The sequence below is a fragment of the Pseudomonas sp. VEM90 genome, from assembly GCF_054611535.1.
Genome location: NZ_JBTRAR010000022.1, coordinates 1 through 115343, shown reverse-complemented (window position 1 = coordinate 115343; position 115343 = coordinate 1). Strand labels below are relative to the sequence as shown.

Annotated in this window: 97 protein-coding genes, 2 tRNA genes, 1 pseudogene and 1 riboswitch (1 of these 101 running past the window's edge); of the genes and pseudogenes, 71 read left to right on the top strand and 29 right to left on the bottom strand. The window is 61.7% G+C overall.

Annotation, left to right across the window (positions count from 1 at the left end; genetic code table 11):
• Positions 1-1874, bottom strand: partial view of a trifunctional transcriptional regulator/proline dehydrogenase/L-glutamate gamma-semialdehyde dehydrogenase gene (putA, locus tag ACYCCG_RS20225; RefSeq protein WP_459671559.1) — the start only. The gene continues 2080 nt to the left of window position 1, outside the view; the window shows 1874 of its 3954 coding nt (coding positions 1-1874); the start codon lies at positions 1872-1874; its stop codon lies beyond the left edge, outside the window.
• Between the two features lie 31 nt (positions 1875-1905).
• A complete protein-coding gene (locus ACYCCG_RS20220) occupies positions 1906-2202 on the bottom strand; it encodes a hypothetical protein (RefSeq protein WP_252461270.1) in 297 nt (98 codons plus the stop codon).
• Positions 2203-2229: 27 nt separating this feature from the next.
• Here ACYCCG_RS20220 and putP point away from each other — a divergent pair, with 27 nt between their 5' ends.
• The 9 genes from putP to ACYCCG_RS20175 all read left to right on the top strand — a co-directional run bounded on the left by putP (position 2230) and on the right by ACYCCG_RS20175 (position 12984).
• Positions 2230-3708: a sodium/proline symporter PutP gene (gene putP / locus ACYCCG_RS20215; protein WP_339444464.1), complete on the top strand. Its 1479-nt coding sequence runs from the start codon at positions 2230-2232 to the stop codon at positions 3706-3708.
• Between the two features lie 106 nt (positions 3709-3814).
• Positions 3815-4651 carry a 23S rRNA (adenine(2030)-N(6))-methyltransferase RlmJ gene (locus ACYCCG_RS20210; protein ID WP_459671558.1) on the top strand — a complete coding sequence of 279 codons (837 nt, stop codon included), beginning with the start codon at positions 3815-3817 and terminating at the stop codon, positions 4649-4651.
• Positions 4652-4843: 192 nt separating this feature from the next.
• Complete coding sequence (locus tag ACYCCG_RS20205; protein WP_252461269.1) at positions 4844-6601, top strand: carbamoyltransferase family protein; 1758 nt, start codon at positions 4844-4846, stop codon at positions 6599-6601.
• Positions 6585-7715, top strand: a complete 1131-nt coding sequence (locus ACYCCG_RS20200; RefSeq protein WP_252461268.1) for a glycosyltransferase — start codon at positions 6585-6587, stop codon at positions 7713-7715. The genes ACYCCG_RS20205 and ACYCCG_RS20200 overlap by 17 nt, the downstream gene beginning before the upstream one ends.
• Positions 7715-8611, top strand: coding sequence for an antimicrobial resistance protein Mig-14 (locus ACYCCG_RS20195; RefSeq protein WP_252461267.1), 897 nt, complete (start codon positions 7715-7717; stop codon positions 8609-8611). The genes ACYCCG_RS20200 and ACYCCG_RS20195 overlap by 1 nt, the downstream gene beginning before the upstream one ends.
• Positions 8608-10011 carry a PIG-L deacetylase family protein gene (locus ACYCCG_RS20190; RefSeq protein ID WP_459671557.1) on the top strand — a complete coding sequence of 468 codons (1404 nt, stop codon included), beginning with the start codon at positions 8608-8610 and terminating at the stop codon, positions 10009-10011. The genes ACYCCG_RS20195 and ACYCCG_RS20190 overlap by 4 nt, the downstream gene beginning before the upstream one ends.
• Positions 10012-10059: 48 nt before the next feature.
• A complete protein-coding gene (locus ACYCCG_RS20185) occupies positions 10060-11016 on the top strand; it encodes a glycosyltransferase family protein (protein WP_003249439.1) in 957 nt (318 codons plus the stop codon).
• Positions 11017-11081: 65 nt separating this feature from the next.
• Positions 11082-11855: a glycosyltransferase family 2 protein gene (locus tag ACYCCG_RS20180; RefSeq protein ID WP_252461264.1), complete on the top strand. Its 774-nt coding sequence runs from the start codon at positions 11082-11084 to the stop codon at positions 11853-11855.
• Positions 11856-11892: 37 nt separating this feature from the next.
• Positions 11893-12984: a glycosyltransferase gene (locus ACYCCG_RS20175; RefSeq protein WP_459671556.1), complete on the top strand. Its 1092-nt coding sequence runs from the start codon at positions 11893-11895 to the stop codon at positions 12982-12984.
• A 3-nt stretch (positions 12985-12987) separates the two neighbouring features.
• On the opposite strand, the gene ACYCCG_RS20170 is transcribed toward ACYCCG_RS20175, so the two are convergent.
• Positions 12988-13593 (bottom strand): toluene tolerance protein, encoded by a 606-nt coding sequence (locus ACYCCG_RS20170; RefSeq protein ID WP_176683111.1) that lies wholly within the window; start codon positions 13591-13593, stop codon positions 12988-12990.
• A gap of 100 nt (positions 13594-13693) precedes the next feature.
• Here ACYCCG_RS20170 and ACYCCG_RS20165 point away from each other — a divergent pair, with 100 nt between their 5' ends.
• The 3 genes from ACYCCG_RS20165 to hldE all read left to right on the top strand — a co-directional run bounded on the left by ACYCCG_RS20165 (position 13694) and on the right by hldE (position 18245).
• A complete protein-coding gene (locus tag ACYCCG_RS20165) occupies positions 13694-14869 on the top strand; it encodes an O-antigen ligase family protein (protein WP_459671555.1) in 1176 nt (391 codons plus the stop codon).
• 15 nt (positions 14870-14884) lie between these two features.
• Entirely contained in the window at positions 14885-16693 is a 1809-nt protein-coding gene (gene msbA / locus ACYCCG_RS20160) for a lipid A export permease/ATP-binding protein MsbA (protein WP_252461260.1), read from the top strand.
• A gap of 130 nt (positions 16694-16823) precedes the next feature.
• A complete protein-coding gene (hldE, locus tag ACYCCG_RS20155) occupies positions 16824-18245 on the top strand; it encodes a bifunctional D-glycero-beta-D-manno-heptose-7-phosphate kinase/D-glycero-beta-D-manno-heptose 1-phosphate adenylyltransferase HldE (RefSeq protein ID WP_021783834.1) in 1422 nt (473 codons plus the stop codon).
• Positions 18246-18326: 81 nt separating this feature from the next.
• Here the strand turns inward: hldE and ACYCCG_RS20150 are convergent, their stop codons facing one another.
• The 4 genes from ACYCCG_RS20150 to ACYCCG_RS20135 all read right to left on the bottom strand — a co-directional run bounded on the left by ACYCCG_RS20150 (position 18327) and on the right by ACYCCG_RS20135 (position 21759).
• The gene (locus ACYCCG_RS20150; RefSeq protein WP_252461259.1) at positions 18327-19295 is read right to left on the bottom strand and encodes a metal ABC transporter ATPase; all 969 of its coding nucleotides are present in this window, start codon (positions 19293-19295) and stop codon (positions 18327-18329) included.
• Positions 19296-19353: 58 nt separating this feature from the next.
• The gene (locus tag ACYCCG_RS20145) at positions 19354-20166 is read right to left on the bottom strand and encodes an aldo/keto reductase (protein WP_084850260.1); all 813 of its coding nucleotides are present in this window, start codon (positions 20164-20166) and stop codon (positions 19354-19356) included.
• The gene (locus ACYCCG_RS20140; protein WP_459671554.1) at positions 20163-21338 is read right to left on the bottom strand and encodes an NAD(P)/FAD-dependent oxidoreductase; all 1176 of its coding nucleotides are present in this window, start codon (positions 21336-21338) and stop codon (positions 20163-20165) included. Before ACYCCG_RS20140 ends, ACYCCG_RS20145 begins: the two co-directional genes overlap by 4 nt.
• Before the next feature lie 88 nt (positions 21339-21426).
• On the bottom strand, positions 21427-21759 hold the full coding sequence (locus tag ACYCCG_RS20135; RefSeq protein WP_176683116.1) for a DMT family transporter: 333 nt from the start codon (positions 21757-21759) through the stop codon (positions 21427-21429).
• 86 nt (positions 21760-21845) lie between these two features.
• Between ACYCCG_RS20135 and ACYCCG_RS20130 the strand changes: the two genes are divergently transcribed.
• The 8 genes from ACYCCG_RS20130 to ACYCCG_RS20095 all read left to right on the top strand — a co-directional run bounded on the left by ACYCCG_RS20130 (position 21846) and on the right by ACYCCG_RS20095 (position 35280).
• A complete protein-coding gene (locus ACYCCG_RS20130) occupies positions 21846-22736 on the top strand; it encodes a LysR family transcriptional regulator (RefSeq protein ID WP_003249460.1) in 891 nt (296 codons plus the stop codon).
• A gap of 11 nt (positions 22737-22747) precedes the next feature.
• The gene (gene waaA, locus ACYCCG_RS20125; protein ID WP_339444473.1) at positions 22748-24019 is read left to right on the top strand and encodes a lipid IV(A) 3-deoxy-D-manno-octulosonic acid transferase; all 1272 of its coding nucleotides are present in this window, start codon (positions 22748-22750) and stop codon (positions 24017-24019) included.
• Positions 24020-24257: 238 nt separating this feature from the next.
• Positions 24258-26402, top strand: coding sequence for a type I secretion system permease/ATPase (locus tag ACYCCG_RS20120; protein ID WP_339534801.1), 2145 nt, complete (start codon positions 24258-24260; stop codon positions 26400-26402).
• Positions 26399-27817, top strand: a complete 1419-nt coding sequence (locus ACYCCG_RS20115; protein ID WP_459671553.1) for an HlyD family type I secretion periplasmic adaptor subunit — start codon at positions 26399-26401, stop codon at positions 27815-27817. Before ACYCCG_RS20120 ends, ACYCCG_RS20115 begins: the two co-directional genes overlap by 4 nt.
• Before the next feature lie 243 nt (positions 27818-28060).
• Entirely contained in the window at positions 28061-28867 is an 807-nt protein-coding gene (locus tag ACYCCG_RS20110) for a hypothetical protein (protein ID WP_339444479.1), read from the top strand.
• A gap of 309 nt (positions 28868-29176) precedes the next feature.
• Positions 29177-29848, top strand: a complete 672-nt coding sequence (locus ACYCCG_RS20105) for a hypothetical protein (RefSeq protein ID WP_339444481.1) — start codon at positions 29177-29179, stop codon at positions 29846-29848.
• 8 nt (positions 29849-29856) lie between these two features.
• Positions 29857-30081 (top strand): hypothetical protein, encoded by a 225-nt coding sequence (locus tag ACYCCG_RS20100; RefSeq protein ID WP_459671552.1) that lies wholly within the window; start codon positions 29857-29859, stop codon positions 30079-30081.
• A gap of 303 nt (positions 30082-30384) precedes the next feature.
• Positions 30385-35280: a S8 family serine peptidase gene (locus ACYCCG_RS20095; protein WP_459671560.1), complete on the top strand. Its 4896-nt coding sequence runs from the start codon at positions 30385-30387 to the stop codon at positions 35278-35280.
• A 130-nt stretch (positions 35281-35410) separates the two neighbouring features.
• On the opposite strand, the gene ACYCCG_RS20090 is transcribed toward ACYCCG_RS20095, so the two are convergent.
• Positions 35411-36844: a TolC family outer membrane protein gene (locus tag ACYCCG_RS20090; RefSeq protein WP_459671551.1), complete on the bottom strand. Its 1434-nt coding sequence runs from the start codon at positions 36842-36844 to the stop codon at positions 35411-35413.
• Positions 36845-37004: 160 nt separating this feature from the next.
• Positions 37005-37111: riboswitch (TPP riboswitch) on the top strand.
• A gap of 154 nt (positions 37112-37265) precedes the next feature.
• On the opposite strand from ACYCCG_RS20090, the gene thiC reads away from it, so the two are divergent.
• On the top strand, positions 37266-39146 hold the full coding sequence (gene thiC / locus ACYCCG_RS20085) for a phosphomethylpyrimidine synthase ThiC (protein WP_021783856.1): 1881 nt from the start codon (positions 37266-37268) through the stop codon (positions 39144-39146).
• 144 nt (positions 39147-39290) lie between these two features.
• Complete coding sequence (cytX, locus tag ACYCCG_RS20080; protein ID WP_332730669.1) at positions 39291-40574, top strand: putative hydroxymethylpyrimidine transporter CytX; 1284 nt, start codon at positions 39291-39293, stop codon at positions 40572-40574.
• On the opposite strand, the gene ACYCCG_RS20075 is transcribed toward cytX, so the two are convergent.
• Complete coding sequence (locus ACYCCG_RS20075; RefSeq protein WP_176683123.1) at positions 40543-41289, bottom strand: RsiV family protein; 747 nt, start codon at positions 41287-41289, stop codon at positions 40543-40545. The two genes, cytX and ACYCCG_RS20075, sit on opposite strands and share 32 nt — an antisense overlap.
• A gap of 185 nt (positions 41290-41474) precedes the next feature.
• Between ACYCCG_RS20075 and ACYCCG_RS20070 the strand changes: the two genes are divergently transcribed.
• The 9 genes from ACYCCG_RS20070 (at position 41475) to ACYCCG_RS20030 (ending at position 50865) form a co-directional block, all read left to right on the top strand.
• Complete coding sequence (locus ACYCCG_RS20070) at positions 41475-42092, top strand: NUDIX domain-containing protein (protein WP_021783858.1); 618 nt, start codon at positions 41475-41477, stop codon at positions 42090-42092.
• Positions 42083-42535 (top strand): DUF1249 domain-containing protein, encoded by a 453-nt coding sequence (locus tag ACYCCG_RS20065; RefSeq protein ID WP_176683124.1) that lies wholly within the window; start codon positions 42083-42085, stop codon positions 42533-42535. The genes ACYCCG_RS20070 and ACYCCG_RS20065 overlap by 10 nt, the downstream gene beginning before the upstream one ends.
• Positions 42536-42620: 85 nt before the next feature.
• Positions 42621-43421 (top strand): 3',5'-cyclic-AMP phosphodiesterase, encoded by an 801-nt coding sequence (gene cpdA / locus ACYCCG_RS20060; protein ID WP_209969699.1) that lies wholly within the window; start codon positions 42621-42623, stop codon positions 43419-43421.
• 242 nt (positions 43422-43663) lie between these two features.
• Positions 43664-44272, top strand: a complete 609-nt coding sequence (locus ACYCCG_RS20055; protein WP_209969701.1) for a YqiA/YcfP family alpha/beta fold hydrolase — start codon at positions 43664-43666, stop codon at positions 44270-44272.
• 35 nt (positions 44273-44307) lie between these two features.
• The gene (gene parE, locus ACYCCG_RS20050) at positions 44308-46212 is read left to right on the top strand and encodes a DNA topoisomerase IV subunit B (protein WP_176683127.1); all 1905 of its coding nucleotides are present in this window, start codon (positions 44308-44310) and stop codon (positions 46210-46212) included.
• Complete coding sequence (locus tag ACYCCG_RS20045; RefSeq protein WP_209969703.1) at positions 46209-47195, top strand: esterase-like activity of phytase family protein; 987 nt, start codon at positions 46209-46211, stop codon at positions 47193-47195. The genes parE and ACYCCG_RS20045 overlap by 4 nt, the downstream gene beginning before the upstream one ends.
• Positions 47192-47710 (top strand): retropepsin-like aspartic protease family protein, encoded by a 519-nt coding sequence (locus ACYCCG_RS20040; protein WP_176683129.1) that lies wholly within the window; start codon positions 47192-47194, stop codon positions 47708-47710. Before ACYCCG_RS20045 ends, ACYCCG_RS20040 begins: the two co-directional genes overlap by 4 nt.
• A gap of 13 nt (positions 47711-47723) precedes the next feature.
• Positions 47724-49982, top strand: coding sequence for a DNA topoisomerase IV subunit A (parC, locus tag ACYCCG_RS20035; RefSeq protein ID WP_014859646.1), 2259 nt, complete (start codon positions 47724-47726; stop codon positions 49980-49982).
• A 172-nt stretch (positions 49983-50154) separates the two neighbouring features.
• Positions 50155-50865 (top strand): PqiC family protein, encoded by a 711-nt coding sequence (locus ACYCCG_RS20030; protein ID WP_176683131.1) that lies wholly within the window; start codon positions 50155-50157, stop codon positions 50863-50865.
• 264 nt (positions 50866-51129) lie between these two features.
• On the opposite strand, the gene ACYCCG_RS20025 is transcribed toward ACYCCG_RS20030, so the two are convergent.
• Positions 51130-52587, bottom strand: coding sequence for an AhpA/YtjB family protein (locus tag ACYCCG_RS20025; protein ID WP_176683132.1), 1458 nt, complete (start codon positions 52585-52587; stop codon positions 51130-51132).
• A 133-nt stretch (positions 52588-52720) separates the two neighbouring features.
• On the opposite strand from ACYCCG_RS20025, the gene serB reads away from it, so the two are divergent.
• Complete coding sequence (gene serB / locus ACYCCG_RS20020; RefSeq protein ID WP_209969706.1) at positions 52721-53935, top strand: phosphoserine phosphatase SerB; 1215 nt, start codon at positions 52721-52723, stop codon at positions 53933-53935.
• 76 nt (positions 53936-54011) lie between these two features.
• On the opposite strand, the gene asd is transcribed toward serB, so the two are convergent.
• From asd to ACYCCG_RS20005, 3 genes are read right to left on the bottom strand one after another with little or no spacing between them, the layout of a single operon-like run.
• Positions 54012-54875, bottom strand: a complete 864-nt coding sequence (gene asd / locus ACYCCG_RS20015; RefSeq protein WP_459671550.1) for an archaetidylserine decarboxylase — start codon at positions 54873-54875, stop codon at positions 54012-54014.
• A 9-nt stretch (positions 54876-54884) separates the two neighbouring features.
• Complete coding sequence (locus tag ACYCCG_RS20010) at positions 54885-55694, bottom strand: rhodanese-like domain-containing protein (RefSeq protein WP_176683135.1); 810 nt, start codon at positions 55692-55694, stop codon at positions 54885-54887.
• A gap of 44 nt (positions 55695-55738) precedes the next feature.
• Entirely contained in the window at positions 55739-57274 is a 1536-nt protein-coding gene (locus ACYCCG_RS20005; protein ID WP_176683136.1) for an HDOD domain-containing protein, read from the bottom strand.
• A 130-nt stretch (positions 57275-57404) separates the two neighbouring features.
• Between ACYCCG_RS20005 and motA the strand changes: the two genes are divergently transcribed.
• Together motA and motB are read left to right on the top strand one after the other, a co-directional pair.
• A complete protein-coding gene (gene motA / locus ACYCCG_RS20000) occupies positions 57405-58256 on the top strand; it encodes a flagellar motor stator protein MotA (RefSeq protein WP_176683137.1) in 852 nt (283 codons plus the stop codon).
• A gap of 3 nt (positions 58257-58259) precedes the next feature.
• Positions 58260-59291 carry a flagellar motor protein MotB gene (motB, locus tag ACYCCG_RS19995; protein WP_176683138.1) on the top strand — a complete coding sequence of 344 codons (1032 nt, stop codon included), beginning with the start codon at positions 58260-58262 and terminating at the stop codon, positions 59289-59291.
• A gap of 307 nt (positions 59292-59598) precedes the next feature.
• Here motB and rsgA read toward each other — a convergent pair whose 3' ends face one another.
• Positions 59599-60630: a small ribosomal subunit biogenesis GTPase RsgA gene (gene rsgA, locus ACYCCG_RS19990; protein WP_209963117.1), complete on the bottom strand. Its 1032-nt coding sequence runs from the start codon at positions 60628-60630 to the stop codon at positions 59599-59601.
• A gap of 151 nt (positions 60631-60781) precedes the next feature.
• Here rsgA and orn point away from each other — a divergent pair, with 151 nt between their 5' ends.
• Together orn and ACYCCG_RS19980 are read left to right on the top strand one after the other, a co-directional pair.
• On the top strand, positions 60782-61324 hold the full coding sequence (gene orn / locus ACYCCG_RS19985) for an oligoribonuclease (RefSeq protein WP_176683140.1): 543 nt from the start codon (positions 60782-60784) through the stop codon (positions 61322-61324).
• A gap of 91 nt (positions 61325-61415) precedes the next feature.
• A complete protein-coding gene (locus ACYCCG_RS19980) occupies positions 61416-62027 on the top strand; it encodes a trimeric intracellular cation channel family protein (RefSeq protein WP_003249516.1) in 612 nt (203 codons plus the stop codon).
• Between the two features lie 131 nt (positions 62028-62158).
• On the opposite strand, the gene queG is transcribed toward ACYCCG_RS19980, so the two are convergent.
• Entirely contained in the window at positions 62159-63223 is a 1065-nt protein-coding gene (queG, locus tag ACYCCG_RS19975; RefSeq protein ID WP_209963120.1) for a tRNA epoxyqueuosine(34) reductase QueG, read from the bottom strand.
• A gap of 65 nt (positions 63224-63288) precedes the next feature.
• Here queG and ACYCCG_RS19970 point away from each other — a divergent pair, with 65 nt between their 5' ends.
• The 14 genes and pseudogenes from ACYCCG_RS19970 (at position 63289) to ACYCCG_RS19905 (ending at position 78394) form a co-directional block, all read left to right on the top strand.
• Complete coding sequence (locus ACYCCG_RS19970; RefSeq protein WP_209963124.1) at positions 63289-64149, top strand: NAD(P)H-hydrate dehydratase; 861 nt, start codon at positions 63289-63291, stop codon at positions 64147-64149.
• Entirely contained in the window at positions 64137-64610 is a 474-nt protein-coding gene (gene tsaE / locus ACYCCG_RS19965) for a tRNA (adenosine(37)-N6)-threonylcarbamoyltransferase complex ATPase subunit type 1 TsaE (RefSeq protein ID WP_003249523.1), read from the top strand. Before ACYCCG_RS19970 ends, tsaE begins: the two co-directional genes overlap by 13 nt.
• 11 nt (positions 64611-64621) lie before the next feature.
• Positions 64622-66052: an N-acetylmuramoyl-L-alanine amidase gene (locus ACYCCG_RS19960; RefSeq protein WP_176683143.1), complete on the top strand. Its 1431-nt coding sequence runs from the start codon at positions 64622-64624 to the stop codon at positions 66050-66052.
• A complete protein-coding gene (gene mutL / locus ACYCCG_RS19955; RefSeq protein WP_084851629.1) occupies positions 66052-67950 on the top strand; it encodes a DNA mismatch repair endonuclease MutL in 1899 nt (632 codons plus the stop codon). Before ACYCCG_RS19960 ends, mutL begins: the two co-directional genes overlap by 1 nt.
• Position 67951: 1 nt before the next feature.
• Complete coding sequence (gene miaA, locus ACYCCG_RS19950; protein ID WP_176683144.1) at positions 67952-68923, top strand: tRNA (adenosine(37)-N6)-dimethylallyltransferase MiaA; 972 nt, start codon at positions 67952-67954, stop codon at positions 68921-68923.
• Positions 68924-69017: 94 nt separating this feature from the next.
• Entirely contained in the window at positions 69018-69278 is a 261-nt protein-coding gene (gene hfq, locus ACYCCG_RS19945; RefSeq protein WP_003249532.1) for an RNA chaperone Hfq, read from the top strand.
• 12 nt (positions 69279-69290) lie between these two features.
• Positions 69291-70592 carry a ribosome rescue GTPase HflX gene (gene hflX, locus ACYCCG_RS19940; RefSeq protein ID WP_339444398.1) on the top strand — a complete coding sequence of 434 codons (1302 nt, stop codon included), beginning with the start codon at positions 69291-69293 and terminating at the stop codon, positions 70590-70592.
• A 96-nt stretch (positions 70593-70688) separates the two neighbouring features.
• Positions 70689-71870 (top strand): FtsH protease activity modulator HflK, encoded by a 1182-nt coding sequence (gene hflK, locus ACYCCG_RS19935; RefSeq protein WP_176683145.1) that lies wholly within the window; start codon positions 70689-70691, stop codon positions 71868-71870.
• Positions 71870-72739 carry a protease modulator HflC gene (hflC, locus tag ACYCCG_RS19930; protein WP_014592592.1) on the top strand — a complete coding sequence of 290 codons (870 nt, stop codon included), beginning with the start codon at positions 71870-71872 and terminating at the stop codon, positions 72737-72739. The genes hflK and hflC overlap by 1 nt, the downstream gene beginning before the upstream one ends.
• A 301-nt stretch (positions 72740-73040) precedes the next feature.
• The gene (locus ACYCCG_RS19925) at positions 73041-74228 is read left to right on the top strand and encodes an ATP phosphoribosyltransferase regulatory subunit (protein ID WP_176683146.1); all 1188 of its coding nucleotides are present in this window, start codon (positions 73041-73043) and stop codon (positions 74226-74228) included.
• A 56-nt stretch (positions 74229-74284) separates the two neighbouring features.
• A complete protein-coding gene (locus ACYCCG_RS19920) occupies positions 74285-75577 on the top strand; it encodes an adenylosuccinate synthase (RefSeq protein ID WP_003249542.1) in 1293 nt (430 codons plus the stop codon).
• Positions 75578-76253: 676 nt separating this feature from the next.
• A pseudogene (locus tag ACYCCG_RS19915) lies at positions 76254-76994 on the top strand (HAMP domain-containing protein); the annotation flags it as partial.
• Positions 76968-77852: a methyl-accepting chemotaxis protein gene (locus ACYCCG_RS19910; RefSeq protein WP_404701725.1), complete on the top strand. Its 885-nt coding sequence runs from the start codon at positions 76968-76970 to the stop codon at positions 77850-77852. The pseudogene ACYCCG_RS19915 and the gene ACYCCG_RS19910, both read left to right, overlap by 27 nt.
• Positions 77853-77926: 74 nt before the next feature.
• Positions 77927-78394, top strand: coding sequence for a DUF2867 domain-containing protein (locus ACYCCG_RS19905; RefSeq protein WP_459671549.1), 468 nt, complete (start codon positions 77927-77929; stop codon positions 78392-78394).
• A 103-nt stretch (positions 78395-78497) separates the two neighbouring features.
• Here ACYCCG_RS19905 and ACYCCG_RS19900 read toward each other — a convergent pair whose 3' ends face one another.
• From ACYCCG_RS19900 to ACYCCG_RS19885, 4 genes are all read right to left on the bottom strand, one after another.
• Positions 78498-80063: an ABC transporter permease gene (locus ACYCCG_RS19900; RefSeq protein ID WP_003249548.1), complete on the bottom strand. Its 1566-nt coding sequence runs from the start codon at positions 80061-80063 to the stop codon at positions 78498-78500.
• Positions 80063-81076, bottom strand: a complete 1014-nt coding sequence (locus ACYCCG_RS19895; RefSeq protein ID WP_176683151.1) for an extracellular solute-binding protein — start codon at positions 81074-81076, stop codon at positions 80063-80065. The genes ACYCCG_RS19900 and ACYCCG_RS19895 overlap by 1 nt, the downstream gene beginning before the upstream one ends.
• Positions 81077-81315: 239 nt before the next feature.
• Positions 81316-81402, bottom strand: a tRNA-Leu gene (locus ACYCCG_RS19890).
• A gap of 88 nt (positions 81403-81490) precedes the next feature.
• Positions 81491-81577, bottom strand: a tRNA-Leu gene (locus ACYCCG_RS19885).
• A gap of 272 nt (positions 81578-81849) precedes the next feature.
• Here ACYCCG_RS19885 and rnr point away from each other — a divergent pair.
• The 7 genes from rnr to dnaB all read left to right on the top strand — a co-directional run bounded on the left by rnr (position 81850) and on the right by dnaB (position 89015).
• Complete coding sequence (gene rnr / locus ACYCCG_RS19880; protein ID WP_176683152.1) at positions 81850-84423, top strand: ribonuclease R; 2574 nt, start codon at positions 81850-81852, stop codon at positions 84421-84423.
• On the top strand, positions 84420-85166 hold the full coding sequence (gene rlmB / locus ACYCCG_RS19875; RefSeq protein ID WP_003249554.1) for a 23S rRNA (guanosine(2251)-2'-O)-methyltransferase RlmB: 747 nt from the start codon (positions 84420-84422) through the stop codon (positions 85164-85166). Before rnr ends, rlmB begins: the two co-directional genes overlap by 4 nt.
• Positions 85167-85455: 289 nt before the next feature.
• The gene (gene rpsF, locus ACYCCG_RS19870; RefSeq protein WP_021783885.1) at positions 85456-85881 is read left to right on the top strand and encodes a 30S ribosomal protein S6; all 426 of its coding nucleotides are present in this window, start codon (positions 85456-85458) and stop codon (positions 85879-85881) included.
• Positions 85882-85909: 28 nt separating this feature from the next.
• Positions 85910-86140 carry a 30S ribosomal protein S18 gene (gene rpsR, locus ACYCCG_RS19865; protein WP_003249563.1) on the top strand — a complete coding sequence of 77 codons (231 nt, stop codon included), beginning with the start codon at positions 85910-85912 and terminating at the stop codon, positions 86138-86140.
• A 33-nt stretch (positions 86141-86173) separates the two neighbouring features.
• On the top strand, positions 86174-87037 hold the full coding sequence (locus tag ACYCCG_RS19860; protein ID WP_176683153.1) for a hypothetical protein: 864 nt from the start codon (positions 86174-86176) through the stop codon (positions 87035-87037).
• A gap of 20 nt (positions 87038-87057) precedes the next feature.
• Positions 87058-87504 carry a 50S ribosomal protein L9 gene (rplI, locus tag ACYCCG_RS19855; protein WP_003249568.1) on the top strand — a complete coding sequence of 149 codons (447 nt, stop codon included), beginning with the start codon at positions 87058-87060 and terminating at the stop codon, positions 87502-87504.
• A gap of 113 nt (positions 87505-87617) precedes the next feature.
• The gene (gene dnaB / locus ACYCCG_RS19850) at positions 87618-89015 is read left to right on the top strand and encodes a replicative DNA helicase (protein WP_021783887.1); all 1398 of its coding nucleotides are present in this window, start codon (positions 87618-87620) and stop codon (positions 89013-89015) included.
• Positions 89016-89039: 24 nt separating this feature from the next.
• Here dnaB and ACYCCG_RS19845 read toward each other — a convergent pair whose 3' ends face one another.
• Entirely contained in the window at positions 89040-90695 is a 1656-nt protein-coding gene (locus ACYCCG_RS19845; protein WP_459671548.1) for an ATP-binding cassette domain-containing protein, read from the bottom strand.
• An 862-nt stretch (positions 90696-91557) separates the two neighbouring features.
• Here ACYCCG_RS19845 and ACYCCG_RS19840 point away from each other — a divergent pair.
• On the top strand, positions 91558-91773 hold the full coding sequence (locus tag ACYCCG_RS19840) for a DUF3077 domain-containing protein (protein WP_209963138.1): 216 nt from the start codon (positions 91558-91560) through the stop codon (positions 91771-91773).
• Positions 91774-91959: 186 nt separating this feature from the next.
• On the top strand, positions 91960-94260 hold the full coding sequence (locus ACYCCG_RS19835) for a YgiQ family radical SAM protein (protein WP_209963141.1): 2301 nt from the start codon (positions 91960-91962) through the stop codon (positions 94258-94260).
• Between the two features lie 121 nt (positions 94261-94381).
• Here the strand turns inward: ACYCCG_RS19835 and ACYCCG_RS19830 are convergent, their stop codons facing one another.
• The gene (locus ACYCCG_RS19830) at positions 94382-94969 is read right to left on the bottom strand and encodes an LOG family protein (protein ID WP_176683156.1); all 588 of its coding nucleotides are present in this window, start codon (positions 94967-94969) and stop codon (positions 94382-94384) included.
• 349 nt (positions 94970-95318) lie between these two features.
• On the opposite strand from ACYCCG_RS19830, the gene azu reads away from it, so the two are divergent.
• Positions 95319-95768 carry an azurin gene (gene azu / locus ACYCCG_RS19825; RefSeq protein WP_129933869.1) on the top strand — a complete coding sequence of 150 codons (450 nt, stop codon included), beginning with the start codon at positions 95319-95321 and terminating at the stop codon, positions 95766-95768.
• 110 nt (positions 95769-95878) lie between these two features.
• Here the strand turns inward: azu and nadE are convergent, their stop codons facing one another.
• Both nadE and pncB read right to left on the bottom strand, forming a co-directional pair.
• Positions 95879-96706 (bottom strand): ammonia-dependent NAD(+) synthetase, encoded by an 828-nt coding sequence (nadE, locus tag ACYCCG_RS19820; RefSeq protein WP_176683157.1) that lies wholly within the window; start codon positions 96704-96706, stop codon positions 95879-95881.
• Between the two features lie 3 nt (positions 96707-96709).
• Positions 96710-97915 carry a nicotinate phosphoribosyltransferase gene (gene pncB / locus ACYCCG_RS19815; RefSeq protein ID WP_176683158.1) on the bottom strand — a complete coding sequence of 402 codons (1206 nt, stop codon included), beginning with the start codon at positions 97913-97915 and terminating at the stop codon, positions 96710-96712.
• A 501-nt stretch (positions 97916-98416) separates the two neighbouring features.
• Here pncB and ACYCCG_RS19810 point away from each other — a divergent pair.
• The 6 genes from ACYCCG_RS19810 (at position 98417) to ACYCCG_RS19785 (ending at position 104872) form a co-directional block, all read left to right on the top strand.
• Positions 98417-99553, top strand: a complete 1137-nt coding sequence (locus ACYCCG_RS19810; protein WP_176683159.1) for a branched-chain amino acid ABC transporter substrate-binding protein — start codon at positions 98417-98419, stop codon at positions 99551-99553.
• Positions 99554-99708: 155 nt separating this feature from the next.
• Complete coding sequence (locus ACYCCG_RS19805) at positions 99709-100623, top strand: ABC transporter permease subunit (protein ID WP_176683160.1); 915 nt, start codon at positions 99709-99711, stop codon at positions 100621-100623.
• Positions 100624-100625: 2 nt separating this feature from the next.
• Positions 100626-101927, top strand: a complete 1302-nt coding sequence (gene livM, locus ACYCCG_RS19800) for a high-affinity branched-chain amino acid ABC transporter permease LivM (RefSeq protein ID WP_176683161.1) — start codon at positions 100626-100628, stop codon at positions 101925-101927.
• Positions 101924-102799 (top strand): ABC transporter ATP-binding protein, encoded by an 876-nt coding sequence (locus ACYCCG_RS19795; protein WP_176683162.1) that lies wholly within the window; start codon positions 101924-101926, stop codon positions 102797-102799. Before livM ends, ACYCCG_RS19795 begins: the two co-directional genes overlap by 4 nt.
• Positions 102796-103512: an ABC transporter ATP-binding protein gene (locus ACYCCG_RS19790; RefSeq protein WP_176683163.1), complete on the top strand. Its 717-nt coding sequence runs from the start codon at positions 102796-102798 to the stop codon at positions 103510-103512. Before ACYCCG_RS19795 ends, ACYCCG_RS19790 begins: the two co-directional genes overlap by 4 nt.
• A gap of 592 nt (positions 103513-104104) precedes the next feature.
• A complete protein-coding gene (locus ACYCCG_RS19785; protein ID WP_459671547.1) occupies positions 104105-104872 on the top strand; it encodes an SDR family oxidoreductase in 768 nt (255 codons plus the stop codon).
• 108 nt (positions 104873-104980) lie between these two features.
• Here ACYCCG_RS19785 and ACYCCG_RS19780 read toward each other — a convergent pair whose 3' ends face one another.
• The 3 genes from ACYCCG_RS19780 to ACYCCG_RS19770 form a co-directional block, all read right to left on the bottom strand.
• The gene (locus ACYCCG_RS19780) at positions 104981-106078 is read right to left on the bottom strand and encodes an AGE family epimerase/isomerase (protein WP_176683165.1); all 1098 of its coding nucleotides are present in this window, start codon (positions 106076-106078) and stop codon (positions 104981-104983) included.
• A 52-nt stretch (positions 106079-106130) separates the two neighbouring features.
• On the bottom strand, positions 106131-106766 hold the full coding sequence (locus ACYCCG_RS19775) for a TetR family transcriptional regulator (RefSeq protein WP_209963150.1): 636 nt from the start codon (positions 106764-106766) through the stop codon (positions 106131-106133).
• Positions 106767-106888: 122 nt separating this feature from the next.
• Positions 106889-107431: a hypothetical protein gene (locus tag ACYCCG_RS19770; RefSeq protein WP_014592576.1), complete on the bottom strand. Its 543-nt coding sequence runs from the start codon at positions 107429-107431 to the stop codon at positions 106889-106891.
• Positions 107432-107771: 340 nt separating this feature from the next.
• On the opposite strand from ACYCCG_RS19770, the gene ACYCCG_RS19765 reads away from it, so the two are divergent.
• Positions 107772-109838 carry an AsmA family protein gene (locus tag ACYCCG_RS19765; RefSeq protein ID WP_459671546.1) on the top strand — a complete coding sequence of 689 codons (2067 nt, stop codon included), beginning with the start codon at positions 107772-107774 and terminating at the stop codon, positions 109836-109838.
• 37 nt (positions 109839-109875) lie between these two features.
• Here ACYCCG_RS19765 and ACYCCG_RS19760 read toward each other — a convergent pair whose 3' ends face one another.
• Together ACYCCG_RS19760 and osmE are read right to left on the bottom strand one after the other, a co-directional pair.
• Complete coding sequence (locus tag ACYCCG_RS19760) at positions 109876-110406, bottom strand: ferritin-like domain-containing protein (protein WP_020192925.1); 531 nt, start codon at positions 110404-110406, stop codon at positions 109876-109878.
• Between the two features lie 42 nt (positions 110407-110448).
• Positions 110449-110790, bottom strand: coding sequence for an osmotically-inducible lipoprotein OsmE (gene osmE / locus ACYCCG_RS19755; RefSeq protein ID WP_176683168.1), 342 nt, complete (start codon positions 110788-110790; stop codon positions 110449-110451).
• A gap of 123 nt (positions 110791-110913) precedes the next feature.
• On the opposite strand from osmE, the gene ACYCCG_RS19750 reads away from it, so the two are divergent.
• The gene (locus ACYCCG_RS19750) at positions 110914-111804 is read left to right on the top strand and encodes an esterase/lipase family protein (RefSeq protein ID WP_209963162.1); all 891 of its coding nucleotides are present in this window, start codon (positions 110914-110916) and stop codon (positions 111802-111804) included.
• Position 111805: 1 nt separating this feature from the next.
• Here the strand turns inward: ACYCCG_RS19750 and ACYCCG_RS19745 are convergent, their stop codons facing one another.
• Positions 111806-112687: a DMT family transporter gene (locus ACYCCG_RS19745; protein ID WP_339536178.1), complete on the bottom strand. Its 882-nt coding sequence runs from the start codon at positions 112685-112687 to the stop codon at positions 111806-111808.
• Between the two features lie 224 nt (positions 112688-112911).
• Between ACYCCG_RS19745 and ACYCCG_RS19740 the strand changes: the two genes are divergently transcribed.
• From ACYCCG_RS19740 to ACYCCG_RS19730, 3 genes are all read left to right on the top strand, one after another.
• Complete coding sequence (locus ACYCCG_RS19740; RefSeq protein ID WP_459671545.1) at positions 112912-113700, top strand: AraC family transcriptional regulator; 789 nt, start codon at positions 112912-112914, stop codon at positions 113698-113700.
• A gap of 63 nt (positions 113701-113763) precedes the next feature.
• Entirely contained in the window at positions 113764-114051 is a 288-nt protein-coding gene (locus ACYCCG_RS19735; RefSeq protein ID WP_014592571.1) for a PsiF family protein, read from the top strand.
• A 69-nt stretch (positions 114052-114120) separates the two neighbouring features.
• The gene (locus ACYCCG_RS19730; protein ID WP_176683173.1) at positions 114121-115128 is read left to right on the top strand and encodes an AI-2E family transporter; all 1008 of its coding nucleotides are present in this window, start codon (positions 114121-114123) and stop codon (positions 115126-115128) included.
• Positions 115129-115343: the final 215 nt, after the last annotated feature.

Below are 115343 nucleotides of genomic sequence, written 5' to 3'. Positions count from 1 at the left end.
TCGTTGGCCATGTCGATGCCGGCCGAGTTGGCCCGTTCAGTGCCATACAGATCGCGCGGCAGCGGGATACGCGGGTGTGGCAGGCCGATACTGCCTTCCTGAGTACCCATGCGCTCGATGCTGACCACCGGGTCGGCGACCAGTTCCTGGATGGAGATCGAGTGGTCGGCGATGCGGTTGACGAACGAGGTGTTGGCGCCGTTTTCCAGCAAACGGCGCACCAGGTAGGCCAGCAGCGTTTCATGGGTGCCGACCGGTGCGTACACGCGGCACGGGCGGTTCAGCTTGCCATCGGCAATCTTGCCGACCACTTGCTCGTACAGCGGCTCGCCCATGCCGTGCAGGCACTGGAACTCGTATTGACCCGGGTAGTAGTTCTGCCCGGCAATGTGGTAAATGGCCGACAGGGTGTGAGCGTTGTGGGTGGCGAACTGCGGGTAGATGGCTTCTGGCACGGCCAGCAACTTGCGGGCGCAGGCCACGTAGGACACGTCGGTGTACACCTTGCGGGTATAGACCGGGTAGCCTTCCAGGCCTTCGACCTGGGCACGCTTGACCTCGCTGTCCCAGTAGGCGCCTTTTACCAGGCGGATCATCAGGCGGTGGCGGCTGCGCTTGGCCAGATCGATGACATAGTCGATCACGTACGGGCAGCGCTTCTGGTAGGCCTGGATAACGAAACCGACGCCGTTCCAGCCAGCCAGGGATGGCTCGAAGCACAGGCGCTCGAGCAGGTCCAGCGAAAGCTCCAGGCGGTCGGCTTCTTCGGCGTCGATGTTCAGGCCGATGTCGTACTGCTTGGCCAGCAGCGTCAGCGACAGCAGGCGCGGGTACAGCTCTTCCATCACGCGCTCGTACTGGGCGCGGCTGTAGCGCGGGTGCAGTGCCGACAGCTTGATCGAGATGCCTGGGCCTTCGTAGATGCCACGGCCATGCGAGGCCTTGCCAATCGAGTGAATGGCCTGCTCGTAGGACGCCAGGTACTTCTGCGCGTCCTGCTCGGTCAGCGCGGCTTCGCCGAGCATGTCGTAGGAGTAGCGGAAGCCTTTGGACTCGAAGCGGCTGGCGTTGGCCAGTGCTTCGGCAATGGTCTCGCCGGTGACGAACTGCTCACCCATCAGGCGCATGGCCATGTCGACGCCCTTGCGGATCATCGGCTCGCCGCTCTTGCCGATGATGCGAGTGAGCGAGGAGGTGAGGCCAGTTTCGTTGTGGGTGCTGACCAGCTTGCCGGTCAGCAGCAGCCCCCAGGTGGCGGCGTTGACGAACAGTGACGGGCTGTTGCCCAGGTGCGGCTGCCAGTTGCCGGTACTGATCTTGTCGCGGATCAGCGCATCGCGGGTGCCTTTGTCGGGGATGCGCAGCAAGGCTTCGGCCAGGCACATCAGCGCCACGCCTTCCTGAGACGACAGCGAGAATTCCTGCAGCAGGCCCTGGACGACACCGGCACGGCCGCCGGCGCTTTTCTGATTGCGCAGTTTCTCGGCAATGCTTGCGGCCAGTTTGTTGGTGGCTTCGGCCAGCGGTGCGCTCAGGCGCGCCTGCTCCAGCAGCATTGGCACCACTTCCTGCTCGGGGCGGCGGTAGGCAGCGGTGATCGCCGAGCGCAGTACCGACTGCGGCAAGATGCTCTCGGCAAATTCGAGGAAGCACTGGTGGCTGTGGTCGGCCAGGACTTCACCGGCATCGTCGGCCGGGTTGCTGGCCTGACCGTTGAGTTCGGTCAGGGTGGCACCACCCTCGAGCTTCTCCAGGTAATTGAAGATCGCTTGCTTGATCAACCAGTGAGGCGTGCGGTCGATGGACTGCGCAGCTGCTTTGAGTCGCTCACGGGTCGGGTCGTCGAGTTTGACCCCAAGGGTGGTAGTCGCCATTTCTTATCCTCGTTATTGCCACGGTTGTGGCCTAAGCTGGCATCAAGAGTAGCTGTAGGACAATTCGGGTGCAACTAGGTGCAACCTGAATTTTTTGTGTAGAAGGTGCAACTCGTCCGATAGCCATTCCCGTCCCCTGAAAAGGGGCTTTTTTGGTGTGATTTATTCTGAAAAACCGGTTTTTTACTCCCGAAAGGAGCAAAAAATGGGTTTTGTCGGAAAATGCACTGGCAGGTGCAACTTGCAAAAGAAAAATGGTTGCACCTTCTTTGCGTTGTTGCATAGCATTCGCCGCCTGGGTGCAACCGCCATCGCTGCGGTTGTGCATGATAAAAACAAACGCCAGGGCACACGCATGGGCAATCCACTAACGATCACCTTCGTGATCTACATCGCAGCAATGGTGCTGATCGGCTTCGCCGCCTATCGCGCCACCAAAAACCTTTCCGATTACATTCTGGGCGGTCGCAGCCTGGGTAGCGTGGTTACCGCGCTGTCTGCCGGTGCCTCCGACATGAGTGGCTGGCTGCTGATGGGCCTGCCTGGTGCCATCTACTTCGCGGGCCTGTCCGAGGTCTGGATCGCCATCGGCCTGACGGTTGGTGCCTACCTGAACTGGCTGTTCGTGGCCGGCCGGCTGCGCGTGCAGACCGAGCACAACGGTGACGCGCTGACCCTGCCGGACTATTTCTCCAGCCGTTTCGAAGACAATAGTGGCCTGCTGCGTATCATCTCCGCCATCGTGATCCTGGTGTTCTTCACCATCTATTGCGCCTCCGGCATCGTTGCCGGTGCCCGTCTGTTCGAGAGCACCTTCGGCATGTCGTACGAAACCGCGCTGTGGGCGGGTGCAGCGGCGACCATCGCCTACACATTCATCGGTGGTTTCCTGGCTGTGAGCTGGACCGATACCGTGCAGGCCACGCTGATGATCTTCGCGCTCATCCTCACCCCGGTGTTCGTGCTGATCGCCACCGGTGGCTTCGACCAGACCTTCGCCGCTATCGAGGCGGTGAACCCGGCACACTTCGACCTGCTCAAGGGCGCTACCTTCATCGGCATCATCTCGCTGATGGGCTGGGGCCTGGGCTACTTCGGCCAGCCGCATATCCTGGCGCGCTTCATGGCCGCTGATTCGGTAAAGTCGATCGCCAAGGCGCGCCGCATTTCCATGACCTGGATGATCCTGTGCCTGGCGGGTACCTGCGCTGTAGGCTTCTTCGGTATCGCCTACTTCTCGGCCCATCCTGAGCTGGCAGGCCCGGTAAGCGAGAACCACGAGCGTGTGTTCATCGAACTGGCCAAGATCCTGTTCAACCCATGGATCGCAGGTGTCCTGCTGTCGGCTATCCTGGCCGCGGTCATGAGTACCCTGAGCTGCCAGTTGCTGGTGTGCTCCAGTGCCTTGACCGAAGACTTCTACAAAGCCTTCCTGCGCAAGAATGCTTCGCAGGTCGAACTGGTGTGGGTCGGCCGTCTGATGGTGTTGGCCGTGGCCCTGATCGCCATCGCCATGGCTGCCAATCCGGAAAACCGCGTACTGGGTCTGGTGGCCTATGCCTGGGCTGGCTTCGGTGCTGCCTTCGGTCCGGTGGTACTGATCTCGGTGCTGTGGAAAGGCATGACCCGTAACGGTGCGCTGGCCGGTATCGTGGTGGGTGCGCTGACGGTGATCCTGTGGAAGAACTTCGACACCCTCGGGCTGTACGAGATCATCCCAGGCTTCCTGTTCGCCAGCATCGCCATTGTTCTGGTGAGCAAGCTGGGCAGCCCTTCGCAGGCGATGGTCAAGCGCTTCGAAGCTGCTGATGCGGCGTATCACGCCGACAAGTAACACCCGTTGAATTGGCGGCGCCTGCTTTGCGGGTGCCGCCAATCAGCAGCCAGGCCTGACTCCGCCTGCAAGGCAAGGTAAACTTGCCGCCTTCGCAGGAGTTGCCATGAACTATCGTCACGCCTTCCACGCCGGCAACCACGCCGACGTCCTCAAACACATCGTGCTGACCCGCCTCATCGCCCTGATGTCGCGCAAAGAGCAGCCTTTCGCCTATATCGATACCCACGCAGGGCTCGGCCTGTACGACCTGCAGGGCGACCAGGCAAGCCGTACCGGCGAGTACCTGGAAGGCGTAGCCCGCCTGTGGAATCGCGATGACCTGCCGGCCATGGCCGACGACTACCTGCGCATCATCAAGCGCCTGAACGCCGATGGCGAGCTGCGCTACTACCCGGGTTCGCCCGAAATGGCCCGTCGCCTGATGCGCCAGCAGGACCGCGCTCTGCTCAACGAGAAACACCCCGAAGACGGGCCGCTCCTCAAAGAAAACATGAAAAAAGACCCGCGCGTGACCGTGCACCTGGGTGAAGGCTGGCATGTGCCGCGGGCCTTGCTGCCGGTGCAGGAAAAGCGCGCGATCATGCTGATCGACCCGCCGTTCGAGCAGGCCGATGAGCTCAAGCGCTGCACCACTGCCATGAAAGAGGCGATCGGCCGCATGCGCCAGACGGTTGTGGCTATCTGGTACCCGATCAAGGACCAACGCTCGCTGACCCGCTATTACCAGGACCTGACCAGCACTGGTGCGCCGAAACTGTTGCGGGTTGAGCTGTATGTGCATCATCAGGACAGCCCTCAGGGGCTGAACGGCTCTGGCCTGGCCATCGCCAACCCGCCGTGGGGGCTGGAGGATGAGCTTAAGGAGCTGCTGCCATGGCTGGCCAAAGAGCTGGCACAGACTGCCGGTAGTTACCGCATGGACTGGCTGATCGCCGAGTAAACCTGTAGGCGCGGGTTTTCCCGCGAACACCGGCTACGCCGGTGCCATCCACCGCGTTGCCTGCTTCGCGGGTGAACCCGCTCCTACAAGGGGGCGGTGTGCCCCCAATGTTTGCGTTATAATCCCGCCCTTTAGCCGCCATCCGCCCAAGAGGCCGCTGGCGCATTTTTACCGAATGAAGAGGCTAATCCCTTGGCATTGACGATTCTTGGCCTGTCCGGCGCCCTTAGCCATGACCCTTCCGCGGCCCTGTACATTGACGGCAAGCTGATTGCCGCCGCCGAAGAAGAGCGCTTCGTGCGTGACAAGCATGCGAAGAACCGCATGCCCTACGAGTCGGCGAAGTTCTGCCTGGAACAGGCAGGCATCAAGCCGTCCGACGTCGACGTGGTAGCCATCCCGTTCGCCCCGATCAGCCTGTTCGGCAAGGCGCGGTGGCACTATGCCAAGCGCTATTGGTACGCCCCGGATCGTGCACTCGATGCCATCCTGATGGGCAACCGTCGCTACAAGCGCTATCGCAAGAAGATCGTCTGGTGCCTGGAGCAACTGGGCTTTGACCCGAAAAAGGTCAAGATCGAGCCCGTCGAGCACCACCTGGCCCACGCTTCCAGTGCTTATCACTGCTCGGGCTTCAAGGAAAAAACCGCAATCCTGGGCATCGACGGCAAGGGCGAGTACGCCACTACCTTCTTTGGCTACGGCGAAAACGGCAAGATCCACAAGATCAAGGAATTCTTCGACCCGGACTCGCTGGGTGGCCTGTACGGTGCTATCACCGAGTTCCTTGGCTTCGAAATGCTCGATGGCGAGTTCAAGGTCATGGGCATGGCGCCGTATGGCGACGCCAGCAAGTATGATTTCTCGCGTCTGGCCAGCTTCGAAAACGGCGAGTTGGTCATCAACACCGAGTACGCCAACGTTATCGGCCTGCGCCGCTATAAAGAGAAGGGCAAGGGCTTCTACTTCTCGCCAAAGCTGATCGAATGGCTGGGCCCCAAGCGCGAAGGCGACATCGCCGACGAGCCGTACATCCATTACGCCGCCAGCATGCAGGCGCTGTTCGAGAAACTGGCGCTGCAGATGATCGACCATTACCTGGGCGACACCCTGCGTGAAACCGGCAAGTTGGCCTTCGCCGGCGGCTGTGCGCTGAACGTCAAGCTCAACCAGAAGATCATCGCCCGTCCGGACGTGAAAGAGCTGTTCGTCCAACCGGCCTCCGGCGACGCCGGGACTGCCGTTGGCGCCGCTGCCTATGTTTCCCACGCCCGTGGCGTTCCGGTCGAGAAGATGGAGCACGTCTACCTCGGCCCGTCGTACTCCAACGAAGACGTGATCGCCGCCTGCGCCCGTCACCCGAACCAGCCAAAGTGGCGCAAACTCGAAAACATGCCGCAGCAGATCGCACAGATCATGGTCGATGGCAACCCGGTAGCCTGGTTCCAGGGCCGCATGGAGTTCGGGCCGCGTGCCCTGGGTGGCCGCTCGATCATCGGCTGCCCGAGCGTGGAAGGCGTGGCTGACCGCATCAACCACCAGATCAAGTTCCGCGAACGCTGGAGACCTTTCTGCCCGTCGATGCTCGACACTGTTGCCCCGCAGATGATCAAGGTCGACCATCCCGCGCCGTTCATGACCTTCACCTTCGAAGTCGCTGAAGAGTGGAAGGCCCGCGTGCCGGAAGTAGTGCATGAGGACGGCACTTCGCGCGCCCAGGTGCTCAAGCGCGAGTACAACCCGCGCTACTACGACATGATGAAGGCGCTGGAAGACCTGACTGGCAACGGCGTGTCGCTGAACACCTCGCTGAACCGTCGTGGTGAACCGATGATCTGCTCGCCGACCGATGCGTTGAACATGTTCTTCGGCTCGGACTTGCAGTACCTGATCATGGAAGACATTTTGGTTGTGAAGGACGGCGCGGCCCCGTATGACCAGCCGCTCTGAACCGCGCATCCTGCAGTTCTGCCATGGCTATGACGGGCCGTTCCTGGACTGTGCCCGTCAGTACGCCAGCCTGTTTCAGGGGCGTGGGTACCAGGTCACCACGGTGTTCCTCACCGGCGCCGCCGACGCGCAGGTGGCGGCTGGCTGTGCGTCGGACGAGGTGCTGTTCCTTGAGTTCAGTTCCAAGGACGTGCGTGGTCTGAAACTCGGCGCCATCCGCGCATTGCGGCGCATTGCGGCCGAACGCAATTTCGCTTTTTGCATCGCCCATCGCTTCAAGCCGATCTACGTTGCCCTGCTGGGAACCGGCCTGCCAGTGATTGGTGTGCACCATGCCTTTGGTGACTACCAGCGCAAAGGCCGCCGCCTGTTCGCGAACCTGTTCAGCAAGCGTCTGAGCCTGCTGGGTGTTTCGGACGCGGTACGTGACGATATGCGCCGTTGCTTGCCGCAGTGGCCGGCCGAGCGCATTCAGACCCTGTACAACCGCATCGACATCGACGCCCTTCAAGCAGCGCTGGTGTCGCGCGCTGACGCACGGCAGGCCTTGGGCCTGGACTCGCAGGCGTGGATCGTCGGCAATGTTGGGCGCCTGCACCCGGACAAGGATCAGGCCACCCTGTTGCGCGGTTTTGCCCAGGCACTGCCGGGGCTGCCTGCTGGTGCCCGCCTGGCGATTCTCGGCAAAGGTCGTCTGGAGGCCAGGCTCAAGGCATTGGCCGCCGAGCTTGGCATTGCCGGGCAAGTCGACTTTCTTGGCCAGGTACCGGATGCGCGCCGTTACTTTCAGGCGTTCGACGTGTTCGCTTTGAGTTCAGATCACGAGCCGTTCGGCATGGTTCTGCTTGAAGCGATGGTTGCCGGTGTGCCGGTGCTGGCCACGGCCTGTGGCGGTGCCCGCGAAGTGGTTGAGGGCGTTGGCGTTCTGTTCCCGCTGGGCGACGCCGCGCAGTTGGCCCAAGGCCTGAAGCACATGGCCGTACTGGATGCTGAACAGCGCCAGGCCTGTGCCAGGCACATGCTGCAGCGCCTGCGTGAGCGTTTCTCTGACCAGGCGGTGCGCGAGGCCTTCTGGCAACTCCCGCGGGTGCGCGCGTTGGTGGGGCAGGCCTGATGCTCAATCGTATCCAGGCCTTCCGCGAGCGCGGTTGGCAAGCTATCGATGCCAAGGCTTATGCCCAGGCATGGGCGCGCTTTGGCGGCAGTGTCGCCACCCATCCGCTGGTGGTCGAGCAACTGGCGGACTTGGCACAAATCCCGGTGCGTTACCTGGGCTGGCACCAGGCTGGCGAGCTGAAAGCCGCGATTCCGGTCTGGGGGCGTCACCTGGCGCTGTCCAAGGATGTGCTGAAGCGTGCTGGCAAGAAAGCCCTGTTCGACCTCGGCAATGCCGAGATCATCTTGCCGGCGGCGCCTGATGCCGCTGCGCCGTTGCGCCATACCGTGCGTTACCTGTCCGAACTGAACCAGGGCCGCTTCAACGGCCTCAAGGCGCAGAAGGAGCAGCTGGCCATGGCCCGGGCGCCTGAAGACCTGTCGAAGAAGTTCCGCTACAACCAGCGCCGTGAACTGCGCCTGCTGGAAGAGGCGGGTGGCGTGGTGCGCCCGATCAGCGACTTCAGTGCTCAGGAAATCGCCCGCATGTACTGCGACCTGTTCCAGCGCCGCTGGGGCTTCCCTGCCACCGGTGCCGAGCGTATGGCCGATGTGCTGGAGCGCCTGCGCGAGCTGCTGATCGGCTCGGTGCTGCTGTTGGACGGTAAGCCAATTGCCATCCAGCTGGTGTACCGTGTCGAGGCGCCCGAGTGGATTAGCGTCGAGTACATCAATGGCGGTGTCGACCCTGAAACCAAGGCCTTCAGCCCAGGCAGCGTGCTGAGCTTCCTCAATACCCAGGCAGCCTGGGAAGACGCCCGGGCGCGCAACAAGCCGCTGCGGTTCTCGTTCGGCCGCGCTGACCGCGAGTATAAGGACCGCTGGTGCAACCCTGTGCCGGTGTATCAAGCGTGAGCCGCAAGCAGCAGTTGCTCAAGCGCCACCGGCGCAACAAACGCCTGGGGCTGCTGGCGGGCCTGGTTGCGTTGGTCGCCCTCGGTGTATTCAGTTGGTGGTGGCTGCCACTGCTGCTGTTGCCGCTGCTCTGGGCTGCCCATGAGGCCTGGTTTGCCGACCACCTGTTCTATGCACCGGGTGAGGACTATGCCTACGACTTCGGCGATCAGGTGCAGCAGGTTCCTGCCAGCCTGCACGATGGCTGGCTCAAGGCTGAGTGCATGCTGCAAGGCGACGAAACCCTGGTGCTTGAACTGCGGCTAAAAAGCAGCTGGTTGGGGCGCTTTCTCGACCCTCGGGTTGAGTTACTGGCTGGCGAGCAGGCCGATCGGCAAGCGTTCGAGCGTGGCGTCGATGGCGTGCGTTTCCTCAACCTGACGGGGCTTGCTGCGCCATTGCAGGCCGGCACGTTGCGCCTGCGCGGCCGGCATTGCAAGTTGCAGGGTCAGTTGCGCCTGTGGATAACCCCTTCGATCGAGCTGCAGCGTCGCCGGGTGATGGTGATCGCGCCACATGCCGACGATGCCGAGTTGGCCGCGTATGGTTTGTACAGCCAGGCCGACGAAAGCTGGGTGGTGACCCTGACCGCCGGTGAGATAGAGGCCGAGCACTATCAGCAGATGGGTCTGGCAAAGGCCGAGGCCGCGCGCCTGAAGGGGCGCCTGCGTGCCTGGGACAGCATCGTCGTGCCGCGTTGGGCCGGTGTGCCGGAGTCGCGTTGCATACAGCTGGGTTACTTCTGCCTGCAACTACCTGCCATGCAGGCCGCACCCGACCAGCCGGCGGCCTCACGTGAGGCAGACCTGGCCGATATCCGTGTGTTCCGCCAGCTCAACCCGTTCCCGTTACCGGGCGACCGTGATGGCGCACCCACCTGGCACAACCTGCTGGCCGACCTGCGAGCCTTGCTGGAACTGGCCAAGCCAGAGGTGCTGGTGATGCCGCACCCGCAGCTAGACCCCCACCCGGATCATATCTGCGCTCAGGTGGCGGTGCTGGAAGCCTTGCAAGGTATGGCCTGGCAGCCGCAAACCTTACTGTGCTACGCCAACCACCTGCACGATAACGACCGCTGGCCTATGGGCAACAGTGGCGATGGCGTGGCTTTGCCGCCGCAATTGAGCGCTGCCCAGGCCTGGGCACCCTGCAGCCTGGTGCTGGACTGCGCAACCCAGCGCGACAAGGCCATGGCCCTGGGCATGATGCACGACCTGCAGCCGCCGGCACCGTTCAAGCGCCGCCTGCGCCGCCTGCTGCAACGCTGGCTTGCCGGGCGACAGCCATCGCCTTACGGGGAGAACGAATTCTTCCGCAAGGCCGTGCGCCGACACGAACTGTTCTGGCGGCGTGAGCTGTAAGCACGCCCCATGGTTGACCGCGAAGGCGCAGAGCGCCCAAGGAAAGCAATGAAAGTCCTATTTCTGGTGCAGAAGGAACAGCGGGCGATTCTTGACCGCCTGTACGATGGCGTCGCGGCCAACTGCGAGTGCGACCTGCGCTGGCTGACCAGCCAGGATCAGCGCAACCTGCGCCGTTACTTCAAGCGTGAGGTGCAAGTCGAGCGCTATGACCGCATCGTGTTCTTCCTGCGTTTCAAGCAGGAGATCCGCCAGGTGGCCTTCATCCGCACTGTGCCGAACCTGGTGATTCTCGAGCACGACGCCTACCAGAACTACATCCCGTGCAAGTACACCGGCAAGTTCAGCGCTCATTACCGTCAGTTGCCATGGGCGCGGGTGATCAGCTCCGGCTACATGGTCAGCGAGCGCTTGCGCCAGGAAGGTTTCGACGCGGTGTTCGTTCCCAAGGGCTATGACGAGCAGTTGCTGGCTGACCAAGGGCGTGAGCGTGATATCGAATTGGCCTTTGTCGGCAGCGTCAACAGCGTGGCCTACAGCGGCCGCAAGGCACTGCTGGACGAGTTGGGGCAGGTCGAGAACCTGTTGGTAACCCGTACCAAGTCGGGCGAGGACTACTGCAACACGCTCAACCGTATTCGTTTCTTCGTCAGTGCCGATGTCGGCATGGGCGAATACATGATCAAGAACTTCGAAGCCATGGCCTGTGGCTGCGTGTTGCTGGCATACGACCAGGGTGAGGAAGAGAACCGTGCGCTGGGCCTGCAAGACATGCACAACGTGGTGTTCTATGACAACATCCCGACCCTTCAGGAAAAGCTCCGTCGCTTGCGCGCGAACCCCGAACTAGCCCGGCAGATTGCAGAAAATGGCCGCCATCTGGCGGTTTCCCGTTTTAGTTTCGGCGCAGTTGGACGTAGCATCGTCGACCACATGCGCCCGGCGCTCAGGCCCCACCCGCCATTGTCTGCATGGCAGCGGCTGCGTCTGAAGCTGGGCATCTAAACAAGAGTTTTCACGCCCAGGAGCGGGTTGTTGAAAACCGATAGTCGTAATGCGGAGGGAGTCCGGTGCGCTTTTCAAATGAGAGTGACGTCACGCTCGTCGTGACCAGTTGTGGGCGGTTCGATCTGCTCAAAGATACCCTTGAGAGTTTCGATCGCTACAACACCGCGCCCATTCGCGAGGTATTCATCACCGAAGACTCTGGCGACGATGCTGTGCATGCCGCCGTGCCGGCGCACTGGAAGCCGCACTGCAAGGTGTTCGTCAACCGGCCCAAACTTGGCCAGTTGCCGTCTATCGACCTGGCCTACAGCCACGTCAAGACGCCGTACATTTTTCACTGCGAAGACGACTGGCAATTCTACCGCCAAGGCTTTGTCGAAGACTCGCAGGCCATCCTGGATGTCAGCCCCAACCTGTTGCAGGTGTGGTTGCGCAGCCATGCCCACGACTTGGCTATCCACAGCCCGTACATCCACTTGGGCGATCGCCAGGTGATCGCCGGGGTGCCGTGCTATCCGCTGCTGTCCGACAAGGCCGAGTGGCAAGCGTTCTCGCTCAACCCTGGGCTGCGCCGATTGAGCGATTACCAGCGCTGTGCGCCATTTGCCGCCTATGCTGGAGAAAAGGCGCTTTCCCGTCGCTATGCTGAGTTAAATCTGACAGCGGTCACCTTGGAGGGTGACGCAGTATTGCACACTGGATTCGGCAATCACGTGACCTTGCCCATTGAAGTGGAGCGTAAGGCCAAGCGTCGTCAGCGTGACCGGATGAAGCTGGTATTGACGCTGGTTGCGGGGGCCTTGATCGGCATGGGAATCACCATTTTTGTTCAATGAAGTCGCTGTCCCACCTGACTTGAGCGGGAGAGGGCCCATGAACATCGTCAATATGATGTGGGCGGGTGGAACGCCGTACATGTCCATCCACAAGGTGCATCGGCAGGTCTTGTCGAATGCGGGTGCCGATGCCCGGATCAGTAACTGGCTACTGCTGGGGAGCGGGCTCTGCTGTGGGCTCGGTTCGACCCGCGAATGGCATATGCCCTCACGAGCGCTCAAAGGGCGGCACTTGTGGCGCTTGCTGCGCCCATGGCTGCGCATGCGCTTGCGCAAGGCACTGGCCGATGCCGCAGCCGAAATCGTGCTGCTTGATGGTATTGGCGTGGCCCGGTTGGTGCTGCCGTTGTTGCAGCGCATTCCGCACGTGCGTGCCAAGGTACTGTTCCATGGCAAGACGCGTCTGCATGCCAGCGATATCCGCATGTTGCAGATGTTTCCGTCCGAGCGCCTGAGTATTGCAGCGGTATCACAGACCTTGGCCGAGTCGCTGGCGTGTGACCTGGGCAGGCCGGTGCAGACGCTGCGCATGGCGCTTGACCCGCTTGCATTCGTCGAGCCTTTGTTGAACCGGGACCAGGCCAGGCAGGCGCTGCGGTTGCCTCAGGGGGCTGGAGTGATGCTGGGTGCGGTAGGGCGATTGGTAGAGAGTAAAGGCTTCGAAATGCTGATTGGAGCATTCGCCAAGGCCAGTGCACGGCAGCCGGGCTTGCAGTTGGCGATCATTGGCGAGGGACCGCAGCATGCCATGCTGCAGCAGCGTATCAACGCGCTGGGCCTGGCTGAGCGTGTTCATCTGCGCGGTCACCGCGAAGACCTGCAGCAGCTGTATCGGGCATTCGACTGGCTATTGGTGCCTTCGCGTTCCGAGGGTCTGGGGCTGGTGGTGCAAGAGGCGGTGATGGCCGATGTACCGGTGGTGTGCAGCGACCTGGAGGTGTTCCGCGAACAGCTGCGCGACACCGGTGGCTACCTGCCGGTTGCCGACGAAAGCGCCTGGGCTGAGGCGATCGAGCGCTGTACGGCGCTCAGTGCATCGGTGATAGCCGCGAAGCAGCGCCAGGCACTGGCACCGGAGCAGGCCTGGCAGGCGTTCTGCAACGGCTCGCAGAGCCTGTTGCGCAGTTGACGCTCAGCGTGTCAGCAAGGCTGACTCGAAGGCGGCTAGGGGGAACCGATCGCCCAGGTTCTCCCGCTCGATATAGCGCACCATGTGCTGCACATTGCGTCGAATCATGCGGGCCGACAGTGGCGGGCGCAGAAAGCGCATGTCGGCCACGTCGATCAAGCCCAGATGCTGGTCGGGGGTGACCACCACATTGCCCAGGTGCAGCGAACGGAAGTAAACGCCGCTGCGGTGCAACTGACGGATCAGTTCGATCAGGCGTGGCAGGTAAATGTCCCAGCTGAAGCCGTCATCGCGCGACATCTGCAGCAGCGTCCGTCCTGGTAGTGGGCGATACAGCACCGCAGTGCGGCCTGGCAGGTCGAGCTTGTGCTGGCTGATCACTTCGAGGGTGGGGATGCCCAGTTGCGCCAGGCGCGCGGCGTTATCGACGAAGCGCTGCGAGTAGGGACGTAGCAGTGCAGACGAAATCAGCCGCTTCCTACGAAAAACCTTGAGGAAATTTCCATCTGTGAGCAGGTAGACTTTGGCGCCATGGCTGTCTGCCTCAAGCACCTGTGCGCCGAGTGTCAGCTGATCGAAGTCGACCTGGGTGAGCCGGGAGCATTGCATGAATAGAGCCTTGTCGTCTGGCGAGCAAAATGACCGGCAATAATGCCGAAAATAATGCTGTAGCACCATGGATGGTGTTTTTGATTCATCGGGGGAAAGGATGTTGTATCAAAAAAGCTGGGCACAGGCCTGGTTAGGTTTTGGCCTGGTCTGGTTCCTGGCGGCGATTGCCCTGGCACCCAGCAACAAGGTTTATCAGCAAGGTCTGGTGTTGTTCTTGTGGCTGCCAACGCTGGTATTGGCCTGGTCGGCCCGAGGTGTGCTGGTGCAAGCCTGGAGGCGCCAACCGGCGCTGTGGGGGAGTGTACTGCTCCTCCTGGTCTGGAGCGGCCTTAGCCTGGCATGGTCGCCCGCCGAGGAGCCCGGGCGCGAGCTCAAACGCTTGCTCTACATCCTGGTGTTCCTGCTGGCGTTTCCGCTGTTGGCCCAGCTTGGCCAGGCCCGCATTCGTCAGCTATTGCTGCTTGGCAGCGCGCTGCTGGCCCTCGCTGCGTTGCTCTCCATCATCAATTTCTATGGGTTGCAGCGTACGCCGCTGCTGGTCAGGCTGGCGGGTATCGGCGAGATATCCCACCCCATCCTGGGGGCCTATGTCATTGGTGCGGCCGTGCTCTTGATGCTCTACGAGCCACCTCGGCAACGTGGCTTGCAGTTGTTGTGGCTGGCGGCACTGGCTTGCCTCGGGGCCTTCGCCATGCTCAGTCAGAGCCGTGGCGCTATTCTGGCACTGGTGATTACCGTAGTGATGGCGCCGCTGTGGTTCCGTGACCGCCACAGCCGGGTGTTTTCTGTTCTGGCGTTGCTTGCCACTGGCCTGGCCTTTTTGGCCGTGTACGATCTTATCGCCCAGCGTGGCTCGTCCTACCGGCCGGAAATTTTCCATGCCGTGGTCGAGATGATTGCCGCGCACCCTTGGACTGGACTTGGCCTGGGGGCTGATTACAAAGTGAGCGCCGTCGGCATGCACTTCGATCACACCCACAACATGTTCACCCATGTTGCCGTTGAAATGGGCGTGCCCGGCATGTTGCTGTGGGTAATGGTATGGCTGTTCACGCTGGGCGAAATCGTGCGCGCACGCAGCACCCTGCTGGGCAAGGTCCTGTTGGGCTTCTGGGTGTACTCGACCCTGGCCATGCAGTTCGATGCCGCCAGCCTCACCGGTACGCCACGTGCCGAATGGTTCATCAGCTGGCTGCCGGTGGGCCTTGCCATGTTGCTGCCATGGGGGCGTGCCGAAAATGACGCCTGTGGTAAAATTGCCGGTTCAACCTGAACAGCGAGCTCGATAATGGCCGAAACACCGCGACCAGCGGAGCACACCTCCAGCCTGAAGATCTACTTCCGGCTGTTGAGCTATGTGAAACCCTATGTCGGCATTTTCCTGCTGAGCATTGTCGGTTTCGTGATCTTTGCCTCGACCCAGCCAATGCTGGCCGGCATTCTCAAGTACTTCGTCGATGGGCTGAGCAACCCCGAAGCGGTATTGTTCCCCAACGTCCCCTACCTGCGTGACCTGCAATTGCTGCAGGCGGTGCCGCTGCTGATCATCTTGATCGCTGCGTGGCAGGGCCTGGGCTCGTTCCTCGGCAACTACTTCCTGGCGAAGGTCTCTCTGAGCCTGGTGCATGACCTGCGGGTGGCATTGTTCAACAAGTTGCTGGTGTTGCCCAACCGCTACTTCGACAACCACAACTCCGGGCACCTGATTTCGCGCATTACCTTCAATGTGACCATGGTCACCGGCGCCGCTACCGACGCCATCAAGGTAGTGATCCGCGAAGGCCTGACCGTGGTGTTCCTGTTTGCCTATCTGCTTTGGATGAACTGGCATCTGACCCTGGTGATGGTCGCCATCTTGCCGGTGATCGCGGTAATGGTCAGCATCGCCAGCAAGAAATTCCGCAAGCAGAGCAAGAAGATCCAGGTAGCCATGGGCGACGTCACCCACGTTGCCTCGGAAACCATCCAGGGTTACCGCGTGGTCCGTAGCTTCGGTGGCGAGGCGTATGAGGAGCGGCGATTCGGCCAGGCCAGCCAGAGCAACACCGACAAGCAACTGCGCATGACCAAGACCGGCTCGCTGTACACACCGATGCTTCAGCTGGTGATCTACAGCGCCATGGCTGCGCTGATGTTCCTGGTGTTGTTCCTGCGCGGGGACTCCACTGCCGGTGACCTGGTGGCTTATATCACCGCTGCCGGCCTGCTGCCCAAGCCTATTCGCCAGTTGTCGGAAGTCAGCTCGACCATCCAGAAGGGCCTGGCAGGTGCCGAGAGCATCTTCGAGCAACTGGACGAAGCACCCGAAGTGGACACCGGTACTGTCGAGAAGGAACGCGTGGAAGGGCGCCTGGAAGTGCGTAACCTGAGCTTCACTTACCCGGGTACCGAGCGTGAAGTGCTGAGCGACATCAGTTTTGTAGCCGAGCCCGGGCAGATGATCGCCCTGGTCGGCCGCTCAGGCAGTGGCAAGTCTACTCTGGCGGCACTGATCCCGCGTTTCTATCACCACGACAAGGGGCAGATCCTGCTCGATGGCGTGGAGATCGAGAACTATCGCCTGCGCAACCTGCGTCGCCATGTTTCGCAAGTCACCCAGCATGTCACCCTGTTCAACGACACCGTGGCCAACAACATCGCCTATGGCGATCTGGCTGGCGCGCCGCGCGCAGACATCGAAGCCGCCGCAGCCGATGCCTATGCCAAGGAATTCGTCGACCGGCTGCCAAAGGGCTTCGATACCGAAGTGGGTGAGAACGGTGTACTGCTTTCTGGTGGGCAGCGCCAGCGCCTGGCTATTGCCCGTGCGCTGCTTAAAAACGCGCCGTTGCTGATCCTCGACGAAGCCACTTCGGCGTTGGATACCGAGTCCGAGCGGCATATCCAGGCCGCTTTGGACCACGTGATGCAAGGCCGTACCACGCTGGTGATCGCCCATCGCCTGTCGACCATCGAGAAGGCCGACCAGATCCTGGTCATGGACCAGGGTCGCCTGGTCGAGCGCGGTACTCACGCCGAGCTGCTTGCGGCTAATGGCCATTATGCCCGCCTGCATGCCATGGGGCTGGATGAGCCGGCCAAGGCCGATATCACCTGAACCCTCCTTGATCGGGGCCGTCATGGCCCCGATTGTCACGGGAATTTTCCAGGGATGATCTGGCCATAAAGCCATTGACTACCCTGTGCTAATATCCTGCCCCTGTTCATTATTTCCATATGGGTTGCCCATGAAGTTGTCCATGCCGCGTTTCGATCAAGCCCCGGTACTGGTGGTCGGCGATGTCATGCTCGACCGCTACTGGCATGGCGGTACTTCGCGTATTTCGCCTGAAGCGCCAGTCCCGGTGGTCAAGGTCGATCAGATCGAGGATCGCCCCGGCGGTGCGGCCAACGTTGCCTTGAACATTGCTGCGCTGGGCGCGCCGGCTTCGCTGATCGGCGTTACCGGCCAGGATGAGGCTGCCGACAGCCTGGCCAACAGTCTGCAGGCTGCCGGTGTCCGTTCGGTATTCCAGCGCATCGCGCACCAGCCGACTATCGTCAAGCTGCGGGTCATGAGCCGTCACCAGCAGTTGCTGCGTATCGATTTCGAAGAGCCGTTCGCCACCGACCCGCTGTCGCTGGGCGCGGAGGTCGATGGCCTGCTCGAAGGTGTCAAGGTGCTGGTGCTGTCTGACTACGGCAAAGGTGCATTGAAGAATCACCAAGACCTGATCCAGGCGGCGCGCGCCAAGCGTATTCCGGTGCTGGCCGACCCCAAGGGCAAGGACTTTTCCATCTACCGTGGCGCCAGTCTGATTACCCCGAACCTCAGCGAGTTCGAGACCATCGTTGGCCGTTGCGTCGATGAGGCCGAACTGGTCGCCAAGGGCTTGCAATTGCTGCAGGACCTGGACCTGGGTGCCTTGCTGGTCACCCGCGGTGAGCATGGCATGACCCTGCTGCGTGTTGGTCAGCCGGCGTTGCACCTGCCAGCACGGGCACGTGAAGTGTTCGATGTTACCGGTGCCGGCGATACCGTCATCTCCACCCTTGCCGCGGCCATTGCCGCGGGTGAGGACCTACCCCATGCGGTGGCCCTGGCCAATCTGGCGGCGGGCATCGTGGTCGGCAAGCTGGGTACGGCTGCCATCAGCGCCCCTGAACTGCGCCGGGCCATCCAGCGTGAGGAAGGCTCAGAACGCGGCGTGCTGGGCCTGGAGCAATTGCTACTGGCCATTGATGACGCGCGGGCGCACAACGAGAAGATCGTCTTTACCAATGGCTGCTTCGACATCCTGCATGCCGGGCATGTCACCTACCTGGAGCAGGCGCGGGCCCAGGGTGATCGCCTGATCGTTGCGGTAAATGACGATGCCTCGGTAAGCCGCCTGAAGGGACCGGGCCGGCCGATCAACAGCGTTGACCGGCGTATGGCCGTACTGGCCGGTCTGGGCGCGGTGGACTGGGTGATCAGTTTCCCGGAAGGCACCCCGGAAAACCTGCTGAGCCAGGTCAAGCCGGACGTGTTGGTGAAGGGTGGCGACTATGGCATCGACCAAGTGGTGGGCGCTGATATCGTCAAGGGCTATGGCGGCACCGTGAAGGTGCTGGGGCTGGTCGAGAACAGTTCGACCACGGCGATTGTCGAGAAAATTCGCAAGAACTGATCTGACCTTGGGGCTGCTGTGGCGGCCCTCTGCTGGGGCGGGTTTACCCGCCCCAGCAAGCAGGTGAAAGCCTCCGGGATGTCACTTGTTCAGCGAGGTACGTGCCCGCTCCAGCAGTGCTCGCGCCTTGTCGCCAAACCGTTGCAAGTGCGACGCCCGTGCGGGCTTGCTTTCCACCAAACCTTGCTGCTTCACCCAATCCTTCCAGCGTATCCGTTCATCTGCCACCACCCAGCCTTCCTGCCGGGCAAAACTTTCTGCCAGGTACAACCCACGCGTACTCGCCGGCACCAGCTCATCCTTTTTGAGCGTATACAGCTCTGCCAGTGGCAGGCCGTCCTTCAATGGCATCAGGTACAGGTCGGGCCGTTTGCGGTTGAGCCGCGCCACCAACTGGTCGCCCTCCAGCCGCTCGTCAACGTGGAACAAGCTGAGTTTCTTGGCGTCACGGGGCACTTGCAGGCGCATGTCATAGATCAGCTGTAGCGAAGCGGTCGGCAGGTGCACATAGGCCCGTGGGCGCTCCAGTAGCATCAGCTTGCCGCAATGCACCGGGCGCGCGGCACCGGACTGGGGCGCCAGCACGAAGTGGGGTGTTTCGCGGTAGTGCAGGGCGGCGGCGTAGGGTACGGGCAGCCAGGTGTCGTTGAAGCGCCCGCTCAGCCAACCTTCCGGGGTTTCCAGCAGGCACTCCTCGGCCACTTCCTGTACAGCCGTGTGCAGCGGCAGGTTCAGCTCCTGCGCCGGTACATAACCGGAAATCAGTTTCAGCACCACATCGCCACGGTCTTGTCGGCGCTGACGCACCAGTACCCAGTAATCGCGGTTCTGCCAATGCAGCGTGAGGCGCACTGACACGCCCAGGTTGGCCAGTTCGACCACGAAGTGTTGCGCGTCGGGTAACTGGATGGCCTTGCGCCGTTGCTGGGTCTGGGCAAAGTTCAGCGGCATGCCGATGCTTTGGTAGATCAAGCCTTCGGGCGTGGCCTCGACATGCAATGGCAGTGTCTTGAAGTTGCTCGGGTTCTTGCGGATCAGCGTTCGCGCCACGAGGCTCCTCCTTGCGTCGGGTCAGTCTCCAGGCCCTGAGTCGGAGGCCTGAGGTAACTCAATGCTGGCCCAGGATGCGGGCGACGGTGGCCACGTTGTGGGCCAGGTGCAACGGGTTGATGGTGCCGACAATAGCACTGCTGACGCCCGGGTGGGCGAACAGCAGCTCGAAGCTGGCCTGCACCGGGTCGACGCCCGGGGCCAGGCAGATGTGCCCGCTCGCCAAGGCCTTCTTTACCAGGATGGCCTTGCCGTGTTCGGCAGCGTAGTCCAGCACCGGGCGTTCTGCCTGTTCGTTGAGGTTGTAGGTGACCATGGCGCAGTCGCCCTGCTCCAGCGCCTTCAGGCCGCCGGCGACGGTCTTGCCGGACAGCCCGAAACCAAGGATCTTGCCCTCCTGCTTGAGTTCGGCCAAGGTCTGGTAGACCTCCTGCTGTTCGAGGATGGCCAGGTCGTTGCCATCGGAATGCACCAGCACCAGTTCAATGCGGTCGGTCTCGAGTCGGCGCAGGCTGCGCTCAACCGAGCGGCGGGTGTGGGCGGCGCTGAAGTCAAAATGCGACAGGCCCTCCTCGAACTCTTCACCGACCTTGCTGACGATGACCCATTCATCACGTTGGCCGCGCAGCAGCGGGCCCAGGCGTTCTTCGCTGTGGCCATAGGCCGGGGCGGTGTCGATCAGGTTGATGCCAAGCTCGCGGGCCTGGGCCAGTAACAGGCGGGCGTCTTCATCGCCGGGGATCGTGAAGCCAGTGGGGTACTTCACGCCCTGATCGCGGCCCAGCTTGACCGTGCCGAGGCCCAGTGGCGAGACCTTGAGGCCGGTGCTGCCCAGCGGGCGATGGAATTCGTGCAGGGTTGGCAGGCTCATGGCAGCAGTTGCTCCCAGGCCGGTACGCCCAGCGGAGGGCGTGGCAGGTCGGTCAGGTCGGCCTGTGCTTGTGGGCGAATGCCGTCGCGCTCCAGGTGGCTGATTACCCGGTCGCTGAAGTCCGGTGCCAGTGCCAGTTTGGTCGGCCAGCCCACCAGCAGGCGCTGCTGGTCGGCAAGGAAGGCGTTGTCCGGGCGTGCCAGGCCAGATTGTGCAGGCTCAGCGCGGTCGACGCGCAGTGTGGCCCAGCGCACCAGGCTCTGATCGACCCAGGGCAGCAGGTTGGCGATTTCCTTCTGCGCTGCAGCTATCTGCGCTGCAGGCTCGCGCGCCACGCCATCGGCTTCGGCCAGGTCCCCACCGAGGTACCAGACCCACTGGCCATCGGCTGCCGGATGGGTGGTCACCGTTACCCGCGGCTTGGGCCCGCCGCCGAGGCAGTGGGCGTACAAAGGTTTGAGGTTCGGGCCCTTGGCCATGACCATATGCAGCGGGCGGGTTTGCATGGCTGGCTGATCCAGGCCCAGCGCCTGCAGCAAGCCTTCCGTGCCGGCTCCGGCGCTCAACACGATGCGCTGGGCACGGATTTCCCGGTCGTCCACACGCAGGCCGACCAACGCATCAGCTTCACGCAAGGGTTCGATGCGTTCACCTGCCAGCAAGGACTCGCCGGCCAGCTCGGCCAGGTTGGCCAGCAGGCTGGGGACATCGACCACCAGTTCCGCCAGGCGATACACCTTGCCCTTGAACGCGCGGTCCTGCAGTGCGGGTGGCAGCTGGTCACCCTTGACCTGGTCGACCCGGCCGCGCACGGCCTTGCTGGCGAAGAAGCTTGTGAGGTTGCCGGCCAAGGTGCCCGGCGACCACAGGTAGTGGGCATCGGAGAGCAGGCGGGTACGCCCGAGGTCGAGTTCGCCGTTGCCGGCCAAGGCTTCGCGCCAGCGGCGCGGCATGTCGGCGATGGCTTCCGAGGCGCCGGTCAGGGCGCCGTGCAGGGCGTATTTGGTGCCGCCGTGGATGATGCCCTGCGACTTGATGGTCTGCTCGCCGCCAAGGCTGGCGCGCTCCACCAGCACTGTCGAGTAGCCCAGGCGGCGCAGGCGGGCATTGAGCCAGAGGCCTGCGACCCCGGCGCCGACGATCAGCACGTCAGTGGAAATGGCAGATGGCATGGCGGTACCTCGAAGACTGGGACAGCTGGCAAGTATACAGGCTATACCTGTGAGGGCCCTATCGTCGGCGAGCCCCGCACACGGGCTCTCAATGCCCAGCGGTCTTCGAAAACAGCTGAATCACCACCACGCCACCCACGATCATGGCCATGCCAAGCATCGCCGGCATATCCAGCTTCTGCCCATAGATCACCAGCGCCGCCACACTGATCAGCACAATCCCCAGCCCCGACCAGATGGCATAGGCAATCCCCACCGGAATGCTGCGTACCACCAGCGTCAGCATCCAGAACGCAATGCCATAGCCAACCACCATCAGCAGCAGTGGCAACGGCGTGCTCAGGCCTTTAACCGCCTTCATCGAGGCGGTAGCGACGACTTCGGCGCAGATGGCAATGGCGAGGTAGGTATAGGCATTCATGGCGGGATCCTCCGTTACTGAGCGGGCATTCTAGACGTTGCATGGATGGGGTAAAGTCATTACCTATCAATTGGGGAGATAGGTTGATGGCCGAGCAATGGAACCTTGAACAATTGCGTACCTTTCTGCGCGTTGCAGAACTGCGCTCGTTCTCCGCGGTGGCACGTGAGCAGCACAAAGCCCAGTCGGCGATCAGCAGCGCCATCGCGCTGCTCGAAACAGACCTAGGGGTCACCCTGTTCGAGCGCAGCAGCGGCCGGCAACCGAAATTGACCGAAAACGGCAGCGCCTTGCTGGAAGACGCCCGCGAATTGTTACGCCAGTGCGAACGCCTGGATGGCCGCGCCCTGGCCCTGATGCGCGGGCAGGAGGCCTTGCTGCGGGTCGCTCAGGACGAAGCCATGCCGTATCAGCCGGTGATCGACAGCCTTGACGAACTGGCTAGCCGCTACCCGTTCCTGGAGGTGCAACTGGCCAGCGGAGCCCAGGGCGATGTGGCGCGCAAGCTGGTGGAGCGCCGCGCCGATCTGGGCCTGTTCTTCCTCCACGAAAGCATCCCGGCTTCCTTGGAACGCCGTGCCTTGGGCAGCGTGGAGATGGTCACGGTGTGCGCGGTCGGCCACCCGCTGGCGGGCGAAGGCCGGGTTACCCGGCAACAATTGGCCCGCCACCGGCAGTTGCTGATCACGCCACAACAAAGCGGTTACCCCGGCGGCGAAGCGATCAGCCCGCAGGTCTGGCGTGCCGACAGCTTCTACGCCATGGCCGAACTACTGATGCGCGGCCTGGGCTGGGCCTGGTTACCCCGGCATGTGGTGCAGTACCCGACCTACCAGGCGCACATGGTCGAACTGGACAGCGACTGGCGGCCGCCGGCCTTGGTGGCAGAGCTGGCCTGGCGCCGCGATGAACCTCTGGGCCCGGCTGCGCAGTGGCTGGCCGAGCGCTTTGCAGTGCACCTTCGCGCGATCGGGTAGACTTATCCGCCATGAACAGAACTCTCTATACCTTGCTGTTTCACCTGGGCCTGCCGCTGGTTGCGCTGCGCCTGTACCTGCGCGCGCGCAAGGCGCCGGCCTATGGCCAGCGTATCGGCGAGCGCTTCGCTTTCAAGCTGCCGGCCATGCGCCAGGGTGGTATCTGGGTACATGCGGTATCGGTGGGCGAGAGCATTGCGGCCGCACCCATGGTGCGTGCCTTGCTCAAGGCTTACCCGGAGCTGCCGATCACACTGACCTGCATGACCCCTACCGGCTCCGAGCGCATTCGCGCCCTGTTCGCCAACGAACCACGCGTGCAGCATTGCTACCTGCCCTACGACCTGCCTTGGGCGGCGGGGCGTTTTCTCGATCATGTGCAGCCTAAGCTGGGCATCATCATGGAAACCGAGCTTTGGCCCAACCACATTCACCAGTGTGCCAGGCGCGGCATTCCGGTGGCGCTGGCCAATGCGCGCTTGTCCGAGCGCTCGGCCCGTGGCTATGGGCGCTTTGCCAGGCTGACCCGGCCGATGCTGGCCGAGATGAGCCTGATTGCCGTGCAGACCGAAACCGAGGCCCAGCGCTTCCGTGACCTGGGTGCACGCCCTGAGCGCGTGCGAGTCACCGGTTCGATCAAGTTCGACCTGACGATCGACGAACAGCTGTTGCCGCGCGCCAGGGCATTGCGTGAACAGTGGGGGGGCGGCCAGCGCCCTGTGTGGATCGCCGCCAGCACCCACGAAGGTGAAGATGCCTTGATCCTGCAGGCGCATCGGCAGTTGTTGCAGGTGCATGGCGATGCCTTGCTGATCCTGGTGCCGCGCCATCCCGAGCGCTTCAATGCAGTGCATGCGCTGTGCAGCGAGCAGTTCACCACCGTGCGCCGCTCTGCCGGCACGCTGGTCGATGCGCAAACGCGGGTATTGCTGGGCGACACTATGGGCGAACTGCTGTTCCTGTATGCCCTGGCCGACATTGCCTTCGTCGGTGGCAGCCTGGTGCCGACCGGTGGGCACAATCCGTTGGAGCCTGCGGCGCTGGCCTTGCCGGTGCTCATGGGGCCGCATGTGTTCAACTTCCTCGAAATCAGCGCGATGCTGCGCGAGGCGGGTGCGTTGCAGCAGGTGGATGATGCTGACGGGCTGGCCGGCGCGGTGCGCCGTCTGGTGGAACTGCCGCAGGATGCCCAGCGCATGGGCGAGGCGGGCAGGGCGGTGATGCGGGCCAATCAGGGGGCTTTGCAGCGATTGCTCGAGGGTCTGGGGGCCTTGATCCGCTGATAATCGACATATCCACTCAAAGACCCGGTCTAGAGTGGGTATGTCTGATTCTGGTTATTTATTCCTACGGCGTAAGTTATGACTTCCTACACTGGATTTCTCGCCTTTAGGAAACTTCCTACGAATAGACTTTAAAAGTCAGAAGTGTCACACGCTTGCGTCGGAAGCTTGTAGGACGTTTGTCCTATTGCTTCGGGCTAGTATCGCCTCATGTCCGATTTTCATAAGAGGTGGCGTGATGGCTGATTTATCTGATGGCAATGCCAACACTATTGAAAGTGGGCTGGTGTGTCTTATCACGCTGGCGCGTTACCATGGTGTTGCCGTCTCTGCCGAGCAGTTGCAGCACGATCATGCAGCAGCGGGTGAGCGGTTCTCTACCAGCACACTACTTCGGGCATTTCAGCAACTTGGCCTCAAGGCCAGACACCGCAGCGTCGATCCGGCCCGGCTGCAGCATACGCCTTTGCCCGCTATTGCAGTGGATGCGCGTGGTGAGTACTTCATCATCGCGCGCGTGGAGGGCGAGCAGGTTCTGGTGCAGGACCCCCATTCCCGCGCGCCGCAAGCGCTGACCTTCGCGGAACTGGTGGTGCGCTGGTCGGGAGAACTCATTCTGGTTCGCTCCAATGCCCAGTTGCCCCTCGGGCTGTCACGCTTCGACTTTACCTGGTTCATTCCTGCCCTGGTGAAGTACAGGCGGCTATTTGGCGAAGTGCTCGTGGTTTCCCTGGTCATTCAGATACTGGCTTTGCTGACGCCTTTGTTCTTTCAGGTGGTAATGGACAAAGTCCTGGTGCATCGCGGTTTGACCACGCTGGATGTTATCGCCTTGGGTTTATTGGTCGTCGTTCTATTTGAAACATTGCTGAGTGGGTTGCGTACCTATGTGGCAGCTCATACAGCGTCAAGAATCGATGTCGAACTGGGTGCAAAACTGTTCAGGCATTTGATCGATCTTCCCACCGCCTATTTTCACGCCAGGCGAGTCGGTGACTCGGTTGCCCGAGTGCGAGAACTGGAGAATATCAGAAGTTTCCTGACCAACAACAGCATCACGCTAGTGCTGGATGTGCTGTTCTCGGTGGTCTTCATCGCTGTCATGTTCCTCTATAGCGGATGGTTGACGCTGGTCGTCGTTGGCTCGCTGCCTTTCTATTTTCTCGTATCCCTGGTCGTTACTCCGCTACTGCGGGCGTTGATTGATCAAAGCTTCCAACGCGGCGCCGAGAACCAGGCCTTTCTGGTCGAGGCGGTCAACGGCATCGACACACTGAAGTCGATGGCCGTGGAACCTCAGGTTACCCGGCGCTGGAATGATCAGCTGGCTGCTTATGTATCTGCCAGTTTCAAGACCCAGAACCTTTCCAGTCTGGCCAATGAAAGCGTCGGCCTGATCGGCAAACTGGTCACGGTAGCCACCTTGTGGCTGGGGGCCCGGCTGGTCATCGAAGGCGCACTCACGGTGGGCGAGCTGATCGCCTTCAACATGCTCGCAGGGCGCGTGTCGCAGCCCATCATCCGCCTGGCCCAACTCTGGACCAGCTTCCAGCAGACAGGGGTATCGATTCAACGCCTGGGCGACATTCTCAACACCCGTACCGAGGTCAACCAAGGCAAGGGCACGGTGCTGCCCACACTTGTCGGGCAGATCGAGCTCGATCGTGTGTGTTTTCGCTATCGGCCGGACGGGGGCGAAGTGGTGCGCGATGTCAGCCTGAAGATCGCCGCCGGAGAAGTGATAGGCGTTGTAGGTCGCTCGGGGTCAGGCAAGAGCACGCTGACACGCTTGATTCAGCGGCTGTACTCACCCGAGCGGGGGCGGGTATTGCTTGACGGTGCTGACCTGGCGGTAGCCGATGTGGCGTCACTGCGTCGGCAGATCGGTGTGGTGTTGCAGGACAACGTGCTTTTTCGGCGCACCGTGCGCGAGAACATTGCCCTCGGCAACCCAGCGGCACCGCTTGAAGAAGTAATCGCCGCAGCGACGCTGGCGGGTGCTCACGAGTTCATCCTCGAATTACCGGATGGCTACGAAACCCTGATTGGTGAGCACGGCGCCAGCCTGTCGGGTGGGCAGCGACAGCGCATAGCCATCGCCCGAGCGCTGTTCGGCAATCCACGCATCCTCATTTTCGACGAAGCCACCAGTGCGCTGGACTATGAGTCCGAACGGATCATCCAGCAAAACATGGTGCGGATTTGCGCGCAGCGCACGGTCATCATCATTGCCCATCGGCTTTCGGCAGTACGTCATGCCGACCGCATCGTGGTCATGGAGCGTGGGCAGATCATCGAGCAAGGGACTCATGATGAGCTGCTGGGTTATCCACAGGGCACCTATGCCTACCTGCATCAACTGCAGCTCGGGGCCGCCGTATGAGTGTGGCGTTCAAGGACCTTGCCGAGCTCTACCGGGATGCGTGGAGGACGGCATGGCGAAAGCGCCGGAGCATGGACGGCCCCGTACGTGAAGCCGACGAACTGGCCTTTTTACCTGCGGCACTGTCCTTGCAGGAAACGCCAGTGCATCCCTTGCCGCGCTACCTGCAGTGGAGCCTGCTGATGTTCATCGGGCTGGCGCTTGCCTGGGCTTGCATCGGTGAGATCGATGTCATCGCCAGTGCCGAAGGCAAGATCGTGCCCAGTGGCAGGAGCAAGTTGATACAGGCCAGCGAGGTCGCGGTGGTGCAGTCGATCCACGTCGTCGATGGCCAGCCGGTGCGCAAAGGCGATGTGCTGGTCGAACTGGAAGGGCAGTTGACCGAGGCTGATATCAAGCGCCTGGGCAGCGAACTGCTGGCTGCACAGATCGACCAGGCCCGCGCCAGCACACTGCTGAGTGCGCTGGACGGCGATGTGGCACCTGCCTCCCTGGCACCATTGATACCGCAGGCCACGGCCGCGCAGCAGGCAGGCGCGCAGCGCTGGCTGGAGGGGCAATACCTGGAGTTGCAGGCCACGCTGGAACAGGCCGATGCCGAAATCGGTCAACGCGCTGCCGAAATCCGTTCCGCCCAGGGGCGGGCTGACGCGCTCCGGCAACTGTTGGTGATCACCCGCCAATTGACGGCGGATTACAAGCTGTTGTTCAGCGAATCGGCCGTGGCCAAGCACACCTACCTGGAAAAGGAGCAGGCCCGCCTGGAGCAGGAACGCGAACTGGCACTCCAGCGCTCGCGCATCGACGAACTGAACGCTGCACGGCTTGCTGCTCAGCACCGCCGTAGCGGTGCCATTGCTCAACTGCGCAGAGCCATGCTCGATCTTCACGGTGAGGCGCAACGGCGCATTGCAACCCTTGAGCAGGAGTTGAACAAGGCCGAGCAGCGGCATCGCCTCAAGGTGCTGACATCCCCCGTTGACGGCACCGTCCAGCAGTTGGCGATCCATACACAGGGCGGGGTGGTTACACCCGCGCAGACACTGATGGTCATTGTGCCGACGGGCGAGCCGGTGGAAGTGGAAGTGAAAGTCGAGAACAAAGATATCGGCTTTGTTTTTCCGGGTCAGCACGTGGAAGTGAAGATCGAGACATTCACCTTTACCAGGTATGGCGTTGTACCGGGGGTGGTGGAGAGTATTTCCGATGATGCCATTGAGGATGATAGGCACGGTCTTTTGTATAGCGCTCGAATCAAGTTGGCCAAGGAAGCTTTGCGCGTAGGGGATAACGACTTGCCGTTGACGGCGGGCATGGCTGTGCGTGCAGAAGTGATTGTGGATAGGCGCAGGGTTATCAGTTTCTTCTTGAGTCCCCTGCAGCGGCATGCAAAGGAAAGTCTGAAGGAGCGATAAATGAAATATAAAAATGCGTGCATTGTATATAGAGCGGCTTGGAGCTTACTGCGGATCTGTAGTGCAATAATATTGGCTGGTATGGCGAGTTGCTGTGCTGTCGGTCTCGGTGGTTCAGATGCGTTTGGGGCTGGGAGCAGCATTTCCGTGTTGTGCGAAAGAAATTTTGGAAAAGTTCATGCATTGTCTGAAGCGAAGTTTGCTTAGTGGCTGATATGGGCAGGCTGGCTCTAGGGAGGGGTGATGATTAGTTACAGGTATATCTTTCTCTTTGTGAAGGTGCTGTTCGGAAAGCTAATTACGCTGTGTAGAAGATTTGGTTTGGTGCTGTGGGGGTTTAGCAAATTGTTGTTGTTGCTAAGTGTGGTGTGGTTATTGGTCGCCATTGTTATTACTCCGACTTGGGCGCCGAAGAAGCTGACGACCCCTAATCCAATGGTGTGTGGAAAGGTCTCGGGTGTTGTTTATGAGCTCCCTAGGAAGTATGTGATCTATTGGCCTGAGGATGAGGGCAAGAGTTCTTGGGAGCCGGTATTTATAAATATCAAAAAAGGCTGTGGTGCAAACTTGGCGTCACTCTATATGGCAATGAGTTGGCCGGAGATGCAGCCCGTCTCTTACGGTGAGGCGACGTCTTTTCGCTTTGATGGGATATCGGTCGCAATTGGGCCTTGGCTGCATGGGGAAGCAGGGTTGAGAAAACAGCTCCAGCATTATCTTCGTGAAACACCCGCGGCTCTAGTTAAGGCTAGCAAGCTGAACGAAGATCTCGGCCTAAATTTTCTCGAGGGTGTTGATAGTGAATTTCCTAATCGGCGCAAGGGCTTTTTCTGGCTGGAGGCCAAGGGACGCATGCAATACATCGGTTATTGCAACTGGGTGGAACCCAAGGCCAATTACTCGCGTTGCTATTTGAAGTTTTTGATACCCGGAGGGGATGCAATTGTTAATGTGGAGTTTTTATGGGAGAGGCTTGGGGAGTGGCATAACATTGCTTTGGCAGTGGGTGAGTTTTTCATGAATGCTGCGAGGTATCGGGTCGATAAATGATCAGGATGGAAATGTCCGATGTGGAAGAGGCGCGTCAGGCTTAGCGTGATAAGAGGGCTGGCTCTTGTGAGTGTTGATTTTTTTGCGGGGTGAGTTGAGGTGTGTGGTTAATAGAATTGAAGAATTGCAAGGCGAGGTGTAAGGCAAGGAGAAGGGAAATGATCAAAGTTAGATTCTGCCCTCTTTTGGTTGCATGTCCGAGAAAGCTTGAAGGAGCGCTAAGTCATTATGAGAAAAATACCATGTTTGTTTTTCCTATGGGCTTGGAGTTTTTTGAGGCTTTGCTCCGCTGTACTCTTGTTGACTCCCGTGCTGGTGATGATAGTTGTGGCTTGGAAAAGCGAACCTTGGAAGCCAGGGGAGGTAACGTTTGATCCTTTCGTGTGCGGCAGAATTTCAGGGGAAGTGTACAAGTTCTCTAGGTTGTACTTTCCATTTTGGCCAGAATATGAGGGAAAAAGCTCTTTTGATCCTGGCTTTATTTATAACAAAAAAGGCTGTGACGCAAACCTGGTATCTGTATTTTTGTCAATGACCTGGCCAGAGCTCGAGCCGGCGGATGACAGTTTAGTGTTCCGGCAGGGCTTGGAGCATGAGGGGCTGTTGGTCGCAGTGGGCCCGATAACTGCAAGAGAGGGGGATTTACGGCGTCAACTCGAGTTTCTTTTGCGGAAAAGCCCAGCAGAAACAATAACGCTTGCTGAGTACGATGAGTCAAGCAGCCTCTATCGTGTAGAGGCGCGTGACACGACTTTGGAAAATCACAAGAAGCTTATCTATTGGCAGGGTGAGCTCGATGACTTGGCTGCTGTGGGGTATTGCAGTTGGCGCCCGAAAGTGCCGAATTACTATTCGTGTGAAATGACCTTTGTGGTGTTTGGAGACGTACTAGTCGAGGTGATAATGCGCCCTGATAAGTTAATGCGATGGTTGGAAGTGAGGCGCTCAGTGGTCGATTTTTTAATTAATAGCAGAAGATGAGGTGGCAAATGTCGGGGTTGACAAAAGAAGATATAGCGGTTGCGCGTAAAATTTTTGAGTCCAAAGGTGTTGGCGATATGTATGACTATATGGCTATGAAGGGGGACCGATATGCCGTGCTTGCCAATGGCGTTGCTAAAGGCAACTCCATAGCAGGGTTGGCTGCTATAAATTTCATGAAACGAACTGAGGCAGATGCCGGGCGCCCCATGAGTGAGGCAGATGTTGAATAAGTAAGATTGGAAATGGGCAAAGCTTATTTGAAACTTCAAGAACGCAGGGTGATGGGTGGTAAGGTGGATGGTGATCCAAATCATAAGGAAGTTTGGGCGTTCCATAGTAAAGTATTTAAAAACTTGGGTAGGTCGAAAGATGCCTGGACTTTGAATTCTGTGTTTGAGTTAACCCATCCGGAGCATCGTGAGTCATATTGGAAAAAGGTACTGGATGCGGCGGGAAGCCCGGGTAGTGAGTTTTGGTTGTCCATTCAGACTGATAGTAGAATGGCTTATAGCACTGTAGTGGCACCGGATGATATGCGTGGCATGGCCAAGTACTGGAAATCTCGTATTGATTCGCCGACCGCCATTGCATCGTTTCTTTATTCAATAGGAGAAGTTGCGGGAAATGGCTTGGCCAGTGTGATCTCCGAGCTCGTAGATTCCGAGAACCCTGGGGCTATAGATCCATCCTTGAACATCGAAATCACCCCCACAACCGAATCCCGCCGCGACCTCCAAGGCCAGGACGATATCCGCAATGACGTCTCCAACGGCTACGTCGATCGTCGCCTGACCCACAGTATCGCATTCACCGACAGCACCCTCGACAACACCGACTTCACCTCCGCTCAGTTGGGCAGTTTGGCCACCGGTGGTGTTCGCCCCGGCGAGCTCCAGATCGATCCCAATGTGCGACCCAATCAGCATCTGGCTCAGTTCTATCGTGATGGCAATGAACAACCGGATTTCAGCCTGCGCAATGCCGTGGTACTCAACGGGTTGGCAGCAATGACCACGGTGAACACGTTTGTCGACCCGCTCTTGCTCGACCTCAGCGGCAAGGGCGTTGGTCTGACGGGTATCGAGGAAGGCGTACTGTTCGATATCGATAACAGTGGTTCACTGCGCCGCACCGGCTGGGCAGACCGGCTGACCGGCATGCTGGTGCATGACAACGGTACCGGCCAGGTGAGCAACGTCAGCCAGCTGTTCTCCGAATACTACGGCGGCAAGGCAGGCAGCGACGGCAACTCCGGTGAAACGCTGTTCAAGGATGGCTTCGCCGCCCTGGCAAGTGTTGACGCCAACGCCGATGGCGTCATCAACGTTGAAGACGCCGTCTGGGCGCAATTGAAGGTGTGGGTCGATGGCAACCATGACGGGCGTGCCGATGCCGGTGAGCTGAGGGCATTGCAGGAGCATGGCGTTAGCCAGATCAAGCTCGGCCAGGTCGAGCCGGTAGGAGAGGTGCGTCAGGGTAACGAGGTCATTTCCCGAGGCGCTTTCACTGTTAATGGTGAGGACCGGGAAGTACTGGCGGTGAGGTTTCTCGCCGATACCGTCGGTAATCGGATCGAGGCCCAGGAGGGTGGCACTCTACTGACTTCGTCAAGCGGGCCCACTTCCCGAAGGGCCTACATCAGCCAGAGTGCTCAAGGCAGCACGCTGGACGCCGCAGCGCTCGGCGTACAGACGCTGTACGGCAGCGCGGGCGATGATGTCTTGACCGCGGCTCCAGAGGGCAGTTGGCTGGTTGGTGGCGGTGGCAGCAACACCTATCACGGCGGGGCGGGCGACGATGTATTCGTGATCAGTGCCAGCGACGATTGGGCGAACGTGCAGGGCAATGGTGGGCGCGACACGGCACTGATCGTGGGGGAGCATGGCGTTGGGCTGAACATGGCCAAGGCCGGGCTGACCATTGCGCAAGGCGGGCGGGGTAAGGACATCATCGCCAGCGGCGGTCAACGCGGAGTTTTCATCAAGGGCGGCTCGGGCGACAGCTTGCTGATTGGCGGGGGCGGCAACGATGTGCTTGTGGGGGGTACAGGCCGTAACGACATCATTGGCGGTACCGGCAAGTCGGTGATCTATGCGGGCCCCAAGGGGGATCGCATCCGGGCCTCGGCGGGCGGAAGTATCATTTACGCCGGTGGTGGCGCTGATCGGATTACGGGCGGTGCTGCCGATGACGTGATCGAGGCCGGACGCGGCGATGCCACGATCGACGGAGGCGCAGGCACCAACCTGGTCAGTTTGCATGGTGCTCACGACGAGTACCTGATCACACGTACCGAATCGGGCCACCTGATCACCGACACCGTGGCGGGACGAGATGGCCGTCTGAGCTTGAGCAACATCCAGAAACTCAGCTTCGCCGACATTGCTGCCATCGATCTTCTCGGCGGGGGCGCCATGCCAATCGGCGACAGGCTCTCGCCTGAGCAACTGGCTACATTCGCCACCACTGACACGGCGCTGATAGTCCCTGCAACGGCGCTGCTGGGCAATGATCAGCCACTTGGCAGCAACGGGCCATTGCGCATCGCCTCAGTCAGCGCTGGCAAGGGTGCAACAGTGCGGCTGAACGAGCAGGGTGATGTGGAGGTCACGCCGTTGCCAGGCCATGACGGTGATGTCAGTTTCCGCTACGACTTGGTCGATGCTGCCGGCAACGCGTCCATGAGTGTGACCGAAGTGGGCAGTGCTGCATCAGCACCCTTGCGGGCAACGGTAACGTTGCGCCATGAACAATCCCCCGCTGACCCGCTGTCGGGGCGGCAGTGGTATCTGGACGAGATCAATGTCGCGCCGGTATGGCGTGACTTCACGGGCAAGGGGGTGAGGATAGGGCAGTTCGAGCCGGGTGGGGAGTTTGCCGTGGCGCCGGAAATCTTCGACATCGGGCACCCCGATCTCAAGCCGAATATCGATCCCATCTGGCTGCAAACCCAACGCACCAATGGCACGCTGCCCGCCCTGGCGTCCAATCATGCCACTCAAGTGGCTGGGGTCATGGTTGGCGCGCGCAATGATCAAGGAGGGATCGGCATCGCACATGATGCGAAGATCGGCGGGCACTACCTGGCCAACAAAGGCGATGACCTGACCAATCTGGGGCAAATGGTCAACTACGACATAGCCAACAACAGCTGGGGTTTCAAAACGGACTTCGGGCTCACAAATGTTCCAGAAGGAAAAGTCGACACTGCTCTGGCGCTGGCATTCAGCACTACTCTTGCCGCCACCAACGGCCGTGGCGGGCTAGGCACCATCGTCGTCGCCTCTGGTGGCAACCAGCGCCATAAAGGCGGTAATGCACAGGGCTCGCTGACCAACAACAACCGCCACGCCATTGAAGTGGCGGCCATCAATGCAAAGGCAGACCTCTCGGTACTGCAAGCTGCCACGGCACCCTTTTCCAATCCAGGCTCCAGCTTGCTGGTCGCTGCACCGGGGAGCCATGTTTTATCCAGTGGCGTCAGCCTTGAAGCGGAGCGCGGTGCGTCGGTCGGCAGCGCCTACAGCACGACTCAGGGCACCAGCTTCGCCGCGCCGATCGTCTCAGGCGTGGTGGCGTTGATGTTGCAGGCCAACCCGGGGTTGGGTTACCGGGATGTTCAGCAGATCCTCGCACTGTCTGCGCGCAAAGTGGATGACGCATCAACCCAATGGGCTTACAACGCAGGGCGCAATTGGAATGGCGGTGGCATGCACGCCAGCCACGACTATGGCTTTGGCATGATCGACGCCCGCGCCGCGGTGCGCCTTGCCGAGTCCTGGGGGAGCCGGGCGACCAAGGCCAATGAGCGGCTGCTGACAGCCAGCAGTGCACCAGTGGCTCAACAGGTTGCGGCGGGACAGGTTGCGACTTTGTCTTTGACCCTGCCGGCTGATTTGCTGGTGGAGCATGTGGAGGTCGATATCCACTCGATGGTCGGCCGCCTTGGCGACATGACGCTCACGCTGGTGTCGCCTGGCGGCACGCGCAGCGTACTGCTCGATCGCACAGGCAAGGCGCCGGGCTCTGGTGATGACGATCTGGGCGATTCGCGTTCAGGAGCGTTCAAATATGGGTTCATGTCGACCCATCATCGCGCAGAGCGCTCGGCTGGGGAGTGGAAACTCGAGGTGCGTAATGCTGTTGCTGGCTTACCGCTAATGCTTGATCGCTGGACGCTGCGCCTCGTCGGCAGCCCCGGCACCACCGATGATGTCTATTACTTCACCGACGACTACGCGAACCTGGTGGCAGAAAACCCAGGGCGCGCGAAGCTTGACGATGCCATCAGCGGCACCGCTGGCGGGCGCAATACGTTGAATGCGGCTGCAGTAAGTCGCAGTATCTCGGTGGATCTGGCCAGCGGCAGCGCCAGTATTGCCGGTGCGGCGCTCACCATAGTCCCTGGTTCGGTGCAAAACCTTATCAGTGGTGATGGCGACGATACCTTGATTGCCGGGCCCGCAGGGGCATTACTGGATGGTGGCCGTGGGTACAATCTCCTCAAGGGGGGTGAGGGTACCGACCGCTTTGTCATCCACAGGCGTGCAGGCGGTAACGATGTACTCAAGCAGTTCGAGACTTCGCGTGAGGTGATCGACCTGGTCGGCTTTGGTGGTTCAGGGTTTACTGACTTGCAGGTGCAACAGGACGGCAATTCGACTGTGCTCGACCTTGGCAGTGGGCAGAAGCTGACGCTTGCGGACACTACGATTGCCGAACTGCGGTCAGCGAACTTCCGTTTCCTTGACGCTTTCACCGCTGCACCAGGTTATTTCGAGGGCAGCCCTGAAGAGCAGACGACCCCGCCTGTCAGCGCGAATGTTCTGCTTACCGGTGGTGCAGGTGGCGTGTCGCTTGCCAGTGACGCCTCCGGGCAGTTGGTGGCTTCGTTGGCAGGCACGATATATTCCCCGCCGACGGTTGCGCCCAGCGTGTTTCTGGTGACAAAACAAGAAGGTGTGAGCGATTACAAGAACACCCTTCGGGGGTTCCGACACGGTATCGACAAGATTGACCTGACCCAGGTAGGCATCAGTCGCTTCGAGGATCTGCACGTCAGCAAAGTCCAGCGCTTCAAACTCAATGACTTTGCGCAGATCCACGGTGTAGCCGTTGATACCCAGGCAGTGCCGGGGCAGGAAGGTATTGTGAAGATGCTGTACCTGGATGCGCTCGAAGTTGCGCAGGTGACAGCGGAGGACTTTATCTTTGCGCAGCCGGCAATGGTCACATCTGAAGCGGTTGCCGTGCCAGAGGTTTCAGCCCTTTCCGCAGGGGCGTCGCTGTTTGCTGTCGAGCACTCGCTACCGAACCTGGGGAATCTTGTTGATGCAATGGCTGCGTTCGCCCCTGAACCTTCGGGGCCTATGCTTATCGGTGATATGTCGGCGCAACGCATTGACTCGACGATTGCCGTAGCCGCCTAGGCGTTGTCGTTCAGGGCTGGAGTGATATTGGAGGCCTATCGCCAGCAAGCCAGCTCTCACAGGTGCATCATGCCTTCAGGCTTGGCACCATGTGGGAGCGGGCAAGCCCGCGAAGAGTCCAGCCCCTATCTCAAGGCCTGCGCTCGAAGTTCTTGGCCGCTGCTGCCGCCAGGTCCGGTGGCAGGAAGTCCTTGTCCGGGTTGTAGTCAGGTTTCAGGTAGCGCTTCAGGTCCTGCAGGTCTTGCGGGCTCAGGGTGCCGGCTGCCTGCTTCAGGCTCAGGTTGTCGAGAATGTAGTCGTAACGGCTATTGTTGTAGTCGCGCACCGAGGTGTACAGCTGGCGCTGGGCATCAAGCACGTCGACGATGTTGCGGGTACCGACCTGGTAGCCGATTTCGGTGGCTTCCAGCGCGCTCTGGTTGGAAATGATCGACTGCTTGCGCGCCTGTACCTGTTCCACATCGGTGTTCACTGCGCGGTGCAGGTTGCGGGTGTTTTCCACGACCTGGCGGCGCAGGCTTTCACGCTGTTGCTCGCTCTGGCTCAGGCGCTGGTAAGCCTCGCGTACCTGCGAGCTGGTCAGGCCGCCGCTGTAGATCGGGATATTCAGTTGCAGGCCAACGCTGGTCTGCTCGACGTCGCCGCTGTAGCGCACCTCCAGTTGCGATGGGTTGGTGAAGCCAAGGCTGTCGTTGTCACCCTTCTGGTACTTGGCCACGGCATCCAGGGTCGGTGCATGCCCGGCCTTGCGCTGACGCAGGGTTTCTTCTGCGGCAGAAACCGCGTAGTTGGTGGCCAGCAGGTTGAGGTTCTGGCGCCCGGCGGTTTCGACCCAGGCCTTGGCATCGTTGGGCGTTGGCACTTGTACCGGCAGGCTATGCACCACGCCCTGGATAGAGGTGTACTCACGGTTGGTCAGGGTCACCAAGGCCTCGAAGGCATCCTGCACCTGGCGTTCGGCGATGATCCGGTTGGCGCGTGCAGTGTCATAACTGGCTTGGGATTGCAGCACGTCGGTCTTGTCCGAAAGGCCCACGTCGAAACGCTCGTTGGACTGGTCCAGCTGGCGCTTGAAGGCGGCTTCTTCTGCCTTGGTGGCGGCCAGGTTGTCCTGGGCGCGGAGGACGGCGAAGTAGTTTTGCGCGGTTTGCAGGATCAGGTTTTGCTCGGTCGCCGACAGCTCCAGGGCTGCCTGTTCGTTGACGGCTTCGGCGGCTTGCAGCTGGAACCAGCGATCTGCGCGGAAGATCGGTTGAGCCAGGGTCGCGCTCCAGGAGTTGCCGCTGCGATTGGACGTCATGGACGGCTCGTCCAGCTTGGTGCGGGTGTTCATCATCTCGGCACCGGCCGACAGGTTTGGCAGCAACCCGGCGCGGGCCTGCGGCACCACTTCGCGGCGCGCACCGTAATCGGCGCGTGCGGCAGCCAGGTCGGCGTTGTTGTCCACTGCCTCCTGGTAGACGCTGACCAGATCGGTCTTGACTGTCGAGGGCACGTCCGCTGCCCAGACCACTCCGTTGGACGCACAAGACACGGCTATCGCCAGTGAGAGTTTGCGCAGCATAGAGGCAATCCTTGTACGAAATTTAATTACTGAACTGTTGAGTATCGAGCGATGGGCCAGTGTAGTGCCATGCGCACCCGGCAACAATCGCTCGGTGTGCCTTTCATCATCCGCGCATTTACCTGCTTGGCTTTGCTGACCACTCCAGTCTAGACTGCGCATGTTCTTGTCGGGGTGCCTTGAAGCAAAGGCTGAGATCGCAGAGGTGCGGATCCCGTTGAACCTGATCAGGTTAGCGCCTGCGTAGGGAACAAGATTGCTCACCTTCCCGGGGAGCCTCTTGTGCCAGGTCCGGGATTGTCACAGCTGCATACAGCTTCAGGCACCCCCATATCCGGCACTGCACCCAAAGAGGGTGCGTCCGCGCGTTTCAGGTTCACCCCGACATTCCACTGCTAGGAAGCCGTCAGGAGAGCCTGTGATGACCAAACAAGAAAAAACGATCAACCTCAGCGAATCGGCACAAGTCGATCAGCAGTCCGTACAACCGTTCCCGCGTTCGCGCAAAGTGTATGTCGAAGGCTCGCGCCCGGACATCCGCGTTCCCATGCGTGAAATCAGCCTGGATGACACCCCGACCGATTTCGGCGGCGAGGCCAACGCCCCGGTGCTGGTGTATGACACGTCTGGCCCGTACACCGACCCCGACGTGATCATCGACGTGCGCAAAGGCCTGGCCGATGTGCGTTCGGCGTGGATCGAAGCCCGCGGTGACACCGAGCGCCTGGAAGGTCTGAGCTCCGACTTCGGCCAGCAGCGCCTGAACGATGCAGAGCTGGCCAAGCTGCGTTTCGCCCATGTGCGCAACCCGCGTCGTGCCAAGGCCGGCGCCAACGTCTCGCAGATGCACTATGCCCGTCAGGGCATCATCACCGCCGAAATGGAATACGTGGCCATCCGCGAAAACATGAAGCTACAGGAGGCCCGCGCCGCCGGCCTGCTGAATGAGCAACATGCCGGCCACAGCTTCGGTGCCAACATCCCGAAAGAAATCACCCCGGAATTCGTTCGCCAGGAAATCGCCCGTGGCCGCGCGATCATTCCGGCCAACATCAACCACCCGGAAGTCGAGCCGATGATCATCGGCCGCAACTTCCTGGTGAAGATCAACGGCAACATCGGCAACAGCGCCCTGGGATCCTCGATCGAGGAAGAGGTGGCCAAGCTGACCTGGGGCATCCGCTGGGGCTCGGACACGGTCATGGACCTGTCCACCGGCAAGCACATCCACGAAACCCGCGAGTGGATCATTCGCAACTCGCCGGTGCCGATCGGTACCGTGCCGATCTACCAGGCCCTGGAAAAGGTCAACGGTGTGGCAGAAGACCTGACCTGGGAACTGTTCCGCGACACCCTGATCGAGCAGGCCGAACAGGGCGTGGACTACTTCACCATTCACGCTGGTGTGCTGCTGCGCTATGTACCCCTGACCGCCAAGCGCGTCACAGGCATCGTCAGCCGTGGTGGCTCGATCATGGCCAAGTGGTGCCTGGCGCACCACAAGGAAAACTTCCTGTACACCCACTTCGACGAAATCTGCGAAATCATGAAGGCCTACGACGTCAGCTTCTCGCTGGGCGACGGCCTGCGCCCTGGCTCGATTGCCGACGCCAACGACGCCGCGCAATTCGGTGAGCTTGAAACCCTCGGCGAGCTGACCAAGATTGCCTGGAAGCACGACGTGCAATGCATGATCGAAGGCCCCGGCCACGTGCCGATGCAGTTGATCAAAGAGAACATGGACAAGCAACTGGAGTGCTGCGACGAGGCGCCGTTCTACACCCTCGGCCCACTGACCACCGACATCGCGCCGGGTTACGACCACATCACCTCGGGCATTGGTGCGGCGATGATCGGCTGGTTCGGTTGCGCCATGCTCTGCTACGTCACGCCGAAGGAGCACCTGGGCCTGCCGAACAAGGACGACGTCAAGACCGGCATCATTACCTACAAGATCGCCGCGCATGCCGCCGACCTTGCCAAGGGCCACCCGGGTGCACAGATTCGCGACAACGCCTTGTCCAAGGCGCGTTTCGAGTTCCGTTGGGAAGACCAGTTCAACCTGGGCCTCGACCCGGACACCGCCCGTGCTTTCCACGACGAGACCCTGCCCAAGGAATCGGCCAAGGTCGCGCACTTCTGCTCGATGTGCGGGCCGAAGTTCTGCTCGATGAAGATCACCCAGGAAGTGCGTGAGTACGCTGCCAAGATCGAGGCCGTGGATGTGACGGTCGAGCAAGGCATGCGTGAGCAGGCCGAGCGGTTCCGCCAGGAAGGCAGCCAGCTGTACCACAAAGTCTAAACCGCAGCACCTTACCCTGTGGGAGTGGGCTTGCCCGCGAAGCAAGCACTGCGGTGCATGGCACCGGCTTTGCCGGTGTTCGCGGGCAAGCCCGCTCCCACAGGGTGGTGCATGCCACTCACCATCATTCCTGCGGACATGACAATGACATCACCCAGCCAGTTCTCTCCCGACCATCCAATCCCCATCCAGCAGCGCATCTTCGGTGCTCGCGACCTGTTCTCACTGTGGTTTTCCCTCGGCATCGGCCTGATGGTGCTGCAAGTCGGTGCCATGCTGGCGCCAGGTCTGGGCCTTGCTGGCGCGGTGCTGGCCATCGCCCTGGGCACCGGTGTCGGTGTGCTGTTGCTGGGTGCGGCGGGGGTTATCGGCAGTGACACTGGGCTGTCCGCCATGGGTACCCTGAAACTCAGCCTGGGCAGCCATGGCGCGCGCTTGCCGGCGCTGCTCAACTTGCTGCAACTGGTGGGTTGGGGCGCTTTCGAGATCATCGTCATGCGCGATGCTGCCAGCTTGCTGGGTGCACGGGCGTTCGGTGAGGAAAGTGCCTGGAACAGCCCCATGCTCTGGACCCTGTGCTTCGGTGCCCTGGCCACCCTGCTGGCTGTCAGCGGGCCACTGGCCTTCGTGCGCAAGGTGCTGCGCGCCTGGGGCATCTGGTTGTTGCTGGGCGCCTGCCTCTGGCTGACCTGGAACCTGTTCGCCAAGGCCGACCTGGCGGAGCTGTGGAACCGTGCCGGGGATGGTTCGATGTCGCTGGCGGTTGGCTTCGATATCGTCATCGCCATGCCGCTGTCCTGGCTGCCGCTGATCGCGGACTACTCGCGCTTTGCCCGCAATGGCAAGCATGTGTTCGGCGGTACGGTCGTTGGCTACTTCATCGGTAACACCTGGCTGATGAGCCTGGGCGTGGCGTACACGCTGGCGTTCGCCGCCAGTGGCGAAGTCAATGCCTTGCTGCTGGCCCTGGCGGGCGCCGGCATGGGGATTCCGCTGCTGCTTATTCTGCTGGACGAGTCGGAAAAGGCCTTCGCCGACATTCACTCGGCGGCGGTTTCCACCGGTGTGCTGCTACCGCTGAAGGTCGAGCACCTGGCGTTGGCCATCGGCGTGTTGTGCACCCTGATCGCCCTGTTGGCGCCACTGGCACAGTACGAAAACTTCCTGTTGCTGATCGGCTCGGTGTTCGCACCGCTGTTCGGTGTGGTGCTGATGGACCACTACGTGGTCCGTCGACGCCGTTTGCCAGCCCAGGTCAATGGCTTGCACTGGCAGGCGTTGGTGGCCTGGTTTGCCGGGGCGGTAGCCTATCACCTGATTGCCGCCAAGGCGCCGGAACTGGGCGCGACCCTGCCCGCATTGCTGCTGGCAGGTGTGCTGCATGGGTTACTGAGCCTCAGCCGCGGCCGGGAAACAGTTCAGGCTTGAGTACGCCATTCAGGCGCGGGTAGGGGATCTTCAGTTCCACGTGGCCCATGGAATAGGGCGCGATGGCATAGACCTCGTACTTGACCACTACCGCGCCGTACGTCAGGGCGACGTGCGGCGATTTCTTGAACGGCCAGGTCTTGACGAACTCGGCATCCTTGTCCATACCCACGCTCATCAGCCAGGCACGGTGCGATTCTTCGACGGTTTTCCAGAAGGTGTCTTCCTGGCCGGGCACCAGCATGTCCTGCAGGGTCAGCACCTTGTCCAGCTTGCGTGAATAGTTGATGAAGCCGCGCCCGGGCATGCCGTGGGCGCCACCGCTGTCCAGGTAGCTGGACAACTCGATGATCACCAGCCCGTCATGCTGCTCGCGTACCTTGGCTTGCAAGTAGCTGCTGTTACGTTTGTCGGCACTGGCCAGATATTGCTGTTCGTAGGCCTGCAGGGTGCCTGGTGCGGTGCCATGCTGATTGTCTTCGGTCAGTTGCAGCAGGCGTTTTTCGACGATGCCGTCGAGCTTGGGCAGCGCCGGGAAGTGGATCATGTCGATGTTCACCAGCGGGCAGTCGCTCTCGCTGCAGCCGGGTTTGACATGCTCCCAGGCGTCGCGCTTGACCTCGAGCGGGGCCCGGTAGTTGGGCGTGAACAGGCTCTGGCAGGCGCCCAGAGCGAGTGCCAGCACGGCCACGGAAGTCAGTTTGACAAGTGTCATGATGATCCTTGCAGAACAGGGAAAAGTCGGCCTTTGACCGTCTGCGCGGCCTTCAGTTCGCCACTAAGCTAACAGAGTGAAGGGCTGCTGTCCCGAGTGCGCCAGCGGTTGCTGGAAAGGGATGAAACCAACAGGCGTGCGGAGTAGGATGGCGCGAAGCAGTATTCGAGGTAATGAGGATTTCCATGTCAGACGCGTTGAACGCTGTGCCCAAGGGCTTCGAAATCATCGAGCGGGCCAATTGCTTCCAGGGCTTTTACAAGCTCGACAAGTTACGCCTGCGTCACGAGCTATTTGCCGGTGGTATGGGGCGCGAGATCAGTCGCGAGCTGTTTGTGCGCCACGATGCGGTATGCGTGCTGCCGTACGACCCTGCGCGCGATGAAGTGGTGCTGATCGAACAGTTCCGCGTGGGCGCACTGGACAAGGTCGCCAACCCTTGGCTGATCGAGATGGTTGCCGGGCTGATCGACAAAGACGAGCAGCCCGAGGAAGTCGCCCATCGCGAGGCTGAAGAAGAAGCCGGCCTGACCTTCAGCGCCCTGTGGCCGATGACCCGCTACTTCCCGTCGCCTGGCGGCAGTGACGAATACGTTCACCTGTTCCTCGGCCGTTGCAGCAGCGAGGGCGCGGGAGGGCTGCATGGCCTGGAAGAGGAGGGTGAAGACATTCGCGTACGCGTGTGGTCGTTCGAGGATGCCCTGCAGGCGGTGCGCGACGGGCGCATCTGCAATGCGGCCACCATCATTGGCCTGCAATGGCTGGCGCTGAACCGTGACGAAGTAAGAGGTATGTGGAAGTGAACCTGCTGCGCGAGCGCTATCGAGTTGACCTGGTCGGGCTGCAGGCAGCCTGCGAGGCCAACTATGCCCGGCTGATGCGTTTGCTGCCCGACATGCGCACCACCCAGAGCTCGCGCCGCATCGGCATGACCCAGGGCGACCAGATGCTCGGCGTGCTGGTAATCGACGTGGTGCTGGCCTGCCCGTACACCACCACCCTGCATGTGCGCCAGGAACACAGCCTGCCGTGGTTGCCAGTGCCACACCTGGAAGTGCAGGTGTATCACGATGCGCGTATGGCCGAAGTGGTCAGTGCCGAACACACCCGGCGCCTGCGCAGCATCTACCCGTATCCGAACGACGCCATGCACCAGCCGGACGAAAAGGCCCAGCTCAACCTGTTCCTGGGTGAATGGCTTAGCCACTGCCTGGCCTGCGGCCACGAACTGGCAAGTGTTCGCTGAATTGTGACGTGAGTCGGTTGCGGGTGTTTGCTCGTCACCGTCGCACAGCCATAATCCCCGCTGAATCCATTCGAGGAGATGGCCGTTGTCGCCGCCAGACCAATCCCGCCCTGTGCACGTGGTGCAACTGACCGATGCCCACCTGTTCGCTGACCCGGCTGGCAGCATGCTGGGCCTCAAGACCCGCGACAGCCTGCGCCACGTGGTGGCCCAGGTGCGGCGCGAGCAGCCGCTTGTCGACTTGCTGCTGTGCACGGGCGACCTGTCCCAGGATGCCAGCGTGGCATCCTATGAAGCGTTTCGGGAGCTGACCGCACCGTTTGCCGTACCCACTCGCTGGCTGCCGGGCAACCATGACGAGGCTCAGGTGATGGCGCAGGTGGCGCCGGAACTGGTGCAGGCGGTGACCGATATTGGCGCATGGCGGGTGGTCATGCTCAACACCGCCGTGCAGGGTGCTACCCACGGGTTTCTGCAAGATGACCAGCTGGCCGTACTGGAATCCGCCTTGAAAGAGGCCGGCGAGCGGCATTGCCTGGTGTGCTTCCACCATCAGCCAGTGGACATCGGCTGCGCCTGGATCGCGCCGATCGGCTTGCGCAATGCCCAGGCGCTGTTCGATATCGTTGAAGGATATCCACAGGTACGGGCTTTGTTATGGGGGCATGTGCATCAGGAATGGGATGAAGTCCGAGGGGGGCGGCGCCTGCTGGCCACGCCGTCGACCTGCATTCAGTTCGCGGCGCGCAGCGAAGACTTCCAGGTGAGCGAAGAGCATCCGGGGTACCGCTGGTTGCGCCTGCATGCCGATGGGCGGCTGGAGACCGGGGTGGAGCGGGCGCTGGATTTCGAGGTGCAGCTCGACTTCGATAGCCCTGGCTATTGATGATTTTGGGGGCTGCTGCGCAGCCCTATCGCGACACAAGGCCGCTCCCACAGGAGATCGCGTACCCCTGTGAGAGCGGCCTTGTGTCGCGACAGGGGCGCAAAGCACCCCCGGCACTTTCAAAGCTGTTGAAGAATTTGTTGCTAAAACCCCTGTGCGGCGCCAAAACCCGGCGAACGCGCTACACTGCGCGTCCCTGCGCCCGCATTATCAGGCGCGAAGCCACAGATTCCGGGGGCAGCATGTCGGGTTCCATCCTCTATATCCATGGCTTCAACAGCTCGCCGCTTTCGACCAAGGCGCGTCAGCTGGAGGCAGTCATGCAGCAGCTCGGCCTGGCCGAACAGCTGCGAGTGCCGGCCCTGCACCACCACCCACGGCAAGCCATGGCCCAGCTCGAAGCGGCCATCGCCGAACTGGGTGCGCCACTGCTGGTGGGCAGTTCGCTCGGCGGCTACTATGCCACCCATCTGGCCGAGCGCCATGGCCTCAAGGCCCTGCTGGTCAACCCGGCGGTAACCCCGCACAAGCATTTCGACGGTTACCTGGGCACCCAGCGCAATCATTACAGCGGTGAAACCTGGGAGCTGACCCACGATCACGTGCAGGCCCTGGCCGAACTGGAAGTCGCGGCCCCGGCCGATGCCGACCGCTATCAAGTGTGGCTGCAGACCGCCGATGAAACCCTGGACTACCGACACGCCGAGCGCTATTACCGTGCTTGTGCCCTGCGTATCCAGGCCGGTGGCGACCACAGTTTCCAGGGCTTCGCCGAGCGCCTGCCGGCACTGCTGGCGTTCGCCGGCATTGCCCGTGGGCAGTATGCGGCGCTCGATTTTTCTGTATTTTGACTTTTTTGCATTCACCAGACTGACGACGAGACCCTATGGCCAATCCCAGCGCTAGCGCCTATAACGCAGACGCCATCGAAGTCCTCTCGGGCCTTGATCCGGTCCGCAAGCGGCCGGGCATGTACACCGACACCAGCCGCCCCAACCACCTGGCCCAGGAAGTCATCGACAACAGTGTCGACGAAGCACTGGCCGGCCACGCGCGTTCGGTGCAGGTCATCCTGCATGCCGACCATTCGCTGGAAGTCAGCGACGACGGCCGCGGCATGCCGGTGGACATCCATCCGGAAGAGGGCGTGTCCGGGGTCGAGCTGATCCTCACCAAGCTGCACGCCGGCGGCAAGTTCTCCAACAAGAACTATCAGTTTTCCGGTGGCCTGCACGGGGTGGGCATCTCGGTGGTCAACGCCCTGTCGACCCAGGTGCGCGTGCGCGTCAAACGTGACGGCAACGAATACCAGATGACCTTTGCCGATGGCTTCAAGGCCAGCGAGCTGGAAGTGGTCGGCTCTGTCGGCAAGCGCAACACCGGCACCAGCGTGTACTTCAGCCCCGACCCGAAGTACTTCGACTCGCCCAAGTTTTCCATCAGCCGCCTCAAGCACGTGCTCAAGGCCAAGGCGGTATTGTGCCCGGGGCTGCTGGTCAGCTTCGAGGACAAGGCCAGCGGCGAAAAGGTCGAATGGCACTACGAAGATGGCCTGCGCTCCTACCTGGTCGACTCGGTCAACGAATTCCAGCGCCTGCCCGACGAGCCGTTCTGTGGCAGCCTGGCGGGTAACAAGGAAGCGGTTGACTGGGCTTTGCTGTGGCTGCCCGACGGCGGCGACAGCATTCAGGAAAGCTACGTCAACCTGATCCCCACCGCCCAGGGCGGCACCCACGTCAACGGCCTGCGCCAGGGCCTGCTGGATGCCATGCGTGAGTTCTGCGAGTTCCGCAACTTGCTGCCGCGCGGGGTAAAGCTGGCGCCGGAAGACGTTTGGGAGCGCATCACCTTCGTACTGTCGATGAAGATGCAGGACCCGCAGTTCTCCGGGCAGACCAAAGAGCGCCTGTCATCACGCGAGGCCGCCGCGTTCGTCTCCGGCGTGGTCAAGGATGCTTTCAGCCTGTGGCTCAACGCCCACCCCGAGCTGGGCATGCAACTGGCAGAACTGGCCATCAGCAACGCCGGTCGCCGCCTCAAGGCCAGCAAGAAGGTCGAGCGCAAGCGCATCACACAGGGCCCGGCATTGCCCGGCAAGCTGGCCGATTGTGCGGGCCAGGACCCGATGCGTGCCGAGTTGTTCCTGGTCGAGGGTGACTCGGCCGGTGGTTCGGCCAAGCAGGCGCGGGACAAGGAATTCCAGGCCATCCTGCCGCTGCGCGGCAAGATCCTCAACACTTGGGAAGTGGACGGTGGCGAAGTCCTGGCCAGCCAGGAAGTGCACAACATTGCCGTGGCCATTGGTGTCGATCCGGGTGCCACCGACCTTGCGCAACTGCGCTATGGCAAGATCTGCATCCTCGCCGACGCTGACTCCGACGGCCTGCACATCGCCACACTGCTGTGTGCGCTGTTCGTTCAACACTTCCGGGCACTGGTCGAGGCTGGGCATGTTTATGTGGCCATGCCGCCCCTGTACCGCATCGACCTGGGCAAGGAAATCTACTATGCCCTCGACGAAGCCGAGCGTGACGGCATCCTCGACCGCCTGGTGGCCGAGAAGAAGCGTGGCAAGCCTCAGGTAACACGCTTCAAGGGCCTGGGCGAGATGAACCCGCCGCAGTTGCGCGAAACCACCATGGACCCGAACACCCGGCGCCTGGTGCAACTGACCCTGGACGATGTAGAAGCTACCTGCGAGCTGATGGACAAGCTGCTGGCCAAGAAGCGCGCCGGTGACCGCAAGAGCTGGCTGGAAACCAAGGGCAACCTGGCCGAGGTCATGGTTTGATTCGGCAAGTCCTTGCCGTTTGCCTGGCGCTGGTTGCCCTGCCTTGCCTGGCGGGCAACTGGCCAGAGCTGAAGATGAGAGCCGAGCACCCGATCGACGGTATGCGCGGTGGCAACCTTTCGGGTCTGGTGGAATGCCGGGGCGGGTTGTGGGGCGTGTCCGATCGTGACGACGACCGTATCTACCGCTTCGATCAGCAGAACCCCACCTGGCGCGCGCAGCCGCTTACCTTCACCCCGCCGGCTGTCCCGGAAAGCGGCCTGCCATGGGGGTTGAAGTCGCGCAACTGGGCGGCATCATACATTCGCGGTGGCGAGCTGGATTTCGAAGGTATCACCTGTGATCAGGCGGGTAACCTCTATCTGGTCAGCGAGGCGCATGCCGCGGTGCTGCAATTGCCGCTGGAAGGCGAGCCGGACTGGTTGAGGATCGACTCGGCCATGGTGCGCCAGGCCCGGGCAAGCGGCATGCTGCTGAACTTCAATGCCCTGTTCGAAGGTGTGGCGATCAACCCGGCGGGCGACCGCCTGTGGCTGGCCGCCGAGCGTGAGCGCCGTGGCCTGGTGGCCATTGAGCGCCGGCAGTCGGTATGGACTTGCGGGCGCAGTTGCGTGCTGCTGAGCGAGGCTGGGGTCGAGATGCAACCGGCGCAAATGCCCAATGCCCGGGCCCTGTCGCGCGACTTCGCGGACCTGGCCTGGTTCGAGGGCAAGCTGTTTACCCTAGAACGTAACGCCTACCGGGTGTGCCGGCGTGATGCCGACAGTGGCAAGGTCGAGCGTTGCTGGTCGTTCGCTGCCGATGCGCTGGTCGAGTCACGGCGTTACGCGCAGCCGTTTGGCCTGGCCGAAGCACTGGTGATCGATGCCAAGGGTGCCTGGATTGGCCTGGACAACAACAACAGCGCCCGAGCCGATGGCGAAACCCGCCCGGTCGTCTGGCGCTTCGACGCACCGCAAGGCGGCTGGAGCGCCAAACCATGAGCCAGGCGCCGGGCAAGCGCGCGGGCAGGGTGCTGATGATCGTCGCCTGGGCGGCGGCGCTGTTTCTTGCCACGCGCTTTTTCGGCCAGTGGGAAGACAGCCAGCGTAACCCCAACAGCCAGGTGCAATCCGAGCATGGTGCAGGCTATATCGAAGTGCGCCTGCTGAGTAATGGCCAGGGCCACTTCGTGGTGGATGGTGCCATCAACGGGCAGGTGGTGCATTTCATGCTCGACACCGGCGCCACCGACGTGGCGATCCCGGAGGCGTTGGCTCGTGAACTGAGCCTGGAGCGCGGTAGCCCCGTGCTACTGAGCACCGCCAACGGCCGCACCGAAGGCTACCGCACGCGCTTGGCCAGCCTGCAACTGGGCGATATCCGCCTGCAGAACGTACGCGCCATCGTGGTGCCGGGCCTGGACGGCCCCACCGTACTGCTGGGCATGAGTGCCCTGCAACAACTTGAATTTACCCAGCGCGGTGGCACCATGCTGCTGCGCCAGAACCTGAAATAATGACGAGGCCCGCATGAGCGACTCACTGGAACTCAGCCTGGACGGCGTCGAACGCCGCTCGCTGGCTGACTTCACCGAACAGGCCTACCTCAACTATTCCATGTACGTGATCATGGACCGTGCCCTGCCGCACATCGGCGACGGCCTGAAGCCGGTGCAGCGACGCATCGTCTATGCCATGAGCGAGTTGGGGCTCGATGCCGATGCCAAGCACAAGAAGTCGGCGCGTACCGTCGGTGATGTGCTCGGCAAGTTCCATCCCCATGGCGACTCGGCCTGCTACGAGGCCATGGTGCTGATGGCGCAGCCGTTCAGCTACCGCTACACCCTGGTCGATGGCCAGGGTAACTGGGGTGCGCCGGATGATCCGAAGTCGTTCGCCGCCATGCGCTATACCGAGGCGCGGCTGTCGCGCTACGCTGAAGTGCTGCTCAGCGAAGTCGGCCAGGGCACCGTGGACTGGGTGCCGAACTTCGACGGCACGTTGCAGGAGCCGGCCGTGCTGCCCGCGCGCCTGCCCAACATCCTGCTCAACGGTACCACCGGTATCGCCGTGGGCATGGCCACCGATGTGCCGCCGCACAACCTGCGAGAGGTGGCCAGTGCCTGTGTGCGACTGCTCGATGAGCCCAAGGCGACCATCGAGCAGTTGTGCGAGCACATCCAAGGGCCGGATTACCCGACCGAGGCAGAGATCGTTACGCCGCGGGCAGAAATTCTCAAGATGTACGAAAGCGGCCGCGGCTCGATCCGCATGCGCGCCGTGTACCGCGTCGAAGATGGCGACATCGTCGTCACGGCGCTGCCGCACCAGGTCTCCGGGGCCAAAGTGCTGGAGCAGATTGCCGCGCAGATGCAGGCCAAGAAGCTGCCGATGGTCGCCGACCTGCGCGACGAGTCGGACCACGAAAACCCGTGCCGTATCGTCATCATCCCGCGTTCCAACCGCGTGGATGTCGACGAGCTGATGCAGCACCTGTTCGCTACCACTGACCTGGAAAGCACCTACCGGGTCAACGTGAACATCATCGGCCTGGACGGCCGTCCGCAGTTGAAAAACCTGCGAACCATATTGGTAGAGTGGCTGGAGTTCCGCACCAATACCGTTCGTCGCCGCCTGCAGCACCGTCTGGATAAGGTCGAGAAGCGTCTGCACCTGTTGGACGGTTTACTCACCGCGTTCCTCAACCTGGATGAAGTGATCCACATCATCCGTACCGAGGAATACCCCAAGCAGGCCCTGATCGAGCGTTTCGAGCTGACCGAGATCCAGGCCGACTACATCCTCGAGACCCGCTTGCGGCAGTTGGCGCGCCTGGAAGAGATGAAGATCCGCGGTGAGCAGGATGAGTTGCTGAAGGAGCAAGCCAAGCTGCAGGCCCTGCTGGGGAGCGAGGCCAAACTGCGCAAGCTGGTGCGCAGCGAGCTGATCAAGGATGCCGAAACCTATGGCGATGATCGTCGTTCGCCGATCGTAGCGCGTGCCGAAGCCAAAGCGCTGTCGGAAAACGAGCTGATGCCGACCGAGCCCGTCACCGTGGTGCTGTCGGAGAAAGGCTGGGTGCGCTGCGCCAAGGGCCACGATATCGACGCCACTGGCCTTTCCTACAAGGCCGGCGACGGCTTCAAGGCTGCCGCGGCCGGGCGTTCCAACCAGTTTGCCGTGCTTATCGATTCGACCGGGCGCAGCTACTCGCTGGCCGCCCACAGCCTGCCATCGGCGCGTGGCCAGGGTGAGCCGCTGACTGGCCGTCTGACGCCGCCACCGGGGGCGACTTTCGAATGTGTGTTGTTGCCTGACGACGACGCGCTGTACGTGGTGGCTTCGGATGCCGGTTACGGCTTTGTGGTCAAGGGTGAGGACCTGCAGGCCAAGAACAAGGCCGGCAAAGGCTTGCTCAGCTTGCCCAACGGGGCCAAGGTCATGACCCCGCGCCCAGTGGCTGATCGCGAGCAGGACTGGTTGGCGGCGGTGACCACCGAAGGCCGCCTGCTGGTGTTCAAGGTCAGCGACTTGCCACAGTTGGGTAAAGGCAAGGGCAACAAGATCATTGGCGTGCCGGGTGACCGGGTGGCCAGCCGTGAAGAATTTGTGACCGATCTAGCCGTGATTCCCGAAGGTGCGACCCTTGTATTGCAGGCCGGCAAGCGTACCCTGTCTTTGAAGGCGGACGACCTGGAACACTACAAGGGCGAGCGCGGTCGGCGCGGCAGCAAGCTGCCACGCGGGTTCCAGCGTGTCGATGGGTTGCAGGTGGAGGTGCCGACATAACCGGTTGTAATGCCTGGAACGGCAATTTCAACGCCGTTTCGGGCAGAAATGCTGGAGTCGTACGGTTATTTCGCGGATGATATGCCCCTTGCGGTGCCGGCGTAGCCGTGTGCCCGTTTGAATATACATGTATCACTGCGGTGTGCCTTGTGGCAGCCGCCTGGATGGGATGATGAAATTTCTGCGCCTTCCATTTGCGCTGTTGATGACTGGCCTGCTGGGCCTTGGCGGGTGCACCATGCATCAGCCGGTTGCCCTGTATCAGCTCGACAGTGGTGATCCTGGTCAGCCTTCGCAGAGTGCGGGTATGGCCGTTGTACTCGGCCCGGTATCGGTGGCCGATTATCTTCAGCGTGAGACGTTCCTGCAGCGTCAAGCTGATGGCAGCCTGAGCGCGGCGACCGACGGTCGTTGGGCTGGTAGCCTTTCATCGGATATCGACCAACTGCTGGTGCGTCAACTGGCCTGGCGCTTGGACAGCCAGCGCGTAGTACTGGCCCCGGCGACCGAAGGCTTCACCCCGGACGTGCAAGTGCTGTTGTCGATCACTCGCCTGGACTCGGGCAAGAACCAGCCGGCCATCCTGGATGCCCAGTGGCGTTTGCTGGACCGCCGTGGCCATGTGCGTGACAACCGCATCATTCACCTCGAGCAACAGCACGAGGGCAGTGAGTCGTCGCAGGTGCAGGCCCAGGGGCAACTGCTGCAGAAGTTGGCCGAACAGTTGAGCACAGCGGTGAAGCCGCTGGCCAACCAGCCGGCGATTGCCGAAGAGGCACCGAAAAAGTCCGCTGCACCGAAGCAGGTGAAGAAAGGGCCGGAGAAACCCAAAATCCCGATGGCCTCGCCGATTCGCACCGATATGGAAGTTTATCGGTTCTGATCAAACGGCCAGATACGACAAAGCCCGCATTCGCTGCGGGCTTTTTTGTATCTGCCGGTCTTCGTAGGAGCGGGTTTACCCGCGAAGAGGCCGGCCCTGGTGGCCAATTTCCACCCGCCGTTCACCGTTGCTGCCGCCACCGTATTCGCGGGTAAACCCGCTCCTACCGGTGTTTGCGCTATTGGCTGGCTTTTGCGCCAGGCACGTGATCGCAAGGCAACCAGCCTGGCTCAAGACATACGCTGTAGATGCAGCGTATGCCTGTCAGGCGCGGTGCTCATGCATGCGCGCCAGTTGCCGTTCCAGCATTGACGGGTAGGGCTCCATCAGGCGCTCCACACAGCACGCGCCTTCGGGGCTGGCGATCGGGCGAATACGCGCACGCTGGCGAATCAGGGCGTCATCGTTGATCTGCCGCTCTACCAGCAACAGGTTGCGGCTGTGCTGCGACAGCGCCAGGGCATCCTGGACTTTCTCGGCAATCAGCAGGTCAACCAGTTCCAGCCCATGCAGGTCGTTGCCCAAGACCAGGCCTAGCTGCAGTTGCAGGGTGATGCCGCTGTCGGCTACCTCGATCTGCAAGGCGTGGCCCAGGGCGCGCAACAGTTCGCCACAGCAAATGGCGTTGGTCAGGTAGTCCTCGCCACATTCGCGGCTGTGGAACAGCACCAGGGTGCTGCCGTCGTTCAGTGTGTGGGTTTCGCCGTCATAGAGCGAAGCCGCGTGCTCCAGGCAATCGCGGTAGCGCTCGGTCAGCTCGTCCAGGCGTGTACGTGGCAGGCGGCGCAGTTGCTCCTGCGAGCCCAGCTGCACGGCAAGTACGGCGCTGTACTGCGGCTCGTCGGACTCGACCTCTGCGGCGGCCTTGGGTGCAGTGTCGTCGTCCAGCAGGCCGGCGAAGGCTGCGTCGTCATCTTCGTCTTCCAGGGCGACCTTGGTGCGCGGTACGGCCTTGGGTGCCGGGGCAGCTGCGTGCAGGTCGTCGAATTGCTCGTCGTCTTCTTCCTCGGGCTCCGGCTCTGGTGGCGGAGGCGGGGCCAGGCGTGCATGCAGCTGTCGGGCGATGTCGCCGATCTCGTCCTGGCGGTCGGTGGCCGGGGTATAGGGCTGCGGGTCGCGCAGCCATACCCGCAGCTGCAGCAGTGGCAGGGTGATGAAGCGGCCTTGACGCAAGCTGAGGGCCAAGGCCAGGGCCAGCAGGATGGCGGCCAGAATGCCCATGCTCTGCAGGCTGATCAGCATCGGCTGCTGGAACTGGCTCATGTCCAGGCTGATGCGCAGTTGCCCGGCCATCACGTCCTGGAACGTGATCTTGGTCTGGTACAGGCCTTCGGCCTCGCCCAGCAGGCTGTTGCGCGGGCGCTGGCCAGCTTCGGCGAGGATGCGGTTATCCACGCTGTAGATTGCCGCATGGGCCACCAGCGGGTTTTTCACCAGGTTGCCCAGTAGCACGTTGAGGCTGAGGATGTCGTTGGACACCAGCAGCTCGGTTGCCGATGTGGCAGTCTGGGTGGTCAGGCTCTGGCCCAGGGCATCGGCCTGCTCATGCATGGCCTGCTTGAACTGCAGGCCCATCACGCAGGCGTAGATCACCAGCGCCAGCGCCACCAGGAAAATGTTGGTGCAGGCGATGCGCAGTGCCAGCGGCACGCGACGTTGACTCAGGGCGCGATAGATCATCAGGAAGAAGTTGTCTGGTTTGACTGGCGTGGGCCGGTTCACAGAGCTCGGCTCTTAATGGCATGAAAGTGGGGGGAGTATAGCGAGCCGGGTTTTGTCGGCAAAGTATCGTTGGCGCCCGATGGTCATGGAAAATCGGTAGAATGCGCATTTTCATCGAAGTCGGAGCCAGGTTGTGCGCGAAATCGTCCTGATCAACATCACCGGTGAGGACCGTCCCGGTCTCACTGCGGCTATCACCGGCGTCCTGCTGCAGGACGGTGTGAGTATCCTCGACATCGGCCTGGCGGTCATGCACGGCACCTTGTCGTTTGGCATCCTGGTCGACATCCCGGACAACGAAGTCGCTACCGCACTGCTGCAAAGCGTGCAGGCAAAAGCCCACGAACTGAACCTGCAGGCCCGTTACACGCCGATTTCCGAGGCGGACTACCAGCATTGGGCCGATGGGCATGGCGAAGCGCGCCACATCGTTACCCTGCTCAGCCGCAAGATCACTCCCGAGCAGTTGCAGCGGGTGAGTGCGGTGATCAGCCAGTACGGCCTGACCATCGAGCGCATGGAGCGCCTGTCGGCCCGGGTGGCACTGGATGCCGAATTCGACAAGGGCAAGGCAGCCGTCGAGATCTCCGTGCGTGGCGTGCCGAGCGATGCCCAGGCCCTGCGCGCCGACTTCTTTGCCCTGGCTGAAGAACTGAGTGTCGACATCGCCTTCCAGAAGGACGATCTGTTCCGCCGCAACCGCCGCCTGGCGGTGTTCGACATGGACTCCACGCTGATCGAGGCCGAAGTCATCGACGAATTGGCCAAGGCAGCGGGTGTGGGGGAGCAGGTGGCGGCGATCACCGAGCGCGCCATGCGCGGTGAACTGGACTTCCGCGCCAGCTTCAAAGAACGCATGGCTCTGCTCAAGGGCCTGGATGTGGGTGTGCTGGACGAGATCGGGGCATCGCTGCGCCTGACCGAGGGTGCCGAGAACCTGTTTGCCGAGCTCAAGCGCCTGGGATACAAGACTGCGATTCTATCCGGTGGCTTTACCTACTTCGCTCGTCAGGTACAGGCGCGCCTGGGTATCGACTATGTGTTCGCCAACGAACTTGAAGTGGTCGATGGCAAGGTGACCGGCGTGGCTGTTGAGCCGATTGTCGATGCCCAGCGCAAGGCCGAACTGTTGAAGAAGCTGGCCAGTGAGGAGGGCTTGCAACTGGAGCAGACCATCGCTGTGGGCGATGGCGCCAATGATCTGCCGATGCTGTCGCTGGCCGGGTTGGGCGTGGCGTTCCGTGCCAAGCCGCTGGTGCGCCAGTCGGCCAAGCAAGCGATTTCCACCTTGGGGCTGGATGGGGTGCTGTATCTGCTGGGCCTGCGTGACCGCGACGCCCGCGGCTGATCCGTGAATCTGGGGCCGCATGCTGGCCCCAATGAAAAAGGCCCTGCATTTGCAGGGCCTTTCCATATGGATCGAATCAAGCCTGCACAGGTGCCGCCAACTGTTGCCCCATGCGCACTGCTGAGCCAGCACCCAGGCTCTCGGCCCATTTCACCTGCTCTGGCCCGAAGAGCACGATGGCAGTCGAACCCAGCTTGAAGCGGCCTAGTTCGGCACCTTTCTCCAAGTGGATCGGGGCGCGGCTGGCTTCGTCGTAGCGGAAGGTCTTCAGTTCACGCTTGGGCGGTGTGACCAGCCCTGCCCATACCGTTGCGATCGAGGCGACGATCATCGCACCGACCAGTACCACGGCCATTGGCCCGCGCTCTGTATCGAACAGACAGACCACGCGCTCGTTGCGGGCGAACAGTTCGGGGACATTCTCTGCGGTGGTCTGGTTGACCGAGAACAGACGGCCCGGCACGTAGACCATTTCGCGCAGGGTGCCGGCCAGCGGCATGTGCACGCGGTGGTAGTCCTTGGGCGACAGGTAGATGGTGGCAAACTCGCCGCCCATGAACGGCGCGGCCATGGCCGGGTCACCGCCCAGCAGCTCTTGCGCGCTGAAACCGTGGCCTTTGGCCTGGAAGATACGGCCGTGCTCGATCGGGCCGAGCTGGCTGACCGCACCGTCGGCCGGGCACAGGATGGCGCCCGGGGTTTCGTCCAAAGGGCGGGCGCCTGGCTTCAGGGCGCGGGTGAAGAACGCATTGAAGTGCTCGTAAGCGCTCAGGTCTTCGACCAGAGCCTCGCTCATGTTGACCTGGTAGCGCTTGGCGAACCATGCGGTGAAGGCGTTCTTGAACCAGCGCACACGGCACTCGGCGATGCAGCCGGCCAGCCGCGACAGCAGGTGGTGCGGCAGCAGGTACTGGCTGATGATGAACAGACGGGATTTCATGCAGGTTCCTTAGACTTCTACAGGCGTGTCCGGGTGGTTGCCCCATTCGCCCCACGAGCCGGCGTAGGCCTTGACGCGTGGGTAGCCGAGGGACTTGGCCACCAGGTAAGTGAAACCGGAGCGGCGGTGGGTCTGGCAGTGGGTGATCACTTCCTTGTCAGGGGTGATGCCCAGCTTCTCCAGGACTTCAGCGATGTCGTGGCGGATGCGCAGGTGGTCGTTGAAGTCCATGCCGGCGGTCCACTCGAAGTTGATCGCGCCGGGAATATGGCCGCCTTTGGCTGCCAGCACTTTTTCGCCGCTGAATTCCTGCGGGCCGCGCGCGTCCCAGATGACCAGGTCATCGGCACCCAGGCGGCTTTGCAGGTACTCGCGGGTGGCAGTGGGTGCGCTGTCGATGTGCAGACGGACCGGGGCGTTGCCACTGGCCGGCACTTGGGTGGACAGCTTGTCTGCCGGCCAGGCCTGTATACCGCCATTGAGGTAGTGGTAGCGCTTGTGGCCGATGACATCGAGCAGCCAGATGAAGCGCCCGGCCCAGCCACCGCCTTCATCGTCGTACACCACATACACGGCGTCGGCGCGGTGGCCTAGTTCGCTGAACAGTTTCTCGAGCTCGCCCAGGGCCGGTAGCAGGCCGGGCGCCGGGGGCTGGCCGAGCTGGGTGCGCTTGCCTTCGACAAAGCGCGCGCCGGGGATATGCCCGCTGACATAGCGGTTGGCGCTGCTCAGGTCGACCAGGATCAGTTGCGGCGAATCCAGGCGTGGCAGCAGGTCTGCAGCTTCGATCACCAGGGGCAGGCCGGAAAAGTCGGTCATCCACGGTCTCCAGTGTGGAAAGAGGGGCGATTGTAGCGCAAGGCTCAACCCTTGCGGTTGGTAAACACCGACAAGGCCCGCTCGATGCATTGCGCGGTCTTGCCGAAGGCTTGCACGCTGATATCGGCCATCGGCCGGCAGCCCTGGTCGGCGACCAGCAGCATCAGCACCTGGTCGTTCGCAGCCAGCGAGCGAAGTAGAACATGCTCGCTGCGAAACAAAGCGCGCAGCGGGGCAGGCATCAGCGCCGAGAACTGGCTGTGGTTTTCCGGTGTGATGCGCAGCTGCCCGGCCTGACTCAGCAGCTTTTGCAGCAGCTTGTTCTGTGATACCTGCAGGGCCAGGGCCCCAGCCTCCTTGGGCAGACCGGCAATTTGCTGCACGCGCAGGTAGTCGCTGGCCTTGTCCAGGCTAAGCAGCATGATGCGTTGCATGCCGCAGGCCAGCAGGGCTTCCTGGGCCTGGGTGGCCAGGTGCACGGCGTTGGTGAACGGGCTGGGTTGGGCCAGCAGGTGCTGGCACAGCGTGCGCCAGCGCGCCAGGTCGTCGCTGCTGGGTGGAGGCGGGGCCAGCATGTCCGGGTGAGGGCGGCGTTGGTGCCACGGCCAGATCAAAGCCTCGGCCGGGTGGAACAGGGCATGCCGGGCGTGGCGGCGGGCGCTGGCAGCCGCCTGCTGGTGCACTTGCTGCTGCACGTCTTCCAGCGTGGTTTGCAGGTACAGCGCGGTCAGCAGTTGCCAGCGCAGCAGGTGCGGGTTGTCCCAGCCGACCTGTGCCGCCAGGGCCAGGTTGTTGGCCAGCAGTACGGTATTGGCCGGCTGGTTGAACCAACGTCGCAAGCCGGGCTCGGCATCCAGGCGGTGCTGTTGGCTGAGCAGGTCTTCGTCGCGGGCGATGCTCAGCACCTGGGCCAGTTGCTCGCGCTCTTCCAGCAGCAGGCGATAGCCCTGGGTGACCCACTGGGGCAGGCGCCAATACTCGGCCATGGTCTGGCACAGCGCCATGATGCGCACGCCGAACAGTTCTTCCTCGACGTGGGCGGCGTCTTCACCTTTGTGAATAACCCGCAGTTCCCAGGTGTCGAGCAGCTTGGGGTAAGCCAGTGCCAGTGGCCAGAGTGGCGACAGGAACAGCAGGCTGCCCCAGTGAATCTCTTGCCACAGCCGTGCCAGGCGGCTGGCGAACAGGCCGCTGGCCTGCTGTGCCGCATGCTGGCTGATCATCTGGAACTGGCACAGTACCGGCGGAATCTCCTCCACGGGCAGTGCCGGCAGGCGTTTGAGAAGCTGCTCGCTGCGCTCCAGGCCCAGGCGGTTGAGTGCGACTTCCAGGCTTTCGGCGGGCTCGGCGAGGCTGGCATTGGTGGGGTGATTGGCTTCGCGCATCACTGACAGCACCAGTGCCGGGCTATCCTGCATCAGTTCGGCGATATCGCGCAGCGAGCGGCGGTTATCGTGGATGGCGGCCATGACCCGGTCGTAGCTGTGCTTCGGCACGGGGATGCGAACACTCTCGAGCAGCTTTACCCAGGCCTCTAGCGTACGCGGGGCCTGAGTGGGCACCTTGGTTTCAATTGGCATTTTGACATCAGTCCGAACTGGCTTTTCGCATTGAGTGGCTATAGTCTGGCGCAGTTCTGCCGATAAGTAGAAGAAGAGTTTTAAAGCTCCCGTCTCTTCCCCTGACCACGACAGCAAGTGCTTTGAACCTATGGCTAAAATTATCGGCATCATCGTCGTATTCGCGAGCGTGCTCGGCGGCTACGTACTCTCCCACGGCAAGATCGCAGCGCTGATCCAGCCGTTCGAAGTACTGATCATCGGCGGTGCGGCCTTCGGTGCATTCCTGCAGGCCAACCCTGGCCACATGACCATGCATGTCATCAAGAAGTCGATAAAGATGTTCGGCTCGCGCTTCAGCCATGCCTTCTACCTGGAGGTGCTGGGCCTTGTATACGAAATCCTCAACAAGAGCCGTCGCGAAGGCATGATGGCCATCGAGGCCGACATCGAGGACGCCGCTGCCAGCCCGATCTTCGCCAAGTACCCGACGGTACTGGCCGATGAGCGCATGACTGCGTTCGTCTGCGACTACCTGCGCATCATGTCCACCGGCAACATGGCCCCACACGAGCTCGAGGGCCTGTTCGACATGGAACTGCTGAGCATGAAAGAAGAGCTGGAGCACCCGTCCCACGCGGTGACCGGCATCGCCGACGGTATGCCCGGCTTCGGTATCGTTGCGGCGGTACTGGGTATCGTGGTGACCATGGCCTCGCTGGGCGATGGCGACCAGGCGGCCATCGGCATGCACGTAGGTGCGGCGCTGGTGGGTACCTTCTTCGGTATTCTGGCGGCTTACGGTTTCTTCGGTCCTTTGGCCAAGTGCCTGGAGCACGATGCCAAGGAAGAACTGAACCTCTACGAATCGATCAAGGCTTCGCTGGTGGCCTCGGCGTCGGGCATGCCACCTTCGCTGGCGGTCGAGTTCGGGCGCAAGGTGCTGTACCCCAAGCACCGCCCAAGCTTCGCCGAACTGGAACAAGCGGTTCGCGGTCGCTGAGTCATGGAGAACAATCAGCCCATCATCGTCAAGCGCGTCAAGCGCTTTGGCGGCGGCCACCATGGTGGCGCCTGGAAAATCGCCTTTGCCGACTTCGCCACGGCGATGATGGCGTTCTTCCTGGTGCTGTGGCTGTTGTCCACGGCCACGCCTGAGCAGAAGATCGCCATTGCCGGCTACTTCCAGGACCCAATCGGTTTCTCCGAGAGTGGCACGCCTTATGTCATCGACCTGGGTGGTTCACCGGAAATGGCGCCGGACAAAACCATCAATCCGGAAGTGAAGACCGAGCCGACGCAGCAGTCCCCCACTCAGCTGAGCAAGGACCAGGTCGAGACCATGGCCGAGCAGGTCGAGCGCGAGCGTCTGGAGCTATTGCTGCAGGAACTGCAGAACAAGGTGGAAGAGAACCCGCAGCTGCAGAAGTTCAAGGACCAGATCCTGTTTGAGATTACCCAGGATGGCCTGCGTATCCAGATCATGGATGCCGAGAACCGGCCGATGTTCGACATCGGTAGCGCGCGCCTGCAGCCCTACTTCGAAGATATCCTGCTGGCCATGGCCGACACCATCAAGGCGGTGCCGAACAAGATCAGCATCAGCGGCCACACCGATGCCAAGCAGTATGCTGGCACGGGCGAGTACGGTAACTGGGAGCTGTCGGCCAACCGCGCCAACGCCGCGCGTCGTGCACTGGTGGCCGGTGGTTACCCGGACAGCCAGGTGGCGCGGGTGGTGGGTTACGCCTCGTCATCGCTGTTCGACCGCAAGGACCCGTTCAACCCGGTCAATCGCCGCATCGACATCATCGTGCTGACCAAGAAAGCCCAGCGCAACATCGAGGGTGAGCAGGGTGCGCCGCAAACACCGCCAACTGCTCCTGCAGCGCCAGCCAGTGGTGCTGCGCCAGGGGCTTCGGCGCCGGCTGCCCCAGGGGCAACTGAACAGACACCGATGCAACCGCGTGAGCTGCGCCAGAAGCTGAACATCTTTGAAGAGGGCACGCTGAAGATGGATGACGCCAAGGAGCAGTAAGCGGCCTTTTTGTGTGGGCAACTGTGCTACCCAGCACTTGAACGCTGGCGCGATCACTGCAGGAGCGGGTTTACCCGCGAAGCCTCCAGCGCGGTGAATGGCACCGGCGTTGCCGGTGTTCGCGGCTAAAGCCGCTCCTACATACGCATCGGTGATTGGGCGCAGGCCGTCGTAGGAGCGGGTTCACCCGCGAAAGGGCCGGACCTGCTGGCCAATTTCCACCCGCCGTTCACCGTTGCAGTCGCCACCGTATTCGCGGGTAAACCCGCTCCTACAAGGGATCGCGGCAACTTTCAATTCGAGCGTTTCAGTAGCTGTCTTCAGTCAGGCTGGCAATGATCGAGCGATAGCTGTTCATGCGTTGCGGCTTGATACGCCCCTCTTCCAGCGCCTTGAGCAACGCGCAGCCCGGTTCGCGGTCATGCTTGCAGTCGCGGAAGCGGCAGGTGCCGAACAGGTCGCGGAACTCGATGAAGCCGTCTTCCACGTCGTCGCGGCTGACATGGCCAAGGCCGAACTCGCGAATGCCCGGCGAGTCGATCAGGTCGCCGCCGTTGGGGAAGTGGTACAGCCGGGCCGTGGTGGTGGTGTGGGTACCCTGGCCAGACCATTCCGACAGGTCGCCGACGCGGGTGCCGGCGTCCGGCAGCAGGCTGTTGACCAGCGACGACTTACCTACCCCTGACTGGCCGACGAACACACTGATGTGGCCGTCGAGTAGCTGCTGCAGGCGCTGCATGCCGTCGCCCTGGTGTGCCGATACTTCCAGCAGCGGGTAACCCAGTTCGCGGTAGACCTCCAGCAACGCATGCAGGCCGGGGCCGTTCTCTTCGTTGATCAGGTCGGCCTTGTTCAGCAGCAGCAGCGGCCGCAGGCCGGCGTGTTCGGCCGCTACCAGATAGCGGTCGATCAGGTTCGGGTGTGGTTCCGGCGCCGGGGCGAACACGATCACGATCAGGTCGACGTTGGCAGCTACGGGCTTGAGCTGGCCATGGTTGTTCGGCCGGCACAGCTCGGTGCTGCGCGGCATCTGCGCCACGATCACGCCAATGCCCTGATTGCCCGCACGCCATACCACGCGGTCGCCGGTGACCAGTGCTGGCAGGTTGGCACGCAAGTGACAGCGGAACACCTGGCCCGCGGTTTCGCCGTCCTGGGCTTCCACTTCTACCTGTACGCCGAAGTGTGCGATCACCAGGCCAAGCTGCTCCGGCCCCAGGTCACCACCCTCCAGTTCCTGCAGTGCATGCTGCTCGCGTTTGGCCGCGCGAGCGGCGCGCTCACCCTGGATTTTTTCGATCCGCCAGTTCTGGCGGCGATTGAGCTGGCGTTTGGCCATGAAGGTACCGTAAGAGAGGCCCGGCGTGGGCATTGAAAACGGCAGGCAGTTTAGCACGCCAGCCGTTGGACTATTCCGCCCTGGTTTATGCCGTGAATGGGCGTGCCTTGGCCACTAGGCTAATATGACCGCCTATATGAGGAGCCCCTGCATGCAAAACCCACAGAACCTGATCTGGATCGACCTGGAAATGACCGGCCTGGATCCGGACAGCGACGTTATCATCGAAATGGCCACCATCGTCACCGACAGCGAGCTGAACACCTTGGCCGAAGGGCCGGTAATCGCCATCCACCACAGTGACGAAGTGCTGGCGCGCATGGACGAGTGGAATACCCGCACCCATGGTGCTTCGGGGCTGACCCAGCGCGTGCGCGAGAGCAAGGTCAGCATGGCCGAAGCCGAGGCGCAGACCATCGCCTTCCTCGAGCAGTGGGTGCCTAAAGGCAAGTCGCCGATCTGCGGCAACAGCATCTGCCAGGATCGTCGTTTCCTCTACCGCCACATGCGCAACCTGGAAAACTACTTCCACTACCGCAACCTGGATGTCTCCACCCTCAAGGAATTGGCCGCGCGCTGGGCGCCGAACGTGCGTGACAGCTTCAAGAAGGGCAATACCCACCTGGCGCTGGACGATATCCGCGAATCGATCGCCGAACTGCGTCACTATCGCGAGCACTTCATCAAGCTGTGAGTCGAAACGGCGCAGATATTGTATCTGTGCCCCCTTTTGGTGCCTTGGGCAACTGGTTAGACTGCGCGCCTTTCCTGCACGGACCCGCACCATGTTGTTGATGCTCTACCTCATCGCCATTACCGCCGAAGCCATGACTGGCGCGCTGTCTGCCGGGCGTCGCGGCATGGACTGGTTTGGCGTGGTACTGATCGCCTGCGTCACTGCGCTTGGGGGCGGCTCGGTGCGTGATGTACTGCTCGGGCACTACCCGCTGACCTGGGTGAAGCACCCGGAGTACCTGGTGCTGACCAGTTTTGCGGCGCTGCTGACCATTTTCATCGCGCCAATGATGCGCCGCCTTCGCTCGCTGTTCCTGGTGCTCGATGCCCTGGGGCTGGTGGCATTTACCCTGATTGGCTGCATGACGGCGCTGGAGATGGGGCAGGGCATGCTGGTGGCGTCGATCAGCGGGGTGATCACCGGGGTGTTTGGCGGGATCCTGCGGGATATCTTCTGCAACGATATCCCGCTGGTGTTCCGCCGAGAGCTGTATGCCAGCGTGTCATTTGCGGCGGCCTGGTTCTATCTCGGTTGCGTGTATTTCAAGGTGCCGGCGGAGCAGGCGATGTTGCTGACACTGTTTGGCGGTTTTCTGGTGCGCCTGTTGGCGATTCGCTTCCACTGGGAAATGCCCAAGTTCCACTACAACGACCAGCAATAGGCTGATGCAGCCCTGTAGGAGCGGGTTTACCCGCGAAAGGGCCGGGCCTGTCGGCCAATTTCTACCAGGCGTTCAATTTTGCCACTGCCATAGCATTCGCGGGTGAACCCGCTCCTACAAAGATTGTGTGGCTAGGAAATGTCGTGTCGGGCCAGCGCCCATTCCACATGCTCGCGCACCAGATCCGATTCATCGTCGCGCCGGGCCTTCAGCGCCTCGATCACCGGAATCGTCGACGGCGCATTGCCCAAACCTACCGCCAGGTTGCGCAAAAACCGCTCGTACCCGGCCCGCCGCAACGGCCCGCCTTCGGTCTTGCGCAGGAAGGTGCGTTCATCCCACAGGAACATCGCTGCCAGATCGGTATTTTCCAGCCCGTGCCGTGGCTGGAAATCCTGCTCCTGGCTGTGCTTGGCAAAGCGGTTCCAGGGGCAGACGATCTGGCAGTCGTCGCAACCGAACACCCGGTTGCCCATCTTTGCGCGTAACTCGACAGGGATCGCGCCTCTCAGCTCGATGGTCAGGTACGAGATGCAGCGCCGGGCATCCAGCACATACGGCCCGACGAACGCCTGTGTCGGGCAGATGTCCAGGCAGGCCTGGCAACGCCCGCAGTGTTCGCTGGTGGTGGCTTCGTCCACCGGCAGCGGCAGGTCGACGAACAGTTCGGCAAGGAAGAAATAGCTACCTGCCTTGCGGTTGAGCAACAGCGTGTTCTTGCCGATCCAGCCCAGCCCGGCCTGTTCGGCCAGGGCTTTTTCCAGTACCGGGGCGCTGTCTACAAAGGCGCGGTAGCCGAACGGGCCGATGGCTTCCTGGATGCGGTCGGCAAGAAACTGAACGCGCTTGCGCACCAGCTTGTGGTAGTCCCGGCCAAGCGCATAGCGCGACACGTAGGCCTTCTCCGGCTGGGCCAGGCGCTGCGCCATCTGCGTGTCGCCGGGCAGGTAGTCCATGCGTAGCGAGACCACGCGTACCGTGCCAGGGATCAGTTGGTCCGGGTGTGACCTTTTGCTGCCGTGGGCGCCCAGGTATTCCATTTCACCCTGATAGCCGGCGTCGAGCCAACGCTGCAAGTGGTGTTCGTGTTCGCCAAGGTCGACCCCGGCGATGCCGACATGGGCAAAACCGAGTTCCTGGCCCCACATCTTGATCGATTGGGCCAGTTGGGCGAGGTCAGGTGTGGAGGCAGGCATGGATGGGCAAGGCAATACGGGCTCAGGTGCGTATAATTCTGCCAGACATTGGAGCCTTTGACCCCATGCCGCAGACCAAACACCCCAGTAATGCCCCTCAATTGCTCAGCAGCGTGACGGTTGCCCGCCTGCCGGCACGGCATGCGCATGCCCACAAGGGCGACTTTGGCCATGTACTGGTGGTCGGTGGCGACCTTGGTACCGGAGGCGCTGTATTGCTCAGCGCTGAAGCCGCCCTGCGTTGCGGCGCCGGGCTGGTCAGCGTGGCAACCCGGCCCGAGCACGTGTCGGCCAGCCTGGCGCGCCTGCCCGAGGTCATGTGCCTGGGGGCCCGTTCGGCCAACCAGCTGATGGGCGTGCTGGAGCGCGCCTCGGTGGTGGTGGTCGGGCCCGGCCTGGGGCAGGCGGCGTGGGGCCGCAGCCTGTTGTCGGCGGTGGCCAACGCCGAGCGGCCGCAAGTGTGGGATGCCGATGCCTTGAATTTGCTGGCGCGCACCCCGCTGGCCCTGCCCAGTGGCAGCATCCTTACCCCGCACCCGGGGGAGGCGGCGCGGCTGCTGGGCATTTCCACCGAGGCGGTGCAGGCCGACCGCCCTGGCGCCGCACGCAAGCTGGCGCGTCGTTATAACAGCGTCTGTGTACTCAAAGGTGCTGGCACATTGGTGGCAGCTCCGAGCGGGCAACTGGCGGTGTGCGAGCGCGGGCACCCGGCGATGGCCGGCGCCGGTCTGGGCGATGTGCTGACTGGCGTGTTGGCGGCACTGGTGGCCCAAGGCCTGGATGCCTGGGGTGCGGGCTGTCTGGGGGTATGGTTGCACGCCTGTGCCGGCGAGCGCCTTGGGATAAAAGGTAGAGGCCTGGCGGCCAGTGATCTGGCGCCGGTCATTCGTGAGTTGTTGGAGGAGCATTCTGCGTGTCTGGCTTAAATTTGTTTCTGGCCGATGAAGAGGCCACGGTCAAATTCGGTGCAGCACTGGCCGAGGTGACCGGTGGTCGCGGTGTTATTTTCCTTGAAGGCGACCTGGGTGCGGGTAAAACTACCCTGTCGCGTGGCCTGATCCGCGGTCTGGGCCATACTGGTGCTGTGAAAAGCCCGACGTTCACCGTGGTCGAACCCTATGAAATCGGCGAGGTCCGAGCCTTTCACTTCGACCTGTATCGCCTGGTCGACCCGGAGGAGCTTGAGTTCATGGGTATTCGTGACTATTTCGAAGGCGACCCGCTGTGCTTGTTCGAATGGCCACAAAAGGGTGCGGGCGTTTTGCCAAAGCCTGACCTGACCATTACCATAAGCCCCCAAGCGAGTGGACGCTCGCTGAACCTTTCGCCGCAGGGGGCTCGCGGCGAGGCCTGGTGCGTGGCACTGGCCGAACACTATAAACAGTAAGTGGGGTAGGTATGCGCATACGCGCACTGGTCGCCATCGTTGGGCTGCTGCTGACAACGGTGACCGTTGAGGCTCTGGCCGTCACTCAAGTCAAGAGCATGCGCCTGTGGCGCGCACCGGACAACACGCGGCTGGTTTTCGACCTGTCTGGCCCCGTGCAGCACAGTGTCTTCACCCTGAGCGCGCCCGATCGCCTGGTCATCGACATCAATGGCGCAACACTGGCCGCGCCACTGAATGTGGCCACCTCCAACACGCCGATAAGCAATGTGCGTTCGGCCCAGCGTACGCCAACCGACCTTCGGGTTGTGGTCGATCTGAAAAAGTCGGTAACCCCGAAAAGCTTCACCCTGGCGCCCAATGCACAGTACGGCAACCGCTTGGTGGTCGACCTTTATGACCAGGAAGCTGACGCTATCGCGGCCAGCGCGCCGCCGCCTGCACGGGCTCCGGTGCAAACGCCTGCGACCACGCCGGCGGTGCCAGTGACGCCGGCCCAGCCGGCGATCAAGCTGCCACCGGTACCCAGTGGCAAGCGTGACATCGTGGTTGCCATCGATGCCGGGCATGGCGGCGAAGACCCTGGCGCTTCCGGCTCGCGTGGCCAGCACGAAAAAGACATCGTGTTGCAGATCGCCAAAGAACTGCAGCGTCAGATCAACAGCGAAAAAGGTTTCCGCGCAGAGCTGACCCGCACCGGTGATTACTTCATCCCACTGCGCAAGCGTACCGAAATTGCCCGCAAGAAAGGCGCCGACCTGTTCATTTCGATTCACGCCGACGCGGCTCCGTCGCGTGCAGCCTTTGGCGCTTCGGTGTTCGCCCTGTCCGATCGTGGCGCCACCTCCGAGACTGCGCGCTGGCTGGCCGACACGGAAAACCGTTCCGACCTGATCGGTGGTGCGGGTAATGTCAGCCTCGACGACAAGGACCGCATGCTCGCTGGCGTGCTGCTTGATCTGTCGATGACAGCTACGCTCAGCTCCAGCCTCAACGTGGGGCAGAAGGTATTGGGCAACATGGGGCGCGTCACCTCGTTGCACAAGCAGCGCGTGGAGCAGGCCGGCTTCATGGTGCTGAAGTCACCGGATATTCCGTCGATTCTCGTTGAAACCGGGTTCATCTCGAACAACAACGAAGCAGCCAAGCTGGCCTCGCCCAGCCACCAGCAGGCACTGGCCCGCTCGATCCGCACCGGGGTGCGCCAGTACTTCCAGCAGAACCCGCCACCTGGCACCTATATCGCCTGGCTGCGTGACACCGGCAAGATTGCCGCTGGCCCGCGTGAACACACCGTGCGCCCTGGCGAAACCCTGGCGATGCTCGCCGTGCGTTACCAGGTCAGTGTGGCCAGCCTGCGCAGCACCAACAGGCTGAAGACCGATGAACTGAAGGTTGGCCAGCGCCTCGATGTGCCCGCCACAACCTTGGCCGCGCAATAATGAGTGGCGGTTCACGAATTCAGCTGCTCAGCCCGCGGCTGGCCAACCAGATTGCTGCCGGCGAGGTTGTAGAACGGCCGGCATCCGTAGCCAAGGAACTGCTGGAAAACAGCCTGGACTCCGGTGCCCGGCGCATCGATGTCGAAGTAGAGCAGGGCGGCGTCAAGCTGCTGAAGGTGCGGGACGACGGCAGCGGCATTTCTGCCGACGACCTGCCGCTGGCGCTCGCCCGACACGCCACCAGCAAGATCCGCGAGCTGGAAGACCTTGAAGGGGTATTGAGCCTGGGCTTCCGTGGCGAGGCTTTGGCCTCGATCAGTTCGGTGGCGCGCCTGACCCTGACCTCGCGTACTGCCAGTGCCAGCGAGGCATGGCAAGTTGAAACCGAAGGCCGAGACATGACGCCGCGGGTGCAGCCGGCGGCGCACCCGGTCGGTACCTCTGTGGAAGTGCGCGACCTGTTCTTCAATACCCCGGCCCGGCGCAAGTTCCTCAAGGCCGAGAAAACCGAATTCGATCACTTGCAGGAAGTGATCCGCCGGCTGGCACTGGCCCGTTTCGATGTCGGCTTCCACCTGCGCCACAACGGCAAGAGCATCCTCAGCCTGCATGAGGCCCACGACGAAGTCGCCCGTGCGCGGCGGGTGGGTGCCATCTGTGGCCCGGGGTTCATGGAGCAGGCGCTGCCGATCGACGTCGAGCGCAACGGCCTGCGCCTTTGGGGCTGGGTCGGTTTGCCCACGTTCTCGCGCAGCCAGGCAGACCTGCAGTACTTCTTCGTCAATGGCCGGGCAGTGCGCGACAAACTGGTCGCCCATGCCGTGCGTCAGGCCTACCGGGACGTGCTGTTCAACGGCCGCCACCCCACTTTCGTGCTGTTCCTGGAGCTGGAGCCCAACGGCGTCGATGTGAACGTGCACCCTACCAAGCATGAAGTGCGATTCCGTGAAGGGCGCTCGGTGCATGACTTCCTGTATGGCACCTTGCACCGTGCCTTGGCCGACGTACGCCCGGAAGATCAGCTGGCCGCACCTGCTGCCGTGCCTGAGCTGGTGCGCCCGACTGGTCAGCAGGCCGGTGAGTTCGGGCCCCAGGGTGAAATGCGCCTGGCCTCGCCGGTGCTTGAACAGCCTCGAGCCCCACAGCAGTCATTTTCCAATGGTGGCAGTGGCGCCGGTTACCAGTATCAGTACACCCCACGCCCCTCGCAGCCGCTGCCGGCCGCAGAGGCACAGGCGGTGTATCGTGAGTTCTACAAGCCGCTGGAAACCGGTGCAGCGCCTGCGACGGCCCTGCCCGAAAGCCAGGGCGACATTCCCCCGCTAGGCTACGCGCTGGCGCAGCTCAAGGGCATCTACATCCTGGCCGAGAACGCCGTTGGCCTGGTGCTGGTGGACATGCACGCCGCCCACGAGCGGATAATGTACGAGCGCCTCAAGGTGGCCATGGCCAGCGAGGGCCTGAGCGGCCAGCCGCTGCTGGTGCCGGAAACCCTGGCCTTGAGCCAGCGTGAGGCCGACTGTGCCGAAGAGCATGCACAGTGGTTCCAGCGGCTGGGCTTCGAATTGCAGCGCCTGGGCCCCGAAACTTTGGCGATTCGCCAGATCCCGGCCTTGCTCAAGCAGGCCGAAGCCAACCGCCTGGTGCAGGACGTGCTTGCCGACCTTATGGAATACGGCACCAGTGATCGCATTCAGGCGCACCTCAACGAACTGCTCGGCACCATGGCCTGTCACGGTGCCGTACGCGCCAACCGGCGCCTGGCAATTCCCGAGATGAACGCCCTGCTGCGCGACATGGAAAACACCGAGCGCAGCGGCCAGTGCAATCATGGCCGTCCTACCTGGACCCAGATGGGCCTGGACGATCTGGACAAACTTTTCCTGCGCGGTCGATGAAATGAGCGGCAAGCCCCCTGCAATATTCCTGATGGGTCCGACGGCGGCCGGCAAGACCGACCTTGCCATCGAACTGACCACAGTGCTGCCGTGTGAGCTGATTAGCGTCGATTCGGCACTTGTCTACCGTGGCATGGATATCGGTTCGGCCAAGCCGTCGAAAGAAATACTTGCCGCCCACCCGCACCGGCTGATCGACATTCGCGACCCGGCCGAGAGCTATTCGGCCGCGCAGTTCCGTACCGACGCCCTGGAGGCCATGGCCGAGATCACCGCGCGCGGCAAGATCCCGCTGCTGGTCGGCGGCACCATGCTCTATTACAAGGCGTTGATCGATGGCTTGGCCGACATGCCAGCGGCCGATGCGGCGGTGCGCGCCGAGCTGGAGGCACAGGCTGAAGCCCTGGGCCTGGCCGAGCTGCACCGCCAGTTGGCCGAAGTTGATCCGGAGTCCGCGGCGCGTATCCACCCCAATGACCCGCAGCGGCTGATCCGGGCGTTGGAGGTGTACCGGGTGAGCGGCGAGAGCATGACAGTTCATCGCCGGCGTCAATTCGCGGAAAGTCGCGGCGCAGACGCAGGCGCTGGCGGACATTTGCCCTATACTGTCGCCAGTTTGGCGATTGCTCCTACAGATCGTCACATTTTGCATCAGCGAATTGCGTTACGATTTTCGCAGATGCTGGAACAGGGCTTCGTTGACGAGGTCCGATCGCTGCGAGCCAGAAGTGACTTGCACGCCGGGCTGCCGTCTATACGGGCAGTGGGTTATCGGCAAGTCTGGGATTACCTGGATGGCAAGCTGACTGAGAATGAGATGCGTGAACGCGGTATCATTGCTACCCGGCAGCTGGCCAAGCGGCAGTTCACCTGGTTGCGTGGCTGGCCTGAAGTGCACTGGCTTGACAGCCTGGCCTGCGACAATCTGTCCCGCACCTTGAAATACCTTGGGGCCATCTCCATATTGAGCTGAGTCCCTGCTGATTGCCGTCTATTCTTGCGAAGGGGCGGCCTAATTTATCGATTTTATTGATTTTCTATTATTTATCCTTACAGGAGTGCGGCATATGTCAAAAGGGCATTCGCTACAAGACCCTTACTTGAACACCTTGAGAAAAGAAAAGGTCCCGGTATCCATTTATCTGGTCAACGGTATCAAACTGCAGGGCTCGATCGAGTCGTTCGACCAGTTCGTGGTATTGCTGAAGAACACCGTCAGCCAGATGGTCTACAAGCACGCCATCTCGACCGTAGTTCCGGCCCGTCCGGTCCGCCTGCCAAGCCCGACCGACAGCGAGCACGGCGACAGCGAGCCAGGCAACGCCTGATAGGAGCCTGCATTGTTCTTTGAGCGCCACGGTGGTGGTGAGCGGGCGTTGCTCGTTCACTTGGAAGGTCAGAACCCTGAGGCGCGCGAAGACCCGCAGGAGTTTCAGGAGTTGGCATTGTCGGCCGGGGCCGACATCGTCTCGCTGGTCACGGTGACAAGGCATCAGCCTTCCGCCAAATACCTGATTGGCAGTGGCAAGGTCGAAGAGTTGCACGACCTGGTCCATGCCGAACAGGTAGATCTGGTGATTTTCAATCACACCCTTACGCCCAGTCAGGAGCGCAACCTTGAACGTGTGTTCGAGTGTCGTGTGCTCGACCGTACCGGGCTGATCCTCGATATCTTCGCCCAGCGGGCGCGTACCCATGAAGGCAAGCTGCAGGTCGAACTGGCCCAGCTGGAGCACATGAGCACGCGGCTGGTGCGCGGCTGGACTCACCTTGAGCGACAAAAAGGTGGTATTGGCCTGCGCGGCCCGGGTGAAACCCAGCTGGAAACCGACCGCCGCCTGTTGCGGGTGCGGATACGCCAGATCAAGTCACGCCTGGAGAAAGTGCGCAGCCAGCGCGAGCAGGCGCGTCGCGGGCGCAAGCGCGCGGATATTCCGTCGGTGTCGCTGGTGGGTTATACCAACGCCGGCAAGTCCACGCTGTTCAACGCCCTGACCGAGTCCGAGGTGTATGCCGCGGACCAGCTGTTCGCCACACTCGACCCGACCCTGCGCCGGCTCGAGCTCAACGACCTAGGGCCGATCGTGCTGGCCGATACCGTAGGCTTCATTCGCCACCTGCCGCACAAGCTGGTCGAGGCATTTCGGGCTACGCTCGAAGAGTCGAGCAACTCCGACCTGTTGCTGCATGTGATCGACGCCCATGAGCCTGAGCGCATGGAGCAGATCGAGCAGGTGCTGGCGGTGTTGGGCGAGATTGGTGCCGAGGGGTTGCCGATCCTAGAGGTGTACAACAAACTCGACTTGCTCGAAGATATCGAGCCACAGATCCAGCGCAATGCCGATGGCAAGCCGGAACGGGTCTGGGTATCGGCACGCGATGGGCGTGGCCTGGAGCTGGTTGGCCAGGCGGTTGCCGAGTTGCTGGGGGATGATCTGTTTGTCGGTACCCTGTGTCTGGAGCAGCGTTTTGCCCGCTTGCGCGCGCAATTCTTTGCCTTGGGGGCCGTGCAGAGTGAAGAGCATGATGAAGAAGGGCGCAGCCTGCTGAGCGTGCGACTGCCCATGGTCGAACTGAATCGCCTGGTCAGCCGCGAAGGCATGGAGCCGCAAGTGTTTGTCGAGCAACACACTTTGCAATAAATGCTCGTCGAGGTCGCCGGGCAGCAGTGACAGGCATTCTGTAGCATTGGACGGCGCGCCGTGGGCGCGTCTTTGCTTTATCAGATGGAGAGCGCTATGGCTTGGAACGAGCCGGGTGGCAACTCGAACAATCAGGATCCCTGGGGCGGCCGCCGTGGTGGCGGTGGCGGCGGTGGTGACAAGAAAGGTCCACCGGATCTGGACGAGGCCTTCCGCAAACTGCAGGACAGCCTGAATGGCATGTTCGGCGGCAGCAAGAAACGTGGCGGCGGTGACCGCAATGTCGGCAAGGGCGGTGGCCTGGGCCTGCTGGGCATCGGCCTGGCGGTGCTGGCTGCAATCTGGCTGTACAACGCCGTGTATGTGGTCGACGAGCAGGAGCAGGCGGTTGTGCTGCGCTTCGGCAAGTACTATGAGACGGTCGGTCCCGGCCTGAACATCTACTTCCCGCCGATTGATCGCAAGTACATGGAAAACGTCACGCGTGAGCGTGCCTACACCAAGCAGGGCCAGATGCTGACCGAAGACGAGAACATCGTCGAGGTGCCGCTGACCGTCCAGTACAAGATCAGCAACCTGCAGGACTTCGTGCTCAACGTCGACCAGCCTGAGGTGAGCTTGCAGCACGCCACCGAGAGTGCTCTGCGCCACGTGGTTGGTTCCACTTCGATGGACCAGGTGTTGACCGAGGGTCGTGAGCAGATGGCCGTGGATATCCGCGAACGCCTGCAGCGCTTCCTCGACAACTACCGCACCGGTATCACCGTTACCCAGGTCAACGTACAGAGCGCGGCAGCCCCGCGTGAAGTGCAGGAAGCCTTCGACGACGTGATCCGAGCCCGCGAAGACGAGCAGCGTGCCCGCAACCAGGCCGAGTCCTATGCCAACGGCGTGGTGCCGGAAGCCCGTGGTCAGGCGCAGCGCATCATCGAGGACGCCAATGGTTACCGCGACGAAGTCATCGCCCGCGCCAAGGGTGAGGCAGACCGCTTTACCAAGCTGCTTGTCGAGTACCGCAAGGCACCTGACGTAACCCGTGAGCGTCTGTACCTGGAGACCATGCAAGAGGTCTACAGCAACTCGAGCAAGGTCATGGTGGCAACCAAGGACGGGCAGAACAACCTGCTCTACCTGCCGCTGGACAAGATGGTCGAAGGCAGCCGCAGGCCGTCCATGCCAACCACCAGCGTGTCGCCATCGGCCAACGATGCGGCCGCCCGTGCCGCGCAGGACATGCAACAGCAACAGCAGCAACTGCGTACTAGGGAGAGCCGCTGATGAGCAATAGATCGCTGATCGCCCTGATCGCCGCCGTGGTCCTGGCCATCGTGGCCTGGAACAGCTTCTACATCGTGTCCCAGACCGAGCGTGCGGTACTGCTGCGCTTCGGTAAGGTGGTCGAGGCGGATGTTCAGCCCGGCCTGCACGTGAAGATTCCGTACGTGAACCAGGTGCGCAGGTTCGACGCCCGACTGATGACCCTCGATGCTCCTACCCAGCGGTTCCTGACCCTGGAAAAGAAAGCGGTGATGGTCGACGCCTACGCCAAGTGGCGCGTCAAGGACGCTGAACGCTTCTACACCGCCACGTCCGGCATGAAGCAGATCGCCGACGAGCGTCTGTCGCGCCGTCTGGAAAGTGGCCTGCGCGACCAGTTCGGTAAACGTACCCTGCACGAAGTGGTTTCCGGTGAACGTGACGCGCTGATGGCTGACATCACTGCATCGCTGAACCGCATGGCGAGCAAGGAGCTGGGCATCGAGGTGGTCGACGTGCGCGTCAAGGCCATCGACCTGCCGAAGGAAGTCAACCGCAGCGTGTTCGATCGCATGAGCACCGAGCGTGAGCGTGAAGCCCGCGAGCACCGTGCCAAGGGTAACGAGCTGGCCGAAGGTATCCGTGCCGATGCCGACCGTCAGCGCCGTGTGCTGCTGGCCGAGGCTTATCGCGAAGCAGAAGAAACCCGCGGTGATGGTGACGCCCAGGCGGCCGCTATCTATGCCAAGGCCTACAGCCAGGACGCTGATTTCTATGCGTTCCACCGTAGCCTGCAGGCATACCGCGAGAGCTTCTCGAGCAAGAGCGACGTGATGGTCCTGGATCCGAAGAACGAGTTCTTCCGTTACCTGGACAAGAGCAGGCCTTGATGCTCAGGCCCTGATTTTCATGCAGCGGCACCCCGCCTGGCAGCTAATGCACCAGGCGGGGTGCATCCTGAATGAAAAGGGGTGTATGATGAGGCAGCCGGGAAATTTCCCGGCTTTTTTGCGTCTGCAAGGTTGATTGGCACAGCGCCGGTCGACAGTTTGGTCAGCTCGCAAGGCAATTTGAGGGTGTCGGGTACGGTGGCTGCGCTGGGATCAGTGCTGCCCGCTGCTGTGCGCGATACCGGCTTTTCTGACGGCTTGCCTGCTGGCAAGCCGCCCGGACCAGAGGGGAAATGGCGTAATGGCAACGGTAGACCGCTGGCTGCTGCCAGATGGCATCGAGGAAGTACTGCCACCTGAGGCTGCGCGCATCGAGATCGCGCGTCGCCAGGTGTTGGACCTGTTCCAGAGTTGGGGCTACGAACTGGTCGTCACCCCGCATATCGAGTACCTGGAGTCGCTGCTTACCGGCGCCGGCCAGGACCTGGATCAGCGTACCTTCAAGGTAGTGGACCCGCAGTCCGGCCGCCTGATGGGCTTCCGCGCCGACTTCACCCCGCAGGTGGCGCGTATCGATGCGCACACACTGCGCCGTGAAGGCCCGAGCCGCCTGTGCTATGCCGGCAGCGTGCTGCACGCCCAGCCGCGTGCCCTGTCCACCTCGCGCAGCCCGATCCAGTTGGGTGCCGAGCTGTACGGCGATGCCAGCCCTACCAGTGACGTCGAGGTCATCAGCCTGATGCTCGCCACGCTGCAGCTGACCGATGTGCCGGATGTGCACATGGACCTGGGCCATGTCGGTATTTACCGCGGCCTGGCCCGTGCCGCCGGCCTGTCTGGCGCGGTCGAACAGCAGCTGTTCGACGCCATGCAGCGCAAGGCTGTCGATGAAGTGCAGGCGCTGACCGCCGACCTGCCGAAAGACCTGGGCAGCATGCTGCGCGCCCTGGTCGAACTGTGCGGTGGTCGTGAAGTACTGGCTGAAGCCCGCGTGCGCCTCGGTCGCGCCCCGGCCAGCGTACTGGCGGCGCTGGACGACCTGCTGGCGATCGCTGATCGCCTGGCGTCTCGCTACCCGGACCTGCCGCTGTACTTCGACCTCGGCGAGCTGCGTGGTTACCACTATCACACCGGCGTGGTGTTCGCCGTGTTCGTGCCGGGCGAAGGCCAATCGATCGCCCAAGGCGGGCGCTACGACGATATTGGCGCCGATTTTGGCCGGGCGCGCCCGGCCACTGGTTTCTCCACGGATTTGAAGACCCTGGTCACACTGGGGCGAGCGGAGGTCGTATTGCCAACTGGCGGCATCTGGATGCCGGACAGTGGCGACGCGGCCCTCTGGCAGCAAGTCTGCCAGTTGCGCAACGAGGGCCAGCGTGTGGTTCAGGCTCTGCCTGGCCAGCCGTTGAGTGCTGCTCTCGAGGCGGATTGTGATCGGCAATTGATTCAGCAAGACGGGCGCTGGCAGGTTCTGCCGCTGGCCCAGTGAGTTTCTGCGTCGGCAACAGGCCGGCAACCAAGTTTGCGTGAATGAGGACCAATGTAATGGGTAAGAATGTCGTCGTCCTGGGCACCCAGTGGGGTGATGAGGGCAAAGGCAAGATCGTCGATCTGCTGACCGAACATGCTGCCGCCGTAGTGCGCTACCAAGGTGGCCACAATGCGGGTCACACCCTGGTGATCAACGGTGAAAAAACCGTTCTGCACCTGATTCCGTCCGGCATCCTGCGTGAAGGCGTACAGTGCCTGATCGGTAACGGCGTGGTCGTTGCCCCGGATGCACTGATGCGTGAAATCACCAAGCTGGAAGAGAAAGGCGTACCGGTGCGCGAGCGTCTGCGTATTTCCCCGGCTGCGCCGCTGATCCTGTCGTACCATGTGGCCCTGGACCAGGCCCGCGAAAAAGCCCGTGGCGAAGCCAAGATCGGCACCACCGGCCGTGGTATCGGCCCAGCCTACGAAGACAAGGTGGCACGTCGCGGCCTGCGCGTGGGTGATTTGTTCCATCGCGAGCGTTTTGCTGCCAAGCTGGGTGAGCTGCTGGATTACCACAACTTCCAGCTGGTGAACTACTACAAAGAGCCAGCCATCGACTTCCAGCAGACGCTGGACGAGTGCATGGCTTACGCCGAACAGCTCAAGCCGATGATGCTCGACGTCACCGCCGAGCTGCACAACCTGCGTCGCGCCGGCAAGGACATCATGTTCGAAGGCGCCCAGGGCTCGCTGCTGGACATCGACCACGGCACCTACCCGTACGTCACCAGCTCCAACACCACTGCTGGCGGTATTTCCACCGGTTCCGGCGTTGGCCCGATGTACCTGGACTACATCCTGGGTATCACCAAGGCCTACACCACTCGCGTGGGTTCCGGTCCGTTCCCGACCGAACTGTTCGACGAGACCGGCGCTACCCTGGCCAAGCGTGGTCACGAGTTCGGTTCTACCACCGGCCGTGCCCGTCGTTGCGGCTGGTTCGACGCCGTCATCCTGCGTCGCGCCATCGACGTCAACAGCATCTCGGGCATCTGCCTTACCAAGCTGGACGTACTGGACGGCCTGGAAACCATCAACATCTGCGTTGGCTACAAGAACGAGAACGGTGCCGTCATCGACGCGCCTTCCGATGCCGACAGCTACATCGGCCTGGAGCCGGTGTACGAAGAGATGCCAGGCTGGAGCGAGTCGACTCTGGGTGTGAAAACCCTGGAAGAGCTGCCGCAAGCTGCGCGTGACTACATCAAGCGCATCGAAGAGCTGGTTGGCGCGCCGATCGACATCATTTCGACCGGCCCGGACCGCAACGAGACCATCGTGCTGCGTCATCCGTTCGCCTGATCTGCCCGCCAGGCTGATCTGACGCCGTGGCCCTGAAAAGGGCTGCGGCGTTTTCATTTGTTGGTATGCAGGGGCTGGCCAATCCACCGGCAATCCACCGTTGCCGCCGCTACCGTATTCGCGGGTAAACCCGCTCCTACACTGATTTGGGTGTGGGCACATAACGGCGGTTGGGCGCAGGCCGTTGTAGGAGCGGGTTCACCCGCGAAAAGGCCGGCACACGAAACCTCATTGCTAGACCTTGGCGCATTTCCCCGCTGCCTACGGCACAACCCTTGCTGTAAGAAGTTTCTGTAGATGCCATCAATATAGTGGCGCCAGAAAACACGAGGGTTACACCGTGTCTGCCATCCTCTCACTGTTACGAAGCCGCCTCTTGCGGCCTGTGTTTGTTGCCCTTGGTATCGCTCTTTTGGTGCAAGTGCTGGTTGCCGTTGCGCTCACCCGAAGCACAGTCACCGCCCTGGAGGCTGATCTTGGCGAGCGACTGGGTAATGACAGTCGCCAACTGGCAAGCGAACTGGAGCAAGCCGGACAAGATGTACGCTCTGGGCTCGACGGCCTGTCCAGCAGTACCCGCCAGCGCCTGAGCGCAGGGTTGTCGGAGCGCCTGCAAAGCGAACAGCAGCAACTGCGCAGCACCCTGGAAAAAAACCTCAAGGATTCCGCCAACGACATGGCTGAACTGCTGGCTTCGGTTGCGCCGCGGGCGATCTGGGACAACGACGTGCCGGTGCTCTCGGATTTCGCGCGACGCGCTCAGCGTAACCCGAACGTGTTGTTCGTGGTGTACGACGACGCTCAGGGTCAGCATCTGACTCGCTATCTCAACCGGCAAAACCCGATCAACCAGGCCTTGTTGGAAAAAGGCCAGGGCGAGCGTGCGCTGGACAAGGTGCTCGATGCCGCGCGTCGTGATCCGTCGGTGTATTTCGTCGAAGCCTCCATCAACCCCAATGGCGCCGAGATCGGCAAAGTCCTGATGGGGGTTTCTACAGCCGGCATTGACCAGGAACTCAAGGCGCTCGACCAGCGCTTCAGTGCCCTGATCGCCAGTGGCGAGCAACTGGTTGGCGATAGCCTGGGCGCGGCGGCTGCCGACAGTGGCAAGGCCCTGCGCGAGCGCCTGGAAGTCGCGCAGGCTAGCGCCACCGCGATGCAGGCCAACACTGCACAGACCGTGCGCGATGCGGCTGCCGAGCTGCGCTGGCGGATTGGTCTGGGCCTGGTGGTGGTGGGCCTGGGTGTGCTGCTGGTGGTCGCTTTAGTGTTAGGCCGCCGCGTGCTCAGCAAACTGCGCCTGCTGATCGCAGCGCTCAACGACCTTGCCGCTGGCGAAGGCGACCTGACCAAGCGCGTGACCCTCGACAGCCGCGACGAGATCGGCGACATGGCGTCGGCGGTCAATCGCTTTGTCGACAAGCTGCAGCCCATCGTCCGCGAGGCTGGCGAGGTGGCCCAGCGTACCGGCGTCGAGATCGGCACCATGGCCCAGCGCAATGCCGGTGCCGATGCCGCGGCGGCGTTGCAGCGTGACGAAGTGGCCGCCAGCCTGCGCGACCTGTCGAGCATGGCTGACGAGGCTCAGGCTGAAAGCCATGCTATGCAGGCGGCGTTGCAGCAGGTGGTGGACATTCGCCAGGCGACCGATGAGAACAGCCGTTCCTCGACGCAACTGGCGAGCCTGATCGAGAACCTTGCCGGGCAGGTCGAAACGGGCTCTCAGGTGATCGAGCGCCTGGCCAAGCAGAGCGAACAGATTGAAGTGGTGCTGACCGTCATCCATGGCATTGCCGAGCAGACCAATCTGCTGGCCCTCAACGCTGCAATCGAAGCCGCACGCGCTGGTGAGACTGGCCGCGGATTCGCTGTAGTGGCCGATGAAGTGCGGGCGCTGGCGAGCAAGACGCAAAGCTCTACCGGCGACATTCAGGCGCACATTACCGCGCTGCAAAAAGGTGCCAAGGAAGCAGTGGCCACCATCAGTCAGGCTGGGCTCAAGGCCAGTGAAGGGTTGCTGGTGCTGCGTGACAACGAGCGCCGCCAGCAGTCGGTGCAGGCGGCCGTGGAGCAGGTGCATGCGGCCATTGGCCTGGCGACCAGGGCGGCCGAGCAGCAGGCGAATGGCGCGCAGGCGGTGCGTGGGCGGGTGGAGACTATCCATGCCCAGGCTGAGCGATCAGCCGAGGTGGTGATGCAGACCACGGCCAGCAGCAAGGTGTTGGATGACTTGGCGGCGCAGCTACGGGCAAGCCTTGGCCAATTCCGCGCCTGACGCGGTCCCTGTAGGGGCGGCCTTGTGAGAGGTGTTGCTATGATGGCGGCGACAAATGGCAAAGGGAGTTGTTCATGTCCGCCCAACTGGTCGCCGCTCCGGCCGAACTGGATTTTCTTTCTAGCGATGGCATTTGCGTCACCGCACCAATGACCGCCATCCAGGCCTACTGCGCCATGACCTCGGACGTTCCGGGCTGGCTGGCCATTGCCTTTCGCCTGCGCGACTTCATCTCGCGTCGGTTCAACGTTGCTACTATCCACGGTTTTTCATCGCGCAACCCCGACCGGGTGCCGGCGGTGGGTGAGTTGCTGGATTTCTTTACCGTCGAGGCAATCAGCGACCAGCAACTGGTCCTGACCTCGCGTGACACGCACCTGGCGGTGATGGTGAGCATGGATCTGGATGAAGCAGAGCAGGGCTGGCAACGCTTGAATGTGACCACCTCGGTGCAGTGCTTCAATCGTTTCGGCCGCCTCTACATGCTGCCCGTCGGCAAGGCTCATGGGCCAATCGTCCGCCGGATACTGCGTAACATCTGATGGCCTCACCGCCGGCAAGCCAGCTCCCACAGGTCCTGCCCAGGCCTTGAGGGCGGCGCGGTACCTGTGGGAGCTGGCTTGCCGGCGATGAAGGCGACGCGGATCAAGCTTTGTTCAGATACATCCGCGTAGTCAGCAAATACACCGGCAACCCCGACACCACAATCAACAACGCCGCATACGGCGCCGCCGCCGCGAACTCGACATTGGCTGTGTGCGCCCACACTTCGGTGGCCAGGGTGGTCATGCCGGTCGGGCTGAGCAGCAGGGTAGCCGTCAGCTCCTTCATGGCATCCAGAAACACCAGGGCGAAGGCCGCCGCCATGGCCGGGAAGATGATCGGCAAGGTCACCCGGCAGAATGCGGCAAAGCTGCTGGCGCCCAGGGTGCGTGCGGCTTCTTCCAGCGTCGGCGAAGCCTTGTTAAGCGCGGTGCGCACCGGCGACTGGGCCAGCGGCAGGAACAGCAGCGCGTAGGCCAGCAGCAGCAGCGCCGTGGTCTGGTACAGCGCCGGCACGTAGTGCAGGGCGAAGAACACCAGGGTCAGGGCAATCACCAGGCCGGGCAGGGCGTGCAGGAGGTAGGGCAGACGCTCAGCCCAAATCGCCAGGCGGCCTTTGTAGCGCACCACCAGGAAGCTGATAGGCAGAGCCAGCAGCACACAAAAGCCGGCACCGCCCAGCGACACCGACAGCGAGGTGAACAACGCCTTCGAGATGGCCGCCACCGGGAATGCCGCCGACGAACCCACGCTCAGCCAGTAACCGAGCATCGCCAGCGGAATGCCGCTGCCCAGCACCGCCAGGCCCACGCAGAACAGTTGCGCCAGTACTGCCCAGCCGCGCAGCCGCACCGGTTGCGCACGGCGCGCTACGCCCTGGCCGATACGTACATGGCGGGCTTTGCCGCGCACCCGCAGTTCCAGCCACAGCATTGCCAGGCACATCGCCAGCAGCACGGCAGACAGCATGGCCGCGTTGGCGTTGCTGAACTCCAGTTCGAACTGCTGGTAGATCGCCGTGGTAAAGGTTTGCAGGCCGAGGATCGACAATGCGCCAAACTCTACCAGCATATGCAGGGCAATCAGTAGCGCACCGCCGAGCATCGACGGCCACAGCAGCGGCAGGGTGACTTTGCTGAACACCCCCCAGCGGCTGCAACCCAGGGTGCGTGCCGACTCCTCCAGCGAGGTGTCAAGGTTGCGCAGGGTCGCGGCAACGGGCAGGAACACCAGCGGGTACTTGGACAGGGCCATGACCATGATCGCGCCGCCCAGGCCTTCAAAGTCCGAACTTAGCGACACCCAGGTGAAGCTGCTGACGAACGACGGCACAGCGAATGGCAGGCACAGCACCACGCCCCACAACCGGCGGCCGGCCAGGTTGCTGCGCTCCAGCAGCCAGGCCAGTGCCAGGCCGACCACCATGCAGGTCAGCGTCACCCCGACCATCAGCATCAGGGTGTTGCGCATCAGCCCCCAGACAAAGGGCCGCCACAACAGGTGCAAAGCTTCGCGCCAGCCGGCCTCCCAGGCTTTGATGGCAACATAAGCCAGTGGCAGCAAGCTCATTGCCACAAGGAACAGCACAGGCAGCACTACCCAGATGGAAGGGCGCTTGCGGCGCGGTACGAAGCGTACCGGCACCGGTTCGGACAGGGCGGCAGTCATCAGAGCAGGCCGACCTCACGCTCAAGTTCGATGGCTTCCTCGGCATTGCCCAAGTCAGCTGGCGAGATCTTCGGCGGGCGCAGTTCGTCGAACGGCTTCAGGCCGCGGTCAGAAACCATACCCTTGTGCAGCGGGTACTCGGCGGTGGTCTGGGTGATCACGCGCTGGCCTTCTTCGCTGGCCATCCAGTTGAGCAGGGCCTGGGCTTCTTTCGGGTGTTTGCTGGCCTTGACCACGGCCGCGCCGGAGATAGTGACCAGGTTGCCAGCATCGCCGTCGGCCAGGTAATAGAGCTTGGTGTCCAGCTTGCCGCGTTCGCGTTCAAGCGCGTACCAGTAGTAGTTGTTCACCAGTACCGCAGCCACTTCACCTTTTTCCACGGCTTTGAGGGCGACCATGTTGTTGGTGTAGGTCTTGCCGAAGGCTTTCAGACCGGTCAACCATTCTTCGGTGGCTTCGCGCCCGTGCATCTTCAGAATGGCCACGGCCTGCTCCTGGAACGCACCGCTGGTGGGTACGTAGCCGACGCGGCCTTCCCACTCAGGGTTGGCGAAGTCCATCACCGTGGTCGGCAGGTCTTTCTCGTCGACTTTCTTCGGGTTGTACACCACGATGCGCGTACGGGCGGTGATACCCATCCAGGTGCCGTTGGCGCCAACGTACTCCTTGGGCATCATGTTCAACGTAGCGTCGTCAATCTTGGCCAGCAGGCCCAGTTCGCCCAGGTTGTTCAGAGGCGGGGACTCTTCGGTGTAGATGATGTCGGCCGGCGAGCGGTCGCCTTCCTCGATGATCTGGCTGGCCAGCTGGTTGCTGCTGCCTTTACGGATGTCGATGTGAATGCCGGTCTTGGCCTCATAGGCCTTGGCAATGGCTTCGCCGATTTCCTTGTGCTGACCGTTGTACATGGTCAGCGCGACCGGTGCGTCTGCCATGGCGGCCGGAGCGCCGATGACCAGGCTCAGCACTGCGGCGGCCAGGGTACGCATCAGCGGTTGCGGGCGGATCGTCATGCGGGTACTTCCTCGCTTACGGCTACATATTTGGAAACAATGGTAAACGAAATTGTTTCTCAAGTGGCCGGGTGACGAGAAATTCATGGTCAGACCATGGTGCCAGGGGTTGGGAGGGGTTGCCTGCAGGGGCCTCTTCGCGGGTGAACCCGCTCCTGCAACGTGCGCGTATCGGGGAGGGGGAGGCACAAAAATCGCAGGCAAGAAAAAACCCACTAGCAAGCTAGTGGGTTTTTGTATGGTGCCCAGGAGAAGACTCGAACTTCCACGACCGTTAAGTCACTGATACCTGAAACCAGCGCGTCTACCAATTCCGCCACCTGGGCAAAGCTTTACATCATCTGCAGAAGGCGACTATCGTTCGCTTTCACGCAGTAGTAACAGATCCTTGGTCATCTGTTACTTGAAAATACTTGGTGCCCAGGAGAAGACTCGAACTTCCACGACCTTGCGGTCACTGATACCTGAAACCAGCGCGTCTACCAATTCCGCCACCTGGGCACACATTCGAGGTTACTTGATGCTTTACAGCGTCGTTCATCTCTACTACAACTTCGGGGTTGTCCGTCGTTGTGGTGCGCACTATACGGACGCTACCCAGGGCTGTAAAGCCCCCAATCGAAAAAAAATTCAAAAAATTCAACTCGTTGATTCCATAAGCCTATTTCTGCTGTTTATGCACTGCAGCGGGGGCTGTCCAAGGCAGACATTTCCGGTTTCAATACGCCTATGCCAGAATTCCTATCTATATACCCCAAGGTGAACCCCTTCTGATGGCCGATTGGCAATCCCTCGATCCCGAGGCCGCTCGCGAAGCGGAAAAATACGACAACCCCATTCCCAGCCGTGAGCTGATCCTGCAGCGTCTCGCCGACCGAGGCGAACCTGCTGCCCGCGAGGAGCTGGCAAAAGAGTTCGGTCTGTATGAAGAAGACCAGATCGAAGCCCTGCGCCGCCGCCTGCGTGCCATGGAGCGCGATGGCCAGCTTATCTATACCCGGCGCGGCACTTATGCCCCGGTAGACAAGCTGGACCTGATCTGCGGTCGAGTCTCCGGCCACCGCGACGGCTTCGGCTTCCTTATTCCCGATGACGGCAGCGAAGACCTGTTCCTCAGCCCGTCGCAGATGCGACTGGTGTTCGACGGCGACCGTGGCCTGGCCCGCGTCTCCGGTGTCGACCGCCGTGGCCGCCGTGAAGGCGTGCTGGTCGAAGTCATCTCCCGTGCCCACGAAAGCGTGGTCGGCCGCTATTTCGAAGAAGGCGGCATCGGTTACGTAACCCCGGACAACCCGAAGATCCAGCAGGAAGTGCTGGTGACTGCCGGACGTAACGGCGGTGCCAAGATCGGCCAGTTCGTCGAGATCAAGATCACCCACTGGCCAACGCCGCGCTTCCAGCCGCAAGGCGATGTGGTCGAGGTCATCGGCAACTACATGGCGCCGGGCATGGAAATCGACGTTGCCCTGCGCAGCTACGACATTCCGCATGTGTGGCCCAATGAGGTGGTCAAGGAAGCGCGCAAGTTCCGCTCCGAAGTCGAGGAGAAGGACAAAGAGAAGCGTGTCGACCTGCGCCACCTGCCGTTCGTCACCATCGATGGTGAAGACGCCCGCGACTTCGACGATGCCGTTTATTGCGAACCGCTGGGCAAGCTGCGTCTGTTCTCCGGTGGCTGGCGCCTGTACGTGGCCATTGCTGACGTGTCCAGCTACGTGCGTCTGGGCTCTGCCCTGGATGTCGAAGCCCAGCAGCGCGGCAACTCGGTGTACTTCCCCGAGCGCGTGGTGCCGATGCTCCCCGAAGAGCTGTCCAACGGCCTGTGCTCGCTGAACCCGCACGTCGATCGGTTGGCCATGGTCTGTGAAATGACCATGAACAAAGCCGGCCAGATGGTCGACTATCAGTTCTACGAAGGCGTGATCCACTCCCATGCCCGCCTGACCTACAACAAGGTCAGCAGCATGCTCGAGCACTCGCGTACCCGTGAGGGCAAGGCGCTGCGCGAAGAGTACAAGGACGTCGTGCCGGACCTGAAGAACCTGTACAACCTGTACAAGGTGCTGGTGGACGCGCGTCACACGCGGGGCGCCATCGACTTCGAAACCCAGGAAACCCGCATCATTTTCGGTGATCAGCGCAAGATCGCTGAAATCCGCCCGACCGTGCGCAACGACGCCCACAAGCTGATCGAGGAATGCATGCTGGCGGCCAACGTGGCCACTGCCGAGTTCCTGCAGAAGCACGGTGTACCGGCGTTGTACCGCGTGCACGACGGCCCTCCACCGGAGCGCCTGGAAAAACTGCGTGCCTTCCTTGGGGAGTTGGGCTTGAGCCTGCACAAGGGCAAGGACCCGTCGCCGAAGGATTACCAGGCCCTGCTGGCGAGCATCGCCGGTCGCCCGGACTTCCACCTGATCCAGACGGTGATGCTGCGCTCGCTGAGCCAGGCCGTGTACAGCACCGAGAACAACGGCCACTTCGGCCTGAACTACGAGGCGTACACCCACTTCACCTCGCCGATTCGTCGTTACCCGGACCTGCTGGTGCATCGCGCCATCCGCAGCATCATCCGCTCCAAGGTCGATACCCCGCACGTCAAGCGTGCCGGCGCCATGAGCATCCCCAAGGCGCGTATCTACCCGTACGACGAAAACACCCTGGAGCAACTCGGCGAGCAGTGCTCGATGACCGAGCGCCGGGCTGACGAAGCCACCCGTGACGTGGTCAACTGGCTCAAGTGCGAGTTCATGAAAGACCGCGTTGGCGAGACCTTCCCGGGTGTGATCACGGCAGTGACCGGTTTCGGCCTGTTCGTCGAGCTGACCGATATCTATGTAGAGGGCCTGGTGCACGTCAGTGCGTTGCCGGGGGACTACTACCACTTCGACCCGGTACACCATCGCCTGTCCGGCGAGCGTACCGGTCGCACCTTCCGCTTGGGCGACACCATCGAAGTCAAGGTCATGCGTGTTGATCTGGATGAGCGCAAGATCGACTTCGAAGTGTCGGAAAAGACCCTCGCCGCACCGATTGGCCGCAAGCAGCGTGGCGCCGCGCCGGCTGCCGAAAAAGCCGAGCAGCAGCCGGTAACTGAAGCGAAAGCCACGCCCAAGCCGCGCAGCCGCAAAAGCGAAGCGTCCGAAGCGTACTTCCCCAAGGATGCTGTGCAGCGTAACGCTGAAGTGCGTAAAAGCCGCGAGATGAAGAAAGCGTTGATGACCGACGCGCGCAGCAGTGCTGGCAGCAAATCCGAGAAAGGTGGCAAGCCGTCCGGCAAACCGACCAAGCACCGTAAAGGCCCGCCGAAGTCCGGCGCGCCACGCAAAAGCAAGAGCAATTCATGAGTCAGCTGGAAAAGATCTACGGCGTACACGCCGTGCAGGCATTGCTGCAGCACCATCCAAAGCGGGTCAAGCAGATCTGGCTGTCGGAAGGGCGTAGCGAGCCACGCCTCGAGACCTTGCTGGCGCTGGCCGCGGAAAACCGCGTGCCGGTCGGCCAGGCCGAGCGCCGTGAGATGGATGCCTGGGTCGAAGGCGTGCACCAAGGTGTTGTTGCCGAGGTCAGCCCGAGCCAGGTGTGGGGCGAGCTGATGCTCGAAGAGCTGCTTGAGCGCACAGAAACCCCGCCGCTGATCCTGGTGCTGGACGGCGTGACCGACCCGCACAACCTCGGCGCCTGCCTGCGTACCGCCGATGCGGCCGGTGCCACGGCAGTGATCGTGCCCAAGGACAAGTCCGCAACGCTGACGCCGGTTGTGCGAAAGGTGGCTTGTGGCGCGGCAGAAGTCATTCCGCTGGTGGCTGTGACCAACCTGGCGCGTACGCTTGAGAAGTTGCAGCAGCGTGGCCTGTGGGTCGTGGGTACCGCTGGCGAGGCCGAGCAGGAGATCTACCAGCAAGACCTGACCGGGCCACTGGTGATGATCATGGGGGCGGAAGGCAAGGGCATGCGCCGGCTCACCCGCGAGCATTGCGACTTCCTGGTGAAGTTGCCGATGGCGGGTAGTGTCAGCAGTCTCAACGTGTCGGTGGCGACCGGGGTTTGCCTGTTCGAAGCCGTGCGTCAGCGCCAGGCCAAGCGCTGATTCTCAGCCTGTTCCGGCCTCTTCGCGGGTGAACCGGCTCCTACAGGGTGATTGCGTTCCCCTGTAGGAGCGGGTTCACCCGCGAAAGGGCCCGCAGCCTGTAAATATGTTTCAGGCTGTTCAAATATTCACCAATCACCTTGCTTGTGTGTCCCACCTTCTCTACAATTGCGCCCCTTGCCGAGCTGGCAGGCGCTCATGTGCCTCCCCTCCGTGCAAGACATACAGTGTCATTCACTCCTTGTCTGACCAGATTCGCTGGCAGACTACTAACCCGTAAGGAGCATTCATGCGTCATTACGAAATCATCTTCCTGGTTCACCCGGACCAGAGCGAGCAAGTCGGCGGCATGGTTGAGCGTTACACCAAGCTGATCGAAGAAGATGGTGGCAAGATCCACCGCCTGGAAGACTGGGGCCGTCGTCAACTGGCCTACGCAATCAACAATGTTCACAAGGCTCACTACGTGATGCTGAACGTTGAGTGCACCGGCAAGGCCCTGGCCGAGCTGGAAGACAACTTCCGCTACAACGATGCCGTTATCCGTAACCTGGTCATCCGTCGCGACGAAGCCGTTACCGGCCAGTCCGAGATGCTGAAGGCTGAAGAAAACCGCAGCGAGCGCCGTGAGCGTCGTGAGCGTCCTGAGCATGCTGAATCCGCCGAAGGCGATGACAGCAATGACAGCGACTCCAGCGATAACGCTGACGAGTAATCCACGGACCTTTAGAGGAGCCTATTAAATGGCACGTTTCTTCCGTCGTCGTAAATTCTGCCGCTTCACTGCTGAAGACGTGAAAGAGATCGACTTCAAAGATCTCAACACCCTGAAAGCTTACGTATCCGAAACCGGCAAGATCGTTCCAAGCCGTATCACCGGTACCAAAGCTCGTTATCAGCGTCAGCTGGCTACCGCTATCAAGCGCGCCCGCTTCCTGGCCCTGCTGCCCTACACCGACAGCCACGGCCGCTGAGACCGGGTCGTCGACAAGCAGTAAGGGGTTAGCATGCGAGCGTTAGCAAGTTTCATCATGCGCGGTCGTGTGCAGGCCACCCTGGTGGTGGTCATCAGTGCGGTACTGCCGCTGCTGTTCTGGTTGAGTGCCGCTGCGTGCAGCCTTGTGCTGCTGCGGCGTGGGTTCAAGGATGCTACAACGGTCATCGCTGGCGGCCTGCTGGCCGGGCTGGCCGTGTGGGTCATGGGCGATCCCATCACCTTTCTGGTGATTGCGGGTGCCCTGGCCCTGGCCGCCATGTTGCGTGCCGAGCATCCGTGGAGCCGGGTGTTGCTGCTCAGTGCCGTGTTCGCCGTGGCTTTCAGCCTCGTGCTCGATCTGGCGCTGGCGCAAACCTTCGACGTGCTGGCCAAGGCGTTTGCCGAAGCCATGCCGAAAATCGAGGGGCAACCGGTACTCTCCGATGAGCTGATCCGCCCTGTGCTGGTCGCTTCTACTGCAGTGACGGTGCAATTGTTCAGTGTGTTGGCCTTGGTGCTGGCGCGCTATTGGCAGGCAGCGTTGTACAACCCTGGAGGCTTCGGTCGCGAGTTTCGCGCGCTGAAGTTGCCGAAACAGGCCACGGCGGCCTTGGTGGCAGTGATGGTGGTGGCTCCGTTTATCGGGCCGCAGTTCATCATCCTGGCATCTGCCTCGAGCCTGGTACTGGTGCTGGCCGGCATCGCCTTGATGCACGGGCTGGTGGCACAGGGCCGACTGGCCGGTTTCTGGCTAGTGGGGATGTACGTGACGCTGCCGCTGATCATGCAGCTGATTTATCCGTTGCTGATGGTTTTGGCCATTGTCGACAGCCTGATTGATTTTCGCGGTCGCAAGTCCCCTCCGGGGAAAGACTCCGCGAACGGTGAAGGTTAAAAGTTAAGAGGTTTTACCAAATGGAACTGATCCTGCTGGAAAAAGTCGCTAACCTGGGCAACCTGGGCGACAAAGTAAAAGTTAAGGCTGGTTACGGCCGTAACTTCCTGCTGCCATTCGGCAAGGCCACCGTTGCCAACGCCGCCAACCTGGCTGCGTTCGAAGAGCGTCGTGCCGAGCTGGAAAAAGCAGCCGCTGACAAGAAAGCTTCGGCTGAAAGCCGCGCTGCCCAACTGGCCGAGCTGGAAGTGACCATCACTGCCACCGCTGGCGACGAAGGCAAGCTGTTCGGTTCGATCGGCACCCACGACATCGCTGACGCCCTGACCGCCTCCGGCGTTGAAGTGGCCAAAGCTGAAGTTCGTCTGCCGAACGGCACCATCCGTCAGGTTGGCGAATACGACGTAGCCGTGCACCTGCACAGCGACGTTGAAGCCACCGTACGCGTGGTCGTCGTAGCTGCCTAAGCTGCGCTAACTGGCTGGCTCCTTGCGAGTCAGGCGGTTAACATCGGGCACGGTCCTGTTTTCGACAGGCCGTGCCCTTTGTCTTTTTCGTCCTCCAGAATTCTTTCGTGGCCATGAACGAGATCACCACTTCCGAACAGCTAGACCTGCAAACCGCAGCCCTGAAGGTGCCGCCGCATTCCATCGAGGCCGAACAGGCCGTACTCGGTGGCCTGATGCTGGACAACAACGCCTGGGAGCGGGTGCTGGACCAAGTGTCGGATGGCGATTTCTACCGGCATGACCACCGCCTGATTTTCCGTGCCGTGCACAAGTTGGCCGATGCCAACCAGCCATTTGACGTGGTTACCCTGCACGAGCAACTGGACAAGGAAGGCCTGTCCTCGCAAGTCGGCGGCTTGGCCTACCTGGCCGAGCTGGCCAAGAACACTCCCTCGGTAGCCAACATCAAGGCCTACGCCGCGATCATTCGCGAGCGGGCCACGTTGCGCCAACTGATCAGCATCAGTACCGACATCGCCGACAACGCCTTCAACCCGCAAGGGCGCAACGCCGAAGAAATCCTCGACGACGCCGAGCGGCAGATCTTCCAGATCGCCGAGGCCCGGCCAAAAACCGGCGGCCCGGTGGGTGTCAACGAACTGTTGACCATGGCCATCGACCGTATCGATACGCTGTTCAACTCCGACAGCGACATCACCGGTATCTCCACCGGTTACACCGACCTGGACGAGAAGACCAGCGGCCTGCAGGCAGCCGACCTGATCATCGTTGCGGGTCGTCCGTCGATGGGTAAGACCACCTTCGCCATGAACCTGGTGGAAAACGCCGTACTGCGTACCGACAAGGCGGTGCTGGTGTTCTCCCTGGAGATGCCAGGTGAGTCGCTGATCATGCGTATGCTCTCGTCCCTGGGGCGTATCGACCAGACCAAGGTCCGTTCCGGCCAGCTGGACGACGACGACTGGCCGCGCCTGACCTCGGCAGTGAACCTGCTCAACGACCGCAAATTGTTCATCGACGATACGGCGGGTATCAGCCCCTCGGAAATGCGCGCGCGTACCCGCCGCCTGGCCCGTGAGCATGGCGAAATCGCCATGATCATGGTCGACTACCTGCAGCTGATGCAGATCCCGGGGTCGGCCGGTGACAACCGTACCAACGAAATTTCCGAGATTTCCCGCTCGCTCAAGGCCCTGGCCAAGGAATTCAACTGCCCGGTCATTGCCCTTTCGCAGCTGAACCGCTCGCTGGAGCAGCGCCCGAACAAACGCCCGGTCAACTCCGACTTGCGTGAATCCGGTGCAATCGAGCAGGACGCCGACGTGATCATGTTCGTATACCGCGACGAGGTGTACCACCCCGAGACCGAGCACAAGGGCGTGGCGGAAATCATCATCGGCAAACAGCGTAACGGCCCCATCGGTTTCGTGCGTTTGGCGTTTATCGGCAAGTACACCCGGTTCGAGAACTTGGCGCCGGGGATGTACAACTTTGATGATGATGAATAACCCATTGAGCTAGCAAGGCCGCTCCTACGAGGTTTGCGGTGCGCCTGCTAGCTCTGAAATCTGAGCGATGTTCGTTTGCCCTTGGCTGATGATCCGCCCCTCGCTCAGGGTGATCACCCGGTCAAACCGCGACAGTGCGCTCTGATCATGCGTCACGCAAATCAGCCCTCGCCCTTTAAATGCTTCGAACAACAGGTCCCAGGTACGCTCAGCCGACGCGGCATCGAGCCCGGCTGTGGGCTCGTCAAAGAAATTGAATTCCCCAGGCTGATTAAGAAGGCGTAGCAGCGTCAGCCTGCGTGCTTCGCCGCCCGATATCGATTCTGCGCGTGCATCCAGATCAAGTTCGTACCAGTCTTTGCTCAGGCCCAACCGTTCAAGCCATCGTTCGATTTGAGCGCGATCATGAGCTTGCTCGAACAGCACGGCGCGGGGCAGGGGGCCGGGTATGAAATGCGCCTCCTGAGGGCAGAGTCGTAATCGACTGAATTGTTCACTAGCGTTGAGCGACGCCAGGCACCTGCCGTGCAGGTGCACATCCTTGCGCAACGGGAATATCGTTCCCGCCAGCGTATGCAGAAGTGTCGATTTACCACATCCGCTGGGCCCGATCAGTGCGACCCGTTCTCCTTTGTGCAGTACCAAGGGTTCTTCGATGTGAAGTTGTACATTATCTCGAGCGCTCAACTGGCACGGGGCGATGCTTAGGCCAGCGTCCTTGTCTTGGGACTTCGCCTCAGTAGTGCATGCTGGGCCGAACGAGGGGAGCTGGAGCCAGTGTTCGAGTTTGCGTTTGTCTAGCCGAAACTGGTCTAGCAATCGCCAGGCCTCAGCAAGTTGCGCAACCCCTGCCAGCAATCCGCTCACCAAGGTGAAGAGAGCAACCAGCTCGCCCAGGCTCAATTGCGGTGCTGCCAGAGCCTGATCATGGATACCCCACATGAGCAGACCGCCACTGCCCAAGCCTATGAACAGGGTGCGCAGGCTCTGAATCCAACCCCCACTGTGAGCTACCTGCACTGCTGAGTCGGCATAGTGCGAAAGTGTCTGGTTGACCGGGAGCATTGCAGCATCCTCGGCCTTTTCCAGTTTGACCGTTGCCGCGCTGGCGAAGGTATCCACCCATTGTTCCGCCAGTTCATCCTCGCGCGCGTTCACTGCCTCGATATGTGGCCGGCGCCAGCGCACCAGGCAATCGTTGGCCCACAGGTAGGCCAGGCTCAAAGGGATGAGGCCGATCAATACCGAAGTAGCCCCCAGGTAAGCGAAGAGCGTTATCAGCACTGCAGCTTCGGCTAGCACCGGCCATGCCGAGCCAATCAGAAAGCCCAACCACCGCTCCTGTGCGGTAATGCCCCTATCCAGTACTTTTACCAGTGTTCCGCCATGGAGTTGTCCATAGGCCTCGAAGCGCTTGTCCAGCAATTCGCGGCACCAGCGGATGGAAAGTTGCTTCACGCGTTCCTGGCAAAGCCGCGCCAGGCACCAGGCTTGTAGAGGGGTCATAGAGGCTTGTAATGCGACAAGGCATATGAAAGCTCCGAGCAGAAGCTGGGAAGACGCGGCTGAGGTGGCCAGGTTGTCAATGATGTCGGCCAAGACTAGAGCAGGTACGACGGTCGCGATTTTCAGGAACAGTGTCGCGCCGAGGGCGGCGAGCATTCCTCTATAGATTTGCATGTCATTGCCTTATGCCTTTGAGTGCACTCTGTGGCGCGATTGGAATACCTGATCTGATCAGGTGGAAGCGTTCAAGTCCGGGTATGAACACCTGAACAACCGTAGCGAGATTCGGGTGCTCATAAAGTGTGCGATAGAATGCGATCTTGTTATGTTTTTCCAAGTTGATCAGTGTTCGCTTGACTTGCCCGCGCACGCTGAGAACGGTATGCGGAGGGTGAAAAGCGGGTACTGATCCTTGGTAGAGCCAGAAGGAGCTAAGCCCCTTCTGGTTTGTCACTTACAGAAGGTTGAGAAATTCAACCTCGGAATCGGTGAATGTGTAGTTCATCACGCGTGAGATCTACAGCGTGTGGATTTCAGAACGACGACGTCCCATGGCTAATACTCCTATAGAGTTGGTTTGAGTGCGCCTTTCTGCGCGTCACTGTTGTAGCACTTGTTTTTTTTGGGGGGGGTTCAAGATCTTCTCGGGATTTGTTGAGGAAAGTTAATGTAGGGTTTTTTACTAAGACTAGAAGGTCGATTCCTACAATTCTTGAGAGATAAAGAAAAAAGCACCAATAATTAGCTGGTTAGCACTTTCTCAGGGTTGGATAGGCTAAACATTCAGTAAAAATCTGAAGGAATTGCGATCGCTCAGCAGGGGCGCGATCGCCATCGGTCTAAGCAGGCTCAGGTTTTCCTGTGAGTAATCGCCTTGCCCCGATCCATCCCACGATCCCCCTTTTCTTGAAGACAACCCGATGCAGGGGCAGGGGCCTGCTGTAAGGCTTCGTTGATGTGTTGCCTGGGCTGGCCCTTTCGCGGGTGAACCCGCTCCTACAGGTTCACCATAGGCTTCAAGAGTTGCACCGTACCTGTGGGAGCGGGTTTACCCCACCCGTTGTTCCGCATCGAGCCCGGGATCCAGTGTAGAGACGCCCGCGAGCAGTATTCGGAGTTGATGGGCTATGTGCGCGAACTGACCATCACCGGGTTGATGGGTGAGAAGCCGATGATGATCTGGGCTGCCGATTACCTGAGTGCGATGGCCAAGGCGCTGATGGATGATGCTGAGCTGTGGATGAGGCAGTGAGGGGTTGGCTTCAGGTTGCATGAACTCCTGGCAACCCCACTACACCCCTCAAGCCAACCACGTGCCACGTCCATCCCCCAACCGTCGCCCCGCCCACCAATCCCCACGAATCCAGTCGGATTTGGTCAAAATTTGTGCTATATTCCGCGCCCGCGATTTCCCTGTACACCAGAACCGGTCACTGACATGCAAGCAGCCAAACCACTCTACGACTATCCCAAGTACTGGGCCGAATGCTTCGGGCCAGCACCTTTCCTGCCAATGAGCAGGGAGGAGATGGATCTGCTCGGCTGGGATTCCTGCGACATCATCATCGTGACCGGTGATGCCTACGTCGACCATCCGTCGTTCGGCATGGCCATCATTGGCCGTCTGCTGGAAGCCCAGGGCTTCCGCGTGGGCATCATTGCCCAGCCGAACTGGCAGTCGAAAGACGACTTCATGAAACTCGGCGAGCCAAACCTGTTCTTCGGGGTGGCCGCCGGCAACATGGACTCGATGATCAACCGCTACACCGCAGACAAGAAGATCCGTTCCGACGACGCCTACACCCCTGGTGGCCTGGCCGGCAGCCGTCCGGACCGTGCCAGCCTGGTGTACAGCCAGCGCTGCAAGGAGGCCTACAAGCATGTGCCGATCGTGCTCGGCGGCATCGAGGCTTCGCTGCGCCGCATCGCCCACTACGACTACTGGCAGGACAAGGTTCGTCACTCGATCCTGATCGACGCCAGCGCCGACATCCTGCTGTTCGGCAACGCCGAGCGTGCGGTGGTCGAGGTGGCCCAGCGCCTGTCCAACGGTGAGAAGATCGAGACCATCACCGACGTGCGCGGCACCGCCTTCGTGCGCCGCGATACTCCGCAAGGCTGGTACGAGATCGACTCCACCCGTATCGACCGCCCGGGGCGCGTCGACAAGATCATCAACCCGTACGTGAACACCCAGGACACCCAGGCCTGTGCCATCGAGCAGGCCAAGGGCGACCAGGAGGATCCGAACGAAGCCAAGGTGGTGCAGATTCTCGACAGCCCGGCCGTGACCCGGGAAAAGTCGGTGATCCGCCTGCCATCCTTCGAAAAGGTGCGTAACGACCCCGTGCTCTATGCCCATGCCAACCGCGTGCTGCACCTGGAGACCAACCCGGGCAACGCTCGCGCGCTGGTGCAGAAGCACGGTGAAGTGGATGTGTGGTTCAACCCGCCACCCATCCCCATGAGCACCGAGGAAATGGACTACGTGTTCGGCATGCCTTACGCCCGTGTGCCGCACCCGGCCTATGGCAAGGAGCGCATCCCGGCCTACGAGATGATCCGTTTCTCGGTGAACATCATGCGTGGCTGCTTCGGTGGCTGTACCTTCTGCTCGATCACCGAGCACGAAGGCCGCATCATCCAGAACCGCTCGCACGAGTCGATCCTGCACGAAATCGAAGAGATGCGTGACAAGGTGCCGGGCTTCACCGGCGTGGTCTCGGACCTTGGCGGGCCGACTGCCAACATGTACCGCATCGCCTGCAAAAGCCCCGATATCGAGAAGCACTGCCGCAAGCCGTCGTGCGTGTTCCCGGGTATCTGCGAAAATCTCAATACCGACCACAGCTCGCTTATCGAGCTGTACCGCAAGGCCCGTGCCTTGCCGGGTGTGAAAAAGATCCTGATTGCTTCCGGCCTGCGCTACGACCTGGCGGTGGAATCGCCGGAGTACGTCAAGGAACTGGTCACCCACCACGTTGGCGGCTACCTGAAGATTGCCCCGGAGCACACCGAGCGTGGCCCGCTGGACAAGATGATGAAGCCGGGTATCGGCACCTACGACCGCTTCAAGCGCATGTTCGAGAAGTTCTCGAAAGAAGCGGGCAAGGAGCAGTACCTGATCCCGTACTTCATTGCCGCGCACCCTGGCACCACCGACGAAGACATGATGAACCTGGCCCTGTGGCTGAAGGGCAACGGCTTCCGCGCCGACCAGGTACAGGCGTTCTACCCGTCGCCAATGGCCTCGGCCACGGCCATGTACCACTCAGGCAAGAACCCGCTGCGCAAGGTGACCTACAAGAGCGAAGGGGTGGAGATCGTCAAGAGCGACGAGCAACGCCGTCTGCACAAGGCGTTCTTGCGCTATCACGACCCGAAGGGCTGGCCGATGCTGCGTGAAGCGCTGCAGCGAATGGGCCGCGCCGACCTGATCGGGCCGGGCAAGCACCAGCTGATTCCGGCGCACCAGCCGCAGTCCGACAGCTACCAGAGCGCGCGCCGCAAGAACTCGACCCCGGCGGGGAGCCACAAGGTGGGCAAGGACCAGAAGATCCTGACCCAGCACACCGGCCTGCCGCCGCGTGGCAGCGATGGCAGCAAGCCGTGGGACAAGCGCGAGAAGGCCAAGGCCGAGGCGTTTGCGCGTAACCAGCAGGCGGCCAAGGAGCGCAAAGAGGCGAGCAAGGGCGGCAAGGGCAACAAGAAGCCGCGTCAGCCTGTCATTCCCCGCTGATTTTGAAGGCTACATAGAGCCCTGTGGGAGCGGGTTCACCCGCGAATGCGTCGGTAGATCCACTATCGATTCGCGGGTGAACCCGCTCCCACAGGGTCAGTGTTCGGCCCATCCATCTGGATCAGTCAGGCTGCTTGTCGACCCACTTAGGCGCGACCGGCGCCACAAAGCTGTCCATCCCGTCCAGCAGCTCGTCTGGCTGCTGCCCCAGCAGCAACATCGCCCGGTGTTGCGGGCGCACGAAACCTTCTTCGACGATATGGTCGAGGAACCCGCCCAGCTTGTCGTAGAAACCGTTCACATCCAGTAGCCCGAGCGGCTTGGCGTGATAGCCCAGCTGCCCCCAGGTCCACACTTCGAACAGTTCCTCCAGCGTACCCAGCCCACCCGGCAAGGCAATGAAGGCATCGCTCAGCTCGGCCATGCGGGCCTTGCGCGCATGCATGCCATCCACCACTTCCAGGCGGGTCAGGCCCTTGTGGCCGACCTCAGCGTCCAGCAGGCTCTGCGGAATGATCCCGATCACTTCGCCACCGGCCGCCATGGCCGCATCTGCCACCACACCCATCAAGCCGACCGCGCCACCGCCATACACCAGGGTCAAACCACGGCGGGCAATGGCCTGGCCCAGCGCGACGGCTGCTTCACGGTAGGCAGGGTTGGCGCCCATGCTGGCGCCGCAGAACACACAAACGGAACGTACGGGCATTGCTCATCTCCTGTCACTCAGGCGCACAGGGTACGGCGCATGCCTGTCAGTTCCAAGGGCGGGTTCATTCCGGCCGGGAGAATTCGCAGATTGCACCTGTGGCCCCGTGGGCGTAGGCAGCGAGCAGGCTATTGAGGAAGTTGGAGATGGGCATTTGGTATTGCTCCTAAATGAGAGGTTGTCTCATCGTCCAATAAAAGGGCATGATGTGCCGTTAGAATTGTTGTATACAATCCATTGAACAAATTTACTGGCTGGCCTCTTGACGCCCCCTTGACCCATATCACCAAGGGGCTGAACGGTTTCAGGCAGTCTCGCAATTGATAAAACCCTGCCAAGGAGATTCATGATGTTTGCGAAAGCTGTAGCGGTATCTCTGCTGACCCTCGCCAGCGCTTCTGTCTTCGCCGCCGAGTGCTCGGTCACTGTCGACTCGACTGACCAGATGTCCTACACCAGCAAGGAATTCACTGTCGACAAGAGCTGCAAGGAATTCACCGTCAAACTGACCCACTCCGGCAACCTGCCGAAGAACGTCATGGGCCACAACCTGGTGATCAGCAAGACTGCCGACATGCAGGCCATTGCCACCGAAGGCATGAGCCAGGGTCTGGATAAGGACTACCTGAAGGCTGACAACGCCGCGATCATCGCTCACACCAAGATGATCGGCGCGCCTGAGAAAGAAACCGAAGTGAAGTTCGACACATCCAAGTTGGAAGCCGGTGGTGACTACAGCTTCTTCTGCACCTTCCCGGGCCACATCTCGATGATGAAAGGCAAGGTCGTGGTCAAGTAATCAAAGGCTGACGGCGAACCCTGTAGGAGCGGGTTCACCCGCGAATGCGTCGGTGGGTTCACCATCGTATTCGCGGAAAACCCGTTCCTACAGGTTTTTCTATAGCCTTATCAAGGTGCGAACGGCAGTTCGCGCTTGTGCTGGGTCTTGCGGTAGGTGGCGACGATGATGTCGAACGCTGTCTGGTCAACCGGCTGCCCATGCAGGAAGGCGTCGATCTGCTGGTAGGTCACGCCATGTGACGCTTCGTCCGGCTTGCCCGGCTCCAGGTCTTCCAGGTCGGCCGTTGGCACCTTCTCCACCAGTGATTCCGGCGCACCGAAGCTACGCGCAATCGCCCGCACCTGATTCTTCACCAGCCCACTCAGCGGCGCCAGGTCGCAGGCACCATCACCAAACTTGGTGAAGAAGCCCATTACTGCCTCGGCCGCATGGTCGGTACCGATCACCAGACCTGCGCGGGCGCCAGCGATGGTGTACTGGGCGACCATCCGGGTACGCGCCTTGACGTTGCCAACCACGAAGTCCACCAGCGTCGGCGAGCCGTTTTTCAACTCCACCACTTCGGCCGCCAATGCACGCACTGCCGGGGCGATATCCACAGTGTGAACTTCATCCGCCTTGATCACTTCCAGGCATGCCTGGGCGTCATGCTCATCATGCTGTACTTGGTACGGCAGGCGCACGGCAATGAAGGTGTAGGCCTTGTCGCCGGTCTCGGCACGCAGCTCGTTGATGGCACGCTGGGCGAGCAGGGCGGCAGTCAGTGAGTCGACGCCACCGCTGATGCCCAGCACCAAGGTCTTGAGCCGGGCGTTGGCCAGGCAGTCCTTGATGAACGCCACGCGCCGGGCGACTTCGGCCTCGAGCGCTGCCGCGTCGGCGAACGGCGGCTGTACCTTCAGCGCCTGGGCAATCTCTTGCTGAACCGCTTGCATGGGTTACTCCTTGCTGGGGACTTTGAATACGTGACGCATGTAGGCGACGAAGTTCTCGTCGCGGCACTGGGTCTTGGCGGCTTCATCAGAAATCTTGGCCACCGGCGCGCCGTTGCAGTCGGTCATTTTAAGCACGATGCTCATGGGTGCCACGCCCGGGATGTCGCAGGTCAGGTTGGTGCCGATGCCAAAGCTGACGTTGATGCGGCCGCGCAGGGCACGGAAAATTTCCAGTGAGCGGGTCAGGTTGAGGCCGTCTGAGAACACCAGGGTCTTGGTCATCGGGTCGATACCCAGTTTCTGGTAATGGGCAATGGCCTTTTCCGCCCAGGCTACCGGCTCGCCCGAATCATGGCGCAGGCCGTCGAACAGCTTGGCGAAGTACAGGTCGAAATCGCCGAGGAAGGCATCCATGGTGATGCAGTCGGTCAGGGCGATGCCGAGCAGACCACGGTACTCGCGTACCCAGCAATCCAGCGCGGCAATTTGGCTGTCGATCAGCCGTGGGCCGAGCTGCTGGTGGGCCATGATCCACTCGTGGGCCATGGTGCCCAGCGGTTTGATATCCAGTTTCCATGCCAGGTCGACGTTGCTGGTACCGACAAAGCGGCCGGGGAAGTCGTCGCGCAGCACCCGTACCACCTCCGCCTGCACGCGGCTGGAAAAGCGCCGGCGGGTGCCGAAGTCGGCCACCTGCAGTTCGGCCAGCTCGTCATCGCTGGCATGCGCGCGCAGCCAGTCGAACTTGCGGTACAACTGGTCCCGCGCCTCGGCCAGGCGCATGTGCGGGTGCAGATTGCGGTTGCGTACTTCGCTGATGATGGCCAGCAGCGGCACTTCGAACAGGATCACATGCAGCCATGGACCTTTCAGGCGCAGGAACAGTTGGTCGTTTTCAATGCCGACGTGCACGTAACGCAGGTTGAAGCGGAACAGGCGCAGAAAGCGTAAAAAGTCGGGTTTGAGGAAGCTGATGCGTTCGAGGAAGGTCAGCTGGCCATCGTCCAGGGTGAGGTCGCCAAGCCGTTCGAGCTGATTGCGAATTTCGCCGAGGTAGGGGCGCAGGTCCTCACCGTTGCGACAGCGGAATTCCCATTCGACGTCGGCGTCCGGGTAGTTGTGCAGCACACCTTGCATCATGGTGAGTTTGTAGAAGTCGGTGTCGAGCAGGTTGTGCACGATGCGCTCGGCGAATGCGCTTTCGCTCATCAAGGGGGCTCCGGAAGCGGCGATTGGCAGACATTGTGCCAGCCTTTTACCCCTTGTGTGGCTGTTCCGGCCTCTTCGCGGGCAAGCCCGCTCCTACACGGTGCGGGGACGAGGAGCGGGCTTGCCCGCGAAGAGGCCGGAACGGCCTAAACAGAGGTGTTTTTCCGTGCACAAGCTAGCCTTGAAACGGTGCCGCCTGTAGCAATCGTGCACCAGCGGTGTGCAGTTCGGTGACGTCCCGCTGTTACAGGTCGGTTGCACGTAAACACTTGCCAGGGTTGCAATGATGGCACTCGACGGTTGCTCCTTGTCTGTACGTATGGTGGCGCCTGCCGCGTGGCAGACGGTTGCACGCTCAATAAAGAAAAGGCCGCCCGTCGCCTACAGGCACCCTTCACAGTGTGTTTTCCCGGAAGACAAAACCGATGGCACGACCCTTGCTCGGAGTACCAGGCTGAGAAGTTGTAGTGCCAACCAAAAAAACTCTAGGAGCACCACCTCATGTCGCAGACGTTTTACAAGAAAGGTTTCCTGGCTCTGGCCGTAGCTACGGCCCTGGGTGTTTCTTCGTATGTTCAGGCCGACGTCAAGATCGGTGTAGCGGGCCCCATGACCGGGGCAAACGCAGCGTTTGGCGAGCAGTACATGAAAGGTGCGCAGGCAGCGGCCGACAAGATCAACGCCGCCGGTGGCGTGAATGGCGAGAAAATCGTTCTGGTCAAAGGCGATGACGCCTGTGAACCGAAGCAAGCCGTGTCCGTGGCCAACCGCCTGGTCGATCAGGACAAGGTGATCGGCGTGGTGGGCCACTTCTGTTCCTCCAACACGATCCCGGCGTCCGAGGTATATGACGAGGCGGGCGTGATTGCCATCACTCCAGGCTCCACCAACCCAGCGGTCACTGAGCGCGGCTTGAGCGCCATGTTCCGCATGTGCGGCCGTGACGACCAGCAGGGTATCGTCGCTGGCGACTACATCGTCGACGTGCTCAAGGGCAAGAAGATCGCGGTGTTGCACGACAAGGACACCTACGGCCAAGGCCTGGCTGACGCGACCAAGGCGCAGCTGGAAAAGCGCGGCGTGAAGCCCGTGCTGTACGAAGGCCTGACCCGTGGCGAGAAAGACTTCAGCGCGGTGGTCACCAAGATCCGCTCTACCGGTGCCGACGTGGTCTACTTCGGCGGCCTGCACCCGGAAGCCGGCCCGCTGGTTCGCCAGTTGCGCGAGCAGGGCCTGAAGGACGTCAAGTTCATGTCCGATGACGGCATCGTCACCGACGAACTGGTGTCCACCGCCGGCGGCGCGCAATACGTGGACGGCGTGTACATGACCTTCGGCGCCGACCCGCGCCTGCTGCCAGACAGCAAGGCGGTGGTGGAAGAGTTCCGTAAGGCCGGCACTGAGCCTGAGGGCTACACCCTGTACGCCTACGCTTCGCTGCAGGCCCTGGCTGCCGCGTTCAACGGCGCGAAGTCGAACAAGGGCGAAGACGCTGCCAAGTGGCTCAAGGCCAACCCGGTGCAGACCGTCATGGGCGAGAAGAAGTGGGACAGCAAGGGCGACCTGACCGTCTCCGACTACGTGGTCTACCAGTGGGACAAGACCGGTAAATACCACCAGCTGGAAAAACAAAAATAACAACGGCCCGCGGCCCGGGCTGTTGCTCGGGCCCAAAGCCCCGCGGTACCTGTCTTTATTCGTAGATCTGCACAGTTCTGCGCTGCGAGGGCCCCGCACAGGTGGCCCGCGCCGTGGTCGGCGCTCGTGCAATCTCAATCAGGTGAGATTGCGTTATGGATGGTATTTTCCTGCAGCAACTGGTCAACGGCCTGACCCTCGGGTCGGTCTATGGCCTGATCGCCATCGGCTACACAATGGTCTATGGCATTATCGGCATGATCAACTTCGCGCACGGCGAGGTGTACATGATCTCCGCTTACCTCGCGGCGATCAGCCTGGCATTGCTGGCTTACTTCGGTGTCGAATCGTTCCCCCTGCTGATGCTGGGCACCCTGTTGTTCACCATCGTCGTCACCGGCGTTTATGGCTTCACCATCGAGCGCATCGCCTACAAACCGCTGCGTAACTCCACCCGCCTGGCACCGCTGATCAGTGCCATCGGCATTTCGCTGATCCTGCAGAACTACGCACAGATCAGCCAGGGCGCCCGCCAGCAAGGCGTGCCAACCCTGTTGGAAGGCGCCATGCGTGTCGAAGTCGGAACCGGCTTCGTGCAACTGACTTACACCAAGATCTTTATCCTGGTGGCGGCATTCGTCGGCATGGGCCTGCTGACCTACGTGATCAAGTACACCAAGCTCGGCCGCATGTGCCGTGCCACTCAGCAAGACCGCAAGATGGCCTCGATCCTGGGTATCAACACCGATCGGGTGATTTCCTACGTGTTCGTCATCGGTGCAGTGATGGCCGCCCTGGCAGGCGTGCTCATCACCATGAACTACGGCACCTTCGACTTCTACGCCGGTTTCATCATCGGTATCAAGGCGTTCACTGCCGCAGTGCTCGGTGGCATCGGCTCGCTGCCGGGTGCGATGCTCGGCGGGATCATCCTGGGTATTTCCGAGTCGCTGTTCTCAGGCCTGATCAACTCCGACTACAAGGATGTGTTCAGCTTCTCGCTGCTGGTGTTGATCCTTATCTTCCGCCCACAAGGCCTGCTGGGTCGCCCGCTCGTGGCTAAGGTGTGAACATGTCCGTTGCCAAAACTGCCTCTGTTAGCGAAACCAAGGGTTTCGACCTTAAACGCAGCCTGCTGGAGACCATTGTCGCTGGCCTGCTGGCACTTATCGTGTTCGGTCCGGTCGTTGGCGTGGTACTTGACGGCTACACCTTCAATGCCGAGCCGCGCCGCGTGGCCTGGCTGGTCGGCGGTGTGATGGTTGGGCGCTTCCTGCTCAGCCTGTTCCTGCAGACTGCCCCTGGGCAACGCATGCTCCTGGGCTTTGATAGCGGTGGCTCGGGCGTGCATGTGACCGCCCCGGACTACAAGTCGCGCCTGCGCTACATCATCCCCGCGCTGATCGTGATTGCCATCGTTTTCCCGATCTTCGCCAACAAGTACCTGCTGACCGTGGTCATCCTCGGCCTGATCTACGTATTGCTGGGCCTTGGCCTGAACATCGTGGTCGGCCTGGCCGGCCTGCTCGACCTGGGGTATGTGGCGTTCTATGCCATCGGTGCCTACGGCCTGGCGCTGGGTTATCAATACCTGGGGCTGGGCTTCTGGAGCGTGCTGCCGTTGGCGGCCATCGCTGCGGCGCTGGCGGGGTGCATCCTCGGATTCCCGGTGTTGCGCATGCACGGTGACTACCTGGCGATCGTGACGCTGGGCTTTGGCGAGATCATCCGCCTGGTGCTGAACAACTGGCTATCGTTCACCGGTGGCCCCAACGGCATGCCGGCGCCCTCACCCACTCTCTTCGGCCTGGAGTTCGGCCGCCGGGCCAAGGATGGCGGCGTGCCGATCCACGAGTTCTTCGGCTTCGAGTACAACGCCAGCCTCAAGTTCGTGTTCATCTACGCGGTGCTGTTCATGGTCGTGCTGGCTGTGCTGTACATCAAGCATCGTCTGACCCGCATGCCGGTCGGCCGGGCCTGGGAAGCGCTGCGCGAAGACGAGATCGCCTGCCGTTCGATGGGCCTGAACCACGTGTTGGTCAAGCTGTCGGCCTTTACTCTGGGTGCCTCGACTGCCGGTCTGGCGGGGGTGTTCTTCGCCACCTACCAAGGCTTCGTCAACCCGTCGTCATTCACATTCTTCGAGTCGGCGCTGATCCTCGCCATCGTCGTGCTGGGCGGCATGGGCTCGACCGTGGGCGTGGTCATCGCCGCGTTCGTGCTGACCGTGGCGCCGGAGCTGCTGCGCAGCTTCTCCGAGTACCGCGTGCTGTTGTTCGGCGTGCTGATGGTGCTGATGATGATCTGGCGACCGCGTGGGCTGATCCGCATCAGCCGTGCCGGTGTGACCCCGCGTAAAGGAGTGGCGCCATGAGCGACGATATCATTCTCTCGGTCGACAACCTCATGATGCAGTTCGGTGGCATCAAGGCGCTCAGCGACGTCAGCCTGAAGGTCCGGCGCAACCAGATCTTTGCCCTGATCGGCCCTAACGGCGCCGGCAAGACCACGGTGTTCAACTGCCTGACCGGCTTTTACAAGGCCAGTGGCGGACGTATCGAGCTGAACGTGCGTGGCAGCCACACCAACGTCATCCAACTGCTCGGCGAACGCTTCCAGGCGGCCGACTTCTTATCGCCTGCGCGCTTTGCCAACCGTATGTACTACAAGATGTTCGGTGGTACCCACTTGGTCAATCGCGCCGGCCTGGCGCGCACCTTCCAGAACATTCGCCTGTTCAAGGAAATGTCGGTGGTGGAGAACCTGCTGGTGGCCCAGCATATGTGGGTCAACCGCAACTTGCTGGCCGGGGTGCTCAACACCAAGGCCTACCGCAAGGCCGAAAGCGATGCACTGGATCACGCCTTCTATTGGCTGGAAGTGGTCGACCTGGTCGATTGCGCCAACCGCCTGGCCGGCGAGCTGTCGTATGGCCAGCAGCGGCGCCTGGAAATTGCCCGGGCCATGTGCACGCGGCCGAAGATCATCTGCCTGGACGAGCCGGCGGCGGGCCTGAACCCGCAGGAAACCGAGGCACTCAGCCGCATGATCCGTGTGCTGCGTGACGAGCACGACATCACGGTGGTGCTGATCGAGCACGACATGGGTATGGTCATGAGCATTTCCGACCATATCGTGGTGCTGGACCACGGCACTGTGATTGCCGAAGGTGCGCCGCAGGACATCCGCCACAACCCGACGGTGATTGCCGCCTACCTGGGTGCAGACGAAGAGGAACTGGTATGAGTGCACCCATTCTCGAGCTGAAGGACCTGGACGTCTTCTATGGGCCGATCCAGGCGCTGAAGAAAGTCTCGATGCACATCAACGAGGGCGAGACTGTAAGCCTGATCGGTGCCAACGGTGCCGGCAAGTCGACCCTGCTGATGTCGATTTTCGGCCAGCCGCGGGCGGCATCCGGGCGTATCGTGTACCGCGGCACCGACATCACCCGCAAATCCTCGCACTACATCGCCTCCAACGGCATTGCCCAGTCGCCGGAAGGGCGCCGGGTGTTTCCCGACATGTCCGTCGAAGAGAACCTGATGATGGGGACCATCCCCATTGGCGACAAGCATGCCGACGAAGACATGCAGCGCATGTACGAGCTATTCCCGCGGTTGAAGGAGCGGCGTAACCAGCGGGCCATGACCATGTCCGGTGGCGAGCAGCAAATGCTGGCGATTGCCCGGGCACTGATGAGCCGGCCGAAGTTGCTGTTGCTGGACGAGCCCTCGCTGGGGCTGGCGCCGATCGTGGTCAAGCAGATTTTCTCTACCCTGCGAGAGTTGGCCAAGACCGGGATGACCATCTTCCTGGTGGAGCAGAACGCCAACCATGCGCTGAAACTGTCGGACCGGGCGTATGTGATGGTCAACGGGCAGATTCGCATGACCGGGACCGGGCAGGAACTGTTGGTCAATGAGGAAGTGCGTAACGCTTATCTGGGTGGGCACTGAGTGGTATGCAGGGGCTGCAATGCAGCCCCTTCCCAATGTGGAAAACTTGTCGTTCCCTTCTCTCGCCACACGCCAATATTCCCCCGCAAGCCATTGTTTCCACAGGCCATATCTTTTCCACGGATAATGTGGAGCCGCCTGTGGAAAACATGGTGGCATATCGCTCGATGCCTTTAGACTCAGGCCCTGTAGCGATATGATCATTTTTTGTTCATATCCCCTTAGTGGATGGTTTTCCCCAGTTTTCAAAGGCCCTGCGTGCACTTCGAGCGCAGCGCAAACCCTGTGGATAACTCTGTGAAAAAACGTTGGACAGACCGCTGCAGGCGGCATGCTTGAAAGCCTTGCGCCATCACCTGAAAGATGTCCACCGACCACGGAGCGCTGCAAGGGTTCCGTGCAGTGAACAAGTTGCCCCCAATCCGTGGGGAAAGCCTTGTGGATAACATGCGCATACCTGGCGGCGAGCCCTCTGCAGCAAGGGTTTGACGAGTATGAACAAAAAATGAACAGCCCCTGAGCGGCTTGCTGCCTGCGCCGTGCGCGGGCATGCTGCAAAGCTGCCATGACAACCTACCGTGAGGAACAGAGCATGACGTCCACCGTATTCATCACTGGCGCGACTTCCGGTTTCGGCGAGGCCACCGCCCGCCGCTTCGCCGAAGCCGGCTGGAAGCTGGTACTCACTGGGCGCCGCAAAGAGCGCCTGGATGCCCTGTGCGCTGAACTGTCGACCAAGACCGAAGTGCATGGCCTGGTGCTGGATGTGCGTGACCGCAAGGCCATGGAGCAGGCTATTGCCCATCTGCCGGCCGGCTTTGAAAAGATTCACGGTCTGGTGAACAACGCCGGCTTGGCGCTGGGTGTGGATGCTGCGCAGAACTGCAGCCTGGACGACTGGGAAACCATGGTCGACACCAACATCAAGGGCCTGATGTTCACCACTCGTTTGCTGCTGCCACGGCTCATCGCCCATGGCCGTGGCGCGACGATCCTGAATGTCGGGTCTGTGGCGGGCAATTATCCGTACCCGGGCAGCAACGTGTATGGCGGCACCAAGGCCTTCGTCGGGCAGTTCTCGCTGAGCCTGCGTTGCGACCTGCGCGGTACCGGCGTGCGTGTGAGCAACATCGAGCCGGGCCTGTGCGAGAGCGAGTTCTCGCTGGTGCGCTTCGGGGGCGACCAGGCCAAGTACGATGCTACCTACGCGGGTGCGGAGCCGATCCAGCCACAGGATATTGCCGAGACCATCTTCTGGATCCTCAATCAGCCGGCACACATCAACATCAACAGCCTGGAACTGATGCCGGTGAGCCAGGACTGGGCAGGGTTCTCGATCGATCGTTCGGCCAAGGGCTGATAATCGTCGCTGGGGCCGCCTTGCGGCCCATTGGCGGAGGCCCCCACAAAGACCCAACAGCTTCAAGGGCAGTGCAGCTTGTGGGAGCAGGCTTGCCTGCCAAATACGTCAGCTCAGGCGCAGCAACCCTTCCAGGCAGGTCGCTAAATGGTAAGGCGTAGTAGAAGGCATATCGTGCCGGCTAACCGCCCCCTCACCATCCCTGCATTCATACCAGCCGGCGTCACGCAGGAACCGCGCCTCCAGCGCCTGTAACTGCTCCGTCAGCTTCGCCTCGCCACCCGCGCGCAACGCAAGCGCCCGCAGATACTCGGCCTGCGCCCAAATGCGCTGGGAGGCATCGAGCACCCGGCCATCCACATTCAGCATTGCCAGCACTGCCGCATCTTTCACCCCGAACTGTTCGGCAAAGCTGAAAGCCCGGTCAATTGAGGCATGCAGCGGCGTGTTACGCAGCAGCGGGGAGGTATGCAACAGATAGAACCACTCGAACTGGTGCCCCGGCTCGAACCAGTTATCCACAACCCCGCGTGGCTTTTCCAGCATCAGGCCATGGGCCGGTTCAATGAAGTGTGCCTCGAGCGCCTGACACAGTTGCAGCAACGACTGGCGGACATGTTCGTCGCCACGCACTGCCAGGACCTGCAGGAACGCTTCGGCCAGGTGCATCTGCGGATTCTGCAGCGGGCCACTGCCGAGGTCGGCCCAGTCTTCGCCCAGGCAGGCTTCGAAGAGGCCATCGTCACGGGCGAACTGCTGGTCGATGATGGCCAGCGCGGCATTCAACGTGGACTCCACCAGGCTTTCGCGCACTTTGCCCCAGTAGTGCGCGCAGGCGAACACGATGAAGGCGTGGGTATACAGGTCCTTGCGCCGGTCCAGCGGCTTGCCGTGGGCGTCGATGCTGTAGAACCAGCCACCGTGCTCGGCATCGTGGAAGTGCTTTTGCAGCGAGCGAAACAGGGCTGCGGCACGCTCGGCGGCACCCGGCTGACCGATACGGCTGCTGAACAGGTAAAGCTGGCGTGCACAGGCCATGGCGCGGTAGCGCTGCACCGGCAACGGATGGTGCTGGGCGTCCAGCGCTTCGTAGGGCAGGGCCATGTCGGCGTTCCAGCCCGGGCCTTGCCACAGCGGCACGATACGTTCGGCGAAGTGCTGGTTGAAGCGGGCCAGTTCGGGCAAGGTGGGGCGGGGGTCGGACATTTAGGCGCTCGTCGCTGTCGGGCAGGGCGCCATGGTAGCAGAAGTGAGGTTTTCAGTAGCCTGGGTTGCCGAGCCCCTGCCAATGCCGTGCCCCGACAAAGATGAAGCGCAACTGCTGGGTGATTTTTTCCTGAGGCGTCAGGGCCTGTGGATAACCCGCTTCCGGGTTGTCGATAAGCTCGGGCAGGGTGGCGAACACGGTCTTGACCACCAGGTCGGCCATCACCGCCAGCGCGGCGCTGTCCAGGTGCTGCCAGCGCTTCATCCGCGCCAGGTCGGTAGCCAGGTCGTCGCTGATATCCTGGCGCAGGCGGGCAATGGCCTGGCGCACGGCCTGTGAACCGCCGTACTGCTCGCGGGCCAGGAACAGGAACTGCGCGCGGTGAGCGGCTACCACGTCGAGGAAGATGCGCACCGAGGCGTCAGTGATGCCGCCCAGTTCGAACTCGTTCTGGCGCACCAGGCGGATGGTCTGGCGGAAGGTGGTGTCGATTTCGGCAACAAGGGCCAGGCCCAGGGCGTCCATGTCGGAGAAGTGCCGATAGAAGCCGGTCGGCACGATGCCAGCTGTCTTCGCCACTTCGCGCAGGCTGATACTGCCGAAACCACGGCCACTCTCCATGAGCAGGCAGGCGGCATCGAGCAGGGCCTGGCGGGTCTGTAGCTTCTGTTCGGCGCGCGGCAGCATGGTGCGGGCTTCTGTAACGGTCAGGCTGGGCACTCTAGATAAAAAAACAAAGCCCGGTCAATGGACCGGGCCTGGAGGGGAGCAAGCGTTGTGACAGAAGTTGTTCTTTTCGGCCATGGCGATCAGCTCACACGGCTGAGTTCAACCAGGCGATCCGAGCCACCTTCGGCAACACGGCCAGCTTGTTCGATCAGGCGATCCGAGCCACCTTCAGCGACACGGCCAGCTTGTTCGATCAGGCGGTCCGAGCCACCTTCGGCAACACGGCCAGCTTGTTCGATCAGGCGATCCGAGCCACCTTCAGCGACACGGCCAGCTTGTTCGATCAGGCGATCCGAGCCACCTTCAGCGACACGGCCAGCTTGTTCGATCAGGCGGTCCGAGCCACCTTCAGCGACACGGCCAGCTTGTTCGATCAGGCGGTCCGAGCCACCTTCAGCGACACGGCCAGCTTGTTCGATCAAGCGATCCGAGCCACCTTCGGCGACACGGCCAGTACGTTCGATCAGTCGATCGGAACCACCTTCAGCTACGGTTTTCAGCGGCTGGGCAATTTCGGCAGCGCTGGAGCGCGCTTCGGATGTCAGGTGTTGCTCGGACGCTGGCAGGGCGAAAGCGTTGGCGGCCAGAAGGGACAGGGTCAGGGTCAGCAGATGGCGTTTCATGATTTCGGTGCTCCTCTCGGGGGCTGGAAAGTGGGTACGGAGCCAATGCTACGCCGCGTAACGCCAGAGAGAAGTTCATATGGGTAATGGTAACAATCGACCATATTGATAGAGGTTGGAAAGGCCTCTATTCCGGACATTACAGGCGTTCTGGAAACCCCATGGCATTGTTGGCGGTGGGTAACAGGTACGTCCTGGTGCGCCGAATTCCTGAGCAAGAGGCCAGGAAAAACTTCGCTATCATGGCGCCATCGATAAAACCTCACGGGTTTTCATCAGTCGGAGTTATTGAGGCGATCACTGCGCCTGTTTTCTGTCATGCCGCAAGGAGATTTACGCAATGACGCGTCCCGCCAGAATCCTCGTCTGGACCCTCGCCAGCCTGCTTACCGTGCTGGCGATCCTGGTGGTAGTGATTGCCACCTTTGACTGGAACCGCGTCAAGCCACTGCTCAACGAGAAGGTCTCCGAAGCCTTGCATCGGCCCTTCGCGATCAACGGCAACCTCGCCGTGCACTGGCGTACCGAGCCCGAAGAGGGCGGTTGGCGTGCCTGGGTGCCTTGGCCGCACTTCATTGCCGAAGACCTGACGTTGGGCAACCCCGAGTGGCTCAAGGAGCCGAAAATGGTCGGCCTTGAGCGCGTGGAGTTTCGCCTGGCGCCGCTGCCGCTGGTGTTCCAGCAGATCAGCATACCCCGCATCAACCTCACCAAGCCCACTGCCAGCCTCACTCGCCTGGCCGATGGCCGTGCCAACTGGGTCTTCGACTTCGGCCCCAAGGATGAAAACGCTGAACCTTCCAAATGGCAGCTGGACATCGGCGCCATCGGCTTCGATCAGGGCAATGTCAGTTTCGACGACCAGACCCTGAAAACCAGCATGAAGGTGCAGATCGACCCGCTTGGCAAACCAATCCCGTTCAGTGAGATTGTCGGCAAGGCCAGCGCCGAGAAGGTCGGTGGTGCGCAGGACTATGCCTTCGGCCTCAAGGCCCAGGGCCGCTATAAAGGCCAGCCAGTGTCCGGCACCGGCAAGATCGGTGGCCTGCTGGCCCTGCAGGACGCCAGCCAGCCGTTCCCGCTGCAGGCTGACGTGCGCATCGCCGACACCCATGTGGTCCTCGCCGGCACCCTCACCGACCCGCGTAATCTTGGCGCCCTCGACCTGCGCCTGCGTTTGTCGGGTGCCAGCCTGGGTAACCTCTACCCCTTGACCGGGGTCACCTTGCCTGACACCCCGGCCTATTCCACCGACGGTCGCCTCAGCGCCAACCTGCGTGCGGCGCCAGGGGCGACGTTCAATTACCAGGGCTTCAACGGCAAGATCGGCGACAGCGATATCCACGGGGACCTGGCCTTCGTTGCCAGCCAGCCACGGCCCAGACTGTCCGGTAACCTGGTATCGAACCAGTTGCTGTTCAAGGACCTGGCGCCGCTGATCGGCGCCGACTCCAATGCCGAACAGAAGGCCCGCGGCGGTGCCAGCAAGCAGCCTGTGGGCAAGGTGCTGCCAGTGGAGGCGTTTCGCACCGAGCGCTGGCGCGCGATGGATGCTGACGTCACTTTCGCTGGCAAGCGCATCGTGCACAGCGCGCAACTGCCGTTCAGTGACCTGTCGGCCCATGTGATGCTCGAAGACGGCCTGTTGCGCCTGGAGCCCCTGCGTTTTGGCGTGGCCGGCGGCAGCCTGGCCTCCAACATCCGCCTGGACGGGCGCAGTGTGCCCTTGCAGGGGCGTGCGAAGTTGACTGCCCGCGGCTTCAAGCTCAAGCAACTGTTCCCCACCTTTGCACCGATGCAGACCAGCTTTGGTGAGCTCAATGGCGACGCCGATATCAGCGGCCGTGGCAACTCGGTAGCCGCCTTGCTGGGGACAGCCAATGGCGACCTGCGCATGCTGATCAACGATGGCGCCATTAGCCGCAGCCTGATGGAAATTGCCGGGTTGAACGTGGGCAACTATGTGGTCGGCAAGCTGTTTGGTGATGAGGACGTGAAGATCAACTGTGCGGCGGCCGATGTTGGCATCAAGGATGGCCTGGCGACTACGCGGCTGTTCATCTTCGATACCGAGAACGCGATCATCTACATCGACGGCACGGCGAATTTCGCTTCCGAGCAACTGGATTTGAACATCACCCCGGAATCGAAAGGGCTGCGGTTGTTCTCGCTGCGTTCACCCCTGTATGTGCGCGGGCCGTTCGCCAAACCGAACGCCGGTGTGCAGGCGCTGCCGCTGGCGTTACGTGGCGCAGGGATGGTTGCGCTGGGTGTGGTTGCAGGGCCGGCGGCAGGGTTGCTGGCGCTGATCGCGCCCAGCAGCGGGGATGACCCGAACCAGTGCACGCCGTTGTTGCAGCAGATGAAGGCAGGCAAGGCGCCGGCGACAGTGAAAGCGCGGAAATAGCAAGGGGCCGCAAGCGGCCCCAGGAGAGTGTCAGAAATCAAAGGCCTTGCAGCAGGTCGGACATATCGTCCGCGTGCTCTTCTTCCTGCGCCAGGATGTCTTCGAATATACGACGGGTAGTCGGGTCTTTATCCCCGATGTACTGAATGATTTCCCGGTAGCTGTCTATGGCGATCCGCTCTGCCACCAGGTCTTCCAGCACCATCTCTTTCAGCGAGTTGCCGGCCACGTACTGGGCATGCGAGTTCTTGGTCAGGTTGTCGGGGTTGAAGTCCGGTTCCCCACCCAGTTGCACGATGCGCTCGGCCAACTTGTCGGCATGTTCGGCTTCCTGGTTGGCATGTTCCAGAAATTCCTCGGCAGCCACACTGGCCTTGATGCCGCTGGCCATGAAGTAGTGGCGTTTGTAGCGCAGCACACAGACCAGCTCGGTGGCCAGCGATTCATTAAGCAGGCGCAGGATCTGCTCACGGTCGGCGTGGTAACCCTCGGTCACTGCGCCTTGCTCCACATGCTGGCGTGCACGCTCGCGCAGGGTTTTCACATCGGTCAGTTCAACATTGCTCATGGTTATCTCCAGCAGGGGTCAGGGTCAGGTTGGAGCGCAGGCTTACGCGCCATGCAGGGCGTCGCTGTCCTCTTGGCGTTGTTTGCAGGTCTTGAAGCCTTTGGCATCGACATGGCCGGTGGCATCGAAGCGCACGTAGTAGGGTTGCTGATTGCCAGCGTGGTTGAGGATGTAGTCGTTGCAGGTGCCCCCGTGCGGCAGGTCGATCACGCTCGACGGGCTGCCGCCAATGGCGATGACCTTCTGCATGGTCATACCGTGCTCCACCTGTTTGACCAGCGGCTCGTCGCGGTAGGTAACGTAATCCACCGGGTTTTCCGGGCGGCTGCCGCAGGCGGCCAGGGTGGCGCTTGCCAGAAGGATTGCCAGGGTCTGCTTGTACATGGTCCCGCTCCTTGCAAAGGGTCTGTGTGGTTTTGAACCACAGCGCGCGCCAGGAGTTCGATTGCGATGGTCATCATGGCCGCTGTAGTGTTGACCCGTCGTCCACGCAAAGGAGCTGCGGCAATGCAGCAGGAGTTGGCCACGCGATACCCGCTGGTGCTGGTGCCGGGCATGCTCGGGTTTGTCCGGATGGTGCTCTACCCCTACTGGTTCGGCATTGTGCCGGCCTTGCGCAAGGGCGGGGCGCAGGTGTTTCCGGTGCAGGTTTCGCCGCTGCATTCCAGCGAGGTGCGCGGCGAACAGTTGCTGGCGATCATTGACGACATTTGCCAACGTACCGGCGTCGACAAGGTCAACCTCATCGGCCACAGCCAGGGCGCCCTGAGCGCGCGTTACGCCGCGGCCAAACGGCCGGGGCGGGTGGCGTCGGTCACCTCGGTGGCGGGGCCCAACCATGGCTCCGAGCTGGCCGACCACCTGGAACGCACGGCACCGGGCGATTCACCCCAGGGGCGCATCCTCAAGGCTGTGCTGCATGGGTTTGCCGTGCTGCTGGTGTGGCTGGAAACCGGCTGGCGTCGTGAGCCGCTGCCGGTAGATGTGCACGCCTCGCACCAGTCGCTGACCAGCGCCGGGGTGGCACTGTTCAACCAGGCTTATCCACAGGGCCTGCCGCAAACCTGGGGTGGGGAAGGGGCTTATGAGGTCAATGGCGTACGCTATTACTCCTGGTCCGGCACCTTGCAACCGGGCCTGACAGACCAGGGGCGCAACCGCTTCGACGGCAGCAGCCGCTTCTGCCGCCTGTTCGCACGCAGCTTCATCAAGGAAAAGGGCCATTGCGATGGCATGGTCGGGCGTTTCAGTTCGCACCTGGGGCAGGTGATCGGCGACGATTACCCGCTCGATCACCTGGACATCGTCAACCAGTCGCTCGGCGCCGTGGGCAAAGGCGCCGAGCCGGTGCGGCTGTTCACCGAACATGCCGCCCGGCTCAAGGCGGCAGGGCTTTAGCTCAAGCGCCTTGGCGGGGGATCGGCGTGGTCCAGCGTTCGGCCAGCACTACGCCGGCCAGGGTCAGCAAGCCGCCAGCCAGGTGGTAACTGGCCAGTTGCTCGTCGAGTACCACGGCGGCGATCAGCGCAGTGACCAGCGGCAGCAGGTTGAAGAACAGCGTGGTGCGGCTGGGCCCCAGACGGTGCACGGCCTGCATCCACACCAGTGGCGCGACCATCGAGGCCAGTACGCAGGCATACAGGACCAGGCCGATGTTGTGGCTGTTCAGGCCGGTCTTGTCCGACAGCAGGAACAGCGGTAGCAACACGACGATGGCCACCAGAATCTGCAGGTACAACAGCTGCATCGGCGGCAGGCGCAGCTGCCATTTCTTCAGCAGGAAGCTGTACAGCGCATAGGCCAAGGTGGCCACCAGCATCAACAGGTCGCCGCTGTTCAGCCCTTGCTGCAGCAGGCTGGCGGGGTGGCCGGCGCTGACCACTTCAAGCACGCCAAAGAATGACACCACCGCGCCCAACAAGGCACCGTAGCTCAGGCGCTGGCCCAGCCAGACGATGGACAGCGCCAGTGACATCAGCGGCATCAGCGAGAGGATGATGCCCATGTTGGTGGCACTGGTGATGCCAGCGGCGAAGTAGGCCAGGCTCTGGTACATCGCCATGCCCAGCACGCCGAGCACGAACACCTTGGCCAGGTGCGGACGGATGGCTGCACGGTTGCGCCATACGGCGGGCAGCAGGAACGGGGTGAACAGCAAGGCGGCCAGCAGCCAGCGGTAAAAGCCGATCTCCGCGGGGTGGATGGCGCCAGCCGACATCTTGGTGACCACGGTGTTGCCGGCCCAGATGAGGATGGCGGTGAGGGGGAACAGGTAATTCATGCAGCAGGGTACTCGTTGGGGGCTGGAATGGGGCTGCTTTGCAGCCCTTCGCGGGTGACCCGCTCCTACGGGGATACACAGACCTGGAGGCTGGCGCAGATCCTGTGGGAGCGGGCGAGCCCGCGAAAGCCAGCAAGGCAGGCCCTCGATAGGCCTGTATTATCGAATGTCTGTCTACAAGCCTATACTTCTATCCAGACAACCGACCCTGCAAAGCAGACAGCATGCCGCGTAAATACCTCGATATCCCCCAGTTCACCCAACTGCCGGCCCCGGTGTACTTCCGCCACGACGAGTTCGTTGCCGACACCCACAGCTCCGTGCACCAACACGCCTGGGGCCAGCTGAACTACACCGCCCACGGCGTGATGCATCTGGATGTGGCCGGCCAGCGCTTCCTGTCGCCGCCGCACTACGCCGTTTGGGTGCCGCCCGACACCGAGCACGGCTGCTACAACCCCCAGGCCATCGTCTATCGTTCCATCTACCTCGACCGCAGCCTGTGCGCAGCCCTGCCAGCGCGCCCGTGCAGCCTGATGATCAGTGACATCCTCAAGGCCATCCTCGGTGACTTCGCCCGGCGCAATCTCAAGGTGGCCGAGGACGAGCGTGACCAGCGCCTGGTACAGGTACTGCTTGACCAGTTGCTGCTGGCGCCCACCTTGGCCTGCTACCTGCCGTTTGCCCACAGCGATGGCTTGCGCCAGGTGCTCGACGCGCTCAGCGCCGAGCCGGGGGACAACCGCCCGCTGGCCGACTGGGCCGCCCGCGTGCACGTCAGCGAACGCACCCTGGCCCGCCAGTTTCTGCGCGAACTGGGCATCAGCTTTGGCGAATGGCGTCTGCGCCTGCGTTTTCTGCGTGCCATCGAAGCGCTGGAAGCCGGCCTGCCGATTCAGGCCATTGCCTTCGACCTTGGCTACAGCAGCGCTTCGGCGTTCATCGCCATGTTCCAGCGCCAGGCCCGGTGTACGCCCGAGCAGTACCGCCGGCAGGCGCGTGCGGGGCGCTGAACATTCTTGGCTACACTCAGCTCGACCCCCGTGCATCGGGCGCGGAGCCCAGGAGACCACTCCATGAAAGTGCTGCAAATCCCGTTACTGGCGCTGGCGGTGTTGTTCAGTGCCCAAGGTTTCGCTGCCAATACCGCGCAGCAGGAAAAAATGAAAACCTGCAACGCCGACGCCACCGCCAAGGCCCTCAAGGGCGATGAACGCAAAGCGTTCATGAGCACCTGCCTGAAAAAGGATGTGCCGCAAACCCAGCAAGAGAAAATGAAGACCTGCAATGCTGACGCCACCACCAAAGCCCTGAAGGGGGACGAGCGCAAGGCGTTCATGAGTGACTGCCTGAAGAAGAAATGACCTGCGCCTATGCCTGCGCCGCCAAGGCTGGCAGACTGCGGCATTCCCGCTGTCTGCCGTCGAGGCTGTATGACCTTTACCCCCCGTCAGATCACCCTGGCCAGCCTGATCATCGTCATGGCCGGGCTGCTGCTGGCTTTGCCCCTGAAGTTGCTGCCCAGCCTGCTGGCCGGTCTTCTGGTGTTCGAACTGGTCAACATGCTGACCCCGCGCCTGCAACCGCTGTTTGCTGGCCAGCGTGCGCGCTGGCTGGCCGTGGCGCTGCTCGGCACGCTGGTTGTCAGCACCCTGACACTGCTGATTGCCGGTGCCTTCAGCTTCCTGCTGCACGAGGCGGAAAACCCCGGCGCCTCGCTGGACAAGTTCATTGCCCTGGTCGAGCAGGCCCGCGGTCAGTTGCCACCCTTCATCGAGGGCTACCTGCCGGCCAGTGCCGCAGAGTTCAAGGTGGCCATCGGCGACTGGATCAAGAGTCACCTGAGCGATTTGCAGTTGGTGGGCAAGGGCATGGCACACATGTTCGTGACGCTGCTGATCGGCATGATCCTCGGCGCCATCATCGCTTTGCAGCGCATTCCCGATGTTTCCCGGCGCAAGCCCCTGGCGGCGGCGCTGTTCGAGCGTCTTAGCCTGCTGGTGAAGGCGTTTCGCAACATCGTGTTCGCACAAATCAAGATCTCGCTGCTCAACACGATCTTCACCGGCGTTTTCCTGGCCGTGGTGATGCCACTGTTCGACGTGCACCTGCCGCTGACCAAGACGCTGATCGTGCTGACCTTCCTGCTGGGCCTGCTGCCGGTGATCGGCAACCTGATGTCCAATACCTTGATCACCATCGTCGGCCTGTCGCTGTCGATCTGGGTGGCGGCGGCGGCGCTGGGTTACCTGGTCGTCATCCACAAGATCGAGTACTTCCTCAACGCGCGGATCGTGGGTGGGCAGATCAGTGCCAAGGCATGGGAATTGCTGCTGGCGATGCTGGTATTCGAGGCGGCGTTCGGGCTGCCTGGTGTCGTGGCGGGGCCCATCTACTATGCCTATCTGAAGAGTGAGCTGAAGCGGGCGGAGCTGGTCTGATCATGTAGTGGCCTGTACCGGCCCTTTCGCGGGTAAACCCGCTCCTACAGGGGCCTGTGGCCAATCACCGATGTGTGTCCACCCCGACCGGGCGTAGGAGCGGGTTTACCCGCGAATACGGTAGCGGCGGCAACGGTGAACGGCGGGTGGTAATTGGCCAGCAGGCCCGGCCCTTTCGCGGGTGAACCCGCTCCTACACGGCGGCCTGTGGTCAA

Coding starts and splice junctions, on each gene's coding strand:
- ACYCCG_RS20220 (WP_252461270.1), bottom strand. CDS start 2,202: ATGCACAACCGCAGCGATGGCGGTTGCACCCAGGCGGCGAATGCTATG.
- putP (WP_339444464.1), top strand. CDS start 2,230: ATGGGCAATCCACTAACGATCACCTTCGTGATCTACATCGCAGCAATG.
- ACYCCG_RS20210 (WP_459671558.1), top strand. CDS start 3,815: ATGAACTATCGTCACGCCTTCCACGCCGGCAACCACGCCGACGTCCTC.
- ACYCCG_RS20200 (WP_252461268.1), top strand. CDS start 6,585: ATGACCAGCCGCTCTGAACCGCGCATCCTGCAGTTCTGCCATGGCTAT.
- ACYCCG_RS20195 (WP_252461267.1), top strand. CDS start 7,715: ATGCTCAATCGTATCCAGGCCTTCCGCGAGCGCGGTTGGCAAGCTATC.
- ACYCCG_RS20185 (WP_003249439.1), top strand. CDS start 10,060: ATGAAAGTCCTATTTCTGGTGCAGAAGGAACAGCGGGCGATTCTTGAC.
- ACYCCG_RS20175 (WP_459671556.1), top strand. CDS start 11,893: ATGAACATCGTCAATATGATGTGGGCGGGTGGAACGCCGTACATGTCC.
- ACYCCG_RS20170 (WP_176683111.1), bottom strand. CDS start 13,593: ATGCAATGCTCCCGGCTCACCCAGGTCGACTTCGATCAGCTGACACTC.
- ACYCCG_RS20165 (WP_459671555.1), top strand. CDS start 13,694: ATGTTGTATCAAAAAAGCTGGGCACAGGCCTGGTTAGGTTTTGGCCTG.
- msbA (WP_252461260.1), top strand. CDS start 14,885: ATGGCCGAAACACCGCGACCAGCGGAGCACACCTCCAGCCTGAAGATC.
- hldE (WP_021783834.1), top strand. CDS start 16,824: ATGAAGTTGTCCATGCCGCGTTTCGATCAAGCCCCGGTACTGGTGGTC.
- ACYCCG_RS20145 (WP_084850260.1), bottom strand. CDS start 20,166: ATGAGCCTGCCAACCCTGCACGAATTCCATCGCCCGCTGGGCAGCACC.
- ACYCCG_RS20140 (WP_459671554.1), bottom strand. CDS start 21,338: ATGCCATCTGCCATTTCCACTGACGTGCTGATCGTCGGCGCCGGGGTC.
- ACYCCG_RS20135 (WP_176683116.1), bottom strand. CDS start 21,759: ATGAATGCCTATACCTACCTCGCCATTGCCATCTGCGCCGAAGTCGTC.
- ACYCCG_RS20130 (WP_003249460.1), top strand. CDS start 21,846: ATGGCCGAGCAATGGAACCTTGAACAATTGCGTACCTTTCTGCGCGTT.
- waaA (WP_339444473.1), top strand. CDS start 22,748: ATGAACAGAACTCTCTATACCTTGCTGTTTCACCTGGGCCTGCCGCTG.
- ACYCCG_RS20120 (WP_339534801.1), top strand. CDS start 24,258: ATGGCTGATTTATCTGATGGCAATGCCAACACTATTGAAAGTGGGCTG.
- ACYCCG_RS20115 (WP_459671553.1), top strand. CDS start 26,399: ATGAGTGTGGCGTTCAAGGACCTTGCCGAGCTCTACCGGGATGCGTGG.
- ACYCCG_RS20110 (WP_339444479.1), top strand. CDS start 28,061: ATGATTAGTTACAGGTATATCTTTCTCTTTGTGAAGGTGCTGTTCGGA.
- ACYCCG_RS20100 (WP_459671552.1), top strand. CDS start 29,857: ATGTCGGGGTTGACAAAAGAAGATATAGCGGTTGCGCGTAAAATTTTT.
- ACYCCG_RS20095 (WP_459671560.1), top strand. CDS start 30,385: ATGCGTGGCATGGCCAAGTACTGGAAATCTCGTATTGATTCGCCGACC.
- ACYCCG_RS20090 (WP_459671551.1), bottom strand. CDS start 36,844: ATGCTGCGCAAACTCTCACTGGCGATAGCCGTGTCTTGTGCGTCCAAC.
- thiC (WP_021783856.1), top strand. CDS start 37,266: ATGACCAAACAAGAAAAAACGATCAACCTCAGCGAATCGGCACAAGTC.
- cytX (WP_332730669.1), top strand. CDS start 39,291: ATGACATCACCCAGCCAGTTCTCTCCCGACCATCCAATCCCCATCCAG.
- ACYCCG_RS20075 (WP_176683123.1), bottom strand. CDS start 41,289: ATGACACTTGTCAAACTGACTTCCGTGGCCGTGCTGGCACTCGCTCTG.
- ACYCCG_RS20070 (WP_021783858.1), top strand. CDS start 41,475: ATGTCAGACGCGTTGAACGCTGTGCCCAAGGGCTTCGAAATCATCGAG.
- ACYCCG_RS20055 (WP_209969701.1), top strand. CDS start 43,664: ATGTCGGGTTCCATCCTCTATATCCATGGCTTCAACAGCTCGCCGCTT.
- parE (WP_176683127.1), top strand. CDS start 44,308: ATGGCCAATCCCAGCGCTAGCGCCTATAACGCAGACGCCATCGAAGTC.
- ACYCCG_RS20040 (WP_176683129.1), top strand. CDS start 47,192: ATGAGCCAGGCGCCGGGCAAGCGCGCGGGCAGGGTGCTGATGATCGTC.
- parC (WP_014859646.1), top strand. CDS start 47,724: ATGAGCGACTCACTGGAACTCAGCCTGGACGGCGTCGAACGCCGCTCG.
- ACYCCG_RS20030 (WP_176683131.1), top strand. CDS start 50,155: ATGAAATTTCTGCGCCTTCCATTTGCGCTGTTGATGACTGGCCTGCTG.
- asd (WP_459671550.1), bottom strand. CDS start 54,875: ATGAAATCCCGTCTGTTCATCATCAGCCAGTACCTGCTGCCGCACCAC.
- ACYCCG_RS20010 (WP_176683135.1), bottom strand. CDS start 55,694: ATGACCGACTTTTCCGGCCTGCCCCTGGTGATCGAAGCTGCAGACCTG.
- ACYCCG_RS20005 (WP_176683136.1), bottom strand. CDS start 57,274: ATGCCAATTGAAACCAAGGTGCCCACTCAGGCCCCGCGTACGCTAGAG.
- motA (WP_176683137.1), top strand. CDS start 57,405: ATGGCTAAAATTATCGGCATCATCGTCGTATTCGCGAGCGTGCTCGGC.
- motB (WP_176683138.1), top strand. CDS start 58,260: ATGGAGAACAATCAGCCCATCATCGTCAAGCGCGTCAAGCGCTTTGGC.
- rsgA (WP_209963117.1), bottom strand. CDS start 60,630: ATGGCCAAACGCCAGCTCAATCGCCGCCAGAACTGGCGGATCGAAAAA.
- orn (WP_176683140.1), top strand. CDS start 60,782: ATGCAAAACCCACAGAACCTGATCTGGATCGACCTGGAAATGACCGGC.
- ACYCCG_RS19980 (WP_003249516.1), top strand. CDS start 61,416: ATGTTGTTGATGCTCTACCTCATCGCCATTACCGCCGAAGCCATGACT.
- queG (WP_209963120.1), bottom strand. CDS start 63,223: ATGCCTGCCTCCACACCTGACCTCGCCCAACTGGCCCAATCGATCAAG.
- ACYCCG_RS19970 (WP_209963124.1), top strand. CDS start 63,289: ATGCCGCAGACCAAACACCCCAGTAATGCCCCTCAATTGCTCAGCAGC.
- ACYCCG_RS19960 (WP_176683143.1), top strand. CDS start 64,622: ATGCGCATACGCGCACTGGTCGCCATCGTTGGGCTGCTGCTGACAACG.
- mutL (WP_084851629.1), top strand. CDS start 66,052: ATGAGTGGCGGTTCACGAATTCAGCTGCTCAGCCCGCGGCTGGCCAAC.
- miaA (WP_176683144.1), top strand. CDS start 67,952: ATGAGCGGCAAGCCCCCTGCAATATTCCTGATGGGTCCGACGGCGGCC.
- hfq (WP_003249532.1), top strand. CDS start 69,018: ATGTCAAAAGGGCATTCGCTACAAGACCCTTACTTGAACACCTTGAGA.
- hflK (WP_176683145.1), top strand. CDS start 70,689: ATGGCTTGGAACGAGCCGGGTGGCAACTCGAACAATCAGGATCCCTGG.
- hflC (WP_014592592.1), top strand. CDS start 71,870: ATGAGCAATAGATCGCTGATCGCCCTGATCGCCGCCGTGGTCCTGGCC.
- ACYCCG_RS19925 (WP_176683146.1), top strand. CDS start 73,041: ATGGCAACGGTAGACCGCTGGCTGCTGCCAGATGGCATCGAGGAAGTA.
- ACYCCG_RS19920 (WP_003249542.1), top strand. CDS start 74,285: ATGGGTAAGAATGTCGTCGTCCTGGGCACCCAGTGGGGTGATGAGGGC.
- ACYCCG_RS19910 (WP_404701725.1), top strand. CDS start 76,968: ATGGCGTCGGCGGTCAATCGCTTTGTCGACAAGCTGCAGCCCATCGTC.
- ACYCCG_RS19905 (WP_459671549.1), top strand. CDS start 77,927: ATGTCCGCCCAACTGGTCGCCGCTCCGGCCGAACTGGATTTTCTTTCT.
- ACYCCG_RS19900 (WP_003249548.1), bottom strand. CDS start 80,063: ATGACTGCCGCCCTGTCCGAACCGGTGCCGGTACGCTTCGTACCGCGC.
- ACYCCG_RS19895 (WP_176683151.1), bottom strand. CDS start 81,076: ATGACGATCCGCCCGCAACCGCTGATGCGTACCCTGGCCGCCGCAGTG.
- rnr (WP_176683152.1), top strand. CDS start 81,850: ATGGCCGATTGGCAATCCCTCGATCCCGAGGCCGCTCGCGAAGCGGAA.
- rlmB (WP_003249554.1), top strand. CDS start 84,420: ATGAGTCAGCTGGAAAAGATCTACGGCGTACACGCCGTGCAGGCATTG.
- rpsF (WP_021783885.1), top strand. CDS start 85,456: ATGCGTCATTACGAAATCATCTTCCTGGTTCACCCGGACCAGAGCGAG.
- rpsR (WP_003249563.1), top strand. CDS start 85,910: ATGGCACGTTTCTTCCGTCGTCGTAAATTCTGCCGCTTCACTGCTGAA.
- ACYCCG_RS19860 (WP_176683153.1), top strand. CDS start 86,174: ATGCGAGCGTTAGCAAGTTTCATCATGCGCGGTCGTGTGCAGGCCACC.
- rplI (WP_003249568.1), top strand. CDS start 87,058: ATGGAACTGATCCTGCTGGAAAAAGTCGCTAACCTGGGCAACCTGGGC.
- dnaB (WP_021783887.1), top strand. CDS start 87,618: ATGAACGAGATCACCACTTCCGAACAGCTAGACCTGCAAACCGCAGCC.
- ACYCCG_RS19845 (WP_459671548.1), bottom strand. CDS start 90,695: ATGCAAATCTATAGAGGAATGCTCGCCGCCCTCGGCGCGACACTGTTC.
- ACYCCG_RS19835 (WP_209963141.1), top strand. CDS start 91,960: ATGCAAGCAGCCAAACCACTCTACGACTATCCCAAGTACTGGGCCGAA.
- ACYCCG_RS19830 (WP_176683156.1), bottom strand. CDS start 94,969: ATGCCCGTACGTTCCGTTTGTGTGTTCTGCGGCGCCAGCATGGGCGCC.
- azu (WP_129933869.1), top strand. CDS start 95,319: ATGTTTGCGAAAGCTGTAGCGGTATCTCTGCTGACCCTCGCCAGCGCT.
- nadE (WP_176683157.1), bottom strand. CDS start 96,706: ATGCAAGCGGTTCAGCAAGAGATTGCCCAGGCGCTGAAGGTACAGCCG.
- pncB (WP_176683158.1), bottom strand. CDS start 97,915: ATGAGCGAAAGCGCATTCGCCGAGCGCATCGTGCACAACCTGCTCGAC.
- ACYCCG_RS19810 (WP_176683159.1), top strand. CDS start 98,417: ATGTCGCAGACGTTTTACAAGAAAGGTTTCCTGGCTCTGGCCGTAGCT.
- ACYCCG_RS19805 (WP_176683160.1), top strand. CDS start 99,709: ATGGATGGTATTTTCCTGCAGCAACTGGTCAACGGCCTGACCCTCGGG.
- livM (WP_176683161.1), top strand. CDS start 100,626: ATGTCCGTTGCCAAAACTGCCTCTGTTAGCGAAACCAAGGGTTTCGAC.
- ACYCCG_RS19795 (WP_176683162.1), top strand. CDS start 101,924: ATGAGCGACGATATCATTCTCTCGGTCGACAACCTCATGATGCAGTTC.
- ACYCCG_RS19790 (WP_176683163.1), top strand. CDS start 102,796: ATGAGTGCACCCATTCTCGAGCTGAAGGACCTGGACGTCTTCTATGGG.
- ACYCCG_RS19785 (WP_459671547.1), top strand. CDS start 104,105: ATGACGTCCACCGTATTCATCACTGGCGCGACTTCCGGTTTCGGCGAG.
- ACYCCG_RS19780 (WP_176683165.1), bottom strand. CDS start 106,078: ATGTCCGACCCCCGCCCCACCTTGCCCGAACTGGCCCGCTTCAACCAG.
- ACYCCG_RS19775 (WP_209963150.1), bottom strand. CDS start 106,766: ATGCTGCCGCGCGCCGAACAGAAGCTACAGACCCGCCAGGCCCTGCTC.
- ACYCCG_RS19770 (WP_014592576.1), bottom strand. CDS start 107,431: ATGAAACGCCATCTGCTGACCCTGACCCTGTCCCTTCTGGCCGCCAAC.
- ACYCCG_RS19765 (WP_459671546.1), top strand. CDS start 107,772: ATGACGCGTCCCGCCAGAATCCTCGTCTGGACCCTCGCCAGCCTGCTT.
- ACYCCG_RS19760 (WP_020192925.1), bottom strand. CDS start 110,406: ATGAGCAATGTTGAACTGACCGATGTGAAAACCCTGCGCGAGCGTGCA.
- osmE (WP_176683168.1), bottom strand. CDS start 110,790: ATGTACAAGCAGACCCTGGCAATCCTTCTGGCAAGCGCCACCCTGGCC.
- ACYCCG_RS19750 (WP_209963162.1), top strand. CDS start 110,914: ATGCAGCAGGAGTTGGCCACGCGATACCCGCTGGTGCTGGTGCCGGGC.
- ACYCCG_RS19745 (WP_339536178.1), bottom strand. CDS start 112,687: ATGAATTACCTGTTCCCCCTCACCGCCATCCTCATCTGGGCCGGCAAC.
- ACYCCG_RS19740 (WP_459671545.1), top strand. CDS start 112,912: ATGCCGCGTAAATACCTCGATATCCCCCAGTTCACCCAACTGCCGGCC.
- ACYCCG_RS19735 (WP_014592571.1), top strand. CDS start 113,764: ATGAAAGTGCTGCAAATCCCGTTACTGGCGCTGGCGGTGTTGTTCAGT.
- ACYCCG_RS19730 (WP_176683173.1), top strand. CDS start 114,121: ATGACCTTTACCCCCCGTCAGATCACCCTGGCCAGCCTGATCATCGTC.